General features: G+C 52.8%; 99 protein-coding genes and 1 pseudogene (1 of these 100 running past the window's edge). 73 read left to right on the top strand and 27 right to left on the bottom strand.

What is annotated here, in order from left to right; genetic code table 11:
• Window positions 1-3108, bottom strand: the 5' end (the start) of a protein-coding gene (locus M3194_RS19785) for an Ig-like domain-containing protein (RefSeq protein WP_251655808.1). The gene continues 3876 nt to the left of window position 1, outside the view; only the first 3108 of its 6984 coding nucleotides appear in the window; the start codon lies at window positions 3106-3108; its stop codon lies beyond the left edge, outside the window.
• A 527-nt stretch (window positions 3109-3635) separates the two neighbouring features.
• Here M3194_RS19785 and M3194_RS19780 point away from each other — a divergent pair.
• The 6 genes and pseudogenes from M3194_RS19780 to M3194_RS19755 all read left to right on the top strand — a co-directional run.
• A pseudogene (locus tag M3194_RS19780) lies at window positions 3636-3794 on the top strand (ABC transporter ATP-binding protein); the annotation flags it as partial.
• Between the two features lie 122 nt (window positions 3795-3916).
• On the top strand, window positions 3917-4339 hold the full coding sequence (locus M3194_RS19775; RefSeq protein WP_251655807.1) for an ABC transporter permease: 423 nt from the start codon (window positions 3917-3919) through the stop codon (window positions 4337-4339).
• Between the two features lie 116 nt (window positions 4340-4455).
• Window positions 4456-4905 carry a GNAT family N-acetyltransferase gene (locus M3194_RS19770; protein ID WP_251655806.1) on the top strand — a complete coding sequence of 150 codons (450 nt, stop codon included), beginning with the start codon at window positions 4456-4458 and terminating at the stop codon, window positions 4903-4905.
• A 37-nt stretch (window positions 4906-4942) separates the two neighbouring features.
• Complete coding sequence (locus tag M3194_RS19765) at window positions 4943-5284, top strand: acyl-CoA-like ligand-binding transcription factor (protein ID WP_311291545.1); 342 nt, start codon at window positions 4943-4945, stop codon at window positions 5282-5284.
• Window positions 5285-5496: 212 nt separating this feature from the next.
• On the top strand, window positions 5497-6495 hold the full coding sequence (locus tag M3194_RS19760; RefSeq protein WP_251655984.1) for a lysylphosphatidylglycerol synthase domain-containing protein: 999 nt from the start codon (window positions 5497-5499) through the stop codon (window positions 6493-6495).
• Window positions 6485-7690 carry a glycosyltransferase family 4 protein gene (locus tag M3194_RS19755; RefSeq protein ID WP_251655805.1) on the top strand — a complete coding sequence of 402 codons (1206 nt, stop codon included), beginning with the start codon at window positions 6485-6487 and terminating at the stop codon, window positions 7688-7690. Before M3194_RS19760 ends, M3194_RS19755 begins: the two co-directional genes overlap by 11 nt.
• A gap of 59 nt (window positions 7691-7749) precedes the next feature.
• Here M3194_RS19755 and M3194_RS19750 read toward each other — a convergent pair whose 3' ends face one another.
• From M3194_RS19750 to M3194_RS19735, 4 genes are all read right to left on the bottom strand, one after another.
• The gene (locus M3194_RS19750) at window positions 7750-8967 is read right to left on the bottom strand and encodes an MFS transporter (RefSeq protein WP_251655804.1); all 1218 of its coding nucleotides are present in this window, start codon (window positions 8965-8967) and stop codon (window positions 7750-7752) included.
• Between the two features lie 1219 nt (window positions 8968-10186).
• A complete protein-coding gene (locus M3194_RS19745) occupies window positions 10187-11164 on the bottom strand; it encodes a sensor domain-containing diguanylate cyclase (protein ID WP_251655803.1) in 978 nt (325 codons plus the stop codon).
• 25 nt (window positions 11165-11189) lie between these two features.
• Window positions 11190-11996, bottom strand: coding sequence for an alpha/beta fold hydrolase (locus M3194_RS19740; RefSeq protein ID WP_251655802.1), 807 nt, complete (start codon window positions 11994-11996; stop codon window positions 11190-11192).
• A 105-nt stretch (window positions 11997-12101) separates the two neighbouring features.
• A complete protein-coding gene (locus M3194_RS19735) occupies window positions 12102-12896 on the bottom strand; it encodes a helix-turn-helix transcriptional regulator (RefSeq protein ID WP_251655801.1) in 795 nt (264 codons plus the stop codon).
• 181 nt (window positions 12897-13077) lie between these two features.
• Here M3194_RS19735 and tynA point away from each other — a divergent pair, with 181 nt between their 5' ends.
• Entirely contained in the window at window positions 13078-15375 is a 2298-nt protein-coding gene (tynA, locus tag M3194_RS19730; protein WP_251655800.1) for a primary-amine oxidase, read from the top strand.
• 117 nt (window positions 15376-15492) lie between these two features.
• Window positions 15493-15951 carry a GNAT family N-acetyltransferase gene (locus tag M3194_RS19725; RefSeq protein WP_251655799.1) on the top strand — a complete coding sequence of 153 codons (459 nt, stop codon included), beginning with the start codon at window positions 15493-15495 and terminating at the stop codon, window positions 15949-15951.
• A gap of 48 nt (window positions 15952-15999) precedes the next feature.
• Here M3194_RS19725 and M3194_RS19720 read toward each other — a convergent pair whose 3' ends face one another.
• A complete protein-coding gene (locus M3194_RS19720; protein ID WP_251655798.1) occupies window positions 16000-16434 on the bottom strand; it encodes a GNAT family N-acetyltransferase in 435 nt (144 codons plus the stop codon).
• Window positions 16435-16558: 124 nt separating this feature from the next.
• Between M3194_RS19720 and M3194_RS19715 the strand changes: the two genes are divergently transcribed.
• Window positions 16559-17224 carry an HD domain-containing protein gene (locus tag M3194_RS19715; RefSeq protein WP_397334367.1) on the top strand — a complete coding sequence of 222 codons (666 nt, stop codon included), beginning with the start codon at window positions 16559-16561 and terminating at the stop codon, window positions 17222-17224.
• 67 nt (window positions 17225-17291) lie between these two features.
• Here M3194_RS19715 and M3194_RS19710 read toward each other — a convergent pair whose 3' ends face one another.
• Window positions 17292-17744, bottom strand: a complete 453-nt coding sequence (locus M3194_RS19710) for a VOC family protein (RefSeq protein ID WP_251655797.1) — start codon at window positions 17742-17744, stop codon at window positions 17292-17294.
• Window positions 17745-17941: 197 nt separating this feature from the next.
• Between M3194_RS19710 and M3194_RS19705 the strand changes: the two genes are divergently transcribed.
• From M3194_RS19705 to M3194_RS19690, 4 genes are read left to right on the top strand one after another with little or no spacing between them, the layout of a single operon-like run.
• Window positions 17942-18832 (top strand): ABC transporter ATP-binding protein, encoded by an 891-nt coding sequence (locus M3194_RS19705; RefSeq protein WP_251655796.1) that lies wholly within the window; start codon window positions 17942-17944, stop codon window positions 18830-18832.
• Between the two features lie 16 nt (window positions 18833-18848).
• Window positions 18849-19607 (top strand): ABC transporter permease, encoded by a 759-nt coding sequence (locus tag M3194_RS19700; protein WP_251655795.1) that lies wholly within the window; start codon window positions 18849-18851, stop codon window positions 19605-19607.
• Complete coding sequence (locus tag M3194_RS19695; protein ID WP_251655794.1) at window positions 19607-20767, top strand: sensor histidine kinase; 1161 nt, start codon at window positions 19607-19609, stop codon at window positions 20765-20767. The genes M3194_RS19700 and M3194_RS19695 overlap by 1 nt, the downstream gene beginning before the upstream one ends.
• Window positions 20768-21370, top strand: a complete 603-nt coding sequence (locus tag M3194_RS19690) for a response regulator transcription factor (RefSeq protein ID WP_251655793.1) — start codon at window positions 20768-20770, stop codon at window positions 21368-21370.
• Window positions 21371-21431: 61 nt separating this feature from the next.
• Here the strand turns inward: M3194_RS19690 and M3194_RS19685 are convergent, their stop codons facing one another.
• On the bottom strand, window positions 21432-21830 hold the full coding sequence (locus tag M3194_RS19685) for a GNAT family N-acetyltransferase (RefSeq protein ID WP_251655792.1): 399 nt from the start codon (window positions 21828-21830) through the stop codon (window positions 21432-21434).
• 337 nt (window positions 21831-22167) lie between these two features.
• Between M3194_RS19685 and M3194_RS19680 the strand changes: the two genes are divergently transcribed.
• The 9 genes from M3194_RS19680 to M3194_RS19640 all read left to right on the top strand — a co-directional run bounded on the left by M3194_RS19680 (window position 22168) and on the right by M3194_RS19640 (window position 30797).
• Window positions 22168-22587 carry a PH domain-containing protein gene (locus M3194_RS19680; RefSeq protein ID WP_251655791.1) on the top strand — a complete coding sequence of 140 codons (420 nt, stop codon included), beginning with the start codon at window positions 22168-22170 and terminating at the stop codon, window positions 22585-22587.
• Window positions 22588-22681: 94 nt separating this feature from the next.
• Window positions 22682-24445: a sensor histidine kinase gene (locus M3194_RS19675; protein ID WP_397334366.1), complete on the top strand. Its 1764-nt coding sequence runs from the start codon at window positions 22682-22684 to the stop codon at window positions 24443-24445.
• Window positions 24442-25230: a response regulator gene (locus M3194_RS19670; RefSeq protein ID WP_251655789.1), complete on the top strand. Its 789-nt coding sequence runs from the start codon at window positions 24442-24444 to the stop codon at window positions 25228-25230. Before M3194_RS19675 ends, M3194_RS19670 begins: the two co-directional genes overlap by 4 nt.
• A gap of 123 nt (window positions 25231-25353) precedes the next feature.
• Window positions 25354-26685 carry an extracellular solute-binding protein gene (locus M3194_RS19665; protein ID WP_285889404.1) on the top strand — a complete coding sequence of 444 codons (1332 nt, stop codon included), beginning with the start codon at window positions 25354-25356 and terminating at the stop codon, window positions 26683-26685.
• 93 nt (window positions 26686-26778) lie between these two features.
• Entirely contained in the window at window positions 26779-27660 is an 882-nt protein-coding gene (locus M3194_RS19660; protein ID WP_251655787.1) for a carbohydrate ABC transporter permease, read from the top strand.
• Window positions 27661-27796: 136 nt separating this feature from the next.
• Entirely contained in the window at window positions 27797-28618 is an 822-nt protein-coding gene (locus M3194_RS19655; RefSeq protein ID WP_397334370.1) for a carbohydrate ABC transporter permease, read from the top strand.
• A gap of 229 nt (window positions 28619-28847) precedes the next feature.
• Complete coding sequence (locus M3194_RS19650; protein ID WP_251655785.1) at window positions 28848-29312, top strand: hypothetical protein; 465 nt, start codon at window positions 28848-28850, stop codon at window positions 29310-29312.
• 14 nt (window positions 29313-29326) lie between these two features.
• Window positions 29327-29770 (top strand): hypothetical protein, encoded by a 444-nt coding sequence (locus M3194_RS19645; protein WP_251655784.1) that lies wholly within the window; start codon window positions 29327-29329, stop codon window positions 29768-29770.
• 40 nt (window positions 29771-29810) lie between these two features.
• Window positions 29811-30797, top strand: coding sequence for an NAD(P)-dependent alcohol dehydrogenase (locus tag M3194_RS19640; protein WP_251655783.1), 987 nt, complete (start codon window positions 29811-29813; stop codon window positions 30795-30797).
• Window positions 30798-30886: 89 nt separating this feature from the next.
• Here M3194_RS19640 and M3194_RS19635 read toward each other — a convergent pair whose 3' ends face one another.
• A complete protein-coding gene (locus M3194_RS19635; protein WP_397334365.1) occupies window positions 30887-34195 on the bottom strand; it encodes an OmpL47-type beta-barrel domain-containing protein in 3309 nt (1102 codons plus the stop codon).
• Between the two features lie 231 nt (window positions 34196-34426).
• Window positions 34427-35383, bottom strand: coding sequence for a helix-turn-helix domain-containing protein (locus tag M3194_RS31485; protein WP_251655782.1), 957 nt, complete (start codon window positions 35381-35383; stop codon window positions 34427-34429).
• A 131-nt stretch (window positions 35384-35514) separates the two neighbouring features.
• On the opposite strand from M3194_RS31485, the gene M3194_RS19625 reads away from it, so the two are divergent.
• The 8 genes from M3194_RS19625 (at window position 35515) to M3194_RS19590 (ending at window position 46571) form a co-directional block, all read left to right on the top strand.
• Entirely contained in the window at window positions 35515-36492 is a 978-nt protein-coding gene (locus M3194_RS19625; protein WP_251655781.1) for a Gfo/Idh/MocA family protein, read from the top strand.
• Between the two features lie 19 nt (window positions 36493-36511).
• A complete protein-coding gene (locus M3194_RS19620) occupies window positions 36512-37495 on the top strand; it encodes a Gfo/Idh/MocA family protein (protein ID WP_251655780.1) in 984 nt (327 codons plus the stop codon).
• Between the two features lie 132 nt (window positions 37496-37627).
• Window positions 37628-39415 carry a sensor histidine kinase gene (locus M3194_RS19615; protein ID WP_251655779.1) on the top strand — a complete coding sequence of 596 codons (1788 nt, stop codon included), beginning with the start codon at window positions 37628-37630 and terminating at the stop codon, window positions 39413-39415.
• Window positions 39408-40826, top strand: coding sequence for a response regulator transcription factor (locus M3194_RS19610; protein WP_251655778.1), 1419 nt, complete (start codon window positions 39408-39410; stop codon window positions 40824-40826). The genes M3194_RS19615 and M3194_RS19610 overlap by 8 nt, the downstream gene beginning before the upstream one ends.
• A gap of 183 nt (window positions 40827-41009) precedes the next feature.
• A complete protein-coding gene (locus M3194_RS19605; protein ID WP_251655777.1) occupies window positions 41010-41918 on the top strand; it encodes an ABC transporter permease in 909 nt (302 codons plus the stop codon).
• On the top strand, window positions 41918-42853 hold the full coding sequence (locus M3194_RS19600; protein ID WP_251655776.1) for a carbohydrate ABC transporter permease: 936 nt from the start codon (window positions 41918-41920) through the stop codon (window positions 42851-42853). Before M3194_RS19605 ends, M3194_RS19600 begins: the two co-directional genes overlap by 1 nt.
• A gap of 51 nt (window positions 42854-42904) precedes the next feature.
• The gene (locus tag M3194_RS19595) at window positions 42905-44569 is read left to right on the top strand and encodes an extracellular solute-binding protein (protein WP_251655775.1); all 1665 of its coding nucleotides are present in this window, start codon (window positions 42905-42907) and stop codon (window positions 44567-44569) included.
• 214 nt (window positions 44570-44783) lie between these two features.
• Complete coding sequence (locus M3194_RS19590; RefSeq protein WP_251655774.1) at window positions 44784-46571, top strand: right-handed parallel beta-helix repeat-containing protein; 1788 nt, start codon at window positions 44784-44786, stop codon at window positions 46569-46571.
• Between the two features lie 67 nt (window positions 46572-46638).
• Here M3194_RS19590 and M3194_RS19585 read toward each other — a convergent pair whose 3' ends face one another.
• Window positions 46639-47154, bottom strand: a complete 516-nt coding sequence (locus M3194_RS19585) for a tetratricopeptide repeat protein (protein ID WP_251655773.1) — start codon at window positions 47152-47154, stop codon at window positions 46639-46641.
• Window positions 47155-47465: 311 nt separating this feature from the next.
• The gene (locus M3194_RS19580; RefSeq protein ID WP_251655772.1) at window positions 47466-49073 is read right to left on the bottom strand and encodes a glycoside hydrolase family 43 protein; all 1608 of its coding nucleotides are present in this window, start codon (window positions 49071-49073) and stop codon (window positions 47466-47468) included.
• A gap of 213 nt (window positions 49074-49286) precedes the next feature.
• On the opposite strand from M3194_RS19580, the gene M3194_RS19575 reads away from it, so the two are divergent.
• Window positions 49287-50168, top strand: coding sequence for a helix-turn-helix domain-containing protein (locus tag M3194_RS19575; RefSeq protein ID WP_251655771.1), 882 nt, complete (start codon window positions 49287-49289; stop codon window positions 50166-50168).
• Window positions 50169-50204: 36 nt separating this feature from the next.
• Here the strand turns inward: M3194_RS19575 and M3194_RS19570 are convergent, their stop codons facing one another.
• Entirely contained in the window at window positions 50205-50981 is a 777-nt protein-coding gene (locus M3194_RS19570) for an exodeoxyribonuclease III (protein ID WP_251655770.1), read from the bottom strand.
• 151 nt (window positions 50982-51132) lie between these two features.
• Between M3194_RS19570 and hisA the strand changes: the two genes are divergently transcribed.
• The gene (gene hisA, locus M3194_RS19565) at window positions 51133-51885 is read left to right on the top strand and encodes a phosphoribosylformimino-5-aminoimidazole carboxamide ribotide isomerase (protein WP_251655769.1); all 753 of its coding nucleotides are present in this window, start codon (window positions 51133-51135) and stop codon (window positions 51883-51885) included.
• Between the two features lie 101 nt (window positions 51886-51986).
• Here hisA and M3194_RS19560 read toward each other — a convergent pair whose 3' ends face one another.
• A complete protein-coding gene (locus M3194_RS19560; RefSeq protein WP_251655768.1) occupies window positions 51987-52865 on the bottom strand; it encodes a DMT family transporter in 879 nt (292 codons plus the stop codon).
• Between the two features lie 346 nt (window positions 52866-53211).
• Here M3194_RS19560 and M3194_RS19555 point away from each other — a divergent pair, with 346 nt between their 5' ends.
• Complete coding sequence (locus M3194_RS19555) at window positions 53212-53982, top strand: ABC transporter ATP-binding protein (RefSeq protein ID WP_251655767.1); 771 nt, start codon at window positions 53212-53214, stop codon at window positions 53980-53982.
• Window positions 53983-54318: 336 nt separating this feature from the next.
• A complete protein-coding gene (locus tag M3194_RS19550) occupies window positions 54319-55176 on the top strand; it encodes an ABC transporter permease (RefSeq protein WP_397334364.1) in 858 nt (285 codons plus the stop codon).
• Here M3194_RS19550 and M3194_RS19545 read toward each other — a convergent pair.
• Complete coding sequence (locus M3194_RS19545) at window positions 55173-55964, bottom strand: 3'-5' exonuclease (protein ID WP_251655766.1); 792 nt, start codon at window positions 55962-55964, stop codon at window positions 55173-55175. The genes M3194_RS19550 and M3194_RS19545 overlap by 4 nt on opposite strands.
• Before the next feature lie 116 nt (window positions 55965-56080).
• Here M3194_RS19545 and M3194_RS19540 point away from each other — a divergent pair, with 116 nt between their 5' ends.
• From M3194_RS19540 to M3194_RS19525, 4 genes are all read left to right on the top strand, one after another.
• Complete coding sequence (locus M3194_RS19540; RefSeq protein WP_251655765.1) at window positions 56081-56674, top strand: TetR/AcrR family transcriptional regulator; 594 nt, start codon at window positions 56081-56083, stop codon at window positions 56672-56674.
• 257 nt (window positions 56675-56931) lie between these two features.
• Window positions 56932-57963, top strand: coding sequence for an aliphatic sulfonate ABC transporter substrate-binding protein (locus M3194_RS19535; protein ID WP_251655764.1), 1032 nt, complete (start codon window positions 56932-56934; stop codon window positions 57961-57963).
• A 28-nt stretch (window positions 57964-57991) separates the two neighbouring features.
• The gene (locus M3194_RS19530) at window positions 57992-58921 is read left to right on the top strand and encodes a TauD/TfdA dioxygenase family protein (protein ID WP_251655763.1); all 930 of its coding nucleotides are present in this window, start codon (window positions 57992-57994) and stop codon (window positions 58919-58921) included.
• 53 nt (window positions 58922-58974) lie between these two features.
• Entirely contained in the window at window positions 58975-59283 is a 309-nt protein-coding gene (locus M3194_RS19525) for a Dabb family protein (protein WP_251655762.1), read from the top strand.
• 72 nt (window positions 59284-59355) lie between these two features.
• Here the strand turns inward: M3194_RS19525 and M3194_RS19520 are convergent, their stop codons facing one another.
• A complete protein-coding gene (locus M3194_RS19520; protein WP_251655761.1) occupies window positions 59356-59583 on the bottom strand; it encodes a DUF2642 domain-containing protein in 228 nt (75 codons plus the stop codon).
• 179 nt (window positions 59584-59762) lie between these two features.
• On the opposite strand from M3194_RS19520, the gene M3194_RS19515 reads away from it, so the two are divergent.
• The 5 genes from M3194_RS19515 to M3194_RS19495 all read left to right on the top strand — a co-directional run bounded on the left by M3194_RS19515 (window position 59763) and on the right by M3194_RS19495 (window position 67234).
• Window positions 59763-60431 carry a bifunctional 2-keto-4-hydroxyglutarate aldolase/2-keto-3-deoxy-6-phosphogluconate aldolase gene (locus tag M3194_RS19515; protein ID WP_251655760.1) on the top strand — a complete coding sequence of 223 codons (669 nt, stop codon included), beginning with the start codon at window positions 59763-59765 and terminating at the stop codon, window positions 60429-60431.
• A 185-nt stretch (window positions 60432-60616) separates the two neighbouring features.
• Window positions 60617-62002, top strand: a complete 1386-nt coding sequence (gene fumC, locus M3194_RS19510) for a class II fumarate hydratase (RefSeq protein ID WP_251655759.1) — start codon at window positions 60617-60619, stop codon at window positions 62000-62002.
• A 689-nt stretch (window positions 62003-62691) separates the two neighbouring features.
• The gene (locus tag M3194_RS19505; protein WP_251655758.1) at window positions 62692-64659 is read left to right on the top strand and encodes an ABC-F family ATP-binding cassette domain-containing protein; all 1968 of its coding nucleotides are present in this window, start codon (window positions 62692-62694) and stop codon (window positions 64657-64659) included.
• Window positions 64660-64952: 293 nt separating this feature from the next.
• Entirely contained in the window at window positions 64953-65582 is a 630-nt protein-coding gene (locus M3194_RS19500; RefSeq protein ID WP_251655757.1) for a fumarylacetoacetate hydrolase family protein, read from the top strand.
• A 146-nt stretch (window positions 65583-65728) separates the two neighbouring features.
• Entirely contained in the window at window positions 65729-67234 is a 1506-nt protein-coding gene (locus tag M3194_RS19495; RefSeq protein WP_251655756.1) for an MDR family MFS transporter, read from the top strand.
• Between the two features lie 77 nt (window positions 67235-67311).
• On the opposite strand, the gene M3194_RS19490 is transcribed toward M3194_RS19495, so the two are convergent.
• Window positions 67312-67746 carry a Dps family protein gene (locus M3194_RS19490; protein ID WP_251655755.1) on the bottom strand — a complete coding sequence of 145 codons (435 nt, stop codon included), beginning with the start codon at window positions 67744-67746 and terminating at the stop codon, window positions 67312-67314.
• 59 nt (window positions 67747-67805) lie between these two features.
• Window positions 67806-68840 carry a LacI family DNA-binding transcriptional regulator gene (locus M3194_RS19485; RefSeq protein ID WP_251655754.1) on the bottom strand — a complete coding sequence of 345 codons (1035 nt, stop codon included), beginning with the start codon at window positions 68838-68840 and terminating at the stop codon, window positions 67806-67808.
• Between the two features lie 448 nt (window positions 68841-69288).
• Between M3194_RS19485 and M3194_RS19480 the strand changes: the two genes are divergently transcribed.
• From M3194_RS19480 to M3194_RS19465, 4 genes are all read left to right on the top strand, one after another.
• Entirely contained in the window at window positions 69289-70614 is a 1326-nt protein-coding gene (locus tag M3194_RS19480; RefSeq protein ID WP_251655753.1) for a sugar ABC transporter substrate-binding protein, read from the top strand.
• A gap of 83 nt (window positions 70615-70697) precedes the next feature.
• Complete coding sequence (locus M3194_RS19475) at window positions 70698-72005, top strand: carbohydrate ABC transporter permease (RefSeq protein ID WP_251655752.1); 1308 nt, start codon at window positions 70698-70700, stop codon at window positions 72003-72005.
• The gene (locus M3194_RS19470) at window positions 72002-72850 is read left to right on the top strand and encodes a sugar ABC transporter permease (RefSeq protein ID WP_251655751.1); all 849 of its coding nucleotides are present in this window, start codon (window positions 72002-72004) and stop codon (window positions 72848-72850) included. The genes M3194_RS19475 and M3194_RS19470 overlap by 4 nt, the downstream gene beginning before the upstream one ends.
• Window positions 72851-72859: 9 nt before the next feature.
• Entirely contained in the window at window positions 72860-74509 is a 1650-nt protein-coding gene (locus tag M3194_RS19465; RefSeq protein WP_251655750.1) for an alpha-amylase family glycosyl hydrolase, read from the top strand.
• An 87-nt stretch (window positions 74510-74596) separates the two neighbouring features.
• Here M3194_RS19465 and M3194_RS19460 read toward each other — a convergent pair whose 3' ends face one another.
• Together M3194_RS19460 and M3194_RS19455 are read right to left on the bottom strand one after the other, a co-directional pair.
• Window positions 74597-76189, bottom strand: a complete 1593-nt coding sequence (locus tag M3194_RS19460) for an AraC family transcriptional regulator (protein ID WP_251655749.1) — start codon at window positions 76187-76189, stop codon at window positions 74597-74599.
• 13 nt (window positions 76190-76202) lie between these two features.
• Window positions 76203-78008 carry a cache domain-containing sensor histidine kinase gene (locus M3194_RS19455; RefSeq protein WP_251655748.1) on the bottom strand — a complete coding sequence of 602 codons (1806 nt, stop codon included), beginning with the start codon at window positions 78006-78008 and terminating at the stop codon, window positions 76203-76205.
• A 206-nt stretch (window positions 78009-78214) separates the two neighbouring features.
• Between M3194_RS19455 and M3194_RS19450 the strand changes: the two genes are divergently transcribed.
• From M3194_RS19450 to M3194_RS19425, 6 genes are all read left to right on the top strand, one after another.
• Window positions 78215-79672, top strand: coding sequence for an extracellular solute-binding protein (locus M3194_RS19450; protein ID WP_251655747.1), 1458 nt, complete (start codon window positions 78215-78217; stop codon window positions 79670-79672).
• Between the two features lie 88 nt (window positions 79673-79760).
• A complete protein-coding gene (locus M3194_RS19445) occupies window positions 79761-80669 on the top strand; it encodes a carbohydrate ABC transporter permease (RefSeq protein ID WP_251655746.1) in 909 nt (302 codons plus the stop codon).
• Between the two features lie 39 nt (window positions 80670-80708).
• Window positions 80709-82037, top strand: a complete 1329-nt coding sequence (locus M3194_RS19440) for a carbohydrate ABC transporter permease (RefSeq protein ID WP_251655745.1) — start codon at window positions 80709-80711, stop codon at window positions 82035-82037.
• A 9-nt stretch (window positions 82038-82046) separates the two neighbouring features.
• Entirely contained in the window at window positions 82047-82823 is a 777-nt protein-coding gene (locus M3194_RS19435) for an SDR family NAD(P)-dependent oxidoreductase (RefSeq protein ID WP_251655744.1), read from the top strand.
• 41 nt (window positions 82824-82864) lie between these two features.
• Window positions 82865-83998, top strand: coding sequence for a galactonate dehydratase (gene dgoD / locus M3194_RS19430; RefSeq protein ID WP_251655743.1), 1134 nt, complete (start codon window positions 82865-82867; stop codon window positions 83996-83998).
• An 88-nt stretch (window positions 83999-84086) separates the two neighbouring features.
• Window positions 84087-84590 carry a hypothetical protein gene (locus M3194_RS19425; RefSeq protein ID WP_251655742.1) on the top strand — a complete coding sequence of 168 codons (504 nt, stop codon included), beginning with the start codon at window positions 84087-84089 and terminating at the stop codon, window positions 84588-84590.
• 39 nt (window positions 84591-84629) lie between these two features.
• Here the strand turns inward: M3194_RS19425 and M3194_RS19420 are convergent, their stop codons facing one another.
• Window positions 84630-86363 carry an alpha-glycosidase gene (locus tag M3194_RS19420; RefSeq protein ID WP_251655741.1) on the bottom strand — a complete coding sequence of 578 codons (1734 nt, stop codon included), beginning with the start codon at window positions 86361-86363 and terminating at the stop codon, window positions 84630-84632.
• Window positions 86364-86545: 182 nt separating this feature from the next.
• Window positions 86546-87487 carry a thioredoxin-disulfide reductase gene (gene trxB, locus M3194_RS19415; protein ID WP_251655740.1) on the bottom strand — a complete coding sequence of 314 codons (942 nt, stop codon included), beginning with the start codon at window positions 87485-87487 and terminating at the stop codon, window positions 86546-86548.
• Between the two features lie 153 nt (window positions 87488-87640).
• Between trxB and M3194_RS19410 the strand changes: the two genes are divergently transcribed.
• The 3 genes from M3194_RS19410 to galU are packed head-to-tail and all read left to right on the top strand — an operon-like array spanning window position 87641 to window position 90605.
• A complete protein-coding gene (locus tag M3194_RS19410; RefSeq protein ID WP_251655739.1) occupies window positions 87641-88315 on the top strand; it encodes a response regulator transcription factor in 675 nt (224 codons plus the stop codon).
• A complete protein-coding gene (locus M3194_RS19405; RefSeq protein ID WP_251655738.1) occupies window positions 88312-89694 on the top strand; it encodes a sensor histidine kinase in 1383 nt (460 codons plus the stop codon). The genes M3194_RS19410 and M3194_RS19405 overlap by 4 nt, the downstream gene beginning before the upstream one ends.
• 20 nt (window positions 89695-89714) lie before the next feature.
• Window positions 89715-90605, top strand: coding sequence for a UTP--glucose-1-phosphate uridylyltransferase GalU (gene galU / locus M3194_RS19400; RefSeq protein WP_251655980.1), 891 nt, complete (start codon window positions 89715-89717; stop codon window positions 90603-90605).
• A gap of 525 nt (window positions 90606-91130) precedes the next feature.
• Here galU and isdG read toward each other — a convergent pair.
• The gene (isdG, locus tag M3194_RS19395) at window positions 91131-91682 is read right to left on the bottom strand and encodes a heme oxygenase (protein ID WP_251655979.1); all 552 of its coding nucleotides are present in this window, start codon (window positions 91680-91682) and stop codon (window positions 91131-91133) included.
• 306 nt (window positions 91683-91988) lie between these two features.
• Between isdG and M3194_RS19390 the strand changes: the two genes are divergently transcribed.
• Both M3194_RS19390 and M3194_RS19385 read left to right on the top strand, forming a co-directional pair.
• Entirely contained in the window at window positions 91989-93248 is a 1260-nt protein-coding gene (locus M3194_RS19390; RefSeq protein ID WP_251655737.1) for an FxLYD domain-containing protein, read from the top strand.
• Between the two features lie 11 nt (window positions 93249-93259).
• Window positions 93260-94411, top strand: a complete 1152-nt coding sequence (locus tag M3194_RS19385; protein WP_251655736.1) for a S1C family serine protease — start codon at window positions 93260-93262, stop codon at window positions 94409-94411.
• A 71-nt stretch (window positions 94412-94482) separates the two neighbouring features.
• On the opposite strand, the gene M3194_RS19380 is transcribed toward M3194_RS19385, so the two are convergent.
• Both M3194_RS19380 and M3194_RS19375 read right to left on the bottom strand, forming a co-directional pair.
• Window positions 94483-95157, bottom strand: coding sequence for a hypothetical protein (locus M3194_RS19380; protein ID WP_251655735.1), 675 nt, complete (start codon window positions 95155-95157; stop codon window positions 94483-94485).
• A 168-nt stretch (window positions 95158-95325) separates the two neighbouring features.
• Window positions 95326-95937, bottom strand: coding sequence for a superoxide dismutase (locus tag M3194_RS19375; protein WP_251655734.1), 612 nt, complete (start codon window positions 95935-95937; stop codon window positions 95326-95328).
• 355 nt (window positions 95938-96292) lie between these two features.
• Here M3194_RS19375 and M3194_RS19370 point away from each other — a divergent pair, with 355 nt between their 5' ends.
• From M3194_RS19370 to folE, 7 genes are all read left to right on the top strand, one after another.
• Window positions 96293-96715, top strand: coding sequence for a GNAT family N-acetyltransferase (locus M3194_RS19370; protein WP_251655733.1), 423 nt, complete (start codon window positions 96293-96295; stop codon window positions 96713-96715).
• A gap of 153 nt (window positions 96716-96868) precedes the next feature.
• Window positions 96869-97426 carry a DUF402 domain-containing protein gene (locus M3194_RS19365; RefSeq protein WP_251655732.1) on the top strand — a complete coding sequence of 186 codons (558 nt, stop codon included), beginning with the start codon at window positions 96869-96871 and terminating at the stop codon, window positions 97424-97426.
• A gap of 4 nt (window positions 97427-97430) precedes the next feature.
• Complete coding sequence (gene lepB, locus M3194_RS19360) at window positions 97431-98015, top strand: signal peptidase I (RefSeq protein WP_251655731.1); 585 nt, start codon at window positions 97431-97433, stop codon at window positions 98013-98015.
• Window positions 98016-98174: 159 nt separating this feature from the next.
• Window positions 98175-98609: a ribonuclease HI gene (rnhA, locus tag M3194_RS19355; RefSeq protein ID WP_251655730.1), complete on the top strand. Its 435-nt coding sequence runs from the start codon at window positions 98175-98177 to the stop codon at window positions 98607-98609.
• A gap of 35 nt (window positions 98610-98644) precedes the next feature.
• Window positions 98645-99832, top strand: a complete 1188-nt coding sequence (gene queG, locus M3194_RS19350) for a tRNA epoxyqueuosine(34) reductase QueG (RefSeq protein WP_251655729.1) — start codon at window positions 98645-98647, stop codon at window positions 99830-99832.
• Window positions 99833-99941: 109 nt separating this feature from the next.
• Entirely contained in the window at window positions 99942-100163 is a 222-nt protein-coding gene (locus M3194_RS19345) for a YneF family protein (protein ID WP_251655728.1), read from the top strand.
• A 39-nt stretch (window positions 100164-100202) separates the two neighbouring features.
• Window positions 100203-100793, top strand: a complete 591-nt coding sequence (folE, locus tag M3194_RS19340) for a GTP cyclohydrolase I FolE (RefSeq protein WP_251655727.1) — start codon at window positions 100203-100205, stop codon at window positions 100791-100793.
• A gap of 92 nt (window positions 100794-100885) precedes the next feature.
• Here folE and M3194_RS19335 read toward each other — a convergent pair whose 3' ends face one another.
• Entirely contained in the window at window positions 100886-101980 is a 1095-nt protein-coding gene (locus M3194_RS19335; RefSeq protein WP_251655726.1) for an alpha/beta hydrolase, read from the bottom strand.
• A gap of 230 nt (window positions 101981-102210) precedes the next feature.
• Between M3194_RS19335 and M3194_RS19330 the strand changes: the two genes are divergently transcribed.
• The gene (locus M3194_RS19330) at window positions 102211-102954 is read left to right on the top strand and encodes an IclR family transcriptional regulator (RefSeq protein WP_251655725.1); all 744 of its coding nucleotides are present in this window, start codon (window positions 102211-102213) and stop codon (window positions 102952-102954) included.
• A 175-nt stretch (window positions 102955-103129) separates the two neighbouring features.
• Here the strand turns inward: M3194_RS19330 and acnA are convergent, their stop codons facing one another.
• Complete coding sequence (gene acnA / locus M3194_RS19325) at window positions 103130-105832, bottom strand: aconitate hydratase AcnA (RefSeq protein ID WP_251655724.1); 2703 nt, start codon at window positions 105830-105832, stop codon at window positions 103130-103132.
• Window positions 105833-106113: 281 nt separating this feature from the next.
• Here acnA and M3194_RS19320 point away from each other — a divergent pair, with 281 nt between their 5' ends.
• The 7 genes from M3194_RS19320 to M3194_RS19290 all read left to right on the top strand — a co-directional run.
• Window positions 106114-107481 carry an amidase domain-containing protein gene (locus M3194_RS19320; RefSeq protein ID WP_311291384.1) on the top strand — a complete coding sequence of 456 codons (1368 nt, stop codon included), beginning with the start codon at window positions 106114-106116 and terminating at the stop codon, window positions 107479-107481.
• Window positions 107482-107505: 24 nt separating this feature from the next.
• Entirely contained in the window at window positions 107506-108639 is a 1134-nt protein-coding gene (locus tag M3194_RS19315; RefSeq protein ID WP_251655723.1) for a D-alanine--D-alanine ligase, read from the top strand.
• Between the two features lie 136 nt (window positions 108640-108775).
• The gene (locus tag M3194_RS19310; protein ID WP_251655722.1) at window positions 108776-109093 is read left to right on the top strand and encodes a hypothetical protein; all 318 of its coding nucleotides are present in this window, start codon (window positions 108776-108778) and stop codon (window positions 109091-109093) included.
• A gap of 6 nt (window positions 109094-109099) precedes the next feature.
• Window positions 109100-110116 (top strand): UV DNA damage repair endonuclease UvsE, encoded by a 1017-nt coding sequence (gene uvsE, locus M3194_RS19305; protein ID WP_251655721.1) that lies wholly within the window; start codon window positions 109100-109102, stop codon window positions 110114-110116.
• Window positions 110117-110238: 122 nt separating this feature from the next.
• On the top strand, window positions 110239-111060 hold the full coding sequence (locus tag M3194_RS19300) for a sulfite exporter TauE/SafE family protein (RefSeq protein WP_251655720.1): 822 nt from the start codon (window positions 110239-110241) through the stop codon (window positions 111058-111060).
• Window positions 111061-111306: 246 nt separating this feature from the next.
• The gene (locus tag M3194_RS19295; RefSeq protein ID WP_251655719.1) at window positions 111307-112164 is read left to right on the top strand and encodes an inositol monophosphatase family protein; all 858 of its coding nucleotides are present in this window, start codon (window positions 111307-111309) and stop codon (window positions 112162-112164) included.
• A gap of 229 nt (window positions 112165-112393) precedes the next feature.
• Window positions 112394-115343 (top strand): beta strand repeat-containing protein (locus tag M3194_RS19290; protein WP_251655718.1); only part of this gene is annotated, 2950 nt, incomplete at its 3' end.

Genomic DNA, 115343 nt, shown 5'->3' with positions numbered 1-115343 from the left:
ATGCTCAGGTTCCGTTACAAGGGTATAAGTCAGCGTGTTGTTTTCCACGTCTTGTCCCGTAACCGTACCGGATACCGGCGTATCTTCGGTTGTTGTTTTAGTTCCGGCGTCCGCAACCGGCGCGTCATTTACCGGAGTTACGGTAATCGTAACGGTGCCGGTGGACTTGCCGCCATGTCCGTCGTTGGCTTCAAAGGTGAAGGTATCCTCGCCGTTAAAGTTTGGATCCGGCGTGTACGTATAAGTACCGTCCGGGTTCAAGGTCAACGTACCATGCTCAGGCGCGGTTACAACCGTATAAGTGATGGTGTCGTTATCCGCGTCGTTAGCGGATACGGAATTATTAATCGGTGTATCTTCGTTTGTCGTAACGCCGCTGTTAACCGCCGAAGGGTCATCGTTCACCGGCGTAACCGTGATTGTAACGGTAGCCGGAGCGGAGTCAAGGGATCCGTCATTGGCTTTGAACGTAAAGCTGTCGGAGCCGTTAAAATCCTTATCCGGCGTATACGTATAAGTACCGTCCGGATTAAACGCCAGCGTACCGTGTTCAGGCTCGGTGACAAGGACATAAGTCAGCGTGCTGCTGTCAATATCCTGGCCGGTTACGCTGCCGCTTACCGCAGTGTCTTCCGCTGTTGTCTTGCTTGAAGCATCAGCTGTTGGCGCATCGTTTACGGCCGTAATTGTGATGCTGATCGATGCCGTATTCGAATCTTCCGACCCGTCATTGGCTTTGAACGTAAAGCTGTCCGGGCCATTGTAGTTGGCATCAGGCGTGTAGGTGAACGTGCCGTTCGAATTCATGGTTACATCGCCATGGGAAGGCTGGCCGACTACCGAGTATTGAAGGGAATCTCCGTCACTATCCGTTGCCAACGCGCTGCCGTCAAGAGGTTTGTCTTCCTCGGTTTGCAGGGTGTCATTTTGAGCGACAGGAGCTTCATTCACTTCATTAATCGTGATGGTTACAGTAGCGGGAGCCGAGTCCAGTGCTCCGTCGTTAGCTACAAAAGTAAAGCTGTCCGATCCGGAGTAATTGTGATTTGGCGTGTACGTATAAGTACCATCGATATTAAATACGACCGTACCATTAACAGGAACTGTATCAAGGCTATAAGTAAGTGACGTACCTTCAACATCCTGTCCTGTTACCGTTCCGCTTACAGCTATATTCTCGTCAGTTATTTTGCTCGAGTTATTCGCAGTAGGCGCATCGTTAACTGCGTTAATCGTCAGGTTAACGGTTGCGACATTGGAGTCGGCTTTGCCGTCATTGGCTTTAAACGTAAAGCTGTCCGTGCCATTGTAGTTGGCATTTGGCGTGTACGTGAACGTGCCGTCTGCATTCATGACGACCGTACCGTTTACAGGCGCGGTAACAAGCGTATAGGTTAACGTGTTGTTATCGGCATCCGTTGCGGATACCGCACCGTTAACCGGCGTATCTTCATTTGTGCTTTCACTGCCATCCTGTGCAACCGGTGCAGCATTAGGCGCCGCTGTTACGGTGATGGTGACGGTAGCCTTATTAGACTCGTCAGTGCCATCATGGGCTGTGAAGGTAAAAGTATCTGTTCCGATGAAGTCGTCGTCAGGCGTGTACGTGTAAGTGCCGGCGATTCCATCGAACTGAAGATTGCCATGCTGCGGTAAATCGGCTTCTTGGAATAGCAATAAATCCTGATCGATGTCCGTTGCCGTTACTGTGCCATCGACCGGAGTTCCTTCCAATGTGCTGGTGCTGGAATTATTCGCGACTGGCGCGTCATTAACCGGATTAACCGTTAGAGTTACCGTAGCTGCACTGGAGTTCAGCGCCACATCATTTACCTTGTAAGTAAAGCTGTCCGGACCGTTGTAGTTCGCATTTGGCGTATATGTAAAAGATCCGTTGGCGTTTAAAGTGATAGTGCCGTGCATTGGAGCAGTGACAAGCGAATAGATAATGGAGTCACCGTCAATATCGCTGCCTTTATCGCTCAGAGATTTGTTAAATACGGTATCTTCGTCGCCCGAGAAAGATGCATCCTCGGCAACAGGTGCCGTATTTACTTTATTCGTTGTATCCGTTGCCGTCTTGGCCGGATTGCCTTGTGCATTAACCGTATCCGCTGCTACGGTGATCGTCCCGTACTTCAGATCGGAGAAATCGAGCTGAACGGAGTATTTCCCGTCTGACCCAACGGTTGTTGCATAATTTCGTTCGGTGCCCGTGGAATCTTTAACCGTAAGAGTAACCGGCTGTCCGGTTCCAGCGTTGGAAGAACCGGAAACCTTAACTGAACCAACGTTATCCTGACCCGCGGTTAGTTTTCCGTCTCCGCCGTCATCGATTGTAACGTCGATAGTAGGAGAGGCTCCGTTGTCTACTTGTACCGGAGTAGTGAACGTACCGCCCGGAGCACCAAAGTTGATGGAGAACTGACGCTCGCTCAGAACGCTGGTGTTGCCGGTAACAAGATCCAAGCCGCTGATTGGCGCGGTATAGTTGACGATAACCGATGCCGTGTTCTCGAAGGTGGTGCCGTTGAGGGAAGAGTTTCTTCCTGCGAACTTGGTTCTGCCATTGGATCCGGCACCAATCACAAGCTGTGTAGGATTATTCACAGAATAGCTCGCAAAGCCGGACATTTCGACAAATTCCTTAGCTGATGAGCTACTTCCGTCAATGTCAATGACCGTCACAAAGAAATTTTTGATTGAAACCGGATCGCCGGTTGCTTGATCAATAAAGTCAAAGTGGAAGGTCAGATAACCGTTGTTTTGGGTCGTCGTTACCCATGGATTGAAACGGTCATTCAGATTTGTGACGTTATTGTCCAGCGTATTGGTTGCCAAGGAGGCATTGTTTGTTTCCTTGATTGTCACCTTGGCATCAATTGTAATACCGTCCCTAGTAATCACGTTCGTGTACTTGTAGACGGCGTCCTTTATCCCGGCCTGGCCGGAAATCAAGGTATAGTTGGTGAAATTCATCGCATTGCTCTTGATGTCAACAACATTTACTGCGGCTTTGGTGGCAGTTGGATGCGTGACTGCGAGCATAACGCCTAGTACAAGAAGCAATAGGGCAATTCTCGTAAAGGCCGATGTTCGAGCCAACATAGACTCACTTCCTTTCTTCTATTATAGTAAACACTCGTTGCGTCAAATTTTAGGAACAAAGTCCCTTGATATTCGACACCAAACTAGTACTAAATAACTATAATAGACAGCAGTCGACAGCGTCAACTGAAATTTTGCTAGTTTTATCCAGTTTTTAAGGGGTGTAAGGCATCCCTTAATTTGGAATAAAAATTAATTCAAATAGATAAAATGGACCGTTTGATGCTGTGTGGGAAATATAGGAATACATGTTGCGTATTCAGTTGGAATATAGACAGAAGTAGCTTGTGATCAAGGGATTTATTGCAAGTAACATTCCTGTATGAATAGGTTAATTATTGCTCTCTTGCTAGGAAATATTTTTGTGATAAAGGAGAATGAGGAAGAGATTTCGCACCATTGAAGAACCGTCAATGCCAAAGCAAGACAAGAGAAGAGGGAATTGATCCTCCGGCAAGCGGTGAAGATTTTTCCTGAATACGGCTTTTCCGGAACCACCTTTACCTTATATCATGAAGCAGCCGAAAAGGCTGGATCCGCTTAACCGGCGTCTCGTCTGGGATATTATCGTGGAGCAGAATAGAAAGGGCGCGACCATTGTTCTCGTAACCCATAACGTGCTCGAAGCGGAGAGAGTGGTTGACCGTGTCGCTTTTATCAATTACGGCAGACTGTTGGAGATAGACGGGGCTTTAACGCGCTGGGGCAGGAAATTTCTTGACAAAAGCATGCAGGCTACTTCACCTTCTATTCCTCTCTTCCTATCTCCAAAGCGATATTTGTCGTAACCCAGCTCGTGCGAGGACTAATGACTGATCTTCCTTCCGTCATCATTATGGCGTTTATCGGTCTGCTCGTATACGGCATCCAGCTTCATTATGAGTGGGGACTTGTCCCGATTTTTCTGCTGGCCGTTCTAAGCATGGTTGGGATCGGAGCAGGAATCGGGTTCTGGTCCCCGGATCATCAAATGACCAATATGCTTGTGCAGGGATCGATGATGTTCGTCGGGTTCCTGTCGCCGGTCATGATGGAAGAGAGCCAGCTGTCGCCGATTTTAAGGTATATCCGATATATTTTCCCAACGACTTATTCGGCCTCTGCCTTACGGGAGATGTTGACCAATGGGTGGACACCGGCAGTGACGGTTGATGTTCTGGTTCTGATCGGCTTTATTATCGTTTCTTTCGTGTTTATTTCGCGGATGATCAGCTGGCGGGCTGCCGACTAGCCTGGACATAACAAGACCGCTTCCCTGGCAGGGAAGCGGTCTTTGGCCTATTCGTTTTTTGGCATGCCGGAATGATACAATGTTCTACTGTAAGGAAAGGCAGGAGGATAAGTAATATGTCAACGATTGTGTTAAGAGAAGCGGGGCTTAGCGACCTTCAGGATTTGGCCTGGCTGTTCGAGGAGCTGATGGAGGTACCTTCCAACATAGAAGTGATGAGCAGGCAATTACAGAAGGTAACGGAAGATAACCATTATTTCCTTGCTGCTGCTTGTGACGGAGACAAGGTTATAGGAACAGCGATGGGGATCGAGTGTTATGACCTGGTCGGGGATTGTCATCCGTTTCTGGTGGTAGAGAATGTTGTGGTCAGCCCGGACTATAGAGGACAAGGCATCGGCAAAATGCTGATGCAGAAGCTCGAGCAATTTGCGGAAGAACGCGGCTGCAGCTACATCATTTTCGTCTCGAGCGGCTACCGGGAGAAAGCGCATCAGTTCTATCGTGCGCTGGGCTACTCCAGCGATAACCAGGGCTTTAAGAAGAAGCTGAGGGAATTGGGTTAAAAGGGGATTTTAAAGGCAGCCTCGCGATTAGACACCCATTCAAGCTTTCCGTGCGGCGATTCGCGCCGGGTTCGAAGAAATTTCTTCCGAAGGCAAGGAGGCGCTGCAGGGAAGGATGAAGCTGATGCTCTCTGTTCCGGAGCTTCACGCGGCTTTGCTGCTCCAGCTTAATGATACGCTGAAGCTGTTCGCAGCCATTGTGTCCGAGCGCACGGGACATCCGGAGAATGACTTCGAGGTGCTTACGTTCTCGGGCGCGGTATTAGGGGCTGTCATGTCCGTGCAGCTGTATTGTCTAGAGCATGACGACGCTAATTTTTTCGATAAAATCGATGAAGCATTAGCGCAATTGGACACGGGATTATTGTTGGGAAAATAACTGCAGAAGAGCCGGCTGCCCCTCAGCCGGCTCTTTTTTTAGAAGCATTATCCATATAAAGGCCAAGAATTCGCCGGCGAAGCCGTTTCAATCATTCTTGGAAAAGGTATTGATTTTTACCAAATTCGGCATTCTAGATAAATCACGGATAACAGAACAATCTTATAATGAGAAGATGGCTTCATATTGTCAGGAGGTGTTGATGGTTGCCGATGTACCGCAAGCTGGTGCCAACGGTGCTAAAGGTCGCTGTCTTGGCCATCATCGTCGTATTTATCGTTCGCAATATTCCGCTGAAGCTGGAGGATCTTACGTCTTTCCTGGTACATGCGAACAGCCGGTTTTACCTGTCCTTGCTCTTATTCTCGGTTTTTCTGATGCTTCAAGCCGGTATTTGGGTGTTAATCGTCAATGCCTCCTTATCCGATACCGGAAGGTTTAGCGGCAGCACGAGACTTTCGATGCTTCATGGACTTCGCATATTTATTGAAACCCAGTTCGGCAAATACATTCCGGGAGGATTCTGGAACGTTGCTGGACGAATTGTCATGGCGACCAAAGCGGGAGTGCCGCTGGATGCCCAATTCGCCGCGATCGTGTACGAGAATATTCTGCTTATTGCGGCGGCCCTGGTCTACGCTTTAATGCTGATTATTAGTCTGCATATTGTTCCGATCTGGGTAGGGCTGCTGCTGGTTGCCGTGTTTCTGCTTATCTATTGGTTCTATGCTCCGCTTACGGAGCTGGTCAAAGGCTTGTTCGTCCGAGCCTCGAGATGGAGATTTCTGCAGCGGATGATCGGGAAAATGACAAAGTCGTTTGGCGGGGGGGAGATGGCCGGCTCGGAGGTCAGTCTTACCCGAAATCAGTTTTTTGCTTATTTGGCCTGCTTTCTCGGCAGCCATTTCATCATGGGAATTGCTTTCTGGATGCTGACTAATAGCTTTGATAAAGGGAAGATAGGTTTGTTTTATGCCGCGGGGACGTTTGCAACCTCCTGGCTCCTTGGGCTTGTGAGTCCTCTGCCCGGCGGGCTTGGCGTAAGGGAAGGATTCCTGGTGTATTTCCTGTCCATGAAGCTTGGGACGGAGACGGCGCTTCAGATCTCGGTTATTGCCCGGTTGTGGAACATTATGGCGGAGGTATTGTTCTGGGCGGTTATTAAGGGAGTATGCTATCTTTCGCGAGGGGAGAAGGTATATGAAACGTAGGAAGATCGTTTTGGTCGCGGGGGTATTTCCGCCGGGTGTCGGAGGCATGCAGAATTACTATTACAATTTGTCCAAACATACCAAGCACGAAATGACGGTTATCGCTCCGGAATATCCGGACTGTGCATTATTTGATGAGGGGCAGCCTTATCGAATTGTGAGGGGCGCGTTCTTGCGAGGGGAACGAGCGGATGTCTTCAGTTGGGGCCGATTGTTCCGTCAGGTTAAGAGAACGCTGCGAAGCGAGGAGCCTGATGTAACGGTATACGGTTATGTGTTAATCGGCTTTATTGGACTGTTGTTCCGGATGTTTGGAGGACGCCGTTATATCATTTCAGCCCATGGCATGGATATGCTGATGTTCCGCCGCTATATCGGGCTTAATCGGATTGTGAAGCTTATACTGCGCAAGGCGGACGGGGTGCTGGTCAATAGCGAATTCACAAGGCAGCTGGTGGAGGATTATGGGGTAGAGGCCGGCAGAATCGGCATTGTTCATCCCGGTGTGGAAAGCTTGTTCGAGCCAAAGCCGGCGGATGAGGAATTAAGGAGAGAGCACGGACTGGAAGGGAAATACGTTCTTCTGTCGGTAGGACGGCTGGTTACGCGCAAAGGCCATGATCGGGTGATTGAAGCGCTGCCTGCCATTGTGCGCCATATCCCGAATGCGGTCTATGTGATAGTGGGAGATGGACCGGATCGCGACAGACTGGAGCAGCTGGCCTTGACGGCAGGCGTGTCGGGCAGGGTCCGCTTCGTGGGCGGAGTAAGCGGAACGGAACGGCTGAACGATTATTACAATCTGGCGAATCAGTTCATTATGGTAAGCCGGCAGCTGGAAAAAGGCGATGCCGAAGGGTTCGGCATCGTCTATCTGGAGGCAGCCTCCGCCCGCGTGCCGGTAATCGCCGGCCGCTCCGGAGGTGCCTCGGAAGCGGTGCTGGACGGTGTGACCGGTCTTCTTGTGGAGCCCGAATCGCTTATGGCGATTACGGATGCGGTTGTAAGGCTCGCAAGCGATACGCCGCTGCGCGAGCGGCTGGTGCGCGAGGGATATAAACGCGCGAAGCTGCAGTTCCAGCATGACGCGCTCGCTGAAGTGTTCGATCAATATGCGGGGCGCATCTGCTCCAGTCCGGCTGCGGCAAGCTATAAGCGGGCGGGAAAAAGCGCGGTTGAGCGGATGCGCTCCTAATGAGATGGAAAAACGCTGTAAGGCCGGTAAGGTGAACCGGCTTTACAGCGTTTTTTGTTTTAGCGGGAAGGTTCCTTCTTCAGGCGGTGAAGAAGCCATACCGTGAAGCTGATCAGCCCAACGATTCCGCCCGCGAAGCTTACTCCGGGCCAGCCCCACTCATGCCAAGCGTAGCTTCCGACGGAAGAGCCGATGGCTCCCCCGAGGAAAGTGGTCACCATCTGAACCGTGTTCAGACGGCTGCGTGCCGGTGGCTCCAGCGCATAGATACGCGTCTGGTTGGCGACCTGCGTGCCTTGTACGCCAAGATCCAGTAAGATAACGCCAATAATTAGCGCCCATAGCATACTGCCAAGCAGGCCAAAGAGCAAATAAGCGATAATGTTCAAGGAGATTAAGGCGCCAATCATCCACTTGGTGGGGATACGGTCGGCCAGTCTGCCAACGAAGGGAGCGCCTAACGCGCCGGCCGCGCCAATGAGGCCAAATAAGCCCGCGATCTGGCTGCTGTAATGATAAGGCTCGCCTTCGACATAGAAGGATAATGCCGTCCAGAATATACTGAAGGCTGCAAAATTGGCTGCGCCAATAAGTGCGGATTCTCGGAGTGTCGCGTATTTTCTCACGAGCCTTCCCATCGAGACCAACAGCTCGCCGTATCGCAGCTCGGCTGCCGCGCGGCTGACGGGAAGCTTCATCCGGAGCAGCAGGAGCAGAGCGAGCATAGCTGCTGCGGCGAGCGCGTACATAAATCTCCATCCCCACGTTCCGCCGATTAGGCCGGATACGGTCCGGGTAAGCAGGATGCCAAGCAGCAGGCCGCTGGTTACGGTGCCGACAGCTTTACCCTGCTCACCGGGAGCAGCGAGTGTAGCTGCAAGCGGAATAAGTATTTGCGGCACGATGGTCGTGAGACCAACAGCAAAGCTTGCGATAAACATCCAGGCGAGGTTTTGCGCGGTAGCTACGCCAATCAGGGAAAGGCAGACCAGGGAAAGCAGGACCGTGATAAGTCCTTTGCGTTCCTTGATATCCCCAAGCGGGACAAACAGGAACATGCCCAGCGCGTAGCCGATTTGGGTGCAGGTGGAGACAAAGCCAACCTCATCGGGAGCAACGCCGAAGGATCGGCCAATATCCGCAAGCAGAGGTTGATTGTAATATAAATTCGCCACGGTCATGCCGGCGGTGAAAGCCATCAGAAGCAGCAGTCCTTTGGACAGCGTTCCTTTGGCAGCCGGCGAGGCAGGAGAGTGAAGCGTATGAACGGATGACATGATGACGGTTCCTTTCGGGCAAGCGTATTAGTTTTAAGGCTCGGTCTTAACGATTTTACCTGTATTTTTGCTGATGTAAAGCTTTAAGGAGTCCTTGTCTTTGTCATCGTTAGGGAACAAGCAGCATAATGCATAGCCAGATTCATTATAGCATGGTACTATTTGGATACAACTGGAAACTAACAAGTATCAGGAGGCCGGCGTAGTGATTTATTTCGGAATAGTTATTCTAGGTTCCATTTTTGTTATACTTCTCTATCGGATTTTCCGATATAGACTAACCAAGTACAATCGGGAAAATGTTGGCTTAAGTATGATATCTGCCTTGCAGATTGTTATTTTTCACAGGGAGTACATTCATTCTGTTACCGTGTATATCCTTCTAGTCTCTGCTGCACTGATCTTAATGGCATTGTTCCTCTATGGTCTATTGTTTAAAAGAAGCCCTATAGATGAAGAACCGTTCCATCGCTGATGGTCCGGTTCTTGCTTAACGATGCCGCGCATCGTTAAGGTCGAGCAAAAGGCGATAAAATGGCCTAAAGCAAGCATATGCAGACTGCTTAACGATGCCGCACATCGTTAAGCAGATAAATAAGTAGCTAGTTAGCGACCTTAACGATGCCGTACATCGTTAAGGTCGAACAATAGACGCCAAAATGGCGGAAAGCGAGCATACTCAGACTGCTTAACGATGCTGTACATCGTCAAGCTGATAAAAAGCAGTTGGTTAGCGACCTTAACGATGCCCAGCATCGTTAAGAGCAAGCAAAAGTCGCCAAAGTGGCCAGACGCTAGCATATTCAGGTTGTTTAACGATGCCGCGCATCGTTAAGCTCAAAAAAAAGCAGCTAGTTAGCGACCTTAACGATGCCGTACATCGTTAAGGTCGAGCAAAAGGTGCCAAAGTGGCCAAAAGCGAGCATATACAGACTGCTTAACGATGCTGTACATTGTTAAGCTCATAAATAAGTAGCTAGTTAGTGACCTTAACGATGCCGCGCATCGTTAAGATCGAGCAAAAAGGCGCCAAAGTGGCCAAAAGCGAGCATATACAGACTGCTTAACGATGCCGCGCATCGTTAAGCTCATAAAAAAGCAGCTATTTACGACCTTAACGATGCCTCGCATCGTTAGGGCAGCCGAGTGCCCTTGGGCTGCCGGCCGGCAACCCAAACAAAAGAAGCAGTCTCCAGCCAACAGGCTTGGGACTGCTTTGCTATACGCCGGCGTTATAATGGGTAACCCGGTTCCTGCCGTTATTTTTCGAGAGATAAAGCGCTTGGTCGGCCTGCTGCAGAAGCGACAGCCCGCTTTCTCCTGCACGGAACGTTGCTGCGCCAATACTGACGGTGATCCTCAAGTCCCCGAGCGGAGTAGTCTCCGTGGCCGACCGGTACCGTTCCGCCGCAGCCAGCGCTTGCCCCTGATTCAGCCCCGGCAGTAAAATAACAAATTCCTCGCCGCCAAAGCGGGCGACAACCGTATTGCCGGCAGACTGTTCCTGCAGCAATTGGGCAAGCCGGGTCAGGACTAGGTCGCCGACGGGGTGGCCATAGGTATCGTTAATGCTTTTGAAACGGTCAATATCGATAATGCAAAGCGACAATGCTGCTCCCGACTGCTCCGATAATGCCGTATACTTCTCCAGCTGTTCCTGGAAAAATCGGCGGTTCCGCAGGCCCGTTAATGGATCGGTCGAGGCGAGAGTCTCAAGCCTAACGTTTAGTTCAAGCAGCTCCTGCTGCTTTTTCTCGTACCTGGCATGCAGCAGCTCCAGCCTGTGATTGGCTTCGTTCGTCTCCTGATACAAAGCCTCCAGCTGCTGCTTAGTCTTCATAATATCCTTCTCATGCTCAATCCGCTTCCGCATCTCGAGAGCAACGCAGTCGATCACCGCATTGCCGTCACGGATGCGCCGGATCCCATTTAACAAAACGGGCAGATCCTTGCCGTCTTTGGTCCGGAAAGTGAGATACATCTCGTTCACTTGGCCGTAAAGCTGGATATAGGGATAGAAATAGGTATGGAAAAACATTCTATTCGCCAAGGACATCGCGGACTCAATATGCCGCTCAAGCAATTCCTCACGGTCATAACCCAGCATCGTTAACAATGTCTGATTAACCGTATGAATTAGTCCCTTGTCCGTTATGGAGAAATAACCGCAAGGTGCCTCGTTTAACAGGATATCCATTCAAATGCTGCCTTTCTTCGTTTTATTAGGAGATGGTCAGATAGTCCTTAATGCATTGCGTTGTTTCTTCCGGATGACTGAGATGCGGATAATGGCCAGTTGCCTTCATATGCCGAAGCGTGCTGTTCTTGAGCTGCGCGTGCAAGTAATCCCCAACCTCCGGAGGCGAGATGCTGTCATCCGTACATTGCAGAATAAGCGTCGGGGTAGTTGCAGCGTTCAGCTCGGACCGGCAGTCGGACAAGAACGTTACCTCGGCGAACTGCCTGGCGATATGCGGATCTCTGGAGCAGAAGCTCTTCTCCAGCTCGGCAGACAATTCTCCGCGGTCCTGATTTTGCATCGCGATAGGAGCAAGGTAGCTTGCCCAGCCGATAAAGTTCATCTGCATCATCTGCAGCAGTTCGTCAATTTCGTTGCGGTCAAAGCCTCCGTAATAGCTTGGAAGATCATTAACGTAACGGGGAGAAGCTCCAAGCATAACAATCCGCCGAAAATATTTAGATTCCCTTATCGAAGCAAGCATGCCAATCATGCCGCTGACCGAATGGCCGACGAATATGGCATCCTCCATCTGGAGCGATTCCATAACATCGAGCACATCCTCGGCATAGCCGTTCAAGCTGTTATATTTGTCGGAGCTGTAATAGTTAATTTGGGAAGCGCCTGAGCCGACGTAGTCGAATAGAACAATCCGATAATCTTGTTCGAAGTAGGGAACCATGTGGCGCCACATATCCTGGTCGCAGCCAAAACCGTGCGCAAACACGATAGGCTGCTTGCCATGGCCGAACACCTTCACATTATTGCGCGCGAGAATATCTGCATTCATAGATAATCTCCTCCCTTAAGAGAAGTGAAATACTATGAACATTATATCGGATTATTCGAGAATAGGGATGAACTTTTGTTGATTTGTGTCGAATTTACTAGAGGATTAGGAGGTTGTGTTCCGGTGCTTTCGCAGTTGAATCGGAGTCAGCTGACTGAAGGATTTGAACTCCTTCATGAAATGGGACTGGTCGAAATATCCGCCCTCCATGGCTACGTCCGTCAAGGAAGAAGCGCCTCTTACGATGCCGCTAAGAGCGCGTTGGAACCGGATAATGCGGTTGTACAGCTTGGGGGAAATGCCGAGGGACTGCTCGAATTTCGTGCGGATATATCGCTCGGAGTAACCGGTATCCTCGGCGAGGTCCCGAATCGTAACGCTGCCGTTCGAACGCTGCATCGACGTGAGGCAGTAATCAATGATCTGAATGGAGCGGACATCGCCTGCCAGAATCGGCATGCAGGATTTCTCGAAGCAGGCGATCCGATCGGAGAAGCGGGGACGCTCCGCAATCAGGGTGCCCATGTCTTTGTATTTCGTCAGAGACTCCTCGAACGGGGCTTGAACCTCAATGACTTCCTTTAAAGGCAGATCCGGCAGCAGCAGACTAAGTCTGGCAGACAGTCTTACTCCGAAATAAACGGTATTCGGCTTGAAAAAAAGCTCCTTGCCCTGCAGCACGGTGCCGCATACTCTGGCGGTAGGCTGCGCGGGATCGCAGCAGAAGAGAAGGTCGACACAACCGTCCGGCACGACGCGAATCATCCGCTCGGAAGCATCGGTCGTGAATTGATAATAGATGACGGGCTGCCCGTTATAAAAGATTTTCCGCTCTATGTAACCTGTTGTCTCCCATTCAAAGCCGTATTGAATGCCGCTAATGAGTTCCTCCGCCATCATTGTCCGTTCCTCCCGCAAGCCTGATATGCGTACAACAATAGCAAAGGCTTTGCTCTTTCGTCAATGAATTTAAGTTATATTTTCTGACACGAATTTCAGGCCAGTTCCGTTTTTTACAATCCCTATTCTTTTGTGTCAGGTAAATTAACATCAAGCAAAGAGAATGGGGAGGCACACAAAGATGAAGAGACTAAAAGGTTCGCTCGCGAAAAAATCAGCCGTACTTGGCACGGCATTAACGGTTGCATTAGGCAGCGGTGCAATTGCTCCGTTATCGGCACCAACGGTATCGGCGCATGGAGGCACCGAAGAATTTGTCCCGCTTCGCACCACACTGGAGGAGTTTGGGGCGACGGTCAAATGGGACGGCTTTGCGGGCACCATTGCCATTACGAAGAACAGCACCCTGGTCAAAGTAAAGCCAAATTCGAATATCGCCTTGGTGAACGGCCAGCGTCTGGAGATGGAAGCGCCGGTTATTATGAAGAAGAACATGGCTTACGTGTCCCATCATTTTATTAGCGAGGTGTTCCAATCCGGTCTTGACCAGACGTTCCAGGTCGAGAAAAAGGCGAATCCGCTTAATCCGCTCACCTCCGACGAGATTGCAGCAGCCGTGAATATTCTGAAGGCGGAAGGGAAATTCGGAGACAACTACCGCTTTACCGAAATTACGCTGAAAGCACCGCCGAAGGATCAGGTATGGAAGTTTGCGCTTAACGGTACCGATGTATCGGCTCACCGCTCGGCTGCTGTTGTTATTTTGGACGGCAAGCATGTCATTGAGGGAACCGTTGATCTGGTAACCAAAAAAGTAACCGCGTGGCAGCCGATTGAAGGCGCTCATGGCATGGTTCTGATCGATGATTTCGGCACGGTCCAGTCGGCCATCGAGCAAAGCCCGGAATATGCGGCTGCTCTGAAGAAACGCGGCATTAATGACGTGAAGCAGGTGGTCTCCACTCCGCTGACGGTTGGTTATTTCGACGGCAAGGACGAGCTGCAGCAGGACAAACGCCTGCTTAAGGTAGTCGCTTATCTTAACACGGGGGACGGCAACTATTGGGCGCATCCGATCGAGAATCTGGTAGCGGTGGTTGACCTGGAACAGAAGAAGGTTATTAAGATTGAGGACGCCGGCGTTGTGCCGATTCCGATGAAGGCCACTCCGTATGACGGCAGCAATATGACGGCCGCAGCGCCGTCGAAGCCCCTTGAGATTACGGAGCCGGAAGGCAAGAACTATACCATTACGGGAAATACGATTCATTGGCAGAACTGGGACTTCCATCTTCGTCTGGATTCCCGCGTAGGCCCAATTCTCTCGACGGTAACGTATAACGACAAAGGCACTAAGCGCAAGATTATGTACGAAGGCTCGCTTGGCGGCATGATCGTGCCGTATGGCGATCCGGATGTCGGCTGGTATTTCAAGGCTTATCTCGATTCCGGCGAATATGGCATGGGGACATTGACCTCTACGCTTGCCCGGGGCAAGGATGTACCGGATAATGCCGTCCTCCTGGACGCGACAATTGCGGATTACACGGGCGCGGCGACGAATATTCCGAACGCGATGGCGATCTTCGAGCGTTATGCGGGTCCGGAATACAAGCATCAGGAGATGGGACAGGATAACGTCAGCGCCGAGAGACGCGAGCTTGTCGTCCGCTGGATCAGCACCGTTGGCAACTACGATTATATTTTCGACTGGGTGTTCGCGCAAAACGGCACGATCGGCATTAACGCCGGAGCAACCGGGATTGAGGCAGTTAAAGGCGTAGAATCCAGCACGATGCATGACGATACGGCAGCTGAAGATACAAAGTACGGCACGCTGATTGACCACAATATCGTGGGGACGACGCATCAGCATATTTACAACTTCCGTTTGGATATGGATGTGGACGGGGAGCAGAACTCTCTAATGGAGGTTAACCCGGTTGTGGCGGACAACACTGCCGGCGGTCCCCGCGAGAGCACCATGCAGACCGAGACGCGCATTGTCGGGACGGAGCAGGAGGCGGCTCAGAAGTTTGACGCGTCAACCATACGTCTGGTCACCAACACGAATAAAGAGAATAAAGTAGGCAACCCGGTCTCCTATCAAATCATCCCGTATGCCGGAGGTACGCATCCCATTGCCAAAGGGGCGAACTTCAGCAAAGACGAATGGCTGTTCAACCGCGTTAACTTTATGGATAAGCAGCTGTGGGTAACGCGCTACTACGAGAATGAGCGTTATCCGGAAGGCAAGTATCCGAACCGCGCGAAGACGGATACGGGGCTCGGATTGTTCACGTCGGATAATGAACCCATCGTGAATACAGACAACGTAGTCTGGATGACGACCGGTACCACCCATGTAGCGCGTGCGGAAGAATGGCCAATCATGCCAACCGAATGGGTGTATACAATGCTGAAGCCATGGAACTTCTTCGATCAGACGCCAACGCTAGATTTGAACGGTAAAAAGTAATACAGCAGTGCAGGAGTCTCGCCGAGGCTCCTGTTTTTTCGGGTTGTTTCCTATTAGACAGTCGAGATATAATGTCAAAAATAGCTGAAGCGATAAGACAGAGGAAGAGGAGATCATATGGAAAGGACGATTGTCCAGGTAGCGCATGACAACGCAGATTTGCGTGAATTAATCCGGAGGTTAGACGAGGATCTGGCTCAGCGGTATTCCAATCCCGATGAAGTGTTTACCGTAGACTTTACGGATCCGAAAGTGATAGAAATGATCTTTATCGTCGCTTATATCGACGGAGTTCCGGCCGGCTGCGGCGGCATTCGTCCCCACGGCCGTGAATTTGTAGAGTTGAAACGGTTCTATGTAGACCCAGCATACCGAAGACATGGAATTGCTGCCGGTATGCTAAGTGAGCTGGAAGACCGGGCGACGGGAGCGGGCTTTTCGCTTATCCGTTTGGAAGCGGGGGCTCCTCAGCCTGAAGCTCTTGCTTTCTATAGGAAGCATAACTATTACGCAATTGAACGCTTCGGCGAGTATGCGGATTGTGAATCCAGCCTCTGTTATGAGAAGCGGCTGTAACGATAGAAGGGCCGGCACCTCTTGCGGGAGGGCTGGCCCTTCTATCGTTTATGCTAGAGAGAGCTGACGGATAACCTCGTATTCCGTACGGTCGACTTCCTTGAAACCCAAGGAAGCATATAAACGTGCAGCCCGATCATTATTGGGGCGATGTCCTAATAGGATAACCTTGCAGCCATGCTGCTCTCGAATATGCTCCACAACAGCCAGCATGCCGAAACGTCCGTACCCTTTGCCTTGCTGACGATGGTCGATCATAAAGGCCATAATCCAGTAGTTTCCGTCCTCGGGATCGATGGCATAGACAGCAAATCCCACAATCTCTTCGCCGGCATATAAGGCGCAGGCATTCATTTCGCAATAAGCAGCCTCGGCCAGCCAGAATACGGCAGGTGCGGGGAACAGCTTTTTCTGCTCCTCTGCTGCTTCAAGGAGCGTGCAGGCATACCAATTGTCAGCGTTTATGTTTTTCAGCGTGATCAATGCTTTATAGCCACCTCCTCTATCATCATCTCTCTTAAAGAGATCGCGGGCAAGGGAAGAGACGGGTATAATTATTTTGGGCTGCTAGTAACAACTGAAGTTAAATTAGTAATCTTGAGGTGTAATGATGACATTAGAGCTTAACGAACAAGATAAAATGATTCGCGCTGCGGAACAGTTCAGCCGATCGGTGCTGGAGAAGGACGCAAGCGGCCATGACTGGTGGCATATCCATAGGGTTGTGCAAATGGCAAGGCGCATAGCACGGGAAGAAGGAGCGGACTCCTTCATCTGTACGATTGCGGCGCTGCTGCATGATGTAGCCGACGAGAAGCTGAATCCTTCGAAGGAAGCCGGACTGCACAAGGTTCTTTCGTGGCTTGAAGAGCATTTGCCAAATGAAGAGCAACGGGCTCATGTCATGGACATCATCTCGAACATGTCCTATAACGCCGGGAAAAACCCGCCGATGCGCACGCTGGAAGGGAAGATTGTTCAGGATGCCGACCGGCTCGACGCGATTGGCGCTATCTCCATTGCCAGAGCGTTTGTATATGCCGGCTGGAAGGGTACCCCGATTCACGACCCGGCTATTCCGCCCCGCAGCGAGATGACCGCCGAAGAATACCGGAACGGGAAAAGCACGGCGATTAATCATTTTCACGAGAAGCTGCTGAAGCTGAAAGAACTGGTCAATACAGACGCAGCCAAGCGGATAGCCGAGGAGCGCCATCGCTATATGGAGCAGTATGTCGAGCAGTTTTACGAGGAATGGGAAGGGAATCGTTAGAGTTTAATAAATCACCGCAACTGCTTGGGGGATGCCTACAACAGACAAAATCAGACTCTTCGGAGTTTTATTTTGTCTGTTTTATTTGGTTCCATTCGCTTAAGTGCGGGACATGGTTCAGGCTTTGCGGCTCATCGTCCAGCCATGCCATGAATTCGAGCTCATTGCCGTCATGGTCGTTGAAATAGACGCTTGCCGCGGGCATCCAAGCATGGACGAACGGTTCCGACGCATCCTTGCCAAAGCCCGGAAGCGGGTAGATTCCCCTCTCTATCAGCCAGTCCGAAGCCTTCATCAGCTGCTCAAGCTGAACGCCAAAGGCAAAGTGGCGGGGCTGCAGCTTCTGCCCTTTAGGCACTTCTTTTAAGGCAAGCAGGTCTCTGCGCTCTCCTGCATAGAAAAATGCCGACCGCCGCTCGGGCTTATGCAGGGCAAGCGTCAGCCCCAGCTTCCTATAGAACGTAATGGAACGGTCCAGGTCCGTTACTTGCAGGTGGGTTTCGAAGATGGAATCAATCATATCGGTAAGCTCCTTTTGTATATGCCGGTTGTCTTGTTGTAACTTATCACGTCCAGGATATGACATTTGTCATCCGCAAGAGATTACGTTCATGCGTAGGAGCGCGCATCCCGAAAAGGTAAGATGAGGATGTAAGCAAGACAACGACCTGAGATGAACAACATGACAAATTATAGATAGCGGGAGTGACGCTGACAATGAGTTATGCAATCGAACTTAACAATGTCTCAAAGATCTACCAGGGCAAAAAAGCCGTAGACAATCTAACGCTGAGGGTGGAAAAAGGAACGGTTATCGCGCTGCTCGGGCCAAACGGCGCCGGCAAGACAACGACCATTTCCATGATTCTGGGGCTAAAGCTGCCGACGAGCGGAACGATTAAGCTGCTGGGCGGAAATCCGAAGGATATTAAGGTCCGCAACCGGATCGGCGCGATGCTGCAGGATGTCAGCGTCATTGATAACTTGAAGGTAGCGGAGACAATCGAGCTGTTCCGCAACTATTACAGCAACCCGCTTTCCCTGCAGGAGCTGCTTCGCATCTCCGGCCTCGAGAAGGAAAAAGACAAAATGGCCGCTTCGCTGTCCGGCGGACAGCAGCGCCGATTGGGCTTTGCGCTCGCGGCGGCCGGCGATCCGGAAATTATTTTCCTCGATGAGCCGACGGTTGGCATGGACGTCACTTCCCGCCAAATGTTCTGGGATACGATCCGTTCGATGGCGGACAAAGGACGCACGGTTGTCCTGACGACGCACTACCTGGAAGAAGCGGATAGTCTCGCCGACCGCATTGTCGTTATTAATCAAGGCAAGGTCGTTGCGGACGGCTCGCCAAGCCAGATTAAAGCGGAGACAACGGGCCGCGTCATTTCATTTACGGCGGGTACTGCCGTAACGCCGGAGCAGCTGCAGGAGCTTCCGGGCGTTATCGACATGGAATGGAACGGCAGACGAGTGAAGCTTCATAGCCGGGATACGGACCGCTTGATTGTGATGTTGATCGAACAGCGCATCGACATGAAAGATATTGAAATCCAAAGTGGCGGCCTTGAAGATGCGTTCCAGGCAATCGTCCACTCCACGAACTAAAGGGGGATCTATTCTAATGAGTCAATCTACAAGTATGAAAGCAACGCTGGCGCAATGCAAGGCAGAGCTGCTGCGTACGGTGCGCAACCGCCGATTCGTTATTTTCTCGTTTATTATGCCGGTCGTGTTCTACTTTATCTTCACCAATACCGTAGGCGATAATGTGCAAGTTGGCAATGTGGATTGGAAAGCCTATTACCTGATGTCGATGACGGTGTACGGCGTGGTAGGAGCGAGTCTTACTTCCTATGCGCAACGGCTGTCGAGAGAGCGGAGTCAAGGCTGGTTGTCCATGCTGAAAATCACGCCTTTGCCGTCCTGGTCGTATGTATTATCCAAGGTTCTGTCGCAAGCGGTTATTAACCTGGCCATTATCGTTGTCATGTTCCTGGTTGGCGGCATTTTCAAAGACGTGAATTTAAGCGTATCGACCTGGATTACATGCGGCTTGTTTATTTTCGTCGGCGGCTTCTCGTTTATGGGTCTTGGCACGCTGATCGGTTCGATCAAAAACGCGGATTTTGTCCAAGTGCTTTCCATGATATGCTATATGGGTCTGTCCATTCTGGGCGGGTTGTGGTTCCCGACGGATACGATGTCGAGCACCATGAAGACCATTGCGCATCTTACGCCAACCTATCGCCTTGGCCAAGGGGCTTGGGACGCGGTTGCCGGAGTGTCCATGAACTGGACCGGCGTAGGAATTCTGGCAGCTTATGTCGTCGTATTCCTCGCGATTTCGTCTTATATCATGAAAAAACAGGAAGCGGTGTAATGCAAAAGAAATTGCATGCTTTGCGTCGGTTTATAATGAAGCGGCCCCCGGAGGGGGGGCCGCCCATTTTCTTTATGCTGCTGTGGCTTGTCTATATTTTATTTCCGATCACCGCACTGTCCGAACGTCCGGCTGAGGAGCAATGGTTGGGCTTCCCTCTTATTTTATTGTTTATTGTCAGCTATATCGCAGGTCATATGAGCAAATACTTACGCATCTGGGCCGTGTTTGTTCATTTGCTCATTATTGCTTATTTCAGCTGGCGTTATAATGAGAATTTTATTTATATGGGCTTTTTTACCGCATCATTAATTGGTATGCTGCCCAACCTGCGGCAGATTGGCTTTGCCCTGTCCGGTGAGCTGCTGCTATTCGGCTTTGAGGTCTGGCATTACGAAGCTATGAACCATATGGAAGCCTTGCTTGAGTTATTGCCTGCTATCGTTGCGATACTGCTTGTGCCTTTCGTTATGTTTATCGGCAGACGTTCCAAGCTGCTCCGCGCACAGCTCGAGCTGGCTAATGATGAGATTTCGCGGCTGTCCAAGCAGGAAGAGCGTCAGCGGATATCCAGAGAGCTGCATGATACGCTGGGTCATACCCTAACGATGATTACGCTAAAGAGCGAATTGGCGGAAAAGCTTATTGCCAATCATCCGGACCGGGCAAGACAGGAAATCCGGGATGTGCAGCTTACTTCCCGCGCGGCGCTGAAGCAGGTGCGCGAGCTGGTGTCGGGCATGAATGCGGTGACGCTGCAGGATGAATTGTCCAATGCCAAACGGATATTGGCGGCGGCTTTTATTACGATAAAGGTACAGGGCGATCCCGCTTCCGCTTCATTAAGCCCGCTTATCGATAATATGCTTGGCATGTGCCTGCGTGAGGCGGTGACGAATGTCGTCAAGCATAGCGAGGCCCGCCAATGCGTGATTGAATGGGCGATGACGCCCGACCAATATAGACTGGCTATCCGGGATAACGGGATCGGCTGCGACAAGACGGACAAAGGGCCGGCCCATAACGGGCTGAGAGGCATGCAGGAGAGGCTCAATCTGGTGGACGGCAAGCTGGGTTTCGAAGCATCCAAAGGAGCCGGCACCTGCTTGACGATAATCGTGCCTAGAGTACGCTCGTCATCGAAGAAAGGAGACAGCTAAATGAGAGTGCTTTTAGCCGAAGATCAAGGCATGCTGCGCGGTGCGCTAAGCGCCCTGCTGGATCTGGAGGAGGATATTGAAGTAGTCGGACAAGCGGAGGACGGCGAGCAGGCGCTCGAGATGATTCGCAGCCTGAAGCCGGACATCTGCGTGATGGATATAGAGATGCCGAAGATGACCGGCCTTGACGTAGCGGAGCGCCTTCGCGCCGATAAGCATCCTTGCCTGGTCGTCATCCTCACCACCTTCTCGCGGTCAGGGTATTTCCAGCGGGCGATGAAGGCAGGGGTGAAAGGCTTCCTCCTGAAGGATTCCCCGATCGATGAGCTGTCCGCTGCGCTCCGCAACGTACACGCCGGGAAGCGGGCGGTGAGCCCGGAGCTTGCTTTATCGTTCTGGGAGGCGGAGAATCCGCTTACGGAGCGGGAGAGGGAAGTGCTACGCATGGCGCGGGAGGGGCTGCCTGCCGGCGAGATTGCTTTGAAGCTGTTCCTGTCCGCCGGAACGGTACGCAACTACCTGTCCGAGGCGATTCAGAAGCTGGATGCGAAGAACCGGATTGACGCGATAGGGATTGCGGAGAAGAATGGCTGGCTGGACTAGAAGCGCTGGCCGAGACATAAAAAGAGACTCAGCTTAGTCGTTGGGTCTCTTTCTTTATTCTCTAACGCGCCCGTTTTATTAGGAACGCATTGTCCGCTTTATTAAATCCGATCTGCGGGTAATAGTCCATTGCGGAAGGCGCGGAGAGCAGCAGAAGCGCAACCTCTTCTCCGATATGCTCGCGAAGCCGGTTAACCAGCTCGGTACCGATGCCAAGACGCTGATGGGTCTTGCTTACGGCCAGATCGGACAGGTAACAGCAATAGGAGAAGTCGGTTACGGCTCTCGCGATGCCTACCAGCACGTCGCCATCCCAGGCGGTAAGCGTCAAATCGGCATTGTCGATCATTTTCTGAATGCGGGCAAGATCGTCTACGGGACGTTTGATACCGGAGCTGCGGAACACTTGGGCAACCTGTACGGCTGTTATGGGCGCGTCAATACGGTATTCAACTGGCATAGCTGCTTCACCTCACGACATTTTTTATAAGCCTATTATAGAAAAATATAGGGAACCGCTCATGATGTCAATAACGGTTTTCTCGTACTTCAGCCTCTATAAGCTCATTGACCAGCCCCAAGCAACTTCGAGAGCGAGCACCTCCGGGGCAGCTGGCGCAAGTGAACGGCTTGTCCAAGGATGAGCTTGTTGAAGCGGCTTAAGTCTCAGCTATAGAAAAGCCGCGGGTTACGGCACCATAAGGTGCATAACCTGCGGTTTTTTGCGCTGTAGAAGGACGCTTGTTATGATAAAATAATAGTAAATAATGGATAATAACCCAACAGGGGGCGTGAAGATGGTATTTGCTCCAAAAAGAGACTTATGGCTGTCTATATTGATCTGGCTTTGCGTCGGCGTGCTGGTATTCTCCGCTATATCGCCGTTCGTAATCGGCGGCGCCGAAATCATCGAAACGATCATCGTTCTCGCCATTTGCGTGCCTTGTGCCGCATTTATGTTATGGATATGGCTTGACGTATCCTACGAGTTGCGAGAGACGGATCTGTACATTCGAATGGGACCATCCCGCAAATCCGTACCGCTTGAGAGCATCCGGAAGGTGAACCCCGTCCGCTCCCTTATTGCCAGCACGGCAACGTCGATTGACAGACTGGAAATCCATTATAAAGCCTACGATATGATCTATATATCCCCGCTTCATCAAGAGGCCTTTCTCGCTGAGCTTCGGCGAAGATGCCCGCAGCTTAAGCTTTAATAAATTCGCCCATAGAAGGAGAAGCCCAAATGAAGGGGCTTTCTTTTTTTTAGTAATCTTGTGTATAGTAATGGCTAGATATTAGGGGCGGGGGGTGCTCGAATTGTTCCAGTTCAGTCGGATGAACACATTGCGGAATCAGATCTTCCTGGGGTTTATGCTGGTCATGCTGCTGGTACTGGCATCCGTAGGCTTTTTCACATACGGGCAAGTCTCGGAGCTGCTGCGCAATAATGCCGAGAAGCATATCCAGCAGACGGCGGTGCAGGCGACCGGCAAGATGGATGTTCTGCTGCATCAAATGGATACGTTTACAATGCAGTTAGCCACCAATGCCTCGATCCAAAGCTTGATGGCCAAGGAAGCCGGGGGAACGATGCTGACGTTCGAGGAGCGTCAGGTGCTGCAGCATGAAATCCGGAAGCAGCAGGCGTACGTCAGCGGAGTGCAGTCCATCGAGCTGTATTCCAACGGGTTTCGGGTGCTGTTCCCGCTGACGGATGTCAGCTTGTACAACAAGGTCCCAAACGAGTGGATCCGTCAGGCGGATCGTGCAGCCGGGCAGCTTGTCTGGTACGGCATTGACCCGAAAAACAAAAATCAGATTACCGCGATCCGCCGCGTCCGCCTGATTGACCAATCCTTTTCGAATGCCGGGTATTTATTGGTCCGAATTGATAAAAAATATTTTGAGCTAATCGATGCGAATACATCCTCGGAGGGGAAGGAGGAGATGGGGCTGATTGACGGCGCCGGCCAGATTATTGCGGCTAACTTCTCCTCCGCCATTCCGCAGGAGGTTCTGCAGCAGACAAACCGCAAGACCATCATGATGAACGGCAAATTGTACATTCCGGTGCAAAAGCAATTGGAAGCGGCGGCGGGCTGGAAGGTCCTTATTCTGACGCCGGCTACGTACGCCATGGAGGGAGTCTCGGTGCTGCGCACAGCCATTGAGGTTTCGGTCATCATCGGCGGCTTGTTGTTTGTCATTCTCACCTTTATCCTGTCGACCATGATTACGAGCCCGATTCTTAATCTGATAAAGGCAATGAGAGGAGCCAAGTACGGCTCGCTGAAGCCGATTCCCGTTCGTTCGTCCACCTTGGAGATCAATGAGCTGAACAATACGTACAACCAGATGGTCGCGTATTTGAATGAGCTGATCGAAGTTGTTTACGAGAAGGAGATCATTCAAAGCCGGACGGAGCTGAAGGCGCTGCAGGCGCAGATCAATCCGCATTTCTTGTTCAATACGCTGGAGGCGTTATATTGGGCGCTCGAGGACAAGGACGAAGAAGAGCTGTCGCAGGTCGTTGTTGCCATGTCGGGCCTCTTCCGTTATGTCATCAACCGTGCGGATGATGACGAGTGGGTGACGGTTGCCGACGAGCTGGAGCATGCGGAGCGCTATCTGCAGATCATGGAAATGCGCCTGATTGACCGGCTAACCTGGCGGATTGAAGGCTGTGACAGCCACCGCGGCGTTCCCATTCCGAAGCTGCTGATCCAGCCGCTCGTTGAGAATGCCATCTCTCATGGCGTAGAGCAGCGGATTGGACAAGGATCGGTTGTGATTCGTATCGAGGATTCTGAGCGGCCGGGACATATTCGAATCTCCGTGTCGGATAACGGTCCGGGCATGAGCTTTGACAAGGTCCAATCGCTGTATGCGGCAATGAAGCAGGGGCATGTGCACGATGCGAAGGGCACGGGGGTAGGCATTTCGAATGTGGACCGGAGGCTAAGGCTTTATTACGGGGATGAGCCGGAAGGCTTGCAGATTCAGAGCGAGCAGGGGACAGGCACGAAGATGTCCTTTGAAATACCGATTGAGCATGGGGGGAAGAGAGCATGAAGACGATTCTGATCGTAGACGATGAGCCAAGAACAAGGGATGGCGTACGCAAAGTACTGGAAGCCTGGTCGGCCGGACGTTACCGCATTACAACGCAATCGAGCGCGGTTGAGGCACTGGAGTGGCTGGATGGGAACGAGGCGAATCTGGTTATTACCGATATCCGAATGCCTGAGATTAACGGGCTGGAGCTGGTAGAGAAGCTGAGGGGAAGGCAGCATCCGCCGGTTGTAATCGTAATCTCCGGCCATCCCCAATTCGATTACGCCCATAAGGCTTTGCAGTTTGGCGTTATTGAATATTTGCTTAAGCCGCTGGACAAGAAGAAGCTGGTGGGAGCGGTCGAGCTTGCCTTCCGGAAGGAGGAAGAATTGAACCGCATCGAGCGTATGGAACGCCTCGTAGATACAAAGCTGCTGGAGACCTCCGAGCAGGAGACGCAATATGGCGCGCCAGTGAAAGAAGCTATTCAATACGTGGACGAGCATCTGGATGAGCCCGTAACGATGAGGGATGTGGCCGATTATTTGCACATGAACGCAAGCTATTTCAGCGTGCTGTTCAAGGAACAGACGGGACTGACCTTCAGCGATTATCTAACGAGGCGCCGGGTGCAGAGAGCCAAGGAGCTCCTCACGAGCACGCGTCTGTCGATCAATGAAATTGCCGAGAAAGCGGGCTACCAGACGGCCAAATATTTCGTGAAAGTGTTCCGTTCGCATGAAGGAGTAAGTCCCGGACAATACCGGAAGGGCGTTGCGCATGCTGAGGAGACCATCCAATAAAAGTAGTATTTTTCCCAACTCATATGACCTTATGCTGCTGTGAAAGCGCTGTTACAATTTATTTAGCAACACAAACACATCAGTCAAAAAGGGGTTGTAAACGTGTTCAAACAAACGAAATGGATGACAATGGCACTTATTCTCTGTCTGACCGTTGTAACAGCAGCATGCGGCAATAACAGCAATGGCGGCAGCAGCACAAATAGCGGCAACACAGCTTCTAACGGGGGCTCGTCTGAAAGCGGTTCCGATAAGAAGGTAACGATTAACTTCATGCATCTGTGGCCGGAAGGCGTATCCGCGGGCCAGAACAAAATCGTTAACCAAATCATTAACGATTACCAAAAGGAACATCCTAACGTGACGGTTAAGCAAGAGGTGCTGGATAACGAGCAGTACAAAAACAAATTGAAAGTCCTCTCCGCATCCAATCAACTCCCTGATGTAGGGGTGACTTGGGCGGCAGGCTTCCTGAAGCCTTACGTAGACGGCAAATTGTTCACGCCGGTTGACGATCTACTGAGCGGCGAGCTGAACGGCAAATTCGTAGCAGGTACAACCGAAGCTTACGCAATCGACAACAAAACCTATGCGCTTCCGCTGGAGTTCAACATCGCTCCAATCTACTACAACAAAGAGATTTTCAAAAAATACAATCTCGAAATTCCAACAACGTATGAGCAATTCAAGCAAGTTGTGAAAACGCTGTCCGATAACGGCGTAGCTCCAATCGCGCTGGGCAACAAAGACCGCTGGACGGGTTCCCTGTGGTACATGTACCTGGCTGACCGCATTGCCGGTCAGGAGACAGTGGCCAATGCGATCAAAGGCACGGCGAAATTCACGGACCCGGGCTTGCAGCAAGCTGCTTCCGAAGTACAATCGCTTGTTGACGCTAACGCATTCGTGAAGGGCTTTAACGGTCTGTCGAACGAAGAAGCAAAATCCGAATTCCTGAACGGCAATGCCGCCATGTACCTGATGGGTACTTGGGAGCTGCCTAACTTCACGACAAACGAAGATATTCCGCAATCGTTCCGCGACAGCGTCGGATTCTTCAAATTCCCGACGGTTGACGGCGGCAAAGGCAACGCGGACAGCTGGGTTGGCGGTCCTGGCGTAGGCTTGTTCGTATCGGAGAACTCGAAAGTAAAAGAAGAAGCAAAAGCATTCGTTCAATACTTCGTAACGAAGTGGGGCGAGCAATCCGTAACGGGCGCAGGCGTTATCCCGGCTACAAAGATCGATACGGCTTCGATCCAGCTGCCACAGCTGTACATCGACCTGTTCAACGAACTGAACAAAGCCAGCAGCATTACCTTGTTCGCAGACGTTCAATTGCCGGCTAACGCGGCGGAGACTCATCTGAACATGATCCAATCGCTCTTTGGCAAAGCCGTTAAACCTGAGAAATTTGCGGCTGAGCAAGACGCGGCAATTGCGAAAGGCAACTAAGTCAGACATCTAAATAAAGAGAGGCCTATCCGGCCAGGTGCAAGCGCCGGATAGGCTGCTCTCCTTATTTAACAGAGAAAGGAGTCGGCCACATTGGATAAGGTGCTGTCGAACAAGAAAGTTATTGCTTTATACGTCCTGCCTTCCTTGCTGCTGATTCTGGCCGTTGTCTACATTCCCATCGTCCTGACGGGTTATTACGGGATGAACGAGTGGAACGGGATTGGCGCGATGAAGTGGGTGGGCCTCGACAATTACGCAACACTCGTGAAGGATCAGGATTTCTGGAAAAGCGCGGGGCATTCGCTCTTGCTCGCCGTATTTTCCATGGTCAGCCTTATTATCTATCTCGTTGTAGCAATGGTACTCGCGGCAAAGCTTAAAGGAGCAAATCTGTTCCGCAAAATTTACTTAATCCCGATGCTGCTGTCCTCGGTAGCAATCGCTCAGCTATGGCTCAAAATCTATCATCCTACCAACGGTATTATGAATAGCTTGCTGGAATCCCTTGGCGTTGCAAATCCTCCCGCCTGGCTTGCAGAAACGGATCTTGTTCTGTTCGCATTGTTTATTCCGATTCTGTGGCAGTATGCGGGCTTCTATATTCTGATCTACTATGCGGCACTGAAGAACATCCCGGCTTCGCTTGAAGAAGCCGCTAAGATTGACGGGGCGAACTCGTTCCAGATTGCCTGGAAAATCAAATTCCCGCTCGTGATGGAAGTGGTCAAAGTAACGATTGTCCTTGCGGTGGTTGGTTCCCTGAAATACTTCGACCTGATCTATGTCATGACGGACGGCGGACCTAACGGCTCCAGTGAAGTGATGGCGTCGTATATGTACCATAAAGCGTTCAAAGCGTATGACTTTGGCTACGGCAGCGCCATTGGCTTCTTCCTGCTCCTTATCTGTCTTATCGCAACATGGATCATCCGCAAAGCAACGGCAAGCAAAGACACGATTCAATATTCATAATCCTTTAAGTTAGTGCTTACGAAGTAAGAATCATCACAAATAGTCATTGAAATGACTATTCAGGAGGGTACGCTTCATGTCATCTACAACTGTTGTGAAACTGGGCGGCGAAGCGAAATCCGGTTCGAGAATAGGAATGAAGGTCGGCTATGCTGCACTGTACATTGTTCTCATCGCCGTTGCGGTATTCCAGGTATACCCGCTCATCTGGCTCTTGTTCTTTTCGCTGAAAAACAACCAGGAAGTCTTTAATCTATCGCCATTTGCTTTGCCATCACCTCCGCACTGGGAGAACTACGGCAAAGTGTGGAACGCGGGCAATATCGATACGTATTTCCTGAACAGCGCATGGATTACGTTGGCTGCAACAGCGGCAACGATTGTGCTCGGCAGCCTGGTAACGTTCGCGATAACCCGCATGAAATGGAAGCTAAGCTCGCTTGTCCTTGGCCTCTTTATGGTCGCGATGATGATCCCGGTCCATTCGACGCTGATTCCGTTGTTCAGCATGTTCAACAAAGTGCATTTGATCGATAATCCGTTGTCTCTCATTCTGGCGTATGTGGCATTCAACATGCCAATCACCATCATGATTCTGCTAGGCTTCTACTATGCGCTTCCGAAAGAAGTGGAAGAGGCGGCCGTAATCGACGGCGCGGGCATTCATACCGTATTCTTCCGGATCGTGTTCCCGATGACGAGTTCGGTACTCGCGACAACGGGCATCATTAACATGATCTATAACTGGAATGAGTTTATTTTCGTCAACACGTTCATCAGCTCGGATAAATTCAAAACGCTGACTGTTGGCGTTCAGAATTTTATCGGCCAATACACCACGGATTGGGGCGCGATCGGCGCTACGCTGATGATTAGCATCCTGCCGATCCTCATTACTTTCCTGTTCCTCAGCGACCGGATCGTTGAAGGGATTGCGGCCGGCTCGGTAAAAGGTTAATGAAAAACATTCGAAAGGGGCTGTCCCTCGTCATGGCTAATGACGATGGGACAGCCTCTTTTCATTCTCGCCTTACGTTGGATTTACTCCAATGAAATAAGAATGGAAGGAAGATTCTCGAGGCTGCCGTTTTGCTGTATAAAATCCATTGCTTATAGGCAGGATGATTCGGCAGGTTATTGAATAGTATTATACAAGTCTCGTACACGACCAGGGGAGGTATTGGCCAATGGAGCTTCAGCCATTCAAGCACGCCGTCAGAAACCCTTCGGGCATTAAGAACATATTCGCAATGACGGTGGCATGTTCACTCTTTCTTATTAGCGAGTTGCGGGGAAAAGAGGACAATCCGGTCCTGCGCGTCCTTGGAATCGTGGCGTTTTGCTTCTGCGTTGCCGTATTGCTGTGGTCCCTGTACCGGGCGATGAAGAGGCCGGTTGATCTTTATCTTCAGGATGATGCGATCGTGCTGAACGGACAACCGATCACGGCGGAGCAGATCGAGGTGCTTATGATCAGACGGGATTCGGTTCATCCGATTATTGGAATTAAGCCGCGCGGCACAAAAATCGTTCCGGTCCGCATGTGCTTCAGGTATGTGGACGAAGAAGAGAAGGGTATCGCGGATATCGCGGAATGGGCGAAGAAGAACAACGTGAAGGTCGACTACAGCTTCTTTTTCAGATGGATATAGGAAGGTAGAATGAGATGAAAAAACAAATAGGGGGCTTGTTTATCGTGCTTGTCCTGCTGCTCACGGCTTGTGCCGGCAAAGGGGATATTAGCGTTGATGAAGTGAGCAAAGCTCTGCAGAAGCAAGGCTTGGATGTCGAGGAGATGACGTTGGATGCGGCAAAGAAGCTTTCAACCAGTCCTGCCATTGCAATCAACGGCAAGGACCCCGTGCCATTTGAATTGTCCTTGCCTGCGGCAGATATGGCCTATCGCGAGTTTTTGCTGCTGTATGTATTCGCTTCGGAAGAAGAAAGAATCCGCATTGAAAAAGAAGACGGAACGCCTGCTCCGATTAAGATAGGCGAATTGCACGCAAATGTAATCAAAAAGAAGAATCTGATTGCCGTTTATTGGTCTCACAATAAAGATAATCCGCTCCTTATGAAGCAGGTTGAGAAGGCAATGGATAAACTGTGAGCTTTACGGAATTGACCAGTGATGTCAAAGGGAGGATGCCATGATGGCTCGCACGATGAAGGCCATGGTCTATGAAAGCTACGGTTCGCCGGAGGTTCTTCATTTGAAAGAGGTAGACGTGCCTGTACCGAAGGAGAATGAAATGCTAATCGAGGTGCATGCCGCTTCGGTGAATTCCTGGGATTGGGATTTGCTCCGAGGGAAGCCTTACATAACCCGTCTTGGCGGTCTTCGCAAGCCGCGTTACCCGATTCTTGGCGCGGATATCGCGGGGAAAGTCATAGCCGTTGGAGCCTCCGTCAAACGGTTTCGGCCAGGCGACGAGGTGTTTGGAGATCTTTCCGGCTGCAGCTGGGGCGGATTTGCGGAATATGTCTGCGCGGGCGAGCACGCCTTGACGCCAATGCCCGCAGGGCTAAGCTTCGAGCAAGCCGCGGCTATCCCTCAAGCGGCCGTTCTCGCCTTGCAGGGAATGCGCGATAAAGGGAATTTACAGGCAGGCCAACAGGTACTCATTAATGGAGCGGGCGGCGGGGTGGGTACCTTTGCTATCCAGTATGCCAAGTTGTTTGGCGCCAAGGTAACGGCTGTTGACCGTGCGGGCAAGCGGGAGATGCTGCTCACGCTTGGGGCGGATCAGGTGCTGGATTATGCGAAAGAAGATTTCACCGCAGCTAGGCGGCACTACGATCTCATCCTGGACGTCGTTGGGAACCGATCCGTCTTTGAAGTAAAGCGCGCTCTCAAGAAAGGCGGTACATATGTCATGGTTGGCGGCTTAATGCCGCGACTTCTCCAGACTTTGCTCGCCGCGCCGTTGATCCGCAGATTCGAAAATAAAAATATGACGATTCTGGTCCATAAGCCCAACCACGAGGATCAAAAGGTATGGAAGTCGCTTGTTGAAGCCGGGCAAGCTGCCCCTGTCATTGATCGGCTGTATGGATTAAACGATGCGGCGGAGGCTCTTCGGTACTTTGGGGAAGGCGAGTTCAAAGGGAAAATCGTTGTGCGCATGAAAAGCTAAAAACCCCAAGCCATATGGAAATGGCATGGGGCTTCGCTTCATAGGGCGATCGTCTCCTTCAGAGAAGGGGCGATCGTTTTTTTATCCCGTTATTTGGTGACCGTAACGGTAATCGTATCGCTGGAGGTGATGCCGGCCGCATTCGCAAGCTCGCAGCGGTATTCGTATTTGCCGGGTGCTTTGCCCGAAATAACCGATACCGCGCTTTGCGCTGCAGGAGTGGCCTCCTTGAGCGACTGCGTGTCAATGAGTACGCCGTTTTCGTACAAGCGGTATTCCGCGGCATTTGTGCCCCACCACATATTCATCGTTACTTTGTAGCTTCCGTCTTGATCCCAGTTATCTTGGGAGAGTACGGCTTTTCCCGGGGAGGCATCGGTTACCTTTACGACCAGCGTGCTGCTGACCGTTTTGCCGTAAGCATTAATCAATTCGGCTGTGTACGTATAAGTGCCGTTTGCTTTGCCTGTAATATCTGTTTTGACGGATTGAGCGGAAGGCGAAGCATCCTTCAGCTCCACGGTATCGATTAGTGCGCCATTCTCGTACAACCGGTATTCCGTTCCGTTATTGCCCCACCACAGGTTCATCGTCACGGCATAGCTTCCGTCTTGAAGACCGTTATCCCAACCGTTGTTATGGGAGAGGACCGGTGTACCGGGAACGCCCGTTGCCAGAGGTTTGCTGGTCACTTTAAACGTATAGCTTGCGCTTGCTGCATTGCCTGCTCTGTCCGTAACCGAATAGCTTACCGCATGCGTGCCCACTCCAAGCTTGGAAGCTTCAACCGAATACCCGTCAGCAATAGCGTTGCCGTCAAGCAGCAGCTGCTCCGACGCGATGCCGGAGAGCGAGTCGCTGCTTGCTAGGTCATAGACAAGCGTAGCCGTCTCTGCGACATCCGAAACTTGTCCGCCGGATTGCGTTAAGGCAGCCGCCGGAGCTGTTTTATCCAAGGCTACATTTACGGAAGCCACTTCGCTTTTGTTGCCGGCGGCATCAACCGCGTAATATGAAAAGGTATGATTGCCTTCCGTTGATACGGCAACTGGAGCCGAGTAACGGGAGAAGCTGTCGCTGTTTAATGCGTAAAAGGTGTCTACCGCACCTTCCGAATTGTCTGCCGCGGTTACGGTCACTTGAACATCCCGGTTAAACCAGCCTTCCGCATTGGGAGAAGCGGACAGTGAAGCTTCCGCTGTTGGCGGAACGTGATCGGCCGGCTGACTAACGGTAAAGTCGGAGAGGCTGCGCGGTTTGAGCTGGTACAAGTCTTTGAAAATAGCCGCTATGCCGGTGATCGTTACCTTTTGGCCCGTTGTATAAGGGAAGCTGCTTTGCGTGAGGCCGGTACGTCCGTCAACGCGGACATGAGTGATTGTTCCATTGTCGCTGACAGCATCGAATTCAAAGGAGCCTGCCGGCGTGGCCGAAATGATGTTTGTAAGGGTGACGTCTTTTAACTGCAATAGCTGGCCTTGATTCGAGCTGTTCGCTTCGGTAGCCGGGATGGGAGACGGCAACTCGGCCGTCCCCGTTTTCTCGATGGCAGCGATATCCGCAAGCTCAAGCTCCGTGTTGTAGAGCGCGGTCACCGCCGTGATTTTGACAACATCGCCTTGATGGTAACCGGCCGCGTTCTGGTAGACGTACACGCCGCCAGTGTGGTCTTGCAGGTAAAAGGTTTGCCCGCCAAAAATGCCGGGCTCCGTCGTCACTACGCCTTCAACCGTAACCTTTGAACCGACGGTTTTGGCACGGGATTCCGCGATGGTGATTGTGGCGGGGATTCCGCCTTCATCATCCGGGAGCGGCTCGGCGGGGACGTTGCCAAGAGCAACGCCTTCCGTCAGCAGGTTTGTTCCGTTCTGCCGCAGACGAAGATTGGCCGCGCCGGCAGAGCCGGCTTTCAACCGGACGGTCAAGTCCTTGTAGGCATGTCCCGCAGCATCGGCCGTAACGCTGAAGTTAGCGCTGTAGCCGTAAGCGGTCGGCCAAGTTCCGTCCGCATTTTGCACCTGCGCGATTTGGGCGCCGCCGCTCGTTAGATAGATGCCAATCTGATAATTGCTTACCGTCGAGTTAGGCGCCAAGTTGTTAAATACAACGCGAACCGGGAAAGAGATTCCGCTGTTAGGCAGCGTCGTCTGACGAACAAAGCTGTAAGCGGGATTGGAGACAACAGTCGATCCGCCATAGGAGCCGGGTTTGTAGGTAGAGCGGTCGTACCATTTGTAACCGGCATTTGGAGCGGCCCACGGTTCTGGCTGCGGCTCCGTCGATAAAGCGGGCGTCTCAAACGGAAGCAAGGCAGTTGGTTGATCCAGCTGCAAACCGTTTACTTGGCTGAAGCTAGTATAGCTTTCTTTGGTGGACAGCCAGTCGACCGTGTTTACGAGCAATGCGCCGTCGTCCACTTCTTTGAAGCCGTCATAGGTTGTTTTCTTGGCGCCCGTATCTTCGCGCAAATATTTAGGCGTTACGTCCTCAACCGGGGAAGAGTCGCCGATAAAGGCAGCTTTACCGCCGCCAAGCTTGGAAACAGCTACATAAGGGCCTTCGGCTACGCCGCCGCCGTTGTATACGCCTTGGTCAACCGCGCTTCCCCAAGCCTCGTTGGTCTGCGGCAGATATACGATGCCTTTTGCTTTCGCAGGATCAATGATGGCAAGCGTTGAGCCGGCATGCATCGCTACGGCCGATACGCCCTCCGTAATGCCAAACGCCTGGCTTGGCGCGACAACGTTTGTGGCGTTAATGTCGCCAAGGGCATTGTAACGGAAACGAATGCCGAAGTTATCCGCCAGCCAGTCGGAGCTTTGGACATTTTGCATCGCGTAGGAGCCGGCTTCTTCCGCGCTCATGCCTTGTGCCGGATTCGTCCATGCGCCGCGGCGATAGCCGTTAATGGACTCCGAGCCGTCCCAGCGGTTTTTGTCCCGGTCGGCATTGTAGTGATCGCCTATAAAAAAGATGCTGCCGCCGCCCTCTACATATTGCTCCATGGCAGCTTGTTCGGTTGTTTTAAACGGAATGTTAGGTTCCGCAATGACAAAAACGTCGTAATCTTTCAAGTCGTCATAGGTAAAGGCAGTCGACTTGCGCAGCTCTTTGACGTAGTAGCCGTTGCTTGCAAGGGCATTGCCAAAGTCCGAGAAGGCGCCGTCGATCACCCAGTCTGCGGCTCCCGCCGTTTGTGCGTGCGTGTTGTCGAACAAGACTTTTTTGCCCGCGTTCTCGTTGACGACTTTCGCATTGATGTAGGGGGCAGGATCCGTTGGTCCCTCAGCATGAGCGCTACTGCTTGTCCATTGATACTGAACGGGTACAACCAAAAGCATCATCAGCAACAACTTCAGCCATTTGTGTCTCGCTTGAAGTATTCTCTCCACAACCATTCCTCCCAGCAACTATTTATCTTTTCGGCCATATTTTACCATGACTTTCTAGCCATTTGTGATAGGGTATTGTAAAAGAGGACAATAGCCCTAGGCCTATGTCGTATTCTTATATTAAGATTCCATTCGAATGGGGATTTTGCGCGAGGAATGGGAGGGGCGAAATAATAGGCAACGAAAAAAGGAGCGGCTTGCTATCGCAGCTGCTCCTTTTTTTTGTTATTGAATCCCTTATGCATCCTTAATTGAGCCGGCCTGTCCGTCGCTCCCGCTCCCGTCTTCGCCCCGGAGCAGCTGCCGAGCGTATTCCTTCGGCGTGCAGCCGTTATACCGCTTGAACAGCTCGTAGAAATGCGCCATATTTTCAATGCCGACGCTCGCGGCGATGGAGGAGACGCTGGCGGGCTCCGCGACGAGCCTATGCGCGGCTTTGAGTATGCGCTGGCGGTTGACGTAATCGACGAACGAAACGCCAACCGCTTTTTTGAAATACTTGGAAAAGTAACTGTAATTCATCCGGGCGATCCGGCTCACTTCGTCCATGTCGATGCGTTCGTTCAAATGGCGGCTAACATAGTCGAGGACGGGACGCATGACGGTGTCGTCCACGAATTCGTAGCTCTGCAGCAGCCCGCGGCTGTCGTGGCGGAGCAGCGTCAGCAGCAAATGCTTGATATGCATGCTGGCGGCGATTTCGTATCCCTTCCGCATGCCGATCATTTCCCCGTGAATGTCCGTTAGGATACCGGCCATCTCCCGCCTTGCCGCGGTGTTCTCCAGGAATATATAGTTCAGCTCCTCGAGCGGACGGACGAGCTCCGAGAAGTGCCGGTAATACATCATCATCGCCGGGTCGAAATAACGCTGCAGATCAACGTGCAGCACGATATAGATCAGCGGCCCGTCCGACGTCTTTTGGCTGAGATGGAGCTGGGAGGAGCCGATGATGGCGACATCCCCCGCGTCAAGCGCATAGCTATGGCCGGGCGTATGGAGATTCATGGACCCATCCTGCACCAGAATGAGCTCGACCTCTTTGTGATAATGCCAGCGCCTGTTCGACGGGCCGGGCTTCGACTCGTCCGTGAACTGCCACGCTTTGATGCAGAGATGCTGGTTCTGGTAATGAATCGGCTCTTGAAATTGTTCCTGAATGCTATCCGGAACACGCGCCTGAACGTCTTTCACCGGTTGATCGCCCTCTTTGCGCCATAGTCAATTTGGATACAAAAGGCCCAAATATCGTAATTGTGGCCCGCAAACCCTCGTACTAAGATAATTTATGTGAAGTATACCATAAAAGAAGGAGAGTGTCCGAGATGAGAGTAGCGGTGGTAGGCTGCGGCGGCATGGGGCATGTGCATGCGCAAAGCTTCGCCGGAATGGCGGATGCCGAGTTAGTCGGCGTATGCGATATCGATGCGGAGCTGGCCGGCGAACTGGCCCGCAAGACGGGAACACGGGCCTTCTGCTCTTTAGCCGATATGCTGGAACAGACGGATCCGCAGGTCATCAGCATCGCGCTGCCGAGCTATTTGCACAAGCAGGCCGTGCTGGAGGCGGCGGAGGCCGGCAAGCATGTCATTTGCGAGAAACCGGTCGCGCTGTCGCTGGAGGATACCGACGAGATCATCGAGGCATGCCGCCTAAACGGCGTTCGGCTGTTCGTTGGACATGTCGTCCGGTTTTTTCCCGAATACGGGCAGGTACGCAGGCAGATTGAAGGAGGAAGCATCGGCGAACCCGGCGTCGCCCATGCGAAGCGGGTCGGCGGCCATCCCGGGAACGCGAGGGGTTGGTTCAAGGATCATGCGAAGAGCGGCGGCGTCATCGTCGACATGATGATCCATGACATCGATTTTATGCGGTGGATCTGGGGCGAGGTCAAGTCGGTCTACGCCATGAACGCCTGCACGGACGACTCGGATTACGCCTTGGTAACGCTGGAGTTCGCAAACGGGGCGGCCGCCAACCTGGAAGCGCATTGGGGCGACCCCGGTCCGTTCCGGTACGCGGCCGAAATTTCCGGCTCCGCGGGATTGATCCGGCTGGACAGCTCAGCCTCCGGCTCGCTGCACGTCCGCACCCGGGCTCAGGCCGAAAGGGAAGGGCGGTTTGCCGAAATTCCGCAAAGTCCTGGCATTATGAGCCCGTACGACCGGGAGCTGGCGCATTTTCTGGCGTGCGCGCGGGACGGCTCGGAGCCGTTAGTTACGGCGGAGGACGCGCGGGAGGCGCTGCGCATTGCGCTTGCGGCGCTGGAATCGATACAGACGGGAAAGGTCGTTTTATTATGATCGCAAGGAGGAGTAAACGGTGAAAAAACTGAAAGTAGGGCTGATCAGCTTTGCGCACGGCCATGCGAACAGCTATTTAGCGAATCTGGCCGCCATGCCGGAGGTCGAGATCGTTGGCATCGCCGACGAATCGCAGAGCCGCGTGGCCTCGATTATCGAACGCACCGGCCTGCCTTACTACGCCGATTATCGGGAGCTGCTCGCTACCGACGCCGATGCCATCGTCATCTGCTCGGAGAACGTCCATCATGCCAAGCACGCGATCGCGGCAGCCGAGGCGCGAAAGCATGTGCTGTGCGAGAAGCCGCTTGGCATCTCCGTCCGTGAAATGGAACGGATGATCGCCGCCGCCCGGGTTAACGGCGTTCAGCTGATGACCGCTTTCCCGTGCCGCTATCTGCCGGCCGTGACCGGCGCCAAAGCCGCGATCGAGCGCGGCGATATCGGCGACATCGTCGCCGTCAAAGGAACCAACCACGGGACGAATCCCGGCGGCTGGTTTACCGACAAGGCGCTGTCGGGCGGCGGAGCGCTGCTTGACCATACGGTGCATGTGATGGACCTATTGAACTGGATGATCGGCTCCGAAGTGAAGGAGGTTTACGGATATGCGGCATCGCGGTTTGGCGAAACGGAAATCGACGATGCGGGCCTCGTTCACGTGAAATTCGCCGGAGGCGCCTTCGCCGTCATCGATACGAGCTGGTCCCGGCCGAAATCGTTCCCGACCTGGGGCGACGTGACGATGGAAATCATCGGCACGAAAGGCAGCATCTCCGTCGACGGCTTCGCCCAGAAGAATGAGGTGTACAGCGATCTTGCCGGCAAGGGCAGCTGGAGCTATTGGGGCGACGACATGGATCGGCTGATGATCGAGTCGTTCGTAGGGTCGCTGCTGGAGGGCAAGCCGGTGCCGATAACCGGCGAGGACGGCTTGCGGTCCGCCGCCGTGGCGCTGGCTGCTTACGAGTCCGCGAGGCTGGGACAGCCGGTCGAGCTATAAGGCAACAGATGGGCCGATGGAACCGAGAGGCATCCATCGGCTTTTTGCCGTCTCCCAAGGCGATAATTGACGCCCGTCTTCGTTCATGCTCATAATAGCACATAAAGATTTTGAAGACGGGGACGGTGCGCCATGGCTTTCCTGAGAAAATTGTCGATTCGTTCGCAGCTGCTCATTTTGGCCGGTTCGACCATCATCGTCATTCTGGTGATCGTTCTGCATACCTACTCCATGATGTCGGGCATGATCACCCGCAGCCATGAGGAATACGTAAGACAGACGGTGGCGGAAATGAAGAAGAACGTCGCCTCCAACCGGGACGTCATCTACCGCCTCATGCAGGATATTTCCTACAATCCGGATATCCAGGATTATCTGGTGGAGAAGGACAATTTGGTCCGCTACGACAAGTTCATCAAGCTGAACAAGTATTTGAGCGGTCAGAAGGATCTGAAGGAAGGCATTCAGGACATCGTCATCTCCGGCAACAACGACACATGGATCGACCTTGCCGGGGGCAACCGCTATCTGGCGCCGCTTCGGGCTCAGCTCTCCGTCCAGGATCTGAATGCCTCCTATGAGGGGATGCGCACGTTCGAAGGTTTGTACGGCGGCGCCGACATGCTCGTCTTCGCCACTTCCATCGTTTATTCGCTGCCCGGGGAGCTGTTCAACCGCAATATAGGGACGGCGTTCTTTATCGTTGACCCGACCGCCCTCATGAGCGAGCAGGAATACTCGCCCAAGCAGGCCGGCACGCAAATCTATTTGCTCGACCGCGACCGCAAAATCGTCGCAAGCAATTCCTCGCTGAGCGCCGGGAGCGAATTCCCGGCCATGGAGGAGAACCCGCAGAGCGGGGGCAACCGAATCGTGGAATGGAAAAACCAAAGCTACGTGGTCGAGTCGGAAGAGCTGCCCGAAATTGACGGTACCGTCCTCAGCATGGTGCCCGAAAACGAGCTGCTTCGCGATCTGCTCGACATCCGCAGGCAGGAGCTGATCATACTGGGCATCGCCTTGCTCATGCTGGCCGTTCCGTTCATGTTTATCGTCAACAACATCCTGCGTCCACTCAAAAAGTTGATCTTCTTTATCACGACGCTGAGGCGGGGGGATCCGCTCAAGCTCAAAAAGCGGATTTCGCTCCAGGGCTACATGGAGATCAGCATCGTGGCGACGGAGCTGAACAGCATGCTCGACGAGATCGACCATTTGACGCAGAGCCTGCTCGAGACGAATACGCGGCTTTACAGCACCGAGCTGGAGAAGAAAAAGTCGGAGCTCGCCTTTTTGCGCAGCCAGATCAATCCCCATTTTTTGTACAACACGTTGGAAGCGATTACGGGAATCGCCGTCGTCGAGGGTCAGGATAAAATCAAAACGATGACGCGGTCGCTGTCGAGCATATTCCGCTACAGCATTAAAGGCTCGAGCGAGGTACCGCTGAGTGAGGAAATCCGCATGGTCGATTCGTATATCCGAATCCAGCAAATCCGCTTCGAGGGCAGGTTCGACGTCCATTACGAGCTGACAGGCGATGCGCTGGCGTTCCGCGTGCCGAAAATGATCTTGCAGCCGATCGCGGAGAACGCGATCTATCACGGCTTCGAGCCGACGCTTAAGAAGGGGAGGCTGTGGATCAGAGGCGCCGTTAGCGGCGATGGCCAGTTGATCGTGCAGGTAGAGGATGACGGCATCGGCATCGAGCCCGCTCGGCTCGAGGAGCTGCGCCGCATGTTGTCCGCCTCCTCGGGGCCGGAGGAGCACGGCGAGAGCAAAAGCATCGGCCTGGTCAACGTCAATAACCGCATCCGTCTTCTGTTTGGCGGCGATTGCGGGCTGCGCATCGACGGCGGGACGGGATCCGGCACGCGGGTCGAGCTGATCATAGGAGAGAGGAGGGTGCCGGATGCATAAGGTGCTCATTGTAGACGACGAGAGCTGGGTGCTGGAGAGTCTTAAAGATCTAATGGATTGGGGCCGCTATGGGTTCGAAGTGGCCGGTCAGGCAAATAACGGGATGGATGCGCTGGAGGAGATGCGCAGGCTGCGGCCGGATGTCGTCTTCACCGACATCCGGATGCCGGAGATGAGCGGGCTGGAGCTGATCCAGCGGGGTCGGAATATCGGCTTCCCGGTCCATTTCGTCGTCGTCAGCGGCTATGCCGAATTCGCCTACGCGCAAAAGGCCATGTCTTACGGCGCAGTTGCCTACTGTCTGAAGCCTTTCGACGAGCCGGAAATTTCCGGCGTCCTGATAAAGCTTGGCAAGCTGCTCGATGCCGCCAAAGGAACGGCCGATTCGCCGCTCGTTCAGCTGCTCGAGGAGCCAAGCGAAGACGCTCGCGCAAAGCTTCAAGGCGAGCTAGAGCGGATTGGCATCGGGGACTGGGCGACGGCGGGCATCGTCCCTGTGGTATCGGTCGGATCGGGCGAGCTGCCAGGTTTGCGCGGGCCTTCGATCCGGTTGAAGATGGGACCTTCGAAGACCGCCTACCTGCTCGGGACGGCCAAGGCGGAGGAGCTGGCGGCCGGCTTGCGGACGCAGTTCCCGCCAGATCTGTCGGGTATCGGCATCGGAGCCCGAGTTACCGATCTCAGCGAGCTGCGCAGCGCCATTGCGGGAGCGGATATGCTGGCCCATCAGTTCTTCGTGACAAGAGAGCAGGGCGTTTACGATCACCGGCCGTACAAGGAAAACGAGCTGAACCGGCGGATGTCGGAGATAAGCGACGCGATCGGCGCCGCCGATATGCCGGCGATCGATGCGGCGTTCCGCCATATCGCGGAGCTGTTCCGGGAAGACGCGCTGTCCACCCGCCACGCCTTCCGGGTGTATAACATGACGATCTCGTTCCTGTTCAAGCTGGGGCAGACGGAGGAAACGCTGTACAGCTACGAGCAGCTTGTCCAGTCGTACGGCGACGTGTTCGACATGCTCGGCGAGCTGCAGGCGCTTGTTGTCCGCCACTGCCGCGGCGGCGAGGCGCATCCCCCGGAGACGAAGAACCGGACCTTCAACCAGATCCTGCAGTACGTGACCGACCATTTCCGCGAGGAGCTGTCGCTGCAGAGCCTGTCGGAGCAATTTTTCATGAATCCCAGCTATATCAGCCAGCTGTTCAAGAAGGAGGTCGGCGAGACGTTCGTCGGCTACATGTCCCAGCTGCGGATCGCGCACGCATGCAAGCTGCTTGATGAGGACGAGGATTATTCGATTCATGAGATTGCCGAGAAAATCGGCTACAACGACTATTTTTATTTTGCGAGGCTGTTTAAGAAAATGACCGGCAAGACGCCGACTCAATACCGCAGCGAGCGGAAGTGATACTATGCACTATTTTTAGTACCGTTATGGATTTTTTTTAGAAAACCTTCGCCGAAGGTTTTCTTTTTTTATAGGCATGGACGATTTGGGAGGAGGAACCTATAAATTGCGTGCATACCCGGGGCGATGCTCGGCTGGTAGTATAGGTGATAGCAAATGGCAACGCTTACAAGGAGGTTCGCAATGGGGAAATCTATCGGGAAGGAATTATATAAATTCCGTTATCTGTATCTGCTTCTCCTTCCTACCTTGCTTTATTACGCTTTGTTTCAATATCTGCCGATGTACGGAGTGCTGCTCGCATTCAAGGACTTTCACATCCGCGAAGGCATACTTGGAAGTCCGTGGATCGGCCTCAGCAACTTTAAGGAGCTGGTGGGGCAGAGCGATTTCTGGAAAGCGTTTTGGAACACGGTCTACATCAGCTGCGGCCGGATCATTTTCGAATTTCCGGTCGCGATCATTCTCGCGCTGATGATCAATGAGGTGGCGAGAGAGAAGCTCAAAAAATTTTACCAGACGGTGTATACGTTCCCGCACTTTATTTCGTGGGTGATCATCAGCGGCATCATGTTCAACTTCCTGGGAAGCGCGGGGGTGCTCAACGAGCTGCTTGCTTTGCTGGGCTTTGAGAAGGTTACGTTCCTGACCGATCCGTCCCTGTTCAGGCCGATCGTGTTCATCTCGAGCATATGGAAGGAGGTCGGCTGGAGCGCGATCATCTATCTGGCGGCAATCGCGGGGATCAACCCGGAGCTGTACGAAGCGGCCTATGTGGACGGAGCCGGCCGCTTCCAGCAGCTATTGTCGGTCACCTGGCCTTCGATTCGCGGAACGGCGGGAATTCTGCTCATTCTGGCCGTCGGCAATGCGATGAACGGCGGCTTCGATCAGATTTTCAACCTATACAATCCCGGCGTCTACAGCACCGGCGACATTATCGACACCTACGTCTACCGGTCGGCCTTTGACAGCGGTCTAGGGTTCGGCGTCACGACCGCGATCGGCTTGTTCAAGGCGGTTCTGAACTTCGCCCTGCTGTACAGCGCCAACTTCATCGTAAAAAGATTGGGCGGGGAGGGACTGGTATAATGGAATCGAATACGACCGCAACCGCTGCCCAGTCGTCGCCCGAAGTTCGTCAGGGGCCGCGCAGGCGGCGCAAATTCAGCATCGCAGACTTCGTCATCCACTTCGTCCTTATTTTACTGACGATCTGTACGATCCTGCCGTTCTATAATGTCGTGCTGATGTCGTTCAGCAACACGGCGGCGATCTCGAAGCAGCTGGTCTATCTCGTTCCGACGACCTTCGACCTGTCGGCCTACAGTTATATTTTGCATGAGCCGCGGTTTCTGAAGGCTCTGCTGGTCACGCTGTTCGTGACGGTCGTCGGCACGTCAATCAATATGCTTGTCACCGTCACGGGCGCCTTCGTTATGTCGAAGACGGGTTTTCCCGGCCGAAAAATCGTCATGTCGGGCATCATCTTCACCATGTTCTTCAACGGGGGGCTCATTCCGTTCTATCTCACGATGAAAAATCTGCACCTGATCAACAATCTGCTCGTCATGGTGCTTCCGGTGGCGGTCAACACGTTCTACCTGATCATTTGCATCGCCTTCTTCCGGACGCTTCCGGCGGCACTGGAGGAATCGGCCAAGATAGACGGCGCCAACGAGCTTCAGGTGCTGGTCAAAATCATCGTGCCGATCTCGATGCCGATGATCGCCACGATTACCCTGTTCTACGCGGTGGACCGCTGGAACGAATGGTGGTACGGCGTTTTGTTCATGACCAACGTGAATCTGCTTCCTATGCAGGCGCTGCTTCGCGAGCTGCTCACCAATTATGCGCAGGTGCTCTCGAGTATCACGACCAGCGTTCAGCTGCAGAATTCCGATCTCCAGCCGGAAATGCTGAAGATGGCGGTGCTCGTCGTCAGCGCGCTGCCAATCGTCTGCTTGTATCCTTTCCTGCAAAAATATTTTGCCAAGGGCGTTATGATCGGATCCGTTAAAGGATAATAAGGGCGTCATGCTGTTATTATAAATTTTAACATTAGGGGGATAAGAGAAATGAGGAAAGCAAAACTGCTGGGCTCGCTCAGCTTAATCACCGTCTTGACGGCATCGATCGTTTCCGGATGCAGCAGCTCGGGCGGCAATTCGAACAATTCGGGCAATACGCCCGCGGCCTCTGCCGATACAGCCGATACTGGCGCTTCGAGTGCTCCGGCCGAGAACAATCCGTTCAAGGATCATATGGATATTTCCCTCTCTTGGTGGGGAATCGGCGTCGGCTTCCAGCAGCACGATGATCTCGTGCAGAAGCTCGAGAAGGACTTTAACGTGACGCTTAAACCGGTCGATATCGGCTGGGACACCTATAAGGAGAAGAATCAGGTATGGGCCGCGGCCGGACAGCTTCCGGATATCATCACCAACAGCATCGTCAACGACAATCCGGGCACGTACAATGAATGGGTCAGCCAAGAGCTCATTCATCCTTTGCCGGATGATTTAAGCGCATACCCGAACGTCGAGAAGGTGGCCAAGGCACCCGACGTGCAAGGCGTCTACCGCGACGGCAAGCTGTATGCGATTCCGCGGATGACCTATCCGAATACCGACATGTGGGCGGTCGACCGGGCCATTTACGTGCGCAAGGACTGGATGGATAAGCTCGGCATCAAGGACCCGCAGAGCTTCGATGAATTCCATGCGATGCTGAAAGCGTTTGCCGAGCAGGATCCCGATGGCAACGGCAAGAAAGATACGACCGGCATCGTCATGAACACGCTGGGCTATTTCAAATCGGTCTTCATGCCTGCATTCCCGCAATACGACAACTCCAGCTGGTTGCAGGAGGACGGCAAATGGATTCCGTTCTACGCTTCCAAGCAGATGGATCAGGTTGTCACGCAAGCCCGCAAGCTATACGCGGACGGCGCGCTCGATCAGGACTTTGCGGTTGAAAAGGCCGGCGAAGCGAATCAGAAGTTTTATCAGGGCAAGGCAGGGGCGCTTGCGTATAACGTAGGCTCCGTCAGCGGTCCAACAGGGATCAAAGCCGAGTGGGAGAAGAACAACCCCGGCGAGAAATTTTTCGACCATGTCAAAATTCTTCATCTGTGGCCTGCCGCCGACGGCACGGTATACCGTCATACGACGCAATCGTTCTGGTCGGAGTCGATGATTAACGCCGAGGTTGACGACAAGAAGCTCGACCGCATTCTGCGCATCTACGATTGGCTGCTTTCGCCGGAGGCGAAGGAAATGTACGACTACGGTATCGAGGGCAAGGACTATACGAAGAGCGGCGACCAAATTACGATTACTCGTCCGAAGGACGGAGACAACTATATTGATCTTCACAAGGAATACCCTTCGCTTGATATTATTCAAGCTCTGGCTGCCTGGAGAGACGCAAGCGCCCTGGAAGACAGCCCGGCGAACAGAGTCGCCAAGGGCGACGACGTGGTGGATTTCATTCAGGGCGAGCTGAAATGGCAAATGGACAACGCCAAGGCGATTCCGACAGCCTTCGATATCTTCTCGATGTCGACGCCGGCCAAGGACAAATTGTCGGCGATCAACTTCGACGACGACTTTATCCGCATCGTGCTTGGCAAGGACGATCCCGTCAAAATGCTGCACGACGTGCAGAAGAGCTACGACGGCAAGGGACTGCAGGACGCCATTAAAGAGGTTACCGAGCAGATGGCGAAGCAAGGCAAATAACAAGGCTTGGCAAGTGAGGGGCTTCGGCGTGTTATGCGGCGGAGCTTCTTCCTTTTTGCCGGAGTCGAATCTCTCTTGTGGCAATCCGGACAAGCCGTTTGGATGCAGGCGGTCTTATTGCCCGTTCCGCAATCGATATTGAACGGGATAGGTAATCATTGTAAAGTATATTAAGCGCTTAACTTACTATTTAAGGATGGTGTTGATCATTCCGGTGAATCAGGTTGTTATCCGCTTGACTGATTATGGAGCGGTTCCCGATTCGGGAGCGGACGCTCTGCCGGCCATGCGCCGGGCCATTGAAGCCGCATCGCGCGTTCAGGGACCCGTCCTGCTGGATATTCCGCATGGCCGCTACGATTTCCATTCGGACGAGGCCATCCGGACGCCTTATTATATTTCCAATACGGCCAGCGAGTCGGAGAATCCCGACGTGACGAAGACGATCGGCATTTTACTCCAAGGCTTGAAGGATTTGACGCTCGAAGGGAACGGCTCGCTGCTTGTCTTTCACGGCAAGATGACGATGCTGGCGATTGACGGCTGCGAAGGCATACGGATCCGCAATCTGCATGCCGATTACGAATGGCCCACGGTGACGGAAATGACCATAACTGGCGTCGGAAGCGAACACTTCGACGCGGAGGTCCATCCTGACAGCCGTTATGCGATCGAGGACGAACGACTAATCTGGCTTGGCGAGGGCTGGCGGTTCACGGAAGGACCGATGCAGGCTTACGATCCCATCCGCGACACGACCTGGAGGATCGACAATTTAGTTGAGCGGGCATCCAGGGTGGAGGAGCTGGCGCCGAAGCGGTTGAGGCTTTTTATTGAGGACGCGGGCCAGCTGTCCGGTCTGATCGCAGGCCGGATGCTGCAGATGCGCGACGGCATCCGCGACCAGGTCGGAGCATTCATCCATCGGAGCCGCGATGTGTCGTGGAGCGGAGTGGGCATGCATTTCATGCACGGCCTTGGCATCGTCGGCCAGTTCAGCGAGAATTTAAGCTTCAAGAAGATGGATTTCTCGCCCCGCGCGGAGACGGGCAGGACGGTGACCGCGTTCGCCGATTTTATCCATCTGTCGGGATGCCGGGGGAAGGTAGAGATTACGGACAGCCGGTTCGTTGGCGGCCACGACGACCCGATCAACGCGCATGGCACCCATCTGCGGATCGTCGGCACGCCGGCGCCGGATCAGCTCGTGCTGCGCTTCATGCATCATCAGACCTACGGCTTCGACGCCTTCATCCCGGGCGACGAGATCGAATTCGTTCGTCACGCCTCGCTGCTCGCCTACGGCTCGGGGACCGTCAAGACGACGGAGCGGCTCAGCCCGCGAGAGGTGCTGCTAACGCTAGAGACACCGGCGCCTGCGGACATAGATCCGGATGACGTCGTCGAAAACGTGACATGGACCCCCGAGGTGCGGATCGCGGGCAATTATTTCGCCCGCATTCCAACGCGGGGCGTACTCATTACGACGCGACGCAAGGTCGTCATCGAGGGCAATCGTTTCGAGCGGATGACGATGAGCGGCATTTCCGTAGCCGACGACGCCGAGAGCTGGTACGAGTCGGGGAAGGTAGGGGATCTGACGATCCGGAACAACCGGTTTATCGAATGCGGCGGCCCAGATCACCCCGTCATTACGATCGCTCCGGAAAATACCGAGTTGGACGCCGTCCGGCCGGTGCATGCCGGTATCCGCATCGAGGGCAATAGGATCGAGACGCGGGATGCTGCGGCGCTTGGCGCGAAAAGCGCGGGCTTGATCGACTTTATAGGCAATGAGATCGTCATGACGGCTGATGTTGCTTCCGCGGATGCAAATAAGCCGCTGCAGAGCCTCATGACGCTAACGGCTTGCAGCGGCGTTCGAATCGCGGGCAATATCCTAGCCGGCGAAGGTCTTGAACGGGTTGTCCGGTTGCGGCAAATGCCGGCGGACGAAGCGGCCGTCGAGGCGGGCCAGGGGCTGCGGACAATAGCGGAATAACAACACGAAGGCGAACAAGCTCGCAGAACGACTCTAAGAGGAGGCGGCAGCGAGCGTGTTCGTCTTTTTATTCATTTACAGCCGTTTCATCGAGATTTTCCTTGTAATAGTTTATTCCGCGTTTGAAATAATGAAGCTTCTCGTCCGTTGTGCTTTCCATGAGGTTCGTGATCAGAAGCTCCACGCTTTCCTTGTAGCTGTGGCTGTTATACAGCGCCATGGCTAGAAATACTTGAATAGCGCGGTTCTCGGGGAATTCCTTCATCCCTCTGCGCAAAGTCGCCACCGCATTGTCGTATTGCCCCCAGTAACGGTAAGTACTGCCGAGACCCATCAGGCATCTCTCCAGATCGGCGCCGGACAGACCTAACTCGATTGCCCGTTCGTAATAAGGGATAGCTTTGTCCCCCAGACCGGAATTATCGCAGGCAATCCCCATTTGGTAATTAATCTCCGCATCATCGGGATATACCGATAGCATCTCTAACAGCTGCTCTCGTACCTCGCTTAAAATCCCTTGATCCTGCTTTGCTCGTCCTTCTTCTCGGCGTTCAATGATTTTGCTTAAATCGTCTCTTGTCATAGTTCACGTCTCCTTAACTTGATCTTGTATTCAAGGTAAGGGAATGCCCTCACAATTTCAAGGAATAATATGCCTATAAAAAAGAAAGGAAGGCCCAATAAAGCGGCCTTCCTATCTTTCGGTCCCCCAAAAAAATAAGACAACGGCGAGGAATAGAGGGAAAAGTTTCTCCTGGAGGAGCGGAGCGTCTGCCTTTGTCAGTGTGAAATCTCGTTTAACGAGTATATTCAAAATTTCACACTGGCAACAGCAGCCGGAAGGAGAACTTTTCCCGCCATGACGAGATCAGATATCCTTCTCCTCTTCTGAGCTTAGTTGTCTTTGTAAACAAAATAGTCAAAGTCCGCATACTGACTCCGTCCCGAAGTATCCTGGCATTGCATGCCGACGAATGCGCCGGTGAAGAAGCCGCCGCCTTGGATATAATCATCCGACAGCTTATGCGACTCGAACGTAAACGGAAGGGTTGTCCAGCTGTCGCCGTCGAACGAATACGAGTAGCGGTAAGTCAGCTCCGTAACATCAACGCGGAGGAATACATATTCCACGCTGTCCGGGATAACCACCTCGGAACCTTGCAACGGCTGCGAGAACGAGAAGTTATCGCAGGCAACGAGCTCGAGAATGCGGCCTTTCTCTTCGTTCCAAGTGATCTGGCAGGAGGTCCAGTTCTGCGTATTGTAGTAGTTCACGAGGCCGGCCGATTGCTGAAACGTTGCAGGGCTAAAGGCAACCTTGGTCTCCGCGGTAAAGTTGAAATGCTGCCAGCGGCGCGCGACAAAGGCCTGCGTGAACTTCGACGTCAGCGATTCTTTGCCGTAAATGCGCAGATGGCCAGGGTTGTCCTTCAAAGAGACAATCTTCTCGCCAAGCGGAATGCGCAGCGTCTGGAAGTGCGGGTTCAAAATCTCGGAGTCGAACTCATCCTTTTCCGGGAAGTCCGGTCCCCATACCACTTCCTCAAGGTTTGGTCCTTCAATCGTCAGTGACGGTTTATTGCCGCCCACGACATACGGCCAGTCGTTATTCCATTCGAGACGTTGGATGGCCGTCTCGCGCCCAAGCGGACAATAGCCGCGCGGATCAAGCAAGGGTTGTCCTTCCCGCGAGAGCGGACGCCCAACAAGATGGACCAAGAACCACTCGTTCGTATGCGTCTGGACGATGGACGCATGTCCCGCCTTTTGCAGAGCAATCCGCGGATGAGCATGCGAAGAAATAAGCGGATTGTCGGGATGCACCTCATAAGGTCCGCGAAGATCTCTCGAGCGGGCGATGGTCGCCTGATGATCGTATTTCGTCCCGCCCTCAGCGGTCAGCAGGTAGTAGTAGCCGCCTATTTTGTACAAATGAGGGGCTTCCGTCAGCTTAATGTCGGTGCCTTTGAAGATGATTTCCGCTTTGCCAACGAGCCGCTGCTCGGCCGCATCATATTCCTGCAGAACAATGCCGTAGAACGGATGATTGCCGACGCGTTGATCCCACATCATGTTTACGAAATATTTCTTGCCGTCCTCGTCGTGGAAGAGGGAAGGGTCAAAGCCGGAGCTGTTCATGTGGATCGGTTCGGACCATTCGCCGTCAATCGTATCGCAGGTAACGAGATAGTTATGGCAATCCTTCCACTGGCCTTCCACCACTTTTACGTCGGTATAAATCAGCCAGAATTGATTGTCGCTGTAGGACAGTTGAGGCGCCCAAACACCGCCGGAGTCCGGGTTGCCCATCATGTTCAGCTGGCTCAGACGGTTCAGCGGACGGGACGCCAGACGCCAGTTTTTCAAATCCTTGGAATGGTAAATCCCAACGCCCGGGAACCACTCGAAAGTGGACACCGCAATATAATAATCTTCGCCTACACGGCAGATGCAGGGGTCCGGATTAAAGCCGGGAAGAATCGGGTTCGTAATTGTAGTCATATCGACAAAATTCTCCTCTCGTCGGATAGGGAAATCAGCCGCTGGAAAGACTGGGAAAACAAGGAGTTACCCTTCTTTATCACCGTCTCCTATGGGCTGTTGTGTTATAATAGCTCCATGTTATCAAGGGTTATGAAGCTATTCCATATCCATTGCGGGGAAGTATTTACCCAAATCGATCAAGGTGGAAAGTACGCTGGAGAGGAGTTTGAAATGGAGCAAAAAGAACGGCAAAAACGCGAATTTATGCTGCCCGACATGGATTCTACCTTCCGCGTATTTGGTGTCCATTGGCGAACCGTTGATCCGGACTGGAGCTATCCGCTGCACAAGCATCCGATGTTCGAAATTAATCTGGTTATATCGGGTACCCAGCAGTTTACCGTTGAGCGGATGAATTATGTTCAACAGCCGGGAGACCTGCTGCTCTTCAGGCCGGGCGATCACCATGAAAGCCGGGTGCTCGGGGAGGAGGAGATGACGTATTATTGCCTCCACTTTGACGTGGACGAGCCCTCCTTCCGAGAGCTGCTCTGCCGGAGTCCCCGGTGCTTTTATCCATCGGGCAGCGAGCTTACCGCCGCGATCCGGCCTGCGCTTAACAAGCTGATTGAATTGACCCATTCGGAAGAATCGGTAATCCGGACGGAAGCCCGGATGCATATATTGTCCGCGTTGTTCGAGCTTTTTGCCGTTCTAAGCGGGACCTTGTCCAAGCTGAATCAGGACCCTGCGGGCTTAAGGAATTCGGAGGTGGCTTCGCGAATCGCCATGATGCTGGAGGAAGCCGTGGACGAGATGTCGGATAGCGGTCATTTGGACGAAAAGGACACCGTTACTTCTATCGCCTCCGCTGTCGGATACAGCACCTCTTCGGTTAACCGCATGTTCACGAAGGCCTTTGGCGTATCGCCAAGGCAATATTTATCCGTCATTATGCTGAAGAAGTCGAAGCTGCTGCTTATGGATCCCGAGCTCACCATCGAAGAGATCTCTTCCAAGCTGGGGTATAACAATATTGCCCATTTCAGCAGACAGTTCAAGCGTTGGACGGGAGAGTCGCCAAGCCGTTTCCGGGGGAAATTCCATGAGTGAGCCGTAAAGGGTAAAAAGGAAAAAGGACATGAAGCCTTAGGCTTCATGTCCTTTGTTCATGTCGAGCGTCAGAACAACCGGGCAATGGTCGCTTCCGAGAATAAGAGAATCGATGCCGGATTCCGTGACGGCGGGAGCAAGTCTTGATGACGCGAGGAAATAATCAATCCGCCAGCCTACATTCCGTTCTCTGATCTTTGGCATGAAGGACCACCAGGTATACGCGTCCGTCCGGTCAGGGTACAAGTAACGGAACGTATCGATAAATCCGGTATCCAGCAGCCGCGTCATTTTCTCCCGTTCTTCATCGGTGAAGCCGGAGTTGCCGCGGTTCGACTTCGCGTTCTTCAGATCGATCTCCTGATGCGCAACGTTCAAATCCCCGCACACGATAACCGGCTTATGCTCGTCCAGCTTGGTGAGATAGCTTCGGAACATTTCCTCCCATGCGAGCCGGAAATCCAGCCTAGACAGGTCGCGCCTTGCATTCGGAGTGTATACCGTAACGAGATAGAAGTTCTCCAGTTCCAGCGTTATGACACGTCCCTCGTTATCCGCGTCTTCTTCGCCCAGACCATAGCTTACGGAAAGAGGCTTATGCTTGGTGAAGATCGCCGTTCCGGAATAACCCTTTTTCTCGGCGTAATTCCAGAACATATGATAGTTCTCGCCAAGCTCGAGGTTAATCTGTCCTTCCTGAAGCTTCGTCTCCTGCAGGCAGAAGAAGTCCGCATCCATCTGGTTAAAATATTCAAGAAATCCTTTATTCACGCAGGCTCTCAGGCCGTTTACATTCCAAGATACAAACTTCATTCCGCGTTAATCTCCTTTTCTATTTACTCTATTAACTAGTGTAACATATGCCTTCCTCATCGAAGCCTTTAAAATTTTGCCTGCGCGGCATACGACAAGCGGACGATTCTGCTACAATAAAGGGACTTAAATGCGAGAAAGAGGAGATCTCATGAAGTTCAGACCGTGTATCGACCTGCACAGCGGGAAAGTAAAGCAAATCGTTGGGGAAACGCTTAATGTGAATCCGCAGCATGTCGTCGAGAATTTTGTCTCCGAGCACGACTCGGCTTATTATGCTTCGATGTTCAAACGGGACGGCCTGACGGGCGGCCATGTGATTATGCTCGGCGGGGGGAACGAGGAGGCGGCCTTATCCGCTTTGCGCGAATACCCGGGAGGGCTTCAGATCGGCGGAGGCATTACGGCGGACAATGCGGCACAATACCTCGAAGCAGGCGCTTCGCAGGTGATTGTTACTTCTTATATTTTCCGGGACGGCGAGCTGAACATGGACAACCTGAAACGGATCGTCTCCGAGGTTGGCAAGGACAAGCTGGTGATCGATCTTAGCTGCAAGCAAAAGGACGGAAGCTGGCATGTCGTCACCAATCAATGGCGGACATTCAGCAGCTTCCAAGTGAACGAAGCAAATCTTCGCGAGCTGGAATCGTATTGCAGCGAGTTTCTCGTTCATGCGGTAGACGTAGAGGGGAAACGGACAGGCATCCTGGAAAGTCTCGTGAAGCAGCTGGCGGATTGGGTAACGATCCCAACTACATATGCCGGCGGCGCAAGGTCGTTCGAGGACCTTGAATTGTTCCGCCGTTTAACGGACGGCAAGCTGGACATAACCATCGGCAGCGCGCTGGATATCTTCGGCGGTAATCTGTCCTACGATGAGGTTGTGGCTTACTGCCGGTAGATCCCCCAGAATAAGAAAAGCGTGAAAGGCATCTCCTTTGAGGCGATACCTTTCGCGCTTTTTCTTTCTTTGGCGGTTAATTATGCTAAACGGCGAACAAACTACTCTTTGCCGTGTCGAATGAATAGCCATACGCCAAAGAGGATTACGATACCCGCGCCAAGCTGCCAGCCGGTGAGCGCCTCCTTGAGCAGCGCCCAAGCCAGGAGCGACGCGATGACCGGCTCGCCCAATACGGACATCGAGACGGCTGTGGCGTTCATGTACTTCAGCAGCCAATTGAACAGATAATGACCAAACAAAGTAGGTACAATCGCAAGCAGCAGGAAGATGCCCCATTCATTTGCGCTGTAGCCGGTAAACCGATAGCCTTGTATTAAGTTATAGAAAGCCAGGGTTGTGGCAGCAATCGCGAATACAAGGAAGTTATAAGCGAATGCGCTCATGTCGCTTCGCAGCTGCTTGCCGATCAGCATATGAATGGCAACCGCGATTGTGCCCAGAATCGACAAAACATCCCCGTACAATGCTTCTCTCGAAAGCGCGAGGTCGCTTGAACCAATGATGACGGTGCCGACCATCGCAATGCCCATGCCCAGCAGCATAATCCGGTTTGCTTTGGTCTTGAAGATGAGATAGGAGCCAAGCATGACCAGTACCGGTTCCAGCGCCAGGAAGATCGTGGAGCTTGCGACCGTGGTGTACTTCAGTGATGACATCCATAGCAGGAAATGCAGCGCTAGCATAATGCCGGAGGCGAACAGCAGCAGAAGCTGGCGGGCCGTATGATAAAGCAGCTCCTGCTTGTATTTCCAGGCGAGCGGAAGCATGATCAGGACGGTCAGATACAGGCGGTACATGCCGATAACCGAGGACTCAGCGCTTGACCATTTGATAAAGATCGATGAGAACGAGATGGCAATAATGCCGACGATATACAAGAGCTCGTAGGCGGAGAACGACTTGGCTGTGCGATTCATGAATGTTACTTCTCCCATGCAATAAAATAGATTAAAAACCCCAACATGTAATACTACTACAGGCGGGGATAGGGAGCAATTTGTAACTTTTGTTTTCCGCCATTCAGCATGGAAAAAAACGATTGACAGTCCTTTCCTTACCCGCTATGATCAGTATCAACAGATACGGATTGACGAAAATGTCAGTCTGTCAAATCGAGATCGAATCGACTGGACCAACCAGAGATTCAATGGAATTGCCTGCGTTAGGCAAGCCATTGGATCTTTTTTTATGCTTTAATACCAACTATTCCAATGCGAAAAAGTTAAATTAAGCGAAATACCAATAACGGAGGAGGTGCCGGCTATGTCGACGGCATTATTGGAAATTGTAGATGTGAGTAAAACGTTCCGTAATTCCAGCGAAGCGGTTCCCGTGCTGGACCGGCTGAGACTGACGGTTAATCAAGGGGAGATTGTCTCTATCATTGGACCAAGCGGCTGCGGGAAGAGCACGCTGCTCAAGATTGTAGCGGGCCTCGATATCGATATCGAAGGCCGTGTCTTGCTGGAAGGGGAACAAGTGAAGAGGCCGTCCCAGGAGAAGGGGTTTATTTTTCAAGAGCACCGCTTATTCCCTTGGCTTACGGTTGAGCGTAATATCGCGGCGGATCTGTCTCTTCGCAATCCCGATGTCCGGCGTAAGGTAGACGAGCTGATCAAGCTGGTCAAGCTGCAAGGCTTCGAGAAGGCTTATCCGAAGCAGCTGTCCGGCGGGATGTCCCAGCGGGTGGCGATTGCAAGAGCTTTGCTCCGCAATCCAAAGGTACTGCTGCTCGATGAACCTTTCGGCGCGCTTGATGCCTTCACCCGCAGCCATATGCAGGAGGCTCTGCTTGATATTTGGCGGGAGAACCGCACAACGATGCTGTTTGTGACCCACGATATCGACGAAGCGGTTTTCCTCTCGCACCGGGTTATCGTGCTTGACGCGCGCCCGGGCCGGATCAAAACGATTGTGCCAATCGACCTCCCGTTCCCTCGCAAAAGAACGGGCTCCGCTTTCCAGGATCTCCGTACCTTAATCCTTCGGGCTCTCGATCACGAGGAGCCGGATAAAGAAACTTATACCATCTAGCTCCGGCTGAAGGTTGTTTGGGCCAGCTGTGACTCTTGTTTTAGCGCCCAGCGGAGATTGTTTCGGTGAAATGTGACTTTGCGTGTTTGTATCGGCTAGTAAAGTTTGTTTCGATCGAATGTGACTTTCCAGCAGTTAGCGGAGGTTGATCGGTCGAGTGTGACTATTGCGTGTTTGTTTTAACCGAAAAATCCTAATACAAGAAACAAACCGCAAGGAACAATCGATCGATCAACCGGAGCGCCGCGACGACCAGTCGATCGAAATAACCGTAGCGTCGGACAAACCGCAAGGAACCCTTTTCCTAAACTACGGAGCACAGAAAGGAAGGTAACCATGTCCAATCCTGCAACAGATTCCATAAAAAGAGTCGCGCCATCCCCGGCTGCGAAAGCGCTCCCCGCTATTCGCGCACCAAGGGAGAAGGGGGATTTCAAGGGAAGAAAGCTCCTGATGGGCAGCCTGCTGCCGCTTATCATTATTGGCGGCTGGCAGTATGTCAGCGGAACGGGGATCGTTGATGCGATGCTGTTCCCGGCGCCTTCCTCTATTGTCAAAGAGTTTTATGAGATGATCGTCTCCGGCGAGCTGTTCCGTCATCTGGAGATCAGCGTGCTTAGAGCGCTGCTCGGGTTCCTGCTTGGCGGCAGCCTTGGACTGCTGTTTGGGCTTGCGGTGGGCATGTTCAGCCGGTTCGAGGAGATTGTGGATCCAACCGTTCAGATGATCCGTACCGTGCCGTTGCTGGCGATAACGCCATTGTTTATTTTATGGTTCGGATTTGGGGAGACGTCGAAAATCCTGCTTATCGCGCTAGGCGCGTTTTTCCCGCTGTATGTAAATACGTTTCTTGGCGTGCGCAATGTCGATTCCAAGCTGTTTGATGTAGCGCGCGTATTGGAGTTTAAGCGGATAAATCAAATGATCAGGCTGGTTCTTCCTGCAGCGATGCCCAACGTGCTGCTCGGACTTCGCCTCTCGATCAGTATTGCCTGGCTGGTGCTTGTGGTAGCCGAGCTGATGGGTGCCGACCGGGGCATCGGTTACTTGATCCAGGATGCCCGGTCGTTTATGCGTACGGAGGTTGTATTTATAGGCATTATCCTATTTGCTGCCGTAGGCAAGCTCACGGACTCGCTTGTACGGATACTGGAGCGGCGCCTGCTCAAATGGCGCGACAGCTATAAAGGTTAATTGCCGGCAGGAGTCTGCGGCGGAACGGGGCGGGGCGGCAGCTTGGCGGCCTCCGCTTCGAAATACTCTTTAAGCTCCGCTTCCTTGCGCGGATCCGTCATGGCGACCTTGCCTTCCAGATGCTTGCTCACGAGCAGCTCCCAGGTGGGGCCGGCCTTTTGGGCGCGCATGGCGCGAACGGCGTTTTTGACCAGTCTGCGTTCCTTCGCATTGGTGTACAGATCCTTGTACTTCTGTTTGTAGGTGTCGAAATCCAGATGGTCAAATACGGCGCGGAACACGTCAGCCGTCATGATCGCATCATCCAGCGCACGGTGGGCAGTGCCCGAGGAGGCTAGATTCAATTCGGTTAAAGCGGCTTCTACGCTGACGTCATTTGTGATATTTTTATAGCGAAGGTACCCTTTCAGCAGATCGAGATAGTCGATGGACAGCCAGAAAGCATCGTCCAGCTTGTGCATCCGCGTATCGTAGATAATCCGTTTCAGGTCTTCGCCTCCCCAAGTGAGGAGAATAAACGGTTCGCCGCGGTCCAGCCACTTGATGAATTCGTCGATGACGCGCGTGAATCTTGGTGCTATATCAATCTCTTCCTGCGGAATGCCCGTCTTTTTCTTAATAAAGGAATTCAGCTTGGAGAAGTAGACCGGCTTGATCAAGGAAGAAAAAATATCGGTCTGCTGCAGCTGCGCGTTCAGCCGCACGGCGCCAATCTCAATGACTTCCATCGGAAGATCGCTTGCGAATTTGCGTCCGTTAAATTCAATATCCAGAATAATATAATCCATTTATTAACCCCCGATTAATTGCTCATGCCTATCCATTCTAACAGAAATCGGATGGAAACAGGAATTTGGGCGTATGAGAACCTCTTGAGAGGATCATGGCAGAAGGAGCAGATACTATGGCCAGGAATGTCATCAAAGATCAGCAGCAGAGGGAACTGCGCCGCAATCAGATATTGTCGGCAGCGGCCTCGGTGTTTACGGTGCGCGGCGTAGCTGTAGCGAAAATATCCGATATTGCGACCGAAGCGGGATTGAGCTACGGTCATGTTTATAATTTTTTCGAATCCAAGGAGAAGATTCTATTGGCGCTCGTACAGTCCTCGCAAGAGAGATATACCGAGCTGCTGCTTGAAGCGCGCGGCGGCAGCGGAACGGCACTCGATAAGCTCAGATGGCTCATTGAACAATACCTGCAGAAGGGCAGGACGTCAACGCATTTCTGGGTTGTGCTGCAGGCGCAGGCAACCGAAGTGTTAAGCCCGGAGGAGAAGGCGGAGATTAACCATAAAGCGCAATTTAACCGTGACCTGCTCGCGGATATTTTGCGTGACGGACAAGAAGAAGGCACGGTTGCGGAAGGGGATCCCGTTGAGCTCGCGACGCTGCTCTTGTCTCTGTTTCAAAGTACGTCTATATGGGGATACCGCGGTTTTGGCGAACCGTCTTCCCATGCCGTAGATATTATGCTGAGACTTGTTGTGCGAAAGTAAACCAACCGGGTTGGAATAATCGGAAAAAGATAGTTGACAGCATTTGGGTCAGCTGGTATGATCAGAATCACTAAATGACAAATTGATCAGTTTATCAGTTTGTTGCCTGCATGAGAATAAAGAGTCGACTGGTTAACCGGAGATTCGATTTCATAACGTTTCGCCTGATTACGGGGAGACGATTATGAATCGAATCTTTTTTATTTTCTAATTCCGATTAATCGCATAAGTAAACTTATATTAGGGAGATGAAGCTTATGAAGAGAAACAAGCTGCGAACATTGACGATTACCGCATTATCGGTTATTGCGCTGGTTACGGTGCTGGCCGGCTGCGGCGGCAAAGCAGCGAAGGAATCGTCCGCATCCGCGGCACCGAGTGGCGGAGCCGCTGAAGAACGGCCGCATGTTACCGTCAACGTCGCGATTAACGGCGGCTTATCGCCGCTCCTGCTGGCCAGAGAAAAAGGTTGGCTGGAGGAAGAATTCAAGCCGCTGAATGCCGAGATAAGCTGGAGCGAATTCCAGAGCGGTCCTCCGCTTCTCGAGTCGCTTGCTTCCAAGCGGGTTGACCTCTCGTTCCTCGGGGATGGCGCTACTATCTCCGGTTTGTCGGCGAATCTGCCATTCGAGGTTATCGCTCTTCTGAGCGACGGTAAGCTGTCTAACTCCATTATTGCGCCAAAGGCCAAAGGCATTGCAAAGGTAGAGGATTTGAAGGGGAAGTCGGTTGCCGTCGCCAAAGGCACAACGGCGCATGTGTTCCTGCTGAAGGTGCTGGAGAAGTATGGGCTGAGCGACAAGGACGTTAATCTAATTGCCCTGCAGCCGGAGGACGCGCTGCCGGCATTTGAGACCGGCAAGGTGGATGCTTGGGTAACCTGGGATCCTTACACCACGAAGGAGACGGCATCGGGCAAAGCGACTATTATCGCGGGAGCCAATGAAGGAATCGCCGCTCCGGTATCCGCGATTGCAAGAACGGATTTTGCGAAGAGCAATCCCGAGCTGGTAACGGCGTTCCTGAAAGTATACAAGAAAGCGATTGATTGGCAGAACGCCAATACCGACGAAGCGGTCAAGATCTATGCCGATTTGAAGAAGATTGATCAGGGCGTGGTGAAAGCTCTGCTTGCCAGCTCCGCCCCTAGTCTTCGAGCGTATTCGCAAGAAGAGCTGGATGCGCAGCAGAGGTCGTCGGAGCTCTTGCTCAGCAACGGCTTCATTAAGAATAAGGTTAGCTTCCAGGACCATGTCGTTTCCGCCTATCTTGAGAAGCTGTCCCAATAAATATCACAATTAAAAGGAGCGATTATTCATGACTCAATTAACTGTAGACACATCCCGTCAATTTGATCTATTTACGAAACGCCAAATTCAAGGCGGTCCGCGTTTCTTGCAGCGTTTGGCTGATGGCCTTGAAGATCGTCCCTATACCTTATTCACGCTGAAGCCGCTTGGCCCGGTCATTGGCGCCGAGATTGAAGGAGTAGATTTAAGAGAGCAGGTATCGCCGGAGGTAAAAGAAGAGCTGCATCGTGCTCTGCTCGAATGGAAGGTTCTTTTCTTCCGCGATCAGGATATTACGAGCCAGCAGCAGCTGGATTTTGCAAGACAATGGGGGGATCTTGAGAATCATCCGTTCCTGCCAAAAGGCGCGGCCGCCGAGATTACCCGGTTCGAGAAGGATGCCAACATGAAGGGCCAGGAGAACAACTGGCATGCGGACGTAACCTGGCGTCTTGAACCTTCCCTCGGGGCCGTTCTCCGGTTATCCGAGGTACCGCCGGAAGGCGGAGATACCCTATGGGCAGACATGGGGGCAGCTTACGATAACCTTCCGGACGAAGTGAAGGAGCGGATTGACGGGTTGAAGGCCATTCATGATTTTACCCCGACCTTCGGACGATTCATGCCGCCTGAGCTTCTCGCTCAGAAGCAGCAGGAATTCCCGGCAGCGGAGCACCCGGTTGTGCGCACACATCCGGAAACAGGACGCAAAACTTTGTTTGTGAATCCGGTATTCACGACACGGATCATTGGCCTGGATGAGGAAGAAGGGGAGCAGCTGCTTCAATATTTGTTCAAGCAAGCGGCAATTCCCGAATACCAGGTGCGCTTCCATTGGGAGAAGAATTCGATCGCTCTATGGGATAACCGTTCGACCCAGCATTATGCCTCTTCCGATTATTATCCTAACCGCCGCGTTGCGGAGCGGATTTCTATTCTTGGCGACCGTCCTTATTAATTATATACTTAGGGCAGGCTTGGCCTATCAAAGCGCAAAAGGAGAGGAAGCACTTGCCCCGAGTAACTTGGATACAGCACTCTGTTATTTTTACCTTGAAGCATGCCGAAGGTTCTGAACAGGAACAAAAATTTCTTGAGGATGGCAAAGCGATTCTAAGCTCCATTCCCGTTGTTCAGCAGTTCCGGGTATTCCGGCAGGTTAGCCCGAAGAATGATTATAAATTCGGATTCTCGATGGAGTTCGCCGATCAGGCGGCTTATGAAGCTTATAACGCGCATCCGCTGCACGTAAGCTTTGTAGAAGAGCGTTGGGTGAAAGAAGTAGAAGCGTTCCTCGAGATCGATTATTCGGAAGCTTAAACAAATAGGAGGGTGTTCCTTGGAGGCCGAACGCGGCCGCTCGGGACACCCTCTTTTTTTGCATGATTACCCCTAATAGGCCGGTTCAAAGGTAAACGACGCGATATTCATGACAAGCACGTATTTGGTTTGGTTCGTATCGGTGACAAGCGTTAAATAAGCAGGGTCAAAAGCCGTCAGAATGCCTTGTACGACGCCGGCAGAGGTTGCTACCGTCATGAGGGAGCCTTTGTGGCGGGTCATCAGGGAGAAAAGGGTAGATCCCGGCGTAATCAGATGCGAGACAGAAGGCGTTGTCATTCGAATCATTCCTTTCTTGGAAGGATTGACTGTGTATATTATAAGTATCCGCTTACAGGCGAAAACGGAACCAGTTTTTTATCAGGGTTGTCCGAATTGCGGATATAGGCCTATAATGGAGCGGGAATGTTCAATCTTTTTGCGTTTATTTCACCTATGACTATGGGAGGTCATTTTTCATGAAGAAGCTGAAAGTACTTGGGCAATTAACGGAGGCGGGCGTCGTTGCGGTTCTGCGCGCGGATTCGCCGGAGGAAGTAGCAGAGATGGCGCGCCGTGCCATTAAAGGCGGCATTAAAGCGATTGAAATTACGATGACGGTACCGTTCGCGCTTCGTGCGATTGAACAGCTGTCCAAGGAGTATTCCAGCACGGCATCGCCGGATGCGGACAACTTCGCGATTATTGGCGTAGGCACCGTGCTTGATCCGGAAACGGCGCGCGCAGCCATTATGGCCGGAGCGGAATTCGTGGTCGCGCCCGCGTTTAACCCGGATACGATTAGGCTTTGCAACCGCTACGCGATTCCGGTAATGCCGGGCACGATGACGGTTCATGAAATTCAAAGCGCGCTTGAGCTTGGCGTCGATGTGGTCAAGCTGTTCCCGGGCAACCTGTTCTCGCCAAGCATCATCCCTTCGATTAAAGGTCCTCTGCCGCAGGCGAACATCATGCCAACCGGCGGCGTATCGCTCTCCAATCTGAAGGATTGGATCAAAGCCGGCGCCGTTGCGGTGGGTATCGGTTCCGATCTGACGAAGGATGCCGTGGCAACAGGAGACTTCTCGCTGATTGAGCAAAAAGCAAGCGCTTATATGGAAGCCTATCGCGCGGCGAAAGGGCTGTAAGTTATTGAAACGTTCTGGGGACGGGAGGCTTGAATTCTCCCGCTTAGGGCGTTTTTTTGCGTGCGGGGACCGGAATTATGCCGACCCGGCATGGATATGAGGCGGTAATCGTATTGAAATGACCGGGTGATATTGTATAAAGTAGTACTATGTGCATGTAAACATGAAGGAGGCCGTTAAAGAGCATGGAATACCGGATTGAGAAAGATACAATGGGCGAGATTAAAGTAGCTGCGGACAAGATGTGGGGAGCTCAAACCCAGCGCAGTCTGCAGAACTTCAAAATTAGCGGCGAGCGTATGCCGATTCAAGTCGTATATGCAATGGCGATTATCAAGAAAGCCGCCGCGATCGCGAACCAGAAGCTTGGCATGATTGACGCAGAGAAATCCGGCGTGATTGGCGAAGCGGTTGACGAAATCGTGGCAGGCAAATGGGACGAGCATTTCCCGCTTGTTGTATGGCAGACAGGCAGCGGCACGCAAACCAACATGAACGTCAATGAAGTGGTTGCTCACCGTGCGAACCAGCTTCTGGCTGAACGCGGCAGCGCGGCGCGCATCCATCCGAACGATGACGTAAACCGTTCCCAGAGCTCGAACGATACGTTCCCGGCTGCCCTGCATATCGCGGGCGTTATCGACGTAGAAGACAAACTGATCCCTGCGATCGACGTGCTGGCGGGTACCTTTGTCGAGAAGATGGAGAAGTTCGACAGCATCGTGAAAATCGGCAGAACGCATCTGCAGGATGCTACGCCAATTACGCTTGGCCAAGAAATCAGCGGCTGGCATGCGATGCTGGAGAAAACCCGCGCGATGCTGATCCAAAGCGTAGACACCATGCGCGAGCTGGCGCTTGGCGGTACGGCGGTTGGCACGGGCCTGAACGCTCATCCGGATTTTGCGGTTCAAGTTGCGACTGAAGTAACCGCATTGACGGGCAAAACGTTCATTACCGCTCCTAACAAATTCCACTCGCTTACAAGCCATGACCAAATCGTGTACGCGCACGGTGCGGTAAAAGCGCTCGCGGCCGATCTGATGAAGATCGCAAACGACGTTCGCTGGCTGGCAAGCGGTCCTCGCTGCGGGATCGGCGAGATCACGATTCCTGAGAACGAGCCGGGCAGCTCGATCATGCCGGGCAAAGTTAACCCTACGCAAAGCGAAGCGCTGACGATGGCGGCTTGCCAAGTGTTCGGCAACGACGCAACAATCGGCTTTGCCGCAAGCCAAGGCAACTTCGAGCTTAACGTGTTCAAGCCGGTTATTATCTACAACTTCCTGCAATCCGTTGCCCTGATGGCGGACGGCATGATCTCGTTCAACGATAACTGCGCGATTGGCATCGAGCCAAATGAAGCGGTAATCAAGCGCAACCTGGAGCAATCGCTCATGCTGGTTACGGCTCTGAATCCGTACATCGGCTACGAGAATGCGGCGGCAATCGCGAAAAACGCTCACAAAAAAGGACTGACGCTGAAAGAATCCGCGATCGCAAGCGGCCTTCTCACTTCGGAGCAGTTCGACGAATACGTGAAGCCGGAAGCAATGGTTGGCAAGCGTTAATAGATGAGGCAGGCTCCGGATGTCCCGGAGCCTGTTTTTTTTGTTTGCGCGTTTTTTAGAGCGGGCAGTTGGCTGCAAAACGGAAGGTTAAGGTCCCTGAGGGATCTTAACCTTGCTCCGCGGGGTATGAGTTGGGTGCTTAAGGTCCTTTAGGGGCCTTAAGGTTGGCCGGGAAAGCAGAAATGATGGAATTGCACCGAAAAAGTGTGCCGTTAAGTTCCCTAAAGGGCCTTAACGATAATCTGACACGTTTGAAATGGTCATTTAAGGTCCTTTAAGGACCTTAAGGTTGGCCAGGAAAGCAGAAACTAGCTTGGTTGCAGTCAACGGGCTAAGCTTAACGATGCGGGACATCGTTAAAGTGACTATATAGTGGGAAGTGCATGGTCTTGGCGATGTACGGCATCGTTAAGATGAGAGAAAAGTTGGGGAAATGAGCAAAATGGACGGTTTTGACTGGGCTTAACGATACGCCGTATCGTTAAGCCATCAGAAATGGGGCAGATAGTGTTGCTTAAAGATACGCGACATCGTTAAGCTGCTAGCATGAGGCGTGAGGCGTGAGGCGGGACTGGTGAGTTTGCATGCTGCATGGGCTCGGGTGCCAGCGGGCGCCGGAATATGGTATGATACGGATGGCAGATGCCCGCGCGGCGGCTGCACATTTTGGATGTAAAGTAGGGTAACTTATGCATTTATTATCAGTTGAACATATAACCAAAAGCTACGGCGAGAAAATGCTGTTCGAGGACGTGACCTTTGGCGTCGAAGACGGCGATAAGATTGGCATTATCGGCGTTAACGGAACGGGGAAGTCAACGTTTCTGAAGGTCATCGCCGGACTGGAGCCTGCCGACGCCGGAAACATCGCGATCGGCAACCGCGTAGTTGTCCGGATGCTGGCGCAGGACCCGGCATTTGCGCCTGGAGAGACGGCGCTTGAGCATGTGCTTGGCGGCAATTCCCCTCAGCTGCGGGCGGTTCGCGAGTACGCGGCTGCGCTTGAGGCGCTGGAGCTGAAGCCAAGCGACGAGTCGCTGCAGGAGCGGCTGATCAAAGCAAATCAGAAGATGGATGAGCTGGATGCTTGGACGCTCGAGAGCGAAGCGAAGACGGCGCTCGGCAGGCTGGGCATCCAGAACTTCAACGATAAAGTAGACACGTTCTCGGGCGGCCAGCGGAAACGCGTAGCGATGGCAGCGGCGCTGCTGCAGCCTTCGGACATTCTTATTCTGGACGAGCCTACCAACCATATTGACAACGAATCCGTTGCCTGGCTTGAAGGTATGCTGCAGAAGCGCAAAGGCGCCCTGCTTATGATTACCCATGATCGCTACTTCCTGGACCGGGTCAGTAACCGCGTAATCGAGCTGGATAAAGGGCGGGCATTCTTCTATGAGGCGAACTACAGCCGGTTTCTCGAGCTGAAGGTGGAGCGCGAGGAGCGGGAAGCAGCTTCGGAAGACAAGCGCCAGAATCTGCTGAGGAGCGAGCTGGCCTGGATTCGGCGCGGGGCGAAAGCCCGGACGACCAAGCAGAAGGCAAGGATTGACCGCTTCGAGGATTTGAAGGCGCAAGCTCCTAAGCAATCAACCGGCAAGATGGATGTATCCGTGGCTTCAACGCGGCTCGGCAAAAAGATTGTGGAGATGGAGTCCGTCAGCAAGCAGTTTGGCGACCGCACGCTTATCCGTGATTTCAGCTATATCGCGGTTCCCGAGGACCGTGTCGGCATCGTTGGGCGCAACGGCAGCGGCAAATCGACTTTGCTGAAGCTGATTGCACACAGGCTGGAGCCGGACGGAGGCAGGGTTGAGCTGGGGATGACCGTTAAGCTGGGCTGGTTCTCGCAGGAGCATGAAGAGATGGACGAAACGCTTCGCGTGATCGAGTATATCCGCGAAGGGGCGGAGCAGGTACGTACGGCAGACGGTACAACCATCTCGGCAGGCCAGATGCTCGAGCGGTTCCTTTTTCCGCCGGCGATGCAGTGGTCCATTATCGGCAAGCTTTCCGGGGGCGAGAAGCGCCGTCTGCAATTGCTTCGCGTCCTGATGAACGCGCCTAACGTATTGCTGCTCGACGAACCTACCAATGACTTGGATATTGCGACACTATCGGTACTGGAGGATTATCTGGACGACTTCCCGGGCGTTGTGTTCATCGTATCCCATGACCGTTACTTCCTCGACCGGACTGTAGATAAGATCTTCGCTTTTGAAGGCGAGGGCGTCATTACGCAGCATGTTGGCAACTATACGGAATACCAGGAGTATGTAGAGAAGCATGGCGGGTCTTCGGATTCGGCCGGCTCTTCCGCGGGAAGAGGGAAAGCGGCGCAAGCGGCAGCCAAACCGGCGGCAGGAGCGGATAACCCGGCCGCCGACAGCGGAAGCAAACCATCCGGTGAGCGTGTTACGCGTATGTCGTATAAGGATCAGAAGGATTACGAGCAGATTGATGGCTGGATCGAAAAAGCCGAAGAGCAGCTGGCCTCCGTTACGGAGCGCATGAACAATGCCGGCAGCGATTCTGCCCTGCTGCAGCAGCTGGTTGATGAGCAGCAGCAACTGGAGACGAAGCTGGAAGAGCTGATGGATCGCTGGACGGAGCTTAACGAGCTTGCCGAGAAGATCGCAGCGCAGAAGAAAGGCTAGTTTTACGCTTTCGAAGCAAGAATCATCACGAACAGCCTTGTTTAGGCTGTTTGTGGTGACCATTCTTTAGGTTTACGCTTTCGAAGCAAGAATCATCACGAACAGCCTAGTTCAGGCTGTTTGTGGTGACCATTCTTTAGGTTTATGCTTTCGAAGCAAGAATCATCACGAACAGCCTTGTTTAGGCTGTTTGTGGTGACAATTCTTTAGGCTTATGCTTTCGAAGCAAGAATCATCACGAACAGCCTAGTTCAGGCTGTTTGTGGTGACAATTCTTTTTGGGAGGACTTCATATGACAAACAACATTCGAAACATCTACTGCATCGGCCGGAATTACCGGCTGCACGCGCTTGAGCTAGGCAACGAGGTACCGGAGGAGCCGCTCGTCTTCACGAAGCCTTCTCATGCTGTCGTGCCGATGAACGGCAATGCCGTGGAAATTCCAGGCGGACGGGGAGAAGTGCATTTCGAGCTGGAGCTTGTGCTTCGCATTGCACGCCCTCTTGAACCGGGCATGTCGCCGGACGAGATTATTGACGGGCTTGCGCTTGGGCTTGATCTTACCCTTCGTGACGTGCAAAGCAAGCTGAAGGCAAAAGGTCAGCCGTGGCTCGATGCCAAAGGCTTCAAATCCTCCGCGCCGCTTGGCGAATGGATGGCTTACCCGGGCGAGGAAGGTCTGAAGGCGTTTGATTTCGCCCTTATTCGCAACGGCGAGCAGGCACAGCTTGGCAACTCGAAGGATATGCTGTTCAGCATCTCCGAGCTGGTGCGCCATATCGATTCGCGTTACGGACTTGGCGAAGGCGACATTATCTTTACGGGTACGCCTGCCGGCGTGGCCGCCCTGCATGACGGCGACGTGCTTGAAGCGCTGTGGAATGGGGAAAAAGCAGCAAGCTGCACAATAAAGCTTGTATAAGCAGCATACATGAAGAGCTAACAGACTAGACTGCCCGAGAAAGTGTCGGCAGTCTTTTTTTGCATCCTCATCCCCTCCGGTTTAAATTCCGTTTAAATTCGGCGGGTAAGATGATTCCAGATAAACGAAGTGGAGAGGTGCTGGATGTGAATAAAAACAATAAAACGCTTATCCTGATCGGCCTGCTGCTTGGCCTTATATTTGCCGAGATGGATGAGACGGTCGTTTCTACAGCGATGCCAACGATCATACGAGAACTTCATGGCTTATCGCTGTACGGCTGGGTAGCGGGCGTGTACATGCTGGCTATGACCATTGCGATGCCGATATTGGGCAGGCTTGCGGATGTATTCGGCCGGAAAAAAATATATATGAGCTGCATGGCCTTGTTCTGTGTAGGCTCGATCGTGTGCGGTTCCGCCGATTCGATGGCGCAGCTGCTTATCGGCAGAGGCATTCAAGGGATTGGAGCAGGCGGATTAATGCCGATTGCTCTTGTGATTATCGGCGAGTCCTTCCCGCTGGAGCAGCGCGCGAAGGTGCAAAGCCTCATTGGGCCGTTGATGATTTTGCCGCAGTTGATTGGGCCGACAATCGGAGGTTATTTTGTCGGCAATCTGAATTGGCATTGGTTGTTCCTGATTAATATTCCCGTAGCGGTTATCGCGGTGGCCTTCTTGTTCAAGGGGCTGCATGAGTTCAAAGGGGAAGAGAAGCACTCCATTGACTGGGCAGGGGCGGGGACGCTTGTAGCCGCATTGCTGTCCTTCCTAATTGCGCCTGTATTGATTGATAATCAGGGATTAAGCTGGTCGTCCCCTATCATCATAGGCTTGCTTGCTTTATCCGCAGTGCTAATCGGCTTGTTTATTCGAATCGAATCAAGAGCGAAGGAGCCGATCATTCCGCTGCATCTGTTCCGCAACCGGAATGTCGTTGTCTTATCGCTTCTTGTCTTTACGTTAATGCTTGGGCTTATGGGCGGAATCGCAACCTTCCCGTTCTTCGCGCAAAATGTGATGGGACTTACGCCAACGGAAGCGGGCTATCTGATGTTCGCCTTTATGGCCGGTGCTATCCCGTCCAGCATTGTAAACGGGTTTTTAATTACCCGCGTAGCTTATCGCAACCTGTTTATTACTTGCTTCGTGTTGCCGCTTGTCGGAATATTCATGCTCACGCAGCTTGCCGTAAGCACAACTCCGCTGTTTGTAATTATTGCCTTCTTTGTGATGGGATTAGGCATTGGAGCGTTGTTTGGCGGTGATAACCTGATCGTTCAGGAGTCCGTAGAGAAAGAGCATAGCGGCGTAGCGCTTGGCACGGTGCAGCTGTTCCAGTCCCTTGGCGCTACGGTTGGTCTGAGCGTATTCGGCAGCGTCCTCGCCAAGAGCATTAAAGACGGCATAAACAGCTTGTCGGGCGGAATGGACCCGGGAACGGTAGATTCGATAAAAACAGGCGGGATTCCGGCCGGGTTGCCGTCCGATCTCGTTCTGAAGATCCAAACGGTATTTGCCCATTCCTTCGATCATATCTTCGCTATAGCGCTTGGGTTCGCGGTCGTATCCTTTGTAATCACCTGGTTCCTGAAGAAGGAAGTACTCACGAAACGCGAGGAACAAGAAACGGCCGGAAAAACGGTTGCTTAACGTATTGAATTTGAAAAAACACCCCCGCAGAAAGCCTAGGGCTTATGCGGGGGTGTTGCTTTTTTCGGGAAATCTAATCAAGCATTAAACGCGGTCAGCATCCAGACATGCTTCTCGAGCGTGGTATGGATCGCCAGCAGCATGTCGGCGGTTGTCTCGTCGCCGGCGCTTTGCGCAACCTCCATGCCTTCCTTAACCTCGCCAATTACGATGCTAAAGTCGCTGATCAACGTCTCGACCATTTGATGGGCGGACTCGCTGCCGGAGGCTTCCTTGATGCTGGCGATTTGGAGGTATTCCGCCATCGTAGCAACCGGGGCGCCTTTTAAAGCCAGAAGCCGCTCGGCAAGCTCATCGACATGGAGAGCCGCCTCCTCGTAGAACTCCTGAAACTTCACGTGCAGCGTGAAAAATTGCGTTCCTTTTACATACCAGTGATAGTTGTGCAGTTTAATGTACAGGACGCTCCAATTGGCGATTTGTTTATTGAGAACGTCATTGGTTTGTGTCATCGGTTCCTCAGTCCTTTCCTAGGCTATAGTGTGCGCGAAGGAAAGGCTTTGCATACGGCTTAGAAGCCTCGGTTAACGGCCAGCCGAACGGAGGATTCGCGTACGATCAGCCGGTGCGGAATTATGACATTCGACTGATGGATGGGCTCGCCTTGAATAAGCCGGATCAACATTTGGGATGCGGTGTAGCCAAGCTGATACGTGCCGATATCCACCGAGCTGATTGGCGGCGTCGCGAGCTCGGACAACGCAATATTGTTGAAGCTGACCAGACTGATATCATCGGGCACCTTATAGCCAAGCTCGGTTAATCCGCGAAGCACGCCAAAGGCAACAACATCATCGATAACGACAAGCCCAGTCGGCCGCTCGGGCAGACCCATCATGAATGACATCGCCCGGAAGCCGCTCTCCTGCAGGAATTCGCCTTCAACAATCCATTCCGATTGCATCGCAAGTCCTGCCTCGCGCATCGCCTTCTTATAGCCTTCCATCCGGTCATGAGATACGGTCAGGTTGGTTGGTCCGCTCACAAAGCCGATTCGGGCATGGCCTTGCTTGATTAAGTGATGGGTAGCATCATATGCGGCCTGCACGTTATCGTTATTGACCGTCATCATTCGGCTTTGTTCCTCGCTGGCCCGGCCGATCAGAATGCTTGGGAAATCCTGCTCGTTCAAATAGCGGATAAGCGGGTCATTGACCCGCGCGGACAGCAAAATAACGCCGTCTACCCGTCTGCCAAAGACGAGGCGGGAGATCGTTTCGGTCTCGTCCTGCGCGCTTGTTGCCGTGGTTAACAGCATATCGTAGCCCGCTCTTGTCGAGTGGGTCAGTATTCCTCTAAGCAATTCTCCGAAAAAGAAGTCCTGGAACAGCTCTTCCGCAGGGCGGGGGAGCATGATGGCTAACGTCTTGGTTGTCTTGGAGACGAGGCTTTTGGCCATGACGTTTGGATGATAGCCCATTTCCTCCATAATCTTTTTGACCTTGGTTGAGGTCTCCTTGCTGATCCGGGGATGATTGGATACCACCCTCGACACGGTCGAAGGGGAAACGCCTGCAGCTTTCGCAATATCTTTAATGGTTACCATCGTTATCGTGATCCCCTTACTGTTATGCAATCGTTTGAACTCTATGCCTACATGTTACTTGAACGGCAGTTTAAAGTAAACTGGCAGTTAGGAACTTTGTTAAGCAATCGATGAAATATTGGGTAAATATGAGTAAAATAAAGAAAACGAGAGAGAACCCTGAAATTACTTGGGCAGATCATCTGTGCAAACGTTTTAACAAACTGCTCGGGCTGTTGTATGATGAATTCATGGATATAACGCTTTCATGGCGACTATTGGCGTAAAAAAGGCCAAAAACAAGTGAAAACGATGTAAGCCCTTGATTTTCCGCGGCCGATTGCACAAACGTTTGCACAAAACGACATAAAGCGGCATAACCGCTTCCGTTCAAGTGCAGGCACGGGAAACGGGCATGATCGGGCGGTGCCATATCCAAGTCATATAATACGGAAGGGGATCTTTAAGAATGAAAAAGTGGTTTGTAACGACGATGATCACGGCATTGTTCATCGTGTCGGCCTGCGGAGGCGGCGGCAACAATAACAATGGCAATTCTGGGGCAACCAATGCTCCTGCCGCTACAGAAGAAGCTTCTGCGGGCAACGGCAATGCGGGTGCAAGCGAAGCACCGGCGGAAGAGGCCATTGTTCCGGAGGAAGGCGCAACGCTAACGGTTTGGGATTCGAAGAACGAACGCGGCTTTGTGGAAGAAATGGCGAAGGAATTTACGGCGCAATACAACATTCCGGTCAAAATCGAAGAGGTAGAATCGCCGGACCAAGTGAAAAAGCTGACGACAGACGGTCCTGCCGGTATCGGCGCGGACGTTGTAACGTTCCCGCATGACAACCTTGGTCAAGCGGTAGCGGCCGGACTTATTCTTCCTAACGATTTCTTTGAAGAAGACACCAAAACGGCAAATGCGGAAGCTGCGGTTAACGCGGTAACCTCGGAGGGTATCCTGTACGGCTACCCTCGTTCGGTTGAGACGTACGCGCTCTTCTATAACAAAGACCTGGTACAGACACCTCCCGCATCGTTCGACGACATCGTTACCTTCTCGAAAACATTCAATGATCCCGCTAAAAATAAATACGCCCTCATGTGGGAAATGGGCAACTTCTACTTCAACTACATCTTCTTCGCATCCACGGGCGGTTACGTGTTTGGCGAGAACGGCACAAACAAGGCCGATATCGGTCTGAACAACGACGGCGCGGTGGAAGGCCTGAAGTACTTCCAATCCCTGAAGCAGATTCTGCCGATCAAATCCGGCGATGCTTCCGCGGACATTATCCAAGGCAAATTCGCGGACAAATCGCTTGCGATGACGATTACGGGTCCTTGGAAGGTCGGCGACTTCAAGAACCTGGGCATCAACTTTGGCGTAGCTCCAATCCCGACGATCAACGGCAAACCGGCGGTGTCGTTCTCCGGCGTAAAAGCTTGGTATGTTAACTCGTTCACGAAGTATCCGAATGCATCGCGCCTGTTTGCGAACTTCATTTCTTCGAAGGCCGGCCAGTTGAAGGACTACTCCCTGACGGGCTCCATTCCGGCGAACAAAGAAGCGATGGAAGATCCAACGTTCAAAGCGGATGAAATCTCGAGCGGCTTTGCGGCGCAATTCGTCAACTCGCAGGCTATGCCTTCCATTCCGGAGATGGGCAGCGTATGGGATCCAATCGGCGCGGCTCTCGCGGACATCTGGAACGAGAACAAGGATCCGAAGGCAGCTCTCGACAACGCGGTAACGCAAGTGCAAGAGGCGGCAAAAGGCACGACGAAATAATCTTAGCGAAATAAGAGACAGATGGCTCGCCCGCCGAAAGCAGTTGTTCGGCGGGCGTAAGGCCATGGAAGGAGTACACGGGTATGAATGGTCGTCGCAGTGCTATTTTGTCCGCCATATCTATGGGGCTAGGCCAGCTGTACAACCGGCAATATATGAAAGGCATTCTGCTGCTCTTAACGGAAGCGGCGGCGCTTGGTTATTTTATTCCGCGTCTTGTGCATGATCTTTGGGGAATTTGGACGCTTGGGGACGCACCATCCAAGATGGTCAAGGTAGGCAAGATTTATCAGACGGTCAAAGGGGATCATTCGATCTTCCTGATGATTAACGGATTAATTACGGTTTTGATCCTGGCGTTGTTTATCGCCATTTACTTGATGAATATCCGCGATGCGTACCGTACGGGGACGACAAGAGATCAGGGAGGCAAGGCTGCAAACTTCCGGGAGTCCATCAGCTATGTGTGGGACCGCAAATTCCCGCATTTGCTGCTGACCATACCGGGCTTAGGCGTTTTGTTCCTCACGATTATGCCGATTGTCTTCATGATCCTGCTTTCCTTCACGAACTACTCATTGCCTCAACATATTCCCCCGGCGAAGCTGGTCGACTGGGTGGGCTTCAACACCTTTAAGGATCTGCTGACGCTTAAGTCCTGGAGCAGAACGTTTTTTGGCGTGTTCACGTGGACGATTATTTGGGCCGTGCTGGCGACCGCAACCTGCTATTTCGGCGGCTTGCTTGTTGCTCTGCTTATTGAACAGAAGGATGTTAAGTTTAAAAAGCTGTGGCGGACGCTGTTCATTCTGCCTTACGCGATCCCGCAGCTGATCTCGCTGCTTGTGATGCGCAATTTGTTTAACGGCCAGTTTGGCCCTGTCAACCAATACCTGTCTTACTTCGGCTTTGGCAAGCTGCCTTGGCTGACCGATCCGACATGGGCGAAAGCGACGGCTATTCTCGTGAATATGTGGGTAGGCATTCCCGTATCGATGGTGCTTATTCTTGGCGTTCTCACCGCGATTCCGAAGGACCTCTATGAAGCTGCGGACGTGGACGGAGCCTCCGGCTATCAGAAATTCCGCATCGTTACGCTGCCGTTTGTCCTGTTTGCGACGGCGCCGATTCTGATCACGCAGTTCGCGGGCAACATCAATAACTTCAACCTGATCTTCCTGCTGACGAACGGCGAACCGCTGAACGGCGAGTATCAATATGCGGGAAGCACGGACCTGCTTGTGACCTGGCTGTACAAACTGACGCTGAACAACAGCCAGTTCAATATGGCTTCGGCAATTGGCATTATTATTTTCATCATTATCGCAACGTTCTCCATCATTAACTACCGCCGTACGAAATCGTTCAAAGAGGAGGATATGATCCAATGAAGGTTGGTCAATCGAAAAGCCGCTTTATCCGGCTGACGCTCAGCTACGTAGTGTTGACCGTTATTGCGATAGGCTGTCTGTATCCTGCTCTTTGGGTGCTGCTGTCCTCGTTCCGGCCCGGCACTTCGCTCTACAGCGATTCGTTTATTCCGAAGTCCTTTACGTTGTCTCACTATACCGAGCTGTTCCAGTCGAAGGTCTTCCTCTATGGACGCTGGTATCTGAATACGCTGAAGATTGCCGTTCTGTCGATGATTTTCTCGACGATTCTGTCGACGATGAGCATGTACGCGCTGTCGCGCTTCCGGTTCAAGGGGCGGAAAACCCTTCTGACAACGCTGCTTGTCCTCGGCATGTTCCCTGGCTTTATGAGCCTGGTGCCGGTCTATATTTTCCTGCTCCAGCTTAACCTGCTCGACACCCATGCGGCGATTATCATCGTTTATTCCGCGGGTTCGGTATTGATGAACGGGTTTGTTATAAAAGGGTTCTTTGATACGATTCCGCGCAGCCTGGACGAATCGGCCCGGATTGACGGCGCGAATCATCTTCAGATTTTCTACCGCATTATGCTGCCGCTTGCTCGTCCGATTCTGATCTATGTGGCGTTAACGACGTTTGCCGGAGCTTGGGTTGACTTTATTTTCGCCCGTCTGGTGCTGCGTTCGAAGGAGAATTGGACGCTTGCCGTCGGCATGTGGGATCTGGTCAGCTCGTATCAGAACTCCAACTTTACGATGTTCGCCGCAGGTGCGGTACTGATCGCGGTTCCGATTACTCTCTTGTTCGTCTTCCTGCAGAAGTTCCTTGTTCAAGGGCTTACGGCAGGCGCTTCGAAAGGGTAAGGGGCTGTTATGGCAGGTGGAAAATGGCTCGTCCGCGCTGCGGCTGCCGTTGCATTAACAATGGCGCTTGCGGGATGCTCGGCGAATGATCGGGAGGCCGTTGCCCAAGAGAAGACATCGCCTGCACCGCAAGCAGCGGCGACAGTTCACACGGCTGAAGCGAACGTGGATGAACAGCCGGGTACCGTCTATTATGAGATTTTCGTCCGATCCTTTTATGATTCCAATGGTGATGGCATGGGGGATCTGAATGGCGTGACGGAGAAGCTGGATTACCTTCAGCAGCTAGGCATTGGCGGGATATGGCTTATGCCGATTAATCCGTCGCCAAGCTATCACGGGTATGATGGGACGGATTACCGGGCGGTCAATCCGGATTACGGCACGCTGGACGATTTGAAGAAGCTGACGGAAGAAGCGCATAAGCGCGGCATCAAGGTCATTATGGATTTGGTCGTGAACCATACGAGCACGGAGCATCCGTGGTTCAAGGAAGCGCTAGCCGGTCCGGACAGCCCGTACCGGAGCTGGTATCATTTTGCCGATGCAAAAGCCGATGTTCAGGCAGACGGGGCGGTTGGCAGCCATCCGTGGCATGAATCGGCAGATGGGGAAAGCAAGTATTTAGGCGTGTTCTGGGAAGGCATGCCGGATCTGGATTTTGACAATGCGGAAGTCCGCAAAGAGCTTGTCTCCATCGGCCAATACTGGCTGGAGCAGGGGCTGGACGGCTTCCGCTTGGACGCCGCGAAGCATATTTATGGAGATTATTCTTCAACCATTAATAGCGCCGAGATTCAAGGAGCCAATCAGAAATGGTGCCAGGAGTTCCGAAGCGGTTTGACCGGCGTGAACCCGGATGCCTATCTGGTGGGCGAGGTGTGGGATTCGCCGGTTATTATTGCTCCTTATCTGGATGAGGCGTTGAATTCGGCCTTTGATTTCGATCTTGCCGGCAAGCTGATCAGCGCGGCCGACCGGGAACGCGACTCGGATTTGGCGTTTACGTTGAGTAAAGCGTATGGGTTGTACGAGAAGTCCTCCGGTGGAGCTTATCTGGACGCTCCATTCCTGAGCAATCATGACCAGACGCGGGTAATGACCGCATTGCATGGCAATGTCCAGCATGCCAAGATGGCAGCGGCTATGCTGCTGACACTGCCGGGTAACCCGTTTATCTATTACGGCGAAGAGATTGGCATGGCCGGCGCCAAGCCGGATGAGTATTTGCGCGAACCGATGGTCTGGTATGCTGACCCCGCGGGAGGGGAGGGCCAGACCAAGTGGGAGAAGGCTAAATACAATACGGAAGGCTCTGCGGGATCGGTTGAGGCACAGCAGAAGGATGACCAGTCGCTGCTTGCCTGGTACCGGATGCTGCTCCATTGGCGCAGCGAAGAACCGGCTTTGCGCGATGGCGGTATCGCCGCGTACAGCTTGAAGACCGCGGTTCCGCAAGTATCCGCGTATATTCGCATGACGGCAGGAGCGCGCGTGCTCGTCCTGCACAATTTGTCCGGCCAGCCGCAAAAGGCGGAGCTGGCCGGAGGCGGCAATTACGGCTCATTCGCGACGCTGAGCCGCAAGAGCAACAACGAAGCCGAGCTAAGCGGCGGCGTCGTAACGCTGCCGCCATACAGCAGCGTAATATTGCAATAGATGAATCCGGTGCCTGAGGCGCCGGATTTTTTGTTATAGATCTATGGCTGAACAAATGGCCAGCTGCAGCGAGATTCAAGCTGCCATTCATGTCCGGTATGCCGAGGGACTCACGCCCGTCACTTTTTTGAACACGTTGCAGAAGTAGCTTTGATCCTCGTATCCGACAAGCTGCGAGATACGCGCGATCTTCAGCGTTGTTGTCTTCAGCAGCTCCTTCGAACGATCGATGCGCACCCGCGTTACATAGTCATTGTAGCTGATGCCAACAATGTGCTTAAACCGCTTCGAGAAATAGTTGGGATGGATATAGTATTTGTCGCTGACCCATTGCAGCGATAATTCTTCGTTATAATGCTGCCGAACGTATTGCTGCACGCTTTCGATAATATCGTCGCAGGAGCGTTCGGCGCCGCAATCGAGGACGCTGCTCAGCCGGTGAAGCTGCTGTTCGATAATCGAAATGATGTCTCTCCAGTCCGTGAAGCTCTCAAGGCTCGCGATAGGCGTGCCGAGATTCCAGTTCGGCAGCTCGAAGGATGTCTTGGCGGCGTGTTTGCGGAGGATATGAATAATCTCGGTGTACAGATATTCCACGTGTTCATACCGTGCTTCAGGCGACTCCGCAAGGGTATGGAACAGCTCGGAGGCATATTCCAGAAACTCTCGGTGCTGTCCATCCGCCAGCAAGGCGGTTAAGCCGCGCTCCGCTTGATGTAGAAGCGGAAATACAACCGCTGCGGGCGAATGGCCGACCGCATCCGTATACACGTTGCCGCCTCCGAATAGCAGCCGGTTCTGAAGCGCCTTCCTCGCTTCCATGCAGGAGAGCCTAAGCAGCGTCAACTCTCCCTTCACGCCGCCGACGCCGATGGATACGATTAACCCCAGATGCTGGCGAATCCAACCAACCGTCTGCGTTAACGTTTCTACAATGCTTCCCAATTCGAGGGTGCTTCGTTGAGTCGCGAGGAAGACAACAATCTCCTCCGAGTGGTAAGCGTGCTTGAACGCGACGAATGCAACCGGGAGCGCGGCAAGCGCATTTTCAATACTGTTCTGAACGGCGAACCGGGCGAGCGGTTCTTCATTCTCCTTGAAGCGGGAGCTTTCGTTGAGGTAGACGATACGCACGGATACGCCCGCGAATGAGCTGCCGCACACGAGCTCAAAGGGGAGCCCGTCCAAGTGGGTATCCTGCTCCGTAATCAGATGCGTAAGCTGAAAATCCAGCGGCTGCAAATGGCTCTGGCGGATCATTTCGTCCAGCGCGGTCAGCTTGGAAAGATCCGCTTCCTGCTGCCGCTCTGTCCGCAGCTCCTCTACCAAGCCGGCAAGCAGCACATGCAGCTTTTCTTTGTCGATGGGCTTCAGCAAGTAGTCTTTCACGTGATACAGCAGCGCCTCTCGAACATATTCGAATTCATTGAAGCCGCTAATGATGACGAATTTCGCGTTCGGGAAGAGGACCCGAGCCTGGTTAATGAATTGAAGCCCGTCCATGCCGGGCATTCTTACGTCCGTTAGGACGATATCGGGCTGGCAGGCCACGAGCTGAGACATGGCTTCGAACCCGTCGCCTGCTTCTCCGGCAAGCGTAAGGCCAAGCGTCTTCCAATCGATTTTGCGAATCAAGCCTTCCCGCAGGAGCGGCTCGTCCTCCACGATGAGTACCTTCATCCGACTCGTCTCCTTATGCAGTTCGTTTCGGCAGCTCGAAATAAATCTTTGTTCCGGCACCCGGCTGGCTGTAGATTTCAACCCGCGGGCTGCTTTCATAGAACAATTGAATGCGTTTGAATACGTTCGCTAGTCCAATCATGGTTCGGGGCGAGGATTGCCTGGACACGATGTCGTTCGAGTTGTTCAATCTGCGGTGAAAGAGCTCGATCATGGCAGGATCCATGCCGACCCCGTTATCCTCAATCATGATTTTTAAGGAGTTTTCGTCCAAGCTGCCAAGGGTGACGCGCACCGTCTTTTTGCCGACTTTCTGCTCCAAGCCATGAATAATGGCATTTTCGACCAAAGGCTGGATGAGAAACTTCGGCAAAATGACGTCTTCGATGCCGGGCTCCACTTGGATCTCGTAAGCGAACAGATTGGCGAATCGGATTTGATAGATGGACAAATATTGATTCAGGTGAGTAATCTCCTCCTGCACGGTTGCGAGGCTTCCGCCGTTCAAGTTGTAGCGGAGCATATTCCCGAGCGCGATACATATAAAAGAGACCCGCTCGTCCCCGTCGATTGAGGAAATGCTGTCGATCGTGCTTAACGTATTGTAGAGGAAGTGAGGGTTGATCTGCGTTTGCAGCGCTTTGATCTCGGCTTCTTTTTTAAGCAGCTCCGTCTCGTAGACTTTGGAGATTAACGTGCTGATCTCGGCTGTCATCTTATTGAAGCTGTGCTGGATGGTAGACAATTCGTCCTTGCCCTTTACCTCGATCGTCGCCCCGAAATCCCCCATTTCCACCTGCTTCATCTTCTTGTTCAGCTCTTTCAGCGGACGGGTGACGCCAGCGGCAATAAGAGAAGCAATTAGCATCGCGGCAAGAAAGCTGATTATGGCGATAACGATAAGCGTATGGCGGAAGGAGTTCACCCTGCTTAGCACTTGATCGAGCGGAATGTTGCCTATCACGATCCAGTCGCCGGCATCCAGCCGTTCGTAGAAGCCGATATACGCTTTATTGTGATTTTCGTAGCGGAAGTTCACGTAATCGCTTGATCTTGGCGCCTTTTTGTATGCCGCGAACAAGGGGCTGCCCGCAATGGATTTGCCGATGTCTGCCTTGTTCTGCGCAAAAATAATATGGCCGGAGCGGTCCGCGATATAGTACTTGCCGGCATCGTTCTTCTGCGGCTCCGGGAAAATTTTGTCCAGCACGCCGGGGTCGATATCGATCTTTATGTAGCCGATTGGATGCTGCTCATTCATCGTAATGCGCTTGAGCAGTTGAATGTAGCTGATTGATTTGACCGGAGTAACGGTTGTGCTGATGGTCGTGTGCGAGACGGTCCAGAAGGGGGTGCCGTCCATTTGGTGCGCTTTATCGAACAAGTTCGCCTGCTCCTCGTCCAGAAGGGACTTGACGCTTCGGTTGTAATAGTAGTAGCTCGAAATTTGCTGACCGTCCAGGCGGGTGATGGAAATGAACGAAACGAGAGGATTTTGCAGCTTATTAGAGATAATCCGGTTGCGGTAATATTGTTCATTGTCGGTATTGGGAGGGCCATCGAGAAACTTCTGCAGGGAGGTATCGCTGAAATAGCTGTAGCCTATATTCGAGACCGTCTTGAAATGAAGATCCAGCGTATCGACCGATTGGGTGGTCATCCTCTCCAGGCCCTGCAGCGTGGAGGCTTCGAGCTCGCGGCTCATCATGCGATAGTAGGAGTAGCCCATAATAATCGCCGTAAGACTGATGACGATGAAGAAGGAGAGAATCATCTTGTTGCGGAACTGCATGTTCAGGTTAAGGAAACGAGACCACATGTTCAAGCTACCCCCTAACACATCTGTAACCGCTTACTCCGAATGTATTCGATAGCTTTGGCTATTTTCCTTTTCCTAGGAGAGTCCAGATTCCATAGTTGCTTAAAATATTGCTAACAGGAGGTTAAGATATTACATAGAAAGCGCTACCAATTTAGGCCTATACTGGATTTATGAATCAGATATCCATTCGGGGGGGCATTCAATTGAAGAACAGTCAGCGGTTGAGAGCTTGGTCAAGTTTGGTCATTGTTCTTGTCTTAATGCTAATGGTATCAGCTTGCGGTGGCGGTAATAACAACAACACGACAAACGTTTCTGAAGCAACGAATGACTCTTCGAGCACGAATGCGGCAACCAATAACGGAACGGATAATGCGGAAAGAGCGGCGGAGAATACGGCATCAAGCGGCGACATCGTCGAGCTTACGGTATGGGATCAGCCGAATCCGGACGACACGATGAAATCTATCAAAGAAGAGGTATACGCGGATTTCGAAGCAGCGAACCCGGGCATTAAAGTGAAGCACGAGCTGATGCCGCAGGGCACGAATGACCGCGAAGTATTCGTAACGGCGATGGCAGGCGGCAATGGCCCGGATGCTTACCATTCGGCTCACTTCCCGATCATCGCGGATTGGGTTGGCCAAGGTCTTGCGCTTGATCTGACGCCTTACTGGGATAACTACGCGGACAAAGATAAATTCATTCCTTCCTCGATGGAAGCAGGCACCATTGACGGCAAATTATACGGCATTCCTCACGATATGTATGTAACGGGCTTGTTCTGGAACAAGAAGATGTTCGAAGAAGCGGGACTTGACCGCGATACGCCTCCGGCGAACTGGGATCAGCTTGTTGAATTCGGCAAGAAGGTGACGGACCCGGCTAAAAAGGTATACGGAATTACGCTGCTTGGCATGGAGTGGGCGGACTGGTGGTTTGAGTACTATGTATGGCAGGCAGGCGGCGACCTGACGCATGTCAATCCGGACGGCACGGTTCAATTGGCCTTTACGGAGGAGCCTTCCGTAACCGCGCTGCAATTCTATAAGGATCTGAAGTGGACGCATAAAATCGTGCAAAACAACGTGCTCCAAAGCTACCAGGATAACATGAACGATATTTTCCAGGGCCGCGCGGCGATGTCCAACGCAGCTTCCGGCGGATTTGGCGACTACGTTGCGCAAGGCATGGACTTGAACGACGTTGGATTCGCGCCTTATCCGGTAGGTCCGGGCGGCAAAGGTCCGGGACAAATCGGCGGCGCTTACTGGATTATTAATCCGAAGACGTCCAAAGAGAAGCAAGACGCAGCATGGAAATATATCACCTACATCAACTCGAAAGAAGTGGCCGAGAAGTACCTTCAGTTCCAGCAGGACAACGGCATCTTCCCGAACCTGCTGTCCGTTCGCTCCGACGTGGATCCTTCTCAATTTGCAAGCGATATCTCTCCTGAGCTTGTAGCTGCCGTAAACAAAGCGGCTTCCGACACGCATCTGGAGTATTTCCTGAAGGAACGCTTGACCCCGTATGTCGTTAAAGCCGTTCAAAAGGCGCTTACGGACGAGAAATCCGATCCGAAGCAGCTGCTCCAGGAAGCTCAGGATGCCGCTCAAAAAGAAGTTGTTGACGCATACAACGCAGCCGTGAAGAAATAAGAGGACTTGAAGGAAGGCGGAGTTGTTTAACGGGCGTGAAGACGCCGTAAGCTGCTCCGCCTGCCATTTGGAAAGGAGGCGTCAAACGTTGAAAGCAGCCATAGAAGGCCGGAAGCCTCGGGTACAAGCTCGGGTCAGACCCCGGATTAAGATCTCCTGGACAGCGATCGCTTTCGTCGCTCCCGCGATTGTCTGTTTCCTGTTGTTCAAGTATTATCCGCTTCTTCAAGCCGTGTACATGAGCTTCTTCGATTACAAAGTCATCAACCCGCCGGGCAAGTTCGTCTGGCTGGATAACTATAAGTATTTAATCCATTCGAGCGAGTTCTGGAATGCACTTCGCAATACCTTTGCGTTCTTCTTTATCTACTTCATCCTTACGTTTTGGGTGCCGATCGTACAGGCGGTGCTGCTTAACGAGATCAAGTTCGCAAGCAAGACGCTAAGGTCCTTGTATTTGCTGCCGACGGCGGTTCCCGCGGTTGCCGGCTACCTGCTCTGGAAGTGGCTTTATAACCCGGATTACGGCTTATTGAACTACCTGCTCCATTTTATCGGACTTGGCCCTTACGGCTGGCTGAATGATCCTTCCATGGCCAAGTGGTCGATCGTGCTGCCAGGCGTCTTTGCGACGGGAATGGGGATGCTGATCTACTATTCCGCGCTGCAGGGCATTCCGAGCGAGAACATCGAAGCGGCCAAAATCGACGGTGCCGGTCCGTGGCGCCGGATGCGCTCCATCGTGTTCCCAAGCCTCAAATTCGTTATCGGCATTCAATTTATATCGTTTATCTGCGGCGTTTTCCTAACCTTCGACCCTATGTATATCATGACGGGCGGCGGCCCGGCCAGCAGCACGAAGACACTCTCCATGCTTGTTTTTAACAGCTCCTTTAAGGAGTTCCGGTTTGGAGTGGCGGGTTCGATCTCGTTTGTTATGTTTGTCATTATTGCGGTCATTACCTATTTGCAGATCAAATTATCGAACAAGGATTAATCGCTCTTAAGAAATTTGCCAAGCAGGAAGGAGCATTTCATGGCTGGACGCGGACGCATTAAGGAGAAGGGTTCCTTATCGGTGAAAATCGTCTCCTATTCGGTTGCTATCTTTTTTATCCTGGCCTCGATTGTGCCGCTGTTCTGGATGGTCAGCTCATCGATGAAGGACAACATCACCATCTATAAATTTCCGCCGACCTGGGTTCCGGAGGTGCCAAAGTCGGTCAGCGTAACGCTGAATTATGACGGCACGGATCTGAAGAAGGAAGATTACGAGCTTGATGCGATGGAAGCCATCTGGTTCACATGGAAACGGATGCAGAATGAAGCGGTTGGCGCGATGAAGGTGACGGGCGTGAAGGACGGCGTTGTCGTCTACAAAGCATCCATGCCTTCCTACAAATTTACGGTGGGGCGCTCCGAGATTGTCCCTACGATGGTCGCAACCCATGCCACGATGAAAAACAAGCTGCAAAAAATTCGAGACCGCAAGCTGACTTCCTTTGACTACATGGAGGAGGGCGGCAAGTACGGAGGCGCAGCGGCGATCCCCTCGGAGCTGCCGCAGCAGGCGGCAAATGCGCACAAATGGCTGTCCGAATCAAAAGTGGTCAAGGGCAAGGTGCAGACCATCGATGAAATAAGCGACTGGAAGCGCCTGTTCGACAACTACATCGTGCTTTGGGAAATGACCGGCAGTTCCGACAGCAAATCGACTGCCGCATCATACGGCTTTCCTCACTTCTTGCTGAACAGCGTCTTTGTTACGGGCGCGACGATTATTCTTCAGCTCATTATCGGAGGGACAGCGGGTTACGCGCTGGCGCATCTTATGCGGGGTGCCATCAGCGGCTGGCTGACGCTTTTCTTCGTCGCGACCATCATGATTCCCGAAATTGCGATTCTCGTGCCGCTCTATCTGACGATGGATAAGCTGCATCTGGTCAACACCCTTTGGGGGATTATTTTGCCGCATACCGCTTGGGGGATTGTGATCTTCTTGTTCAAAGGATTCTTTGAGCAGCTGCCGGGCGAGCTTCTGCAAGCGGGCCGGATTGACGGCGCAAGCGAGATGAAGATCTTCTACCGGATTGTCGTGCCGATGTCGGCGCCCATCTTCACGGTTGTTGCGGTCATGACGTTTATCGCGGTATGGAATGAATTCCTATGGCCGCTTGTTGTCGCGCGGACGCAGAACGTGTGGACCTTTACGGTTGCGCTGAACGACTTCCAGCAGCGGCGAAGCCTAGGCTCCAACGTTATTATGTCGAGTCTCGTCATCGCTACGATACCGCTTATGCTCATTATTACGTCCTGTCAGAAACTGATTGAGAAAGGCGTTTCTTTCACGGGATTGAAAGGGTAGGAGATCGCTTTGGAACGTAAAGTCGCTTTGGTAACGGGTTCGGGACGAGGGATTGGCAAAGGGATTGCGCATGAATTTGCCAAGGCCGGATACGATGTGTGCGTCAATTACAACAAAAGCGCCGAGCAGGCGGAGGAAGTCGTCCGGCAGCTGCTCGCCTATGGCGTGAAGGCGGAAGCGGTTCAAGCGAATATCGCCGATCTGGACCAGATCGCTGCGCTGATTGAGCGGGTGGAGAGCAGCTTCGGCCGGCTGGACGTGCTTGTGAACAATTCGGGCATTACGCGGATGAAGCCGTTCCTGGAGACTCCTCCGGAGCTGTTCGAAGAGGTTATGAATACCGATTTGCGCGGTTTATACTTCTGTTCCCAGCATGCGGCGCGCTTGATGGTCAAAGAGGGCATACGCGGCGTCATTATTCATATCAGTTCGAATCATGCGGAGGGCAATTGGTCGAATTCGACGGTGTACGCGGCAGCGAAGGCCGGCGTGAACAAGCTGGCGAAAAATATGGCGCTGGATCTCGCTCCTCACGGCATTCGGGTCGTCGGAATCGCCCCGGGCTACACGAGGAACAGCTGGACCGAAGGAGACGAACGCGTGCAAAAGGCAATCGACAATATCTCTTCCCGCATTCCGATGGGACGGTTCTGCACGCCGGAAGAGGTCGGGGCTGCCGCCGTATTCCTCTCTTCGGACAGCGCGGGTTATGTAACGGGAACAACGCTTTATATGGATGGCGGTGCTCTTCTCCCGGTATGGGCGGAGAAAGGAAATAACGGTTAACCGGCGGATGCCCAGTATAGCGAAGCAAAGGAGTCCTGATCGTGAAAATAACGGATATGAAGCTTTACCATGTTAAGCCCCGTTGGCTGTTCCTGAAGATCGAGACCGACGAAGGAATCGCCGGGTGGGGCGAGCCCATTGTAGAGGGCCGCGCATTGACGGTTGCGACGGCTATAGAAGAATTGAAGCGTTATCTGATCGGCGAAGATCCGCTGCGCATCGAGCATCACTGGCAAATCATGTACCGCGGCACGTTCTATCGAGGAGGCCCTGTTCTTGTCAGCGCGATCAGCGGCATAGAGCAGGCGCTCTGGGATATAAAGGGCAAGTTCTACAACCTGCCCGTTTATGAAATGCTTGGCGGCCGCGTCCGCGACAAGATCCGCATGTACTGCCACTGCGGCGGCGCAACGCCGGAGGAATTTGCCGCGAACGCGAAGCAGAGAGTGGCAGCGGGCTTTGATGCCATAAAGACTGGCGTGGACGCGCCTGTCCGCAACATTGATTCGCTCGCCTTCGTGGAAAGCCAGGTGAACAAGTTCGCGGCGGCAAGGGAGGCAGTCGACAGCGGCGTTGATATCGCAATCGACTTCCACGGGCGCGTCAGTCCGGCAATGGCCATCCGGTTAGCAGCCGCGCTGGAGCCTTATTACCCGATGTTTATCGAGGAGCCGTGTCTGCCGGAGAACGTAGACCAGCTGCTGCGCGTCGCCGAATCGACGAGTATTCCGATTGCAACCGGCGAGCGCCTGTTCACGCGCTGGGGCTTCCGCGAGGCGCTCGAGAAAGGCGCAGTCGCCATCGTGCAGCCTGACCTGTGCCATGCCGGCGGCATCTTCGAAGGCCGTAAAATCGCCGCGATGGCGGAAACCTACTATGCTTCCATCGCGCCGCATAATCCTCTTGGACCTATCTCGCTTGCGGCCTGCTTGCAGCTTGATGCTTGTACGCCAAACTTCCTCATTCAGGAGCATCCGTCCATGGCGGAGAAGTGGGATCTGGGCGAAGGCTACTTGAATCAGCCGTTCGAAGTGATCGGCGGACACGTCGCTATTCCTCGGGGACCGGGACTTGGCATTGAAATAAACGAAGAAGCGCTGATCGAACGCAGCTTTGGGGGCGATTGGGATACTCCTCGGCTTGCTTACGATGACGGATCGTTCGCGGAATGGTAACAGGTTGGGCGTGGCACCTTCTCTTATTTGGAGAGAAGGTGCTTTTCTTTTGACGGTGATTGAATCCTGCGATTATGCGGTAAACTAGTTGTCTATGCATAATGAGGAAGGAGGGAGGGCGCTGAATACCAAATCCCTAAGAATTGCAACATTAGTTGTACTGTTCATCAACCTTGCACTCATCGGTCTTGTGGAGCTTTTTACCTTCGAAATAGAGCAGGGCAAAGAGATTTCGGGCAACGGGAACCCCGCGCTTATCTTATGGTTTATCGAGCTGCCTGCGTATCTGCTGCTATTAATCGGCATTGGTCTTATCGTGCACAGGGAGCGATATCTGGAGCGCCGCAAGGATATATGGATTCCGCTTATGATCCTCGTCTTCTTGGCGGTATCCATCCTGCTTCAAGTCGATAAAGCGCAGCGGGGATATGATCAGCTTGACGGCCTCATAGAGGAATACGGCTGGCTTAATCCATATACGAACACAATCTACATAAACTTCTACTCTTTCCTCAGCGGCATTTTGTTCATGCTGTTTATTCAATCGGTGATTACCGTCATCCGTACCCGGCAAAAAGGGAAAAGAACATAAAAAGACGGATCAGCAGAGAGCCGTGTCCGTCTTTTTGCATTAAACAAGCTGCTTCCAGATGCCGTAGCCGTAACCCGGGAGCAGCAGCTTCCCGGCTGCCGGCGCAAGCCGCTGCTCATCGCCGAGCAGCGACACCCAGTTGCAGCCGGCTGGCACGGCGGCCACAGCCTCGCGCCCTCGCGCATTCATCGCGACGAGGATGCGCTCGGTTCCTTCCCGGCGTTCGTACACGATAACGCCGTCCTCCGCCTGCACGAAGCGGATATCCGCGCTTCGCAGGGCAGCGTGCTTGCTTCGCAGCGCAAGCGCCTGCTTATAGAATGCGAGCAGCTCCTCATTCTGCTGCTCCGGCTCCCAGACCATGCATTTCCGGCAGTCGGGATCCCCCTCGCCGTTCATGCCGACTTCATCGCCGTAATAAATGCACGGCGTTCCCGGATAGGTCAGCTGGAATAAAGCCGCCAGCTTCATCGCGCGAGCCTCGTCGCCGCAGATCGTCAGCAGCCGCGGCGTATCATGGCTGTCCAGCAGGTTGAACGCCGTTTCCGTTACCTGCTGCGGATAAGCGGCGAGCTGCCGGCCGATCGCATCGGCGAATGCTTTGGCGTCAATCGTCTGATGCCCGAAGAAATCCAGCACGGCATTCGTGAACGGATAATTCATCACCGCGTCGAACTGATCGCCTTCCAGCCACATCATCGCGTCATGCCAGATCTCGCCCAAGATATAGGCATCCGGATTGACGGATTTCACCGCTTGGCGGAACTCGCGCCAGAACTGGTGGTCCACTTCGTTCGCCACATCAAGCCGCCAGCCGTCAATCCCGATCTTCTCAATCCAGTAACGCGCAACATTGAATAGATAAGCCTTCACATCGGGGTTTTCCGTATTCAGCTTTGGCATCATCGGCTCGAAGGCAAAGGTCTCGTAGGTAGGAATGCCATCCTCCACCCGAAGCGGCCATTCCCTAACGTGGAACCAGCTCGCGTAGACGGATTTCTCGCCGTTCTTCAGCAGATCCACAAACGGCGGGAACGTCCGGCCCGCATGGTTGAACACCGCATCCAGCAGCACCCGGATCCCGCGCGCATGACAGGCTTCCACAAGCTCCTTCAGCTTCTCGTTCGTGCCGAAATGACGGTCCACCCGCATGTAATTCTCGGTATCGTATTTATGGTTCGTCGTCGCTTCAAACAGCGGAGTGAAGTAGACCGCGTTAATGCCAAGCTCAGCCAAATAGTCGAGATGGTCCAGCACGCCCTGCAGGTCGCCGCCGAAGAAATTCGTTGGAGTCGGCTTGCCGCCCCAGGCCTCGATTTTCTCCGGATTAAGGGATGGATCGTTCTTCGCAAAACGTTCCGGGAAGATCTGATAAAACACCGCATCCTTCACCCAAGCCGGCGGAGAGAATACATCCGCGGAATTAATGTACGGAAAATCAAAAAACGCATTCGGATTATCCGGCAGCTCGGCCGGGAAGCCGTTTTCCGTCATAATGACCGTTTCGTCGCCATCCGTCAGACGGAACGCGTACCGGAGCCGGCGGAACGGAGGTTTAATGGAAGCCTCCCAATAATCAAACAGCGCATCCGAGGATAATACGGTCATGTCGGTTATCGTAAACGTTCCGCTCCAGTTGTACTTGTCTCCGGCAATCAGCTCGACGCGCTCCGCGTCCTTTCTTTTCGTGCGGATTCGGATATGAAGGGTGTCAGGGTCATACGCATACGCCCAGTTTTGCTTAGGTCTGTGATAGATGGCTTCCAGCAGCATAAAGACGGATCACTCCAATCGAATAATGGGGTAAAAACAGAAAAAGGCACAACCTGCTAATTATAATAATCAGCGAGGTTGTACCTTTATAGGTAGCATTGCCTTTAAATTGTTGTTCGAGCTTTCTCATTATACTATGAACCGTCCGAACGAACCACAGGCAATCCCGAATTAATAAAATCTTAAGCATGCACCGCAGCGTGGCTTTGCGCTTCCAGGAAGCGTTCCGCATCCAGAGCCGCCATACAGCCGCTGCCTGCCGCCGTGATCGCTTGACGGTATTGACGGTCTTGCACGTCGCCGCAGGCGAATACGCCAGGAATGTTGGTCTCCGACGTGCCGGGCTTCACGATGATGTAGCCTTGCTCGTCGGTGTCGATTTGGCCGCCGAGGAATTTCGTGTTAGGCGTATGGCCGATCGTGATGAACACGCCGTCCGCTTCCACGAATTCTTCTTCGCCTGTTGCGTTGTTGCGGACTTTAAGACCTTTCAGGCCCATCTCGCCGGGAACAACCTCAAGCGGAGTTTTGTTCAGGTTCCAGCTGATTTTCTCGTTCGCGCGTGCGCGGTCCTGCATGATTTTCGAAGCGCGAAGCTCGTCGCGGCGGTTTACCACCGTTACTTCGGAAGCAAAGCGCGTCAGGAACACCGCTTCTTCCATTGCGGAGTCGCCGCCGCCAACGATGATCAGCTTTTTGTTGCGGAAGAAGAAGCCGTCGCAGGTTGCGCAAGTGCTCACGCCGCGGCCGATATTTTCTTGCTCGCCCGGAATTCCCAGGTATTTAGCGGATGCGCCGGTCGAGATAATGACGGATTCGGCTTGAATCTCGCCAATGCCTTCGACATCAAGCGTGTAAGGACGTTTGCTGAAGTCGACGCTTTTTACCGAGCCGTTGCGGAACGTTGCGCCAAAGCGTTGAGCTTGCTTGCGCATGTTGGACATCAATTCGCTGCCGAGAATGCCGTCGGGGAAGCCCGGGAAGTTCTCGATTTCGGTAGTTGTGGTGAGCTGACCGCCAGGCTGCCAGCCTTCAATGACAAGAGGTTCCATATTCGCGCGCGCCAGGTAGATCGCCGCTGTTAATCCGGCAGGGCCGGTACCGATAATGACTGTTTTTTGCATAATAAATTCCTCCACTCTATATATGTGCTGTTGTTGGTTTTCGCAAGTTCTAGTTTAAAATTATTACAATCTGTAAACTTTGTCAACACAGTTCATCTTATTTTCATCTAGATGTATTATTGTAGAAAGATAGTGTACGGGAGGTGTTAATTTATGCCGAAAATACTCGTCGTGGACGACGATCCGAATATACGCGAGCTGGTCAGCTTGTTTTTGCGGAGGGAAGGGTATGAGGTCATTGAAGCCACAAACGGAGAAGACGCTTTGAATCGTTTGGAGGCGGTCAAGCCGGATCTCGCGGTTATTGACGTGATGATGCCAAAAATGGACGGCTGGGCGTTATGCTCGGCTTTGCGCGAGTCGTTTGATATGCCGCTGCTTATGCTGACGGCCAAAGGCGAGACGGCCCATAAGGTAAAAGGGTTCGAGCTTGGCGCCGACGATTATGTCGTGAAGCCGTTTGATCCGCCCGAGCTGATCGTGCGGATTAAGGCGCTGCTCAAGCGGTACCGCATTGCTTCTTCGCAAGTCATTGATCTGGGCGGCTTGTCGATGAACCGCTCGGACTTCCAGCTGGTGGCGAACGGGGAGAAGATACTGCTGCCGCCGAAGGAATTCGAGCTGCTCTTCAAGCTGGCAAGCTATCCGGGCAAAACCTTCACGAGGGAGCATCTGATCGAGCAGCTGTGGGGAATGAATTATGAAGGGGACGAGCGTACGGTAGATGTACATATAAAGCGTCTTCGCGAGCGGTTTCCGGAAGAGGACATTGGCTTCCGCATCGTAACGATACGCGGCCTTGGCTACCGATTGGAGGAGCGGGCATGATTCGCAGCTTGTACGTGCGAATAGCGGTGACTTTTCTGGTCATCGTATTAGTAAGTATTAGTATTGCTTATTACGCGGCCAATCAGCTGTTCCGGCGCGATCTTCAGGGGCAGAACGGAATGGAGGAAATGATGATTACGCGGCTGGAGCGGCTGTATAATGATTCTTCTCCGCGCTCTTTGCCGGTGTTTCTCGAGCAGGTGTCGAGTCTCCAGGAAATGTCGATCGTCGCGGTTAACCGGAACGGGCTTGTGATTCAAGTCGGCCGGACAAGCCGGGCTATCGTGAATCATCTGACCTATAAGACGGTCGAGAACATTTTTGAGGGCAAAACGGAAAGAGTGGATTTTGCGGGCGAGCATCAGAGCGGACCGCCTTCGCCTCCGGCTTATGGCCGCATGGCGCAGTTCGGCAATACGGAATGGGCCGTATTTATCGCGCCTGACCATGTCCGTCAGGTCCGCAGCTTCCAGCGCAACACGTTCACGATCCTCATTACCCTTTTGGCAGTAGGCTGTATCTTAATCCTGTTTGCCGCGCGGTACCTGGTGAAGCCGCTCAAAATGATGACCGCCGCCACCACCCGCATATCCAAAGGCGACTTCAGCGTGCAGCTTCCGATGTCGCATAAGAATGAGCTGGGCGAGCTGGCGGACAGCATTAACAAGATGGCGCATAGCTTATCGCAGCTGGAGACGATGCGCCGCGATTTTGTTTCCAATGTATCGCATGAAATCCAGTCGCCGCTTACCTCGATCGGCGGTTTTGCGGAAGCGCTGCGCAGCGAGGATTTGACGGAGACCGACCGTAATCGTTATGTTGGTATTATTAAACAGGAAAGCAGCCGTTTATCCCGCCTGAGCGAAAATCTGCTGAAGCTGGCATCGCTTGATTCCGAGCAGCATCCGTATGAGCCGGTTGCGTATCGTTTGGACAGGCAGCTTCGGGACGTGGTGTTGTCCTGCGAACCAGCCTGGCTTGCGAAGCGCCTGACGGTTGAGCTATTAATGGAGGAAACGGTTATTAAGGCCGATGAGGACCAGCTGAATCAGGTGTGGATTAACCTGCTGACGAACAGCATTAAATTCACGCCGGAGGAAGGGAAGATCTCGTTCCAGCTGTCGGAGAAGAACGGTGATGCGATTGTAAGGATCGCCGATTCGGGCAGCGGAATTCCGGAGGAGGAGCGGGAGCGGGTCTTCGAGCGATTCTACAAGATCGATTCATCGAGGGACCGCACGCAAGGCGGCAGCGGGCTGGGCTTATCTATTGTGAAGAAGATTATCGACATTCACGGCGGGACAATCGAGATCGAGGATTCGAAGCAGGGCGCGGTATTTGTTATCCGTCTGCCGCTGAATCCCGAGCCTGACATTTGAGGATCGAAAGGGTGACGGCCATGTTAAATGAGACGAAAAGGCAGCAGGTCCGCAAAGCTATTATTCCGGCAGGAGGGCTAGGCACGCGCTTTCTGCCCGCAACCAAGGCACAGCCGAAGGAAATGCTTCCGATTATCGATAAGCCGGCTATTCAGTACATTGTAGAAGAGGCGGTGCAGTCCGGCATCGACAGCATCATTATCGTCAGCGGACGGCATAAGCGGGCGATTGAGGACCATTTCGACAAGTCTTACGAGCTGGAAAAAGAGCTGGAGGAACGCGGCAATGAAGAGATGCTCGCGATCGTCCGGGATATCTCGCATCTGGCCGATATTTATTATGTCCGCCAGAAGGAGCCGCTTGGCCTTGGACATGCCGTTCTGTGCGCGCGGCGCTTTATCGGCGATGAGCCCTTTGCGGTACTGCTCGGGGACGATATCCTTCGTTCCGAGCCGCCTTGCCTGCAGCAGATGATTCATCAATACGAGGCGACGGGCTCCTCGATTGTCGCACTGATGGAAGTGCCTTGGGATCAGACGCATAAATACGGCATTGCTGCCTTCGATGATACCGACAGCTCCCATAACCGAATTCTGGATCTGATCGAGAAGCCGGCGCCGGGACAGGCGCCTTCGAATTGGGCGGTCGTCGGGCGCTATGTGCTGGATCCGGCTATCTTCGAGCTGCTGGAGCACGCCGAGCCGGGCAAAGCGGGAGAAATACAGCTGACGGACAGCCTTCAGCGGCTTAATCATTTGTCTCCTATTCTGGCGCACCGTTTTACGGGCAAACGCCATGACGTGGGCGACAAGCTCGGATTTGTGAAGGCGACGATTGATTTCGCCCTGGAGCGGGAAGATCTTAACGAGGAGGTCCGCAACTATTTGCGCGAGCGACTTGGTTCGGAGTAGTATTACGCGCTAAAAAACGCTGCTGTGAGGGGGGATTCCTCTTCTTAGCGGCGTTTTTTAGTTTTAAAAAGAAACTCTATCTAATCTGCGTCGGGGTAGATGCGAAGGTGGCGGATATGAAGCGCGCAGCCGCTTTTGTCCCATTCCCTCACTTGAGGTAAGGCTGCGCTCTACGTTGGATTTGCTCCAGTAAAATTAGTCTTATAAGCATCTTTGTATGTTCTAGAGTGGATTTCATCCAATGTAGATCGCTTTGAAGAGGGAAAGCGGGCTCTAAGGCGCATTTTTACTGCATGAAATCCAATGTGCGTGAGCGAATACGGATCTTCAAGGCAGTTTAATGTACAAAATCCAGGGTAGCGCGTGAATGAGAAGAGGGAATAGGGAGTACCAAAGCTGAAAAAAGTGAAAAAGCAGCAGATAAAGCAGTAGATAAAGCAGTAGATAAAGCAGTAGATAAAGCAGAAAAAGCCCTCAAACGAGGGCTTTGCCGAATGGGATGCATCCTGCAGGGCATGTAGTGTTCTATTGCGCCGCAGTCTCGTCTAACGCCGTTTCCGTCATCGGGTTGCGTCTGATCTTCACTTCCTGGAACGTAATTTTGTTGTCCTGAATGTAATCCGGAATATTGCGGTATTTGTGGGGTTCGCGGAACGCTTCGCTTTTCGTCCATGCCTGGAAGGCGTCCTTGGAAGTCCGGCGGGTGACGACAGCGACTTCGTCGTATTCCTTCAAATTTTGGGTCCACAGCACTTCCAAACCGGGGAAGCCCTCCATTTGTTCTACCTTGCCAATCCGGTCAAAACGTTCCACAAGCTTGTCACCGCTGCCTTTTACGATTTGCGATGTGTTCGTTACAATAATCATCGTTTGTTCCTCCTCGTTTGGTTTTCGAACCGGAATAATAAGGGGGTAATGGCCGTCGAAGCTGACTTTTGCCTTCAGTTCATACACTTCTCTCATGAAGCCTTTTGTTAATACCGTCCGGGGGTCCCCGGCCGAATGAATCTCGCCGTCTTTCATTGCAATCATGTGGTCGCAATAAGCTGCAGCCTGCTGCAGGTCATGCAGGACCATCACAATCGTTGTCTGCTGCTGCAGGGCCCGCCGGAGTTAGTTGTGACGCAGCATACCATGAAGCACATTTACGGTATCGAAGTCGCTATTCGGACCGATGAACGTACGGGCATGTACATGGTGCCGATTGGCGTTAAATAGTGGAAAAGAATGAGCCGGATCCTGCTGACGCAGGTTCCGGCTATTTTTATGGAAGAGGTTGGAGAAACTTTTTTTATTTTCCGTAAAGGAAAAATGGAGATCATTTATTTTTTCATATAGAATAGATAAGAGATATACAGAGATGAACATTCAAGTTGGAGGAGAATGAAATTGTATTGCCATCATTGCGTTAGGGAGCATGATGCGGATGCCGTGTATTGCAGCAAATGCGGCAGGCTGCTGGAGCCTTCACAGCGAAGTTTGCACAGCGGGAATGAAACACAGGCCGCAGCACTGGAAGAATGGGATTTGGCGAAGGATCAGGCAGGCTCAGCACTAGAGACGTTACAGCCGCCGGCGACAAGGCAGGCCGCAGGCAGGAAAACCGTATTAATCGGACTGATTCCAATTATTTTGATGGCTGCCGTTGCGGCCGTGCTGTTGTCCTATTACTTATATGAAGCAAGATTAAATAACCGCGTGCTTGAGTGGCAGGATGCTGCCAGGCAGGAGGCGCTTGCGGGCAAATACGAGGAGTCGTTCCGGCAGCTGAATAAAGCCGCGGATGCCCGACCGGATTTCAAGCCGGTGCAGGAGGATTTGAAGATCGTAGAGGAAGCGTTATCGCTTGACCGTACGATAACGGAAATTCGGCAGCGTCTGGATGATCAGGATCTGGAGGAAGCGGCAACCCAGCTCGAGCAGGTGAAGTCGAAGCTGCGCGGCCGGGAGGAGCCGATTTTTGGCAGAGTGCGGGATCAGGTGGACGAAATGTCGACGAAGGTGACGGTTCTTCAAGTATCGGCAGAATTTGCGAACATGGAGAATATGGATGATCTGGCAGGCCAGTACAATCAGGTGAAGGGCTTGTCGGGGGATGAGGCGCTAGCGCTTCGTCAGAAGATTGAAGATAAGATTGCGGACGTCAGCTATAACGAAGCGGATTCGATGCGGAAGAAGAAGAATTTCTCGGCGGCGATTAGCGCAGCGCAAAAAGGACTGATTTACGCACCGGAAAACGAGAAGCTGGTTAACCTGTATGATCGCATTATAACGGAGAAGAAAAACTTCGAAGAGGCAGAGCAGGAGCGGATCGAACAGGCGATGCAGAAGGCGGCGGAAGAGGATCTGATGAACCAGACCGCGGCGGTCAAGGTTAAGCATATTGATGCACAGCTTGATATTTTTGGCGACTTTAATGTCAAGGGAGAACTGCTGAACGCGGCAACCCGGCCGATCTATTCGGTGTCGCTTGAATATACGGTACATGATTCGGAAGGAAAAGTGATTACGACGGGCAAGGTAGATGCAACTCCTTCTTATATTGAAGCGGGAGAGACGTTCAACTTCTCCTTTGTTGTTCATCATGTGCAGGACGAGAATGCAACAGTGGCTATCGATCATATGACTTGGTATTTGGATTAGGGGAATTAGTCATGAAAAAAGGAACTTGGATTAGTCTTATCGCATCTGTAATAGTGCTTTGCGCGGGAGCGGGTACCGCTGCTTATATTCATGCGGAGGTGCCGAGGCATTTGAGCGGACTTCCGATGCTTGCCGACGCCAACGCAGGTGCGCCGAAATCGCTAAAGGATATTATCTACGCAACGCAAAAGCTGGTCGTCATGATCGAAACCGAGGACGGCACGCAGGGCTCGGGCTTCGTCTATAACGATAAAGGCGATCTCATTACCAATGCCCACGTGGTCGCGGGAGCAAGCAAGGTTACGGTCAAAACGGCCGATGCGAAAGAGCTTGAGGGCGATGTCATCGGCATTAGCACGGAGACGGACGTAGCGGTTGTCCGAGTACCGGGGCTCGCCGGCGTAGAGCCGCTTGCAATGGTACGGAATGAAAAAGCGGAGATCGGCGATGAAGTCATTGCCATCGGCAGTCCGCTTGGCTTTCAAAATACCGTTACAACCGGCATGGTCAGCGGCCTGGGAAGAAGCTTTGAGATTAAGCCCTATACGTACAAAGACTTGTATCAGATCTCCGCGCCGATCGCCCCCGGCAACAGCGGCGGCCCTCTTGTCGACAAAAAGACGGGGGAAGTGCTGGGCATTAATTCCGCGGGGATCGAGCAGAGCTCAATTGGCTTCAGCATTCCAATCGTGAACGTGCTGGATATGGCTGAGGCATGGTCGGAGCATCCGATGAAGACCTTGCCGGAGTGGCAGCAGGAAGAGGAAGACGGTGCCGTGAAGCAGGATGCTTCCATTACCGAGTATGCGGAATATCTGGTGACCCACTTCTACGACAGTCTTAACAACGCCGACTATGTGTACGCTTATTCGCTGCTCGGCGGCAACTGGAAGCTGGGCACGAGCTATGAGGTGTTCCGCCAAGGCTATATGATGACCCGGAATGTCGTGATCGACAACATTCACGTCACCAAGGAGAGCGATGATGAAGCGATCGTAACGGCGATCATCTCGGTTGACGAACGGTTGGACGGGGAATACCGGCTTAGCAAATATCAGGTGACCTACGACGTTGGCTACGAGAATGACCAGCTGAAGCTGATCAGCGGTAAAGGAAAAGTCATCAAGCAGGAAGAGGACGCGAAAGCGAAGAAGCCCGAGTAAGGCTTTAGAAGATAGAAAAGAAGGCCATTCCGCCGCGGAATGGCCTTCTTGCTGTTTGCTCCGGCTACTGCTTACACTTCTTCCGGGTCATAGGTTGCGAAATGCTCCGCAACGTTCAGATGGGCGATGTCTGTCAGCTCCTGGGACAGTTCATCCTCGGTGCGGCCGGTTAAGGAATAGACGAGCTCGAGTGAGACGGTGTCAAAGCGTTGTACCGGGAAGGTCAATAGCGTCTGCGGCAGTACACGGCCGTTCAGGCGAAGGATATATTGGATTGGTCCGCCGATCGGAATGCCGCTTACCGAAGCGATCTGGCCGTTAAACGAGAAGCGTACTACGCCGGTTGCCGCAAGGGAGTCGCGTATGCTCATTCCGAAACGGAAAGGCACCCGGTAGGAGTTGGTCACGTTCGGGAAGAACCGTCCGCCATTAATAACAACTGTTACAAATGATGGTCCAGGCTGAGGCGGGAATGGCGGGAACGGCGGGAACGGAAACGGTGGAAATGGCGGGAATGGCCCCGGCCCCGGCGGGAACGGCCCTGGCCCCGGCCCTGGCCCCGGCCCTGGCCCTGGCGGGAACGGCCCTGGCCCTGGCGGGAACGGCCCTGGTCCCGGTCCTGGTCCCGGACCCGGAGGAGGCGGTGGCGGTCCTGGCATTAGCGTCCGCGTGCCCCCGCAGCCGCAGTTGCTAACAACGGTGTTGTTGCCTTTCCCCTCGATATACTTATAAGTATAGCTGCTCATGCGCTTTGTCAGACTCCTTCGTATGACAGATTAGGCATTCATCCTCATCCATCTTATGCGGCAGATGCCTATCCGTGTGCACGAAGCAGCCAATGCGGCCCAACACTTTATAACAAAAAACAAGGCTGTCCCATAGAGGGACAGCCTTGTATCTCAAGCAGGTACTTATTAGATAGCTGCTTCGTAACGTTTGCCAACTTCAGCCCAGTTTACAACGTTCCAGAACGCTGCAATGTAATCAGGGCGTTTGTTTTGGTAGTTCAGGTAGTAAGCATGCTCCCAAACGTCCAGACCAAGGATAGGCGTTTCTCCTTCGAAGATCGGGCTGTCTTGGTTAGGCAGGCTCGATACTTTCAGTTTGCCGTCTTTAACGGACAGCCAAGCCCAGCCGCTGCCGAAACGAGTTGTAGCTGCTTTCGCGAATTCAGCTTTGAATGCGTCGAAGCCGCCCAGTTCGCTTTCGATTGCTGCAGCAAGTGCGCCAGTTGGAGCGCCGCCGCCGTTTGGCCCGATTACTTCCCAGAACAGGGAGTGGTTTGCATGGCCGCCGCCGTTGTTGCGGACAGCTGTTTTGATTGCGTCAGGAACGATTGCCAGGTTGTTAGCCAGCAGCTCTTCCAGCGATTTCTCTTGCAGCTCAGGAGCGGATTCCAGAGCAGCGTTCAGGTTTGTTACATAAGCGTTGTGATGACGGCCATGGTGGATTTCCATTGTCAGCGCGTCGATATGCGGTTCCAGAGCGTCTTTTGCATAAGGCAAAGCAGGTAATTGATGAGCCATGATTAACAGCCTCCCATAAATAGGTTATGTAAAACTCTTCTCATATTATCCCTTATCCGAGTACATAAATCAACATTAATGTTGCTAAAGTCGAACGGTGGCGGACAAAGACATACGAGAAGTAGAATGTCACGAAAGACTCGAAAATATGCAAAAACGATAGAAAACGAGCCATATTTTACGTAAATCGTTAAATAGTTTATGTAAGCGCTTAAAATAAAGCGTTTTCAACGTTATTTCGCAAATTTCTTTAAAATTTTTAAGTTTTTTTTAAGAGTAAAGAAGGATTTCGTTGCAAAATGTCGTAAAATATATAAATGCAGCACTATGACAAGGTATAGAAGGTGTATAATTAATGAACGTTCGTTCCTTCCAGTTGTCTGACTACAGACCGGTTACTGCACTCCTCGAGGATGTATTGTCTGAAGAGTGTTACGAACAAACGATGGAAGCTTTTGCTCGTCAATTGTCATGGGACAGTGAGCTTGTACTGATCGCTGTCGAAGAGTCGGAAGTTGTTGGTATGATCATCGGTACGATCGATAATAACAAGGGTTATTACTATCGCATCGCTGTTCATGCAGAGTATCAGCGTCAAGGAATTGGGAAAGCGCTCATTCAAGCATTGAGGCAGCGCTTCGAGCAACGCAACGTTTCCAAAATATTAATCACCGCCGACGAGCATAATGAACCGGTATTGCCGTTATACGAAGCGATGGGTTATGCTTCGAACGATTTCTTCCGGTCATTTCAGAAATTAAGTATTGTAGCTGGCTAACCTAATAGCCATATTTGCTGGGCATATCTGTATCGCCATTGCTTTTGGCGGTCAGATATGCTTTTCTATTTAAAAGGACTATTGTTTGGAACAAATGAACGAGGCGCTGCTTCAGGCCGTTTCACCGTTTCACAATAAGTAAGGAGAGGCGTCATGGACATTTATCGGCACTGTGTTATAAAAAGCTTCAAGCACGACGGTCATATTCATCGAACATGGCAGCGCAACTACCTTGTGCCGGCAGAACGGCTTGCCCCGGTGCACAGGGATCACAATATCATTGTGCTCATAAATCGCCAGACGCCGATTTTGGAATCCGACGGCAAGCAATGGATCAGCCGGGTGCCGGCGGTATCCTTCTTCATTCCCGGTGAATGGTTTAATGTCGTAGCGCTGCTTGAAGACAGCGGCATTCGTTACTATTGCAATATCGCGTCTCCTCCGTATTTGCAGGGGGATGTGCTTACCTATATCGATTATGATCTGGATGTGATCCGGACGACCGACGGCAACCGTTATGTCGTGGATCAGGACGAGTACGAGATGCACAAGCTTGCTTACCATTATCCGCAGATGGTGGAGGATAAGGTACAGCAAGGACTGTCGGCGCTGCTCAAACGGATGGATGAGGGAGCTGTACCGTTCCAGGATGAAATCGTCCAAAGCTACTATGCGGACTGGCATAGCACCTGTGGAGAAAGTGAGGGGTGACTTGATGAGTGTATCCCCTTCGGATTTGAATGATCATGCTCCCCGGCAGGTAAGCGAGAAGCCGCGCTGGGTGAAGGAAATGCTGGAATGGGCGAAGACGGTTACGATTTCTTTTCTTATTGTGATGGTGCTTCATCTATTTGTCTTTAACCTGTCGACGGTTGAGGGGCATTCCATGGAGCCGACGCTTCGCGACCGGGAGTGGCTGTTTGTCAATAAAATGGCTTATCTGATCGGAAGTCCGAAGGTAGGGGATATCGTGATTCTAGAGGACCCTGCCGCTTACGACGGTCAAAAGGACTATCTGGTGAAGCGGGTTGTTGGCGTAGAAGGCGACCGCATCGAAATTTACAATAAAGAGCTTTACCGCAACGGGGTCAAGGTGACCGAGAAGTATACCGATGTCGAGATCGAGGATCTGGACTTTATGCCGATTGTTGTTCAGAAAGGGCAATACTTCGTGATGGGGGATAACCGTCACGCAAGAGCGAGCAAGGACAGCCGGATTTTTGGCACGGTTCCTCGCACATTGATTCACGGGAGAGCGGATTTTATATTGTGGCCTTTCGAGCAGGTTAAGGCCTTGTAGCGGTGATTCTTCGATAGGCAGAATTGCGAAGCAATTCTTTAAGCTGATGCTTTCGAAGTAAGAATTGCTTCGCAATTCTTTGAGCTAATGCTTTCGAAGTAAGAATTGCTCTGCAATTCTTTAAGCAATGCTTCGCAATTCTTTGTGGGAGATGGAACAATGAAGGATGTAACCATTTATACCGACGGGGCCTGTTCCGGAAATCCGGGGCCGGGAGGCTGGGGAGCCGTTCTCTTCTACGGAGTCCACCGGAAAGAGATTTCCGGAGGGGAGAAGCATTCGACAAACAACCGGATGGAGATTCAGGCGGTTATTGAGGCGCTGAGCCTCCTGAAGGAGCCTTGCAAAGCGAAGGTATACAGCGATTCTGCCTATGTAGTCAACTGCTTTCAGAAAGGCTGGATACACGGCTGGCTGCGCAATGGCTGGAAGAACAGCAAGAAAGAGCCGGTGGAGAATCAGGATTTGTGGAGAATACTCTGGGATCTGATGAAACGCCACCAGGTGGAGTATATCAAGGTAAAGGGGCATAGCGACAACGAGTGGAATAACCGCTGCGACGAGCTTGCCCGCGAAGCCATTAAACGATTGTAGCAATTGGGGCGACAAGAGGAAGGGAGCAGGTGCTGATGGACGGCAGCCGCTGGGCAAAGTTAAAAGAAGAAATGCGCGAAGCGGCGCCAAGTCTTGGCATCGATAAGATTGGCTTTGCTTCCGCCGATCCGTTTACGGAGCTGAAAACAAGGTTGATCCGGCATCGCGAGCTTGGCCGCGAGTCGGGCTTCGAGGAGCCGGATTTGGACAAGCGGACCAATCCGGCTTTGCTGTTTGATAATCCGCAGTCCATTATTGCGATTGCCGTCGCCTATCCCGCGAAGCTGCATAATCCTCCGAAGTCGGAGCCGGGAGCAAGACGCGGTATTTTATCGCGGTCGGCTTGGGGCGAGGATTATCATAAGGTGCTGCGGGACAGGATGGCCAGACTGGAAGCCTGGCTGATGGAACGCGTTCCGGAAGCGCGGTTCGAGAGTATGGTGGATACGGGGGCCTTGTCCGACCGGGCGGTTGCAGAGCGAGCCGGGATTGGCTGGAGCGCCAAGAATTGTTCGATTTTAAGCGAGGATCTTGGTTCCTGGATTTATCTTGGCGAGATGATTACCAATATTCCGTTTGAGCCGGATACGCCCGTAACCGAGGGCTGCGGCGAATGCACGAAGTGTATTGACGCCTGTCCGACGGATGCGCTTGTTGGCCCGGGGCAGCTGGATTCGCAGCGCTGCATCTCTTTTGTCACCCAGACGAAGGGCTTTGTAACCGATGAGCTGATGCGCAAAATCGGCAACCGGCTGTACGGCTGCGATACCTGCCAGACGGTATGCCCGGTGAACCGGGGCAAGAACTGGACGCATCAGCCGGAGCTTCAGCCTGACCCCGAGCTGGTGAAGCCGCTGCTTGTTCCGTTCCTTACGATGGGCAACCGGGAATTCAAGGATCGCTACAGCCACACCTCCTCCGCTTGGCGCGGCAAGAAGCCCATTCAGCGCAATGCGGTCATCGGGCTTGGCAACTTCAAGGAGAAGAGCGCGGTGCCGGATCTGATCGGCGTTCTGAACGAGGATACGCGTCCGGTGCTGCGCGGCACAGCTGCCTGGGCGCTTGGACGGATCGGCGGCGAGGAGGCAATGGATGCCTTGCATAAGGCTTTGGCAAGCGAGCCGGATGAGGAAGCTAGAGTCTACTTGGAGCGGGCTATCGCCAGCCTGGAAGCCAGCCGGAACGAAGCGGAGGAAGGAGCTTCGATCCCGCGCGAAAGCTAGGAATAATTACTTCCGCGGGACGTTTGCGAATGCCCGCTTTACATGCTATTATAGGGGTCATTATAGACTATAGGCAGCAATGATAGAAAGGGTCGGGTGAATTTTAATAATGTCGGCATGGAACATCATTATTCCGATTGTAACGCTAATTGTGGGGGCTGCGGGCGGCTTCTTTATCGGGGTATTCTATTTGCGCAAGCAGCTGGAGAAAATGCAGAACGACCCTGAAATGATCCAAAAAATGGCCAAACAAATGGGCTACAACTTGAACAAGCAGCAAATGAATCGTGCACAGCAAATGATGAAAAATCAGAAAATGCCACGAAAATAAAGTGCGGTTAGTTGGAAGTAGCCGGAGAGGTGGTTCGAAATGGCGGGTATGAAAGACTACGTCAATTCGGCGGTATCGCGCAACCGGGAGCAAATAGAGCATCATGTAAAAGAAATCTTGAAGCTGGTTGGCGAGGACGTCGAAAGAGAAGGGTTACTGGAGACACCGGCTCGCGTTACCCGGATGTATGAAGAGATTTTTGCAGGCTATGAGGTAGATCCGCGCGATGTGCTGGGCGTGACCTTTGACGAGCAGCATGAAGAGCTTGTTATTGTAAAAGACATTATCTATTACAGCCAATGCGAGCATCATATGGCGCCCTTCTTCGGGAAGGCGCATATCGGATATATTCCAAGCGGTAAAATCGCCGGCCTCAGCAAGCTTGCAAGACTTGTTGAAGCGATAACGAGAAGACTGCAGGTACAGGAACGAATTACTACGCAGATCGCCGATATTATGCAAGAAGTGCTGAAGCCGCAAGGCGTGATGGTTGTTGTTGAAGGCGAGCATCTGTGCATGTGCGCGCGCGGCGTGAAAAAGCCGGGCAGCAAGACGGTTACGTCGGCAGTACGCGGCGTGTTCTCGGACAGCGCCCTCCGTTCGGAGTTCCTGTCTTTGCTTAAGCAATAACGGCTGACAGTAATAAAAAAGGCCACTGCAGCATCAAGTGTGTTTGGTACACTTGATGCCGCGGTGGCTTTTTTTCGAATGAGTGCGGTTTGCTATGTGGTTTGAGCATTATCGCTAGCGGAATTCAATTCTTGGAACTGCTGATCAACTTGGCCAAGGAATAACGCTGCACGCTGGATGTATTCCGTTGGTGAAGCGCGGAAGAGCATTTCGTGCTGGCCGTTTGGCACGATCCAGGAACGGGACAGCGGATTGGTCTGCTCGGACGCGATTTGCTCGGCTAATTGGTAAGGCGCTTTGGCATCGTTTGTGCCGTGCATAATGTAAAGCGGTATATTGAAGGATTTCGCTAATATTTGATTAATCGGAACCTGCTTCAGATTCGTGCCCGACCAGGTCGGCAGCATCATTTCGATCAGCTGCTTGGAAGGGAATTTCGGAAGCGGCAGGATTTGAGTGACGTTATGGAACATCGTCTCGGCCGTTGCCAGGAAGGTGCTGTCCAGAATCATCGCATCGATGTCATTGGTCTGGAGAGCGGCCTGAAGAGCTGTGCCCGCCCCCATCGAGAAGCCCCATACGACAATCTCCTGGGCGCCGCGAGACTTGGCGAAGTTAATAGCGGCGAGAAGCTGCTGCGATTCCTCAATACCGGCTGTAGCCGGTGCTTTATATTTCTGCGAGGCATAGCCATAGTCGAAAAGTACCACATTATAGTGAAGCCCGTGAAGCAGCTTCGTCAAATCGTACATCGGTACCCAGTCCTCTTCGCGGTTCGCGCCGTAGCCATGGCTGAAGATAACGGTCCGTTCCGAGCTTGCGATGGAGCTTGCCAGAACAGCATCGGAATCATTGTCCGAAGCCGGTACATACCAGCCGCTGACGGTTGTTCGTCCGCTTGCGCTAGGGAATAAAATATCTTCATAATCGAGGCCGGCCGCGGCCTTCGGATTGGATGTAAGAGGCGCTACATAAGGATAAGTCAGCATCCAGGCGACATACCCGTAAAAGACGAGAACCAGCAGTAAGCATAACGCCGTGAACGAAGCGACAAGCGCGATGAAGAAATGCTTTCGCGTCTTCGCCCGTGGTTTTTGTTTCTGCAGTCCGCCATCGAGCGGAAAAGGCTGCAGCGTTTGAGGAAAGCCGGTTTCAAGCGGCATTGGTGTCATCATTGTTGTGCTCATCGCATTGTCCCTCCCCACTATATGTAAGCGCTTCTACCTATCTAGTACTTTTATCGTAGACCCATAGGGTAGGCCTGTCAATTGATGTCGATGTAATGTTAAGCATTTGTAATCAGGCTGTAATGAAAGATCTTTTCTTTACCATTCTCGTTGAATTAAGGTATACTGGATGATAATAAGTTTCATTGTACGAAACCAAAATTGAGCGGAATAAAAGGGGGGCGGACTGGATGGAAGAAGGCAAATCGAATGTACGGGCGGTTGAGCGGGCGCTGGATATTTTGCTCTGTTTCACAGAGGGGACCAATCTGGCAATGTCTGAGATCGCAGATAAGGTAGGCCTGCACAAAAGCACCGTCCACCGCATGCTTGCGACGCTGGAGGACCGGGGCTTTGTAGAGAGGGATCCGTCGTCGGAGCGTTATCACCTCGGAATGCGGATGTGGGAGTTGTCTGCCCATTTGTCCCATTCGGACGATCAGTCCGTCATCTGGCAGCCGGAGATGGAGCGTTTGCGCGACCGGCTAGGAGAGACGGTTAGTATATATGTACGTGACGGCTCGGAGCGCGTGCGGATTCAGGCTGTTCAGAGCAATCAGCCGGTACGCCGGGTAGCGCCGGTTGGCGCAAGGCTGCCGCTGTATGCCGGCGCTTCCAGCAAAGTGCTTATCGCCTATTCCGAACGCTTCGTGCAGGAGCAAATCTTTGGCGATCCGGCTTGGCTGCTTGCTATCGATCTCGATCAATATAAGCAGCAGCTGGAGGAAATCGTTCAACAGGGCTATGCGACCAGCTTCGAGGAACGGGAGCCGGGGGTAGCGGCATTGTCCGCGCCAATTTTCAACCGGCATGGCCAGGTGTCTGCGGCGTTGTCCGTGTCCGGGCCGTCCAGCCGACTGACAACGGAGATCATGCGCGAGTATTCGCCGGTCCTGATCGAATATGCGAAGCGAATGGGAACGATGATCAAGTAACGGTTAAGCGGCCAACTCCGTGTTTGAATGTTCTTCCGATCGCCATTGCTCTAAGCATAATCTTTCTCCAGAATCATTCAAAATGCTCCGCTTGCCATTAACCTTTATAAAGGGAAAAAAGAAAAGCGACTGTGCTTAATACTTGGCACAGTCGCTTTTCTTTTAATTGAATGAACTACATGATCTGACGAAGCACGGTTTGCAGGATGCCTCCGTTGCGATAGTAATCGACGTCGACCATGGAGTCGAGGCGGACCGATACGTCGAACTCGGTAACCTTGCCGTCATCGCCGGTGGCTTTGACATGAACCTTTTGCCCGGGCTTCACGTCATTGGACAATCCCGAAATATCAATCGTCTCGCGGCCGGTTAGGCCAAGCGATTTCCAGCTTTGGCCCTCGACGAACTGCAGCGGGAGTACGCCCATGCCAACCAGGTTAGAGCGGTGAATCCGCTCGAAGCTTTCGGCGATGACGGCTTTAACTCCAAGAAGATAGGTGCCCTTTGCCGCCCAGTCACGGGAGCTGCCCGTACCGTATTCCTTGCCCGCAATAACGACGAGATTGGTTCCGTCCTCTTGATATTTCATCGACGCATCGTAGATCGACATCACTTCGTTAGTCGGCAGGTAGGTTGTAACGCCGCCTTCCGTACCCGGAGCCACCTGGTTGCGGATCCGGATGTTCGCGAACGTACCGCGCATCATGACTTCATGGTTGCCGCGCCGCGAGCCGTAGGAGTTGAAATCAACCTTGTCGACGTTGTGATCGGTCAAATATTTGCCGGCGGGACTGTCGGTCTTGATATTACCCGCTGGCGAGATGTGGTCGGTAGTAACAGAATCGCCGAGCAGTGCGAGTACCTTGGAAGACGGAATATCCACAATGTCACCGATGCCCGCGCCGATATTTTCGAAGAACGGAGGGTTCTGGATATAGGTCGAGTCCGGATCCCATTCGTAGCTTTCGCCCTTTGGTACCTCGATCGCATTCCAGCGGTCATTTTGCGTGAAGACGTTGGCGTATTTATCGCGGAACATTTCCGGGCGAAGGGCAGCTTTAATTGCTTCATGCACTTCTTGATTGGTTGGCCAAATGTCCTTCAGATAGACCGGCTTGCCATCCGAGCCCGTTCCGATCGGATCCTTCGACAGGTCAATATTAACCGTGCCCGCTAGAGCATAAGCCACGACCAGAGGCGGCGATGCCAAATAATTTGCTCTTACCTGGGCATGGATGCGGCCCTCGAAGTTCCGGTTGCCGGAAAGTACGGCCGCTACGGTCATATCATGGTCGGCAATCGCTTTGCTGACTTCGTCAGGAAGCGGGCCGGAGTTGCCAATGCATGTGCCGCAGCCGTAACCCGTCAGGTGGAAGCCAAGCGCCTCCAGCGACTTCATCAGTCCCGCACGGTTGAAGTAATCCGTTACGACGAGCGAACCGGGCGTCAGCGAGGTTTTTACATAAGCCGGTACCTTCAGTCCGCGTTCCACCGCTTTCTTCGCTACAAGTCCCGCGCCAAGCATAACGCTTGGATTGGAGGTGTTCGTGCAGCTGGTGATGGCCGCGATAACCACGGCTCCAGTGCGCATCTCGCTCTCGCGGCCGTCATTATGGTGAACGGGTACCGTCTGATTCTTATTCTCTTCGCTTAAGCCGTAGCCGCCTTTCTCGACGGACAAGTTGATAATATCGTTGAATGCTTCTTTCAGGTGAGTAAGCTCGACGCGGTCCTGAGGCCGCTTGGGTCCGGCCAGCGAAGGGACTACCGTGGACAAATCAAGCTCCAGGGTATCCGTAAATACCGGATCCGGCGTCTCATCCGTGCGGAACATATCCTGTGCCTGATAGTACGCTCTGACCAGCTCAATCTGTTCTTCGTCCCGCCCGGTGTCGCGAAGGAAGCGGAGCGACTCCTCGTCCACCGGGAAGAAGCCAATCGTCGCGCCGTATTCCGGCGACATGTTCGCAACGGTTGCGCGGTCCGGCAGACTGATGTTGGACAGACCCGGTCCATAAAACTCCACAAACTTGCCGACTACGCCTTTTTTGCGCAGCATTTGCGTAACCGTCAGAGCCAGGTCCGTAGCTGTCGAGCCTTCCGCAAGGCTGCCGGTCAGCTTGAACCCGATAACCTCCGGCATGACAAAATAAAGCGGTTGTCCAAGCATCCCGGCTTCCGCTTCAATCCCGCCTACGCCCCAGCCGACGACTCCAAGACCGTTGATCATGGTGGTGTGGGAGTCGGTTCCGACCAGCGAGTCCGGGAATACGACCGTGTCATCGCCAATCTTCTTGGTTGCGGCAACAGAGGCCAGATACTCCAGATTCACTTGATGCACGATACCTGTGCCGGGAGGTACGGCGCGGAAATTATCGAAGGCGGTCTGCGCCCAGCGAAGGAAGCGGTAGCGCTCTCCGTTGCGCTTGAATTCAAGCTTCGTGTTGTATTCGAGGGCATCCGGGGTACCGAAGGTGTCAATCATGACGGAATGGTCGATAACGAGGTCAACCGGGACGAGCGGGTTGATTTTCTTCGGATCGCCGCCGGCCCGTTTGACCGTATCCCGCATCGCTGCAAGGTCAACGACAACGGGGACGCCGGTGAAGTCCTGCAGAACAATACGCGCTGGTATAAAAGGAATCTCCTTATCGACCCGGCCGTTCGCCCAAGCGGCGATCTGCTTGACATGCTCCTCCGTTATCGCCCGTCCGTCGAATTGGCGGACAGCTGCTTCGAGAAGCACTTTAATGGAGAAAGGCAGCTTTGAAACAGGGCCCAGCCCTTGCTTCTCCAGCCCTGCGATCGGGTAGTACACATAGGTTTTGCCTGCAGCATCCAGCGTGCTGCGTTCGGCAAAAGGGTTGTTCGTGGACATCGTTTTTTAACCTCCTAAAAATTTACGAAGTAAATTTCGCTTCGTAAGCATTTGCTTTAAAATTTACGAAGTAAATTTCGCTTCGAAAGCATGGGCTTTAAAATTTACGAAGTAAATTTCACATCGTAAGCATTTGCTTTAAAATTTACGAAGTAAATTTCGCATCGTGAGCATGGGCTGTTTACTTCGGTAGTGTTCCCAAGCCCCATGGTGATTGTTACATGAAATCTTACATTTGCTCATATAATGAACCAGCAAATACAGGAATGGGAGGGGTAGCCATGTCTACGCGATCGGATCGAACAAGGAATTCTGCCGACAAGCAGCGGCCAAGCAAAGCTTTACTGCTCCAGCCGGCGGCAGTGCGTGTGAGCCAGCCGTCCGTGCACTCCAATAAAGCGGATGCGCCAGAGACACACCGTCCTTCGTTCGAAGCGCCGGAAACTGCCGTCCGTGAGCAGCGGGGCAGCCAAACACCGCCAAGAGAGCTACCCATCCAATCCGCACCTCCAAAGTCTGCCCAGCCGTCTGCCGGACATACTGCCGGCAAAGAGACGCGTCAGAAGCTGTCTTCCTTGCTTCGTTCCTCCGAGCAGGCGGGAGCGGGGAAGCGGGAAGCGGCAGGAGAGTGGAAGAGCGCAATATCCAAATATGTGAACTTATATAATAAGGCAGAGACGGACCAGCATTATGCCGCTCTTGATGATTTTATAGATGATAAAGATCATGGCCTGCGGCTTCGTTACCGGCTTGAGCGGCTGCGGGAAAGAGATCTGTACCGCGGCGTTCTGCCAGCAAGGGGCGAGACCAAGGCAGAGCTCATCAAGGTGAACGAATCCCCCGCCGAGGTGTCGGTGCTCGTGAAGCTTCACATCAAAAGGCAAATGGAGCAGTCGGGACTGTATTACCTGGAGGAGCGAACCGAGCTCGAGCGAATATGGCTCAACCAGTCGGGAGGCTCGTGGCGGGTTTTCCGGATTGAACCGGTGATTGCCGAGCGGCGGCCAAGATTCGGAGTATCCGAATATACGGGAGCGGTGGAGGAAGAAGGTCTTGATCAGACCCGTGAGGCGTCGGTCTTCCGTTCAACGCCTTTTCTGAATCTGGACCTGTATCCGCAGCTCAAGCAGCGAGTGAAAGGCATTCCATACCGGCGCGAGCTGGCTGCAGCCTATGCGGACCGTTGGTGGAATGAAGGGAATCCGGCCTACGAAGAATTTGATGTAAACTGCACTAACTATATTTCCCAGTGTCTCTTTGCAGGTCACGCGCCTATGAACTATACTGGTAAAAGAGAAAGCGGCTGGTGGTACAAAGGCCGAAACGGCGGCAAGGAATGGTGGAGCTACAGCTGGGCTGTATCCAATGCGCTGACCAATTATTTGTCAGGCAAGCGGAACTCCGGCCTGCACGCTACCGTCGTTCAATCGGTGGAGGAGCTGCAGCTTGGCGACGTTATTACGTACGATTGGAACGGGGATAACCGTTATCAGCACAGCACCATCATTACCGCTTTTGACGCCGCGGGCATGCCGCTCGTGAATGCCAATACGGTTCCGAGCAGGCACCGGTTCTGGGACTACCGCGACTCCTATGCATGGACAGAGCAAACGAGATATCGTTTTTTTCATATTGCGGACCACTTCTAAAATTAATCATACCGGAGGTACCTTATGGGGAAGAAAGTACACTTAGGGTTGATTTACGGGGGGAAGTCGGGAGAGCATGACGTATCGCTGCAGACGGCGTTTGCGGTGATGGGCGAGCTCGATTACGCAAAATATGAAATAACGCCATTTTATATTACGAGGCTTGGCGAGTGGAGAGTTGGGCCGGTGCTTGGCGGGAAGCCTTCCGCCATTGATGAGCTTAAGCTTGTCCCGGCTGTCGGGGCGCAGGTACCTGCGCCCCCCGCGATTCCCCTCGCTCCGCTTCTGGATCGTTTGGCGGCCAGCAGCGGAGCTTCTACAGGCAGCGGCCAGCCGATTGATGTTGTTTTTCCGCTGCTTCATGGTCCGTTTGGAGAAGACGGAACCATCCAGGGGCTGCTGGATATTGCGGACATCCCCTATGTGGGAGCCGGGGTTTTAGCCTCCGCTGCCGGGATGGACAAGATTACGATGAAGAAGATATTCGCCTATGAGGGTCTTCCGCAATGCGTCTTCCGATATTTCAATCGGGCGCAGTGGGAGAAGGACGCCTCCTTTTTTATTATGGAATGTGAAGTAGCGTTAGGTTATCCTTGCTTTGTGAAGCCCTCCAATCTGGGATCCAGCGTTGGCATCTCCAAAGCGAAGAACCGCGAGGAGCTGATCGCTGCGATAGACTTTGCCTTCCGGTACGACCGCAGGGTTATTATTGAAGAGTTTGTGGATGCCAGAGAAATTGAAGTCAGCGTGCTTGGCAATGAGGATCCGAAGGTTTCCGTTCCGGGAGAGATTGCTCCGTCTAATGAATTTTACGACTATAAGGCAAAGTATGTGGACGGGAAGTCTACCATTCATATTCCGGCGAATATTCCGAACAAGACGGCCGAAGCGGTGCGGGACATGGCGCTGCGGGCTTTTCTTGCGATTGACGGGGCGGGGCTGTCGCGGGTTGATTTCTTCCTCCGCAAGAACGACGGCCAGCTCTTCATCAACGAAGTGAACACGATGCCGGGCTTCACGCCAATCAGCATGTACCCGCTGATGTGGAAGGAGTCGGGACTTCCGTACCGGGACTTGCTTGATAAGCTGATCGAGCTGGCGCTAAAGCGTTACGCGGATAAACAGACGATCGATTACGGGGGAAGCGGCGGCAACTAGCTTGCGAATCATCACGAACAGCCCATTAAGGCTGTTTGGGTGATCATTCTTTAGGCTTATGCTTACGATGCAAGAATCATCACGAACAGCCCATTAAGGCTGTTTGGGTGATCATTCTTTTTAGGAGGTATTCATAATGGGTTTTGCAACAGAGTTTAATTCCGTATGCAAATTCAAATCGGAGCAAGAGCTGTATGAATTGCTTGAATACGGAAGGGGCAAAATGGTGAAGAGCGGGTTCCGCGTCTTCCCGACCGGTCAGAAAGTGATCGCTTATACGCCTAACAACGAAGCGATTGCAATCGTCCGTATCCTCGCTTCAATCGCGGAGATTAATTTCCAGGGCGAAGAAGTGACCGAAGTGGAGATGGAGCTGGTGCGCAAGCTGACAGAAGAGGAGGCTCGCATCCAGACGGCTCTCGCGTACGAGATGTTTTTCGGAGAGAAGGTATAATTCATTATGATCGTCCGGTTCGGATTTGTTGCGATGAGTATGATTCTGGAGAATGCCTCACCGTCGCGGACGATGACGTTTGCCACCCTCACCAAGCTGAATGACCGGGAAGCCGGCATACGGAGGATGGAGCGGATCGCAGAGGAGAATCTGCGGAGCACGCTGCGAATCATGAAGCATGCCAATGCCCATGACATCCATATGTACCGGTTCTCCTCCAAGCTGATTCCGCTGGCTACGCATGAGGACCTTTTAGACTGGGATCCGTTTCCCGTGCTTCGTCCGGCGATGAAAGAGATAGGCGACTATGCGAAAAAGACGGGGATGAGGACATCGTTCCATCCCGATCATTTCTGCGTATTCAGCACGAACCGGCCTGATGTTCTGATGAAATCGCAGAGGGACCTCGATTACCACATCCGGATTCTCGAAGCTATGGAGCTGCCGGAGACGGTGAAATGCAATATTCATATGGGCGGAGCCTATGGGGATAAGAAGCTGTCCGGCGAACGGTTCATCGAGCAGTTCGGTGCTTTGTCCGAAAGGTACAAGCATCGGGTTACGCTCGAAAATGACGATAAAACATTTAATGTCAGAGAGACGGTTGCCGCTGCGGAAGCGGTTGGCGTACCGATGGTACTCGATATTCACCATCATGCCGTAAACAGCGGCGATGTCACGATGGACGAGCTGTCGGCCGGCTTATGGCCAAGAATTGCCCGTACTTGGAGCCTGGAGGAGCAGCGGCTTGGTCTTGAAGAGGGTGGGCTGCCGCCCAAAATCCATGCTTCAAGCCCAAAAAGCCTTTCCGATCCCAGGGGGCATGCGGATTTCCTCGATCCGGAGCCCCTTGTGCAGTTTCTGAAGAGTGTCGCATCCACAACACCCAGGCTGGATTGCATGCTGGAAGCGAAGCAGAAGGATGCCGCTCTGCTTAAGCTGATGGAGGATTTGAAGGAGTTAGCCGCACAAGATACCGGAATCCGGATTGTTGACGACGGTACTGTGGAGATCGACCCTTAATCGATAACACCGTCATGGAACGAGCACAGCCGCTGTAAGAGCGGAGGCCGTTTCACCTTGGCGGTGTTATTTTGTGCAGATAGGCTTAGGCAAGGCTCATCCAGAGAAAGCGGTGAAGGAACATGTTGGAGTGGATTCTTCTGGCGCTGCTAGGTGTTGTGGCAGCGATGTTCGGCAGTATTGTCGGTCTTGGAGGCGGCATTATTATCGTCCCGGTGCTTATGCTGCTGGGACCTGAGCTCACGGGCGGTGAGATCAGCCATGCAACGGCCGTAGGCACTTCATTGACGATGCTTATCATAACGGCGCTTGCTTCAACGCTAAGCTATGCGAAGAAGAAGCTGGTCGACTTCAAGAGCGGCTGGCTGTTTTTTATCACAAGCGGTCCTGCGGCAATGATCGGATCCGCGTTGACTGGCCGGTTTCACGGAGCTGCGTTCTCGCTGTCCTTTGGTATATTCATGCTGCTTATGGCGGGTCTGCTCGTTGCGAGAGATTACCTGAAGCCGATTAACCGGCAATGGCCTATTCAGCGGACCGTCATTGATGCCAAAGGACAAGAGCAGACGTATGGGTACGCGATGGTTCCCGCTCTATCGATCGGTTTTGCCGTTGGTCTGATCTCCGGCTTGTTTGGCATTGGCGGGGGCTCTTTGTTTGTGCCTTTAATGGTGCTGCTCTTCCGCTTTCCGCCGCATACGGCTACGGCAACCTCCATGTTTGTCATCTTTCTATCTTCCATTCTCGGAAGCGGGATGCACGGCTGGCTGGGGGAGATTAATTACTGGATTGTGCTGGCCCTTGTGCCGGGGGCGTGGATTGGCGGCAAGCTGGGGGCCATGATTGCGGGACGGATGAGCGGGAAGGGCCTGCTCTGGCTGCTGCGGATTACTTTATTGCTGCTGGCGGGCCAATTGATCTACGAAGGTTTGACGAAGTTGTAACACTACGTTAATATTTTTGAAATATAGGAAGTATATATTTGCTCTATATAACCGCAAGCTTATGCTCCGCCTTCCCAGGATGGAGAAGCGTTTTTACTAATGCGAAACTTGCATAGGAAGTCATCCGTATAAGAAACGAACATATAATTAAAAAGCATTCCAGAGAAGTCTGTCGAGGCTTCTCCGATACCGAACCTTATACCATCCTATTGTGGTAAAACTATGAAGAGAGTAGAGTGATGGACTGTGACTGTAAGTGATCAGCAGGGCACCGTCGTCGGAGGCAAAAGCTTCGCCGCCGTGGCGATCAACTGCGCGGCTAAAGCTGGAGAATGGATTAAGTCTAAGCTGGGAAACTATGAGAAGCTTGATATAAAATATTCCGCGCAGGATTTGGTGACGGAAGTGGATAAAGGCTCGGAGACACTGATTAAGCGTCTTGTGCTGACCCATTTCCCTCATCATTCCTTCTTGGGCGAAGAGGGCGTTGAGCCGGGTCCGGAAGCATCCGCACGGGCGCTTGCAGAACTGAGCGAAGAGGAGTATCTGTGGATTGTTGACCCGATCGACGGGACAACCAACTTCGTGCACGGATTTCCGTTCTTTGTCGTTTCCATTGCGCTTGCCCATAAAGGCGAGGTTATTCTAGGCGTAGTCTATGATCCGATGCGCGACGAGCTGTTTATTGCCGAGAAAGGCAAAGGAGCTTACGTGCATGGCAAACGGATGAGCGTGTCTGGCGAGGATACGCTGAAGACCAGCCTGATTGCCACGGGTTTTCCGCCAGACGCGGGTTATGCGCTGCCGCTTAATATGAAAGGGCTTCAGGCATTGGTGCCGCAAGTTCGCAATATCCGTTCCGGTGGTTCGGCTGCGCTTCATATGGCGTATGTCGCTGCAGGACGGTTAAGCGGCTTCTGGGAGATTGGCCTGAACAGCTGGGATTTGGCGGCAGGCGCGCTGTTGATTCAAGAATCGGGCGGTACAGTAACCGATACGCTGGGGCAACCGTACAACCTGGGCGTCCGCAATGTCGTTGCTTCCAATGGAAAGGTTCATCACCCGTTCCTTGATGCGCTTGCGGCAGCAGACGCCGTGAAATAATAGGCGGCTTAATAAAAGGTATTATTGAGCATTTCAGTGAAGTAGAGTCAAAAAACCGGCTATCGGCGATAGCCGGTTTTTTCGCGTTTTAAAGGCAGCGCCTTTTCTGTTATAAGTTGATAGATTAGTTCGTTAGTATGGTATATGATACTGTTTAGCATTATCGTATTTTGTCATATTTGAGGATGGGATGGATCAGGTGATGAATAGAAACATCTGGGGGAGCTCGATGAGTCGTCATGCAGTAAACAAGAAAATAGCAATTGTACTCGTCTTTGCAATGGTAGCAGGCCTGCTGCAGGCGGCGGGTATCGGCGTTGGCAGGGCATTTGCAGGCGGAGGAACGGATGCGCTGGATGGCTTGTCCTGGATAGCAAAGCCGTCAGGCTCGACCGATTCTACGGATTCGTTCCGTACGGCGGCTTACGGCAATGGAACGATCGTTGCAACGGGTACCCCGCCAATGCCCTTTTATAACAGCAATCAGGGCGATATGCACCAAGGGAGCTTATACCGCAACTCAACAACGGGAGTAGAATGGACAACTCTATCTACTGGCGTGAATCACGAGATTAGAAGCTTGGCATCCGGCGGTCCTGTTAGTTTTGTAGGAGTGGGATATTCGCAATATATCATGTACGGGCAACAGAGCTATTACGGAAAGATCATGACTTCGAATGACGGGGTGAACTGGACCTCCAGATCGCTTCCCGGCGAGTCGGGAACTACCCTGTACGGCGTAACGTACGGAAACCTGGGTTATGTAGCGGTTGGGGCGAGTAACGATATTAATTTTAATCAGACGCAAGCCATACTGACATCCAGCAATGGTACAACATGGGTGTCTCAGACGGCTGCAGGCAGCGGCGCGCTTAACGCGGTCGCATTCGGCGGAGGGACCTATGTTGCGGTTGGCAGCGGAGGCACCATTCTCAGCTCGCCGAACGGAGTGAACTGGACAGCTCAAAACTCCGGCGTCACAACGACGCTGCGAGGGATTACATATGGCAACGGGTTATTCGTTGCGGTCGGAAGCAGCGGCAAAATCCTTACGTCTCCGAACGGAGCGGATTGGACGGCCAGTACTCCTCCGGCAAGCGGCACGTTCTACGGAGCCGCATACGGCGACGGTACGTTCCTCATCGTTGGCGGGAATGGCGCGATTCTGAGTTCATCGGACGGGCAGAACTGGCAGCAGCGCACGAGCGGAACGACAGCCGTCTTGTATGGGGCGGCGTACGTAAACGGAGAGTTTATGGCGCTTGGCTCGAACGGCACCATACTGATGGCACAGCATAAACGCAACTATACGGCGGGCCCGAACGGTTCGATTAGCGGAAATACGGCGCAGGGCGTTCGGACTGGGGGAAGCGCGACTACCGTAACGGCCGTTGGCAATACGGGTTACCGATTCGTTAATTGGAGCGACGGCGACACGAACCCAATCCGGACGGACAACAATATTACCGGCGATCTCGACGTAACCGCTAATTTTGAGATCATCGTCTATGAGCTCAACTATACGGCAGGAGAGCACGGCACTCTTACGGGGGATGCAGCTCAAAATGTTCCGCATGGCGGGAGCGCGGCTACCGTAACGGCTGTAGCGGATCCAAGCTATCACTTCGTAAGCTGGAGCGACGGCAATGCGAGCGCAAGCCGAACGGACAATAACGTTACGGGGAATTTGAACGTAACCGCGCAATTTGCGATTGATACCTACAAGCTTACTTATACGGCAGGTGCCGGAGGCAGCATTGGGGGACAAGCATCGCAGGTTCAGACCGTGGAGGCTGGATCCGACGGCCAATCCGTAACGGCAACGCCTAATGCGGGTTATCACTTCACGGGCTGGAGTGATGGCTTGGAGGATGTCACTCGCGTGGATCGCGATATTAGGGTCGACAAAAGCTTTACGGCCAGCTTTGCGATTAATGAATACACGCTGACTTATACGGCAGCAGCAGGCGGAAGCTTGTCCGGCGAAACCTCTCAGACGGTAACGCATGGCTCAAACGGCAGCGAGGTAACGGCCAATCCGAATCCGGGCTACAGCTTCGTTGGCTGGAGCGACGGGATTACGACAGCTTCCCGGACGGACATCGCGGTTTTGGGCAGCAACAACGTTACGGCGTTATTTGCAATTAATAAATATGTTTTGACCTACACGGCTGGGGCTGGGGGAAGCATTGACCAGAATGCCATTCAAACGGTAGATTTCGGAACAGACGGACAGACGGTAACTGCCGTAGCGAATACGGGGTATCATTTTGCCCGGTGGAGCGATGGCGTGCCGACGGCATCCCGCCAGGAAAAGAATGTTCAGGCCAACCTTTCGGTAACGGCGGAATTCGAAATTAACCAATACGATCTGACTTATACCGCGGGAGCGCACGGAACCTTGACCGGGGTTGTTCACCAGACCCCGAACCATGGCGCGGACGGAACGGAAGTAACGGCAGTCGCCGATACGGGCTATCACTTCGTCCGTTGGAGTGACGGCGTAGCGACGGCAAGCCGTACGGACTTGAACGTAACCGGCAATCTGAACGTTGCTGCAGAGTTCGCAATCAACACGTTTACGCTCACCTATACTGCGGGAGCAGGGGGAAGCGTAAGCGGAGCAGCAACGCAGGAAGTCGATTATGGAGCCGATGGAACGGAAGTGAAAGCCGAGCCGGCAACGGGCTATCATTTTACCGGCTGGAGCGACGGCGTTCAGGAGGCTGTGCGTACGGATAAGGGGAATGTGGCTGACCTGAACGTGACGGCGAACTTCGCGATTAACGAATATACGTTAACCTACGCGGAGGGTCAGCATGGAACGTTGACAGGCGACAAGCTGCAAACGGTACAGCATGGCGCGGACGGAACGGAAGTAACGGCAGTTGCCGATACGGGCTATCACTTCACGCGTTGGAGTGACGGCGTGACGACGGCAAGCCGTACGGACTTGAACGTAACCGGCAATCTGAACGTTGCTGCAGAATTCGCAATCAACACGTTTACGCTCACCTATACTGCGGGAGCAGGGGGAAGCGTAAGCGGAACGGCAACGCAGGAAGTCGATTATGGAGCCGATGGAACGGAAGTGAAAGCCGAGCCGGCAACGGGCTATCATTTTACCGGCTGGAGCGACGGCGTTCAGGAGGCTGTGCGTACGGATAAGGGGAATGTGG

Source organism: Paenibacillus glycanilyticus, from assembly GCF_023715145.1.
Lineage (GTDB): Bacteria > Bacillota > Bacilli > Paenibacillales > Paenibacillaceae > Pristimantibacillus > Pristimantibacillus glycanilyticus_A.
Note: the sequence above shows the minus strand (reverse complement) of the source record. Positions and strands in the feature narration are given on the sequence as shown.

Bases quoted from the DNA above. Each gene is read 5' to 3' on its own strand.
- M3194_RS19775 (WP_251655807.1), top strand. From the start codon at position 3,917: ATGACTGATCTTCCTTCCGTCATCATTATGGCGTTTATCGGTCTGCTC.
- M3194_RS19770 (WP_251655806.1), top strand. From the start codon at position 4,456: ATGTCAACGATTGTGTTAAGAGAAGCGGGGCTTAGCGACCTTCAGGAT.
- M3194_RS19760 (WP_251655984.1), top strand. From the start codon at position 5,497: ATGTACCGCAAGCTGGTGCCAACGGTGCTAAAGGTCGCTGTCTTGGCC.
- M3194_RS19755 (WP_251655805.1), top strand. From the start codon at position 6,485: ATGAAACGTAGGAAGATCGTTTTGGTCGCGGGGGTATTTCCGCCGGGT.
- M3194_RS19750 (WP_251655804.1), bottom strand. From the start codon at position 8,967: ATGTCATCCGTTCATACGCTTCACTCTCCTGCCTCGCCGGCTGCCAAA.
- M3194_RS19745 (WP_251655803.1), bottom strand. From the start codon at position 11,164: ATGGATATCCTGTTAAACGAGGCACCTTGCGGTTATTTCTCCATAACG.
- M3194_RS19740 (WP_251655802.1), bottom strand. From the start codon at position 11,996: ATGAATGCAGATATTCTCGCGCGCAATAATGTGAAGGTGTTCGGCCAT.
- M3194_RS19735 (WP_251655801.1), bottom strand. From the start codon at position 12,896: ATGATGGCGGAGGAACTCATTAGCGGCATTCAATACGGCTTTGAATGG.
- tynA (WP_251655800.1), top strand. From the start codon at position 13,078: ATGAAGAGACTAAAAGGTTCGCTCGCGAAAAAATCAGCCGTACTTGGC.
- M3194_RS19725 (WP_251655799.1), top strand. From the start codon at position 15,493: ATGGAAAGGACGATTGTCCAGGTAGCGCATGACAACGCAGATTTGCGT.
- M3194_RS19715 (WP_397334367.1), top strand. From the start codon at position 16,559: ATGATGACATTAGAGCTTAACGAACAAGATAAAATGATTCGCGCTGCG.
- M3194_RS19710 (WP_251655797.1), bottom strand. From the start codon at position 17,744: ATGATTGATTCCATCTTCGAAACCCACCTGCAAGTAACGGACCTGGAC.
- M3194_RS19705 (WP_251655796.1), top strand. From the start codon at position 17,942: ATGAGTTATGCAATCGAACTTAACAATGTCTCAAAGATCTACCAGGGC.
- M3194_RS19700 (WP_251655795.1), top strand. From the start codon at position 18,849: ATGAGTCAATCTACAAGTATGAAAGCAACGCTGGCGCAATGCAAGGCA.
- M3194_RS19695 (WP_251655794.1), top strand. From the start codon at position 19,607: ATGCAAAAGAAATTGCATGCTTTGCGTCGGTTTATAATGAAGCGGCCC.
- M3194_RS19690 (WP_251655793.1), top strand. From the start codon at position 20,768: ATGAGAGTGCTTTTAGCCGAAGATCAAGGCATGCTGCGCGGTGCGCTA.
- M3194_RS19685 (WP_251655792.1), bottom strand. From the start codon at position 21,830: ATGCCAGTTGAATACCGTATTGACGCGCCCATAACAGCCGTACAGGTT.
- M3194_RS19680 (WP_251655791.1), top strand. From the start codon at position 22,168: ATGGTATTTGCTCCAAAAAGAGACTTATGGCTGTCTATATTGATCTGG.
- M3194_RS19670 (WP_251655789.1), top strand. From the start codon at position 24,442: ATGAAGACGATTCTGATCGTAGACGATGAGCCAAGAACAAGGGATGGC.
- M3194_RS19665 (WP_285889404.1), top strand. From the start codon at position 25,354: ATGACAATGGCACTTATTCTCTGTCTGACCGTTGTAACAGCAGCATGC.
- M3194_RS19655 (WP_397334370.1), top strand. From the start codon at position 27,797: ATGAAGGTCGGCTATGCTGCACTGTACATTGTTCTCATCGCCGTTGCG.
- M3194_RS19650 (WP_251655785.1), top strand. From the start codon at position 28,848: ATGGAGCTTCAGCCATTCAAGCACGCCGTCAGAAACCCTTCGGGCATT.
- M3194_RS19645 (WP_251655784.1), top strand. From the start codon at position 29,327: ATGAAAAAACAAATAGGGGGCTTGTTTATCGTGCTTGTCCTGCTGCTC.
- M3194_RS19640 (WP_251655783.1), top strand. From the start codon at position 29,811: ATGATGGCTCGCACGATGAAGGCCATGGTCTATGAAAGCTACGGTTCG.
- M3194_RS19635 (WP_397334365.1), bottom strand. From the start codon at position 34,195: ATGGTTGTGGAGAGAATACTTCAAGCGAGACACAAATGGCTGAAGTTG.
- M3194_RS19625 (WP_251655781.1), top strand. From the start codon at position 35,515: ATGAGAGTAGCGGTGGTAGGCTGCGGCGGCATGGGGCATGTGCATGCG.
- M3194_RS19615 (WP_251655779.1), top strand. From the start codon at position 37,628: ATGGCTTTCCTGAGAAAATTGTCGATTCGTTCGCAGCTGCTCATTTTG.
- M3194_RS19610 (WP_251655778.1), top strand. From the start codon at position 39,408: ATGCATAAGGTGCTCATTGTAGACGACGAGAGCTGGGTGCTGGAGAGT.
- M3194_RS19605 (WP_251655777.1), top strand. From the start codon at position 41,010: ATGGGGAAATCTATCGGGAAGGAATTATATAAATTCCGTTATCTGTAT.
- M3194_RS19600 (WP_251655776.1), top strand. From the start codon at position 41,918: ATGGAATCGAATACGACCGCAACCGCTGCCCAGTCGTCGCCCGAAGTT.
- M3194_RS19595 (WP_251655775.1), top strand. From the start codon at position 42,905: ATGAGGAAAGCAAAACTGCTGGGCTCGCTCAGCTTAATCACCGTCTTG.
- M3194_RS19585 (WP_251655773.1), bottom strand. From the start codon at position 47,154: ATGACAAGAGACGATTTAAGCAAAATCATTGAACGCCGAGAAGAAGGA.
- M3194_RS19580 (WP_251655772.1), bottom strand. From the start codon at position 49,073: ATGACTACAATTACGAACCCGATTCTTCCCGGCTTTAATCCGGACCCC.
- M3194_RS19575 (WP_251655771.1), top strand. From the start codon at position 49,287: ATGGAGCAAAAAGAACGGCAAAAACGCGAATTTATGCTGCCCGACATG.
- M3194_RS19570 (WP_251655770.1), bottom strand. From the start codon at position 50,981: ATGAAGTTTGTATCTTGGAATGTAAACGGCCTGAGAGCCTGCGTGAAT.
- hisA (WP_251655769.1), top strand. From the start codon at position 51,133: ATGAAGTTCAGACCGTGTATCGACCTGCACAGCGGGAAAGTAAAGCAA.
- M3194_RS19560 (WP_251655768.1), bottom strand. From the start codon at position 52,865: ATGAATCGCACAGCCAAGTCGTTCTCCGCCTACGAGCTCTTGTATATC.
- M3194_RS19555 (WP_251655767.1), top strand. From the start codon at position 53,212: ATGTCGACGGCATTATTGGAAATTGTAGATGTGAGTAAAACGTTCCGT.
- M3194_RS19550 (WP_397334364.1), top strand. From the start codon at position 54,319: ATGTCCAATCCTGCAACAGATTCCATAAAAAGAGTCGCGCCATCCCCG.
- M3194_RS19545 (WP_251655766.1), bottom strand. From the start codon at position 55,964: ATGGATTATATTATTCTGGATATTGAATTTAACGGACGCAAATTCGCA.
- M3194_RS19540 (WP_251655765.1), top strand. From the start codon at position 56,081: ATGGCCAGGAATGTCATCAAAGATCAGCAGCAGAGGGAACTGCGCCGC.
- M3194_RS19535 (WP_251655764.1), top strand. From the start codon at position 56,932: ATGAAGAGAAACAAGCTGCGAACATTGACGATTACCGCATTATCGGTT.
- M3194_RS19530 (WP_251655763.1), top strand. From the start codon at position 57,992: ATGACTCAATTAACTGTAGACACATCCCGTCAATTTGATCTATTTACG.
- M3194_RS19520 (WP_251655761.1), bottom strand. From the start codon at position 59,583: ATGACAACGCCTTCTGTCTCGCATCTGATTACGCCGGGATCTACCCTT.
- M3194_RS19515 (WP_251655760.1), top strand. From the start codon at position 59,763: ATGAAGAAGCTGAAAGTACTTGGGCAATTAACGGAGGCGGGCGTCGTT.
- fumC (WP_251655759.1), top strand. From the start codon at position 60,617: ATGGAATACCGGATTGAGAAAGATACAATGGGCGAGATTAAAGTAGCT.
- M3194_RS19505 (WP_251655758.1), top strand. From the start codon at position 62,692: ATGCATTTATTATCAGTTGAACATATAACCAAAAGCTACGGCGAGAAA.
- M3194_RS19500 (WP_251655757.1), top strand. From the start codon at position 64,953: ATGACAAACAACATTCGAAACATCTACTGCATCGGCCGGAATTACCGG.
- M3194_RS19490 (WP_251655755.1), bottom strand. From the start codon at position 67,746: ATGACACAAACCAATGACGTTCTCAATAAACAAATCGCCAATTGGAGC.
- M3194_RS19485 (WP_251655754.1), bottom strand. From the start codon at position 68,840: ATGGTAACCATTAAAGATATTGCGAAAGCTGCAGGCGTTTCCCCTTCG.
- M3194_RS19480 (WP_251655753.1), top strand. From the start codon at position 69,289: ATGAAAAAGTGGTTTGTAACGACGATGATCACGGCATTGTTCATCGTG.
- M3194_RS19475 (WP_251655752.1), top strand. From the start codon at position 70,698: ATGAATGGTCGTCGCAGTGCTATTTTGTCCGCCATATCTATGGGGCTA.
- M3194_RS19470 (WP_251655751.1), top strand. From the start codon at position 72,002: ATGAAGGTTGGTCAATCGAAAAGCCGCTTTATCCGGCTGACGCTCAGC.
- M3194_RS19465 (WP_251655750.1), top strand. From the start codon at position 72,860: ATGGCAGGTGGAAAATGGCTCGTCCGCGCTGCGGCTGCCGTTGCATTA.
- M3194_RS19460 (WP_251655749.1), bottom strand. From the start codon at position 76,189: ATGAAGGTACTCATCGTGGAGGACGAGCCGCTCCTGCGGGAAGGCTTG.
- M3194_RS19455 (WP_251655748.1), bottom strand. From the start codon at position 78,008: ATGTGGTCTCGTTTCCTTAACCTGAACATGCAGTTCCGCAACAAGATG.
- M3194_RS19440 (WP_251655745.1), top strand. From the start codon at position 80,709: ATGGCTGGACGCGGACGCATTAAGGAGAAGGGTTCCTTATCGGTGAAA.
- M3194_RS19420 (WP_251655741.1), bottom strand. From the start codon at position 86,363: ATGCTGCTGGAAGCCATCTATCACAGACCTAAGCAAAACTGGGCGTAT.
- trxB (WP_251655740.1), bottom strand. From the start codon at position 87,487: ATGCAAAAAACAGTCATTATCGGTACCGGCCCTGCCGGATTAACAGCG.
- M3194_RS19410 (WP_251655739.1), top strand. From the start codon at position 87,641: ATGCCGAAAATACTCGTCGTGGACGACGATCCGAATATACGCGAGCTG.
- M3194_RS19405 (WP_251655738.1), top strand. From the start codon at position 88,312: ATGATTCGCAGCTTGTACGTGCGAATAGCGGTGACTTTTCTGGTCATC.
- galU (WP_251655980.1), top strand. From the start codon at position 89,715: ATGTTAAATGAGACGAAAAGGCAGCAGGTCCGCAAAGCTATTATTCCG.
- isdG (WP_251655979.1), bottom strand. From the start codon at position 91,682: ATGGTCCTGCATGACCTGCAGCAGGCTGCAGCTTATTGCGACCACATG.
- M3194_RS19390 (WP_251655737.1), top strand. From the start codon at position 91,989: ATGAAATTGTATTGCCATCATTGCGTTAGGGAGCATGATGCGGATGCC.
- M3194_RS19385 (WP_251655736.1), top strand. From the start codon at position 93,260: ATGAAAAAAGGAACTTGGATTAGTCTTATCGCATCTGTAATAGTGCTT.
- M3194_RS19380 (WP_251655735.1), bottom strand. From the start codon at position 95,157: ATGAGCAGCTATACTTATAAGTATATCGAGGGGAAAGGCAACAACACC.
- M3194_RS19375 (WP_251655734.1), bottom strand. From the start codon at position 95,937: ATGGCTCATCAATTACCTGCTTTGCCTTATGCAAAAGACGCTCTGGAA.
- M3194_RS19370 (WP_251655733.1), top strand. From the start codon at position 96,293: ATGAACGTTCGTTCCTTCCAGTTGTCTGACTACAGACCGGTTACTGCA.
- M3194_RS19365 (WP_251655732.1), top strand. From the start codon at position 96,869: ATGGACATTTATCGGCACTGTGTTATAAAAAGCTTCAAGCACGACGGT.
- lepB (WP_251655731.1), top strand. From the start codon at position 97,431: ATGAGTGTATCCCCTTCGGATTTGAATGATCATGCTCCCCGGCAGGTA.
- rnhA (WP_251655730.1), top strand. From the start codon at position 98,175: ATGAAGGATGTAACCATTTATACCGACGGGGCCTGTTCCGGAAATCCG.
- queG (WP_251655729.1), top strand. From the start codon at position 98,645: ATGGACGGCAGCCGCTGGGCAAAGTTAAAAGAAGAAATGCGCGAAGCG.
- M3194_RS19345 (WP_251655728.1), top strand. From the start codon at position 99,942: ATGTCGGCATGGAACATCATTATTCCGATTGTAACGCTAATTGTGGGG.
- folE (WP_251655727.1), top strand. From the start codon at position 100,203: ATGGCGGGTATGAAAGACTACGTCAATTCGGCGGTATCGCGCAACCGG.
- M3194_RS19335 (WP_251655726.1), bottom strand. From the start codon at position 101,980: ATGAGCACAACAATGATGACACCAATGCCGCTTGAAACCGGCTTTCCT.
- M3194_RS19330 (WP_251655725.1), top strand. From the start codon at position 102,211: ATGGAAGAAGGCAAATCGAATGTACGGGCGGTTGAGCGGGCGCTGGAT.
- acnA (WP_251655724.1), bottom strand. From the start codon at position 105,832: ATGTCCACGAACAACCCTTTTGCCGAACGCAGCACGCTGGATGCTGCA.
- M3194_RS19320 (WP_311291384.1), top strand. From the start codon at position 106,114: ATGTCTACGCGATCGGATCGAACAAGGAATTCTGCCGACAAGCAGCGG.
- M3194_RS19315 (WP_251655723.1), top strand. From the start codon at position 107,506: ATGGGGAAGAAAGTACACTTAGGGTTGATTTACGGGGGGAAGTCGGGA.
- M3194_RS19310 (WP_251655722.1), top strand. From the start codon at position 108,776: ATGGGTTTTGCAACAGAGTTTAATTCCGTATGCAAATTCAAATCGGAG.
- uvsE (WP_251655721.1), top strand. From the start codon at position 109,100: ATGATCGTCCGGTTCGGATTTGTTGCGATGAGTATGATTCTGGAGAAT.
- M3194_RS19300 (WP_251655720.1), top strand. From the start codon at position 110,239: ATGTTGGAGTGGATTCTTCTGGCGCTGCTAGGTGTTGTGGCAGCGATG.